At 59.8% G+C, this 115343-nt stretch carries 97 protein-coding genes, 1 tRNA gene and 5 pseudogenes (1 of these 103 running past the window's edge); 57 read left to right on the forward strand and 46 right to left on the reverse strand.

Features of this window, described 5'->3' with window-relative positions; all coding sequences use genetic code 11:
• Window positions 1-5: 5 nt before the first annotated feature.
• Window positions 6-1205 (reverse strand): tyrosine--tRNA ligase, encoded by a 1200-nt coding sequence (gene tyrS / locus HB680_RS19565; protein WP_213940187.1) that lies wholly within the window; start codon window positions 1203-1205, stop codon window positions 6-8.
• 210 nt (window positions 1206-1415) lie between these two features.
• On the opposite strand from tyrS, the gene HB680_RS19570 reads away from it, so the two are divergent.
• The gene (locus tag HB680_RS19570; RefSeq protein ID WP_213940188.1) at window positions 1416-2834 is read left to right on the forward strand and encodes a peptidoglycan DD-metalloendopeptidase family protein; all 1419 of its coding nucleotides are present in this window, start codon (window positions 1416-1418) and stop codon (window positions 2832-2834) included.
• Window positions 2835-2837: 3 nt separating this feature from the next.
• Window positions 2838-3929, forward strand: a complete 1092-nt coding sequence (locus tag HB680_RS19575; RefSeq protein ID WP_213940189.1) for an anhydro-N-acetylmuramic acid kinase — start codon at window positions 2838-2840, stop codon at window positions 3927-3929.
• Between the two features lie 80 nt (window positions 3930-4009).
• Here the strand turns inward: HB680_RS19575 and erpA are convergent, their stop codons facing one another.
• Both erpA and argC read right to left on the reverse strand, forming a co-directional pair.
• On the reverse strand, window positions 4010-4360 hold the full coding sequence (erpA, locus tag HB680_RS19580; protein WP_007947969.1) for an iron-sulfur cluster insertion protein ErpA: 351 nt from the start codon (window positions 4358-4360) through the stop codon (window positions 4010-4012).
• Window positions 4361-4528: 168 nt separating this feature from the next.
• Window positions 4529-5563 carry an N-acetyl-gamma-glutamyl-phosphate reductase gene (gene argC / locus HB680_RS19585; RefSeq protein ID WP_123512992.1) on the reverse strand — a complete coding sequence of 345 codons (1035 nt, stop codon included), beginning with the start codon at window positions 5561-5563 and terminating at the stop codon, window positions 4529-4531.
• Between the two features lie 135 nt (window positions 5564-5698).
• Here argC and hemJ point away from each other — a divergent pair, with 135 nt between their 5' ends.
• The 6 genes from hemJ (at window position 5699) to coq7 (ending at window position 10320) form a co-directional block, all read left to right on the forward strand.
• A complete protein-coding gene (gene hemJ / locus HB680_RS19590) occupies window positions 5699-6127 on the forward strand; it encodes a protoporphyrinogen oxidase HemJ (protein ID WP_213940190.1) in 429 nt (142 codons plus the stop codon).
• Between the two features lie 34 nt (window positions 6128-6161).
• Window positions 6162-7130 carry a nitronate monooxygenase family protein gene (locus tag HB680_RS19595; protein WP_213940191.1) on the forward strand — a complete coding sequence of 323 codons (969 nt, stop codon included), beginning with the start codon at window positions 6162-6164 and terminating at the stop codon, window positions 7128-7130.
• A gap of 92 nt (window positions 7131-7222) precedes the next feature.
• Entirely contained in the window at window positions 7223-8209 is a 987-nt protein-coding gene (locus HB680_RS19600) for a DUF805 domain-containing protein (RefSeq protein WP_213940192.1), read from the forward strand.
• Window positions 8210-8271: 62 nt separating this feature from the next.
• Window positions 8272-9060: an SDR family oxidoreductase gene (locus HB680_RS19605; protein ID WP_213940193.1), complete on the forward strand. Its 789-nt coding sequence runs from the start codon at window positions 8272-8274 to the stop codon at window positions 9058-9060.
• Between the two features lie 82 nt (window positions 9061-9142).
• Window positions 9143-9481, forward strand: a complete 339-nt coding sequence (locus HB680_RS19610; RefSeq protein WP_056726663.1) for a histidine triad nucleotide-binding protein — start codon at window positions 9143-9145, stop codon at window positions 9479-9481.
• 191 nt (window positions 9482-9672) lie between these two features.
• A complete protein-coding gene (gene coq7, locus HB680_RS19615; RefSeq protein ID WP_123410512.1) occupies window positions 9673-10320 on the forward strand; it encodes a 2-polyprenyl-3-methyl-6-methoxy-1,4-benzoquinone monooxygenase in 648 nt (215 codons plus the stop codon).
• Window positions 10321-10499: 179 nt separating this feature from the next.
• Here the strand turns inward: coq7 and speD are convergent, their stop codons facing one another.
• Together speD and HB680_RS19625 are read right to left on the reverse strand one after the other, a co-directional pair.
• The gene (gene speD / locus HB680_RS19620) at window positions 10500-11294 is read right to left on the reverse strand and encodes an adenosylmethionine decarboxylase (RefSeq protein WP_213940194.1); all 795 of its coding nucleotides are present in this window, start codon (window positions 11292-11294) and stop codon (window positions 10500-10502) included.
• 240 nt (window positions 11295-11534) lie between these two features.
• The gene (locus HB680_RS19625; protein ID WP_007941657.1) at window positions 11535-11957 is read right to left on the reverse strand and encodes an OsmC family protein; all 423 of its coding nucleotides are present in this window, start codon (window positions 11955-11957) and stop codon (window positions 11535-11537) included.
• A gap of 249 nt (window positions 11958-12206) precedes the next feature.
• Between HB680_RS19625 and crp the strand changes: the two genes are divergently transcribed.
• Window positions 12207-12851, forward strand: a complete 645-nt coding sequence (crp, locus tag HB680_RS19630; protein WP_054044118.1) for a cAMP-activated global transcriptional regulator CRP — start codon at window positions 12207-12209, stop codon at window positions 12849-12851.
• On the opposite strand, the gene HB680_RS19635 is transcribed toward crp, so the two are convergent.
• From HB680_RS19635 to HB680_RS19650, 4 genes are all read right to left on the reverse strand, one after another.
• Window positions 12848-13549: a lipoate--protein ligase family protein gene (locus HB680_RS19635; RefSeq protein ID WP_213940195.1), complete on the reverse strand. Its 702-nt coding sequence runs from the start codon at window positions 13547-13549 to the stop codon at window positions 12848-12850. The two genes, crp and HB680_RS19635, sit on opposite strands and share 4 nt — an antisense overlap.
• A gap of 139 nt (window positions 13550-13688) precedes the next feature.
• Window positions 13689-14525 (reverse strand): indole-3-glycerol phosphate synthase TrpC, encoded by an 837-nt coding sequence (gene trpC / locus HB680_RS19640; protein ID WP_213940196.1) that lies wholly within the window; start codon window positions 14523-14525, stop codon window positions 13689-13691.
• Window positions 14522-15571 carry an anthranilate phosphoribosyltransferase gene (gene trpD / locus HB680_RS19645; protein WP_213940197.1) on the reverse strand — a complete coding sequence of 350 codons (1050 nt, stop codon included), beginning with the start codon at window positions 15569-15571 and terminating at the stop codon, window positions 14522-14524. The genes trpC and trpD overlap by 4 nt, the downstream gene beginning before the upstream one ends.
• 9 nt (window positions 15572-15580) lie before the next feature.
• Complete coding sequence (locus HB680_RS19650) at window positions 15581-16174, reverse strand: aminodeoxychorismate/anthranilate synthase component II (RefSeq protein ID WP_213940198.1); 594 nt, start codon at window positions 16172-16174, stop codon at window positions 15581-15583.
• A 408-nt stretch (window positions 16175-16582) separates the two neighbouring features.
• Here HB680_RS19650 and estP point away from each other — a divergent pair, with 408 nt between their 5' ends.
• Window positions 16583-18493 carry an esterase EstP gene (gene estP / locus HB680_RS19655; protein WP_213940199.1) on the forward strand — a complete coding sequence of 637 codons (1911 nt, stop codon included), beginning with the start codon at window positions 16583-16585 and terminating at the stop codon, window positions 18491-18493.
• Between the two features lie 64 nt (window positions 18494-18557).
• Here the strand turns inward: estP and HB680_RS33115 are convergent.
• The 11 genes and pseudogenes from HB680_RS33115 to HB680_RS19705 form a co-directional block, all read right to left on the reverse strand.
• Window positions 18558-18647 (reverse strand): annotated as a pseudogene (locus HB680_RS33115) (DUF4381 domain-containing protein); the annotation flags it as partial.
• Between the two features lie 15 nt (window positions 18648-18662).
• Window positions 18663-20144 carry an anthranilate synthase component I gene (gene trpE, locus HB680_RS19660; protein WP_213940200.1) on the reverse strand — a complete coding sequence of 494 codons (1482 nt, stop codon included), beginning with the start codon at window positions 20142-20144 and terminating at the stop codon, window positions 18663-18665.
• Window positions 20145-20215: 71 nt separating this feature from the next.
• Window positions 20216-21034 (reverse strand): phosphoglycolate phosphatase, encoded by an 819-nt coding sequence (locus HB680_RS19665; protein ID WP_213940201.1) that lies wholly within the window; start codon window positions 21032-21034, stop codon window positions 20216-20218.
• Window positions 21031-21705: a ribulose-phosphate 3-epimerase gene (gene rpe / locus HB680_RS19670; RefSeq protein WP_054044125.1), complete on the reverse strand. Its 675-nt coding sequence runs from the start codon at window positions 21703-21705 to the stop codon at window positions 21031-21033. Before rpe ends, HB680_RS19665 begins: the two co-directional genes overlap by 4 nt.
• A gap of 116 nt (window positions 21706-21821) precedes the next feature.
• A complete protein-coding gene (locus HB680_RS19675; RefSeq protein WP_149659558.1) occupies window positions 21822-22970 on the reverse strand; it encodes an iron-containing alcohol dehydrogenase in 1149 nt (382 codons plus the stop codon).
• Window positions 22971-23231: 261 nt separating this feature from the next.
• Window positions 23232-24056: an ABC transporter permease gene (locus tag HB680_RS19680; RefSeq protein ID WP_169372820.1), complete on the reverse strand. Its 825-nt coding sequence runs from the start codon at window positions 24054-24056 to the stop codon at window positions 23232-23234.
• 12 nt (window positions 24057-24068) lie between these two features.
• A complete protein-coding gene (locus tag HB680_RS19685; RefSeq protein WP_213940202.1) occupies window positions 24069-25316 on the reverse strand; it encodes an ABC transporter permease in 1248 nt (415 codons plus the stop codon).
• 195 nt (window positions 25317-25511) lie between these two features.
• Window positions 25512-26555 carry an ABC transporter substrate-binding protein gene (locus HB680_RS19690; RefSeq protein WP_054616819.1) on the reverse strand — a complete coding sequence of 348 codons (1044 nt, stop codon included), beginning with the start codon at window positions 26553-26555 and terminating at the stop codon, window positions 25512-25514.
• A gap of 48 nt (window positions 26556-26603) precedes the next feature.
• Window positions 26604-27728: an ABC transporter ATP-binding protein gene (locus HB680_RS19695; RefSeq protein ID WP_213940203.1), complete on the reverse strand. Its 1125-nt coding sequence runs from the start codon at window positions 27726-27728 to the stop codon at window positions 26604-26606.
• A 343-nt stretch (window positions 27729-28071) separates the two neighbouring features.
• Entirely contained in the window at window positions 28072-28701 is a 630-nt protein-coding gene (locus HB680_RS19700) for a response regulator transcription factor (protein WP_003210977.1), read from the reverse strand.
• A gap of 142 nt (window positions 28702-28843) precedes the next feature.
• A complete protein-coding gene (locus tag HB680_RS19705) occupies window positions 28844-31240 on the reverse strand; it encodes a sensor histidine kinase (RefSeq protein ID WP_213940204.1) in 2397 nt (798 codons plus the stop codon).
• 73 nt (window positions 31241-31313) lie between these two features.
• Between HB680_RS19705 and HB680_RS19710 the strand changes: the two genes are divergently transcribed.
• Window positions 31314-32306 carry an alpha/beta hydrolase family protein gene (locus HB680_RS19710; protein WP_213940205.1) on the forward strand — a complete coding sequence of 331 codons (993 nt, stop codon included), beginning with the start codon at window positions 31314-31316 and terminating at the stop codon, window positions 32304-32306.
• Between the two features lie 143 nt (window positions 32307-32449).
• Here HB680_RS19710 and HB680_RS19715 read toward each other — a convergent pair whose 3' ends face one another.
• From HB680_RS19715 to HB680_RS19725, 3 genes are read right to left on the reverse strand one after another with little or no spacing between them, the layout of a single operon-like run.
• Window positions 32450-33217, reverse strand: coding sequence for a TerB family tellurite resistance protein (locus HB680_RS19715; RefSeq protein ID WP_213940206.1), 768 nt, complete (start codon window positions 33215-33217; stop codon window positions 32450-32452).
• Window position 33218: 1 nt separating this feature from the next.
• Entirely contained in the window at window positions 33219-33890 is a 672-nt protein-coding gene (gene murU / locus HB680_RS19720) for an N-acetylmuramate alpha-1-phosphate uridylyltransferase MurU (protein ID WP_213940207.1), read from the reverse strand.
• A complete protein-coding gene (locus HB680_RS19725) occupies window positions 33887-34906 on the reverse strand; it encodes a phosphotransferase (RefSeq protein ID WP_213940208.1) in 1020 nt (339 codons plus the stop codon). Before HB680_RS19725 ends, murU begins: the two co-directional genes overlap by 4 nt.
• Window positions 34907-35036: 130 nt before the next feature.
• On the opposite strand from HB680_RS19725, the gene HB680_RS19730 reads away from it, so the two are divergent.
• From HB680_RS19730 to HB680_RS19780, 11 genes are all read left to right on the forward strand, one after another.
• Window positions 35037-37868 (forward strand): LPS-assembly protein LptD, encoded by a 2832-nt coding sequence (locus HB680_RS19730; protein ID WP_213940209.1) that lies wholly within the window; start codon window positions 35037-35039, stop codon window positions 37866-37868.
• Complete coding sequence (surA, locus tag HB680_RS19735; RefSeq protein ID WP_213940210.1) at window positions 37843-39165, forward strand: peptidylprolyl isomerase SurA; 1323 nt, start codon at window positions 37843-37845, stop codon at window positions 39163-39165. Before HB680_RS19730 ends, surA begins: the two co-directional genes overlap by 26 nt.
• Window positions 39162-40151, forward strand: a complete 990-nt coding sequence (pdxA, locus tag HB680_RS19740; RefSeq protein ID WP_213940211.1) for a 4-hydroxythreonine-4-phosphate dehydrogenase PdxA — start codon at window positions 39162-39164, stop codon at window positions 40149-40151. Before surA ends, pdxA begins: the two co-directional genes overlap by 4 nt.
• Window positions 40148-40966 carry a 16S rRNA (adenine(1518)-N(6)/adenine(1519)-N(6))-dimethyltransferase RsmA gene (gene rsmA / locus HB680_RS19745; RefSeq protein WP_054044139.1) on the forward strand — a complete coding sequence of 273 codons (819 nt, stop codon included), beginning with the start codon at window positions 40148-40150 and terminating at the stop codon, window positions 40964-40966. Before pdxA ends, rsmA begins: the two co-directional genes overlap by 4 nt.
• Before the next feature lie 123 nt (window positions 40967-41089).
• On the forward strand, window positions 41090-41470 hold the full coding sequence (gene apaG, locus HB680_RS19750) for a Co2+/Mg2+ efflux protein ApaG (RefSeq protein WP_213940212.1): 381 nt from the start codon (window positions 41090-41092) through the stop codon (window positions 41468-41470).
• A complete protein-coding gene (locus HB680_RS19755) occupies window positions 41470-42351 on the forward strand; it encodes a symmetrical bis(5'-nucleosyl)-tetraphosphatase (protein ID WP_213940213.1) in 882 nt (293 codons plus the stop codon). Before apaG ends, HB680_RS19755 begins: the two co-directional genes overlap by 1 nt.
• Before the next feature lie 34 nt (window positions 42352-42385).
• Window positions 42386-42715, forward strand: coding sequence for a thiosulfate sulfurtransferase GlpE (gene glpE / locus HB680_RS19760; RefSeq protein ID WP_054044142.1), 330 nt, complete (start codon window positions 42386-42388; stop codon window positions 42713-42715).
• Window positions 42716-43011: 296 nt separating this feature from the next.
• On the forward strand, window positions 43012-44934 hold the full coding sequence (locus HB680_RS19765; protein ID WP_054044143.1) for a PrkA family serine protein kinase: 1923 nt from the start codon (window positions 43012-43014) through the stop codon (window positions 44932-44934).
• A 118-nt stretch (window positions 44935-45052) separates the two neighbouring features.
• Window positions 45053-46324, forward strand: coding sequence for a YeaH/YhbH family protein (locus HB680_RS19770; RefSeq protein WP_213940214.1), 1272 nt, complete (start codon window positions 45053-45055; stop codon window positions 46322-46324).
• Window positions 46321-47883: a SpoVR family protein gene (locus HB680_RS19775; protein ID WP_123513053.1), complete on the forward strand. Its 1563-nt coding sequence runs from the start codon at window positions 46321-46323 to the stop codon at window positions 47881-47883. Before HB680_RS19770 ends, HB680_RS19775 begins: the two co-directional genes overlap by 4 nt.
• A 63-nt stretch (window positions 47884-47946) precedes the next feature.
• A complete protein-coding gene (locus tag HB680_RS19780) occupies window positions 47947-49176 on the forward strand; it encodes a multifunctional CCA addition/repair protein (protein WP_213940215.1) in 1230 nt (409 codons plus the stop codon).
• A gap of 94 nt (window positions 49177-49270) precedes the next feature.
• On the opposite strand, the gene folK is transcribed toward HB680_RS19780, so the two are convergent.
• A complete protein-coding gene (gene folK / locus HB680_RS19785) occupies window positions 49271-49789 on the reverse strand; it encodes a 2-amino-4-hydroxy-6-hydroxymethyldihydropteridine diphosphokinase (RefSeq protein WP_213940216.1) in 519 nt (172 codons plus the stop codon).
• Window positions 49780-50136, reverse strand: a complete 357-nt coding sequence (gene folB, locus HB680_RS19790) for a dihydroneopterin aldolase (protein WP_008051601.1) — start codon at window positions 50134-50136, stop codon at window positions 49780-49782. Before folB ends, folK begins: the two co-directional genes overlap by 10 nt.
• A gap of 74 nt (window positions 50137-50210) precedes the next feature.
• Here folB and plsY point away from each other — a divergent pair, with 74 nt between their 5' ends.
• A complete protein-coding gene (gene plsY, locus HB680_RS19795; RefSeq protein ID WP_213940217.1) occupies window positions 50211-50780 on the forward strand; it encodes a glycerol-3-phosphate 1-O-acyltransferase PlsY in 570 nt (189 codons plus the stop codon).
• Between the two features lie 35 nt (window positions 50781-50815).
• Here the strand turns inward: plsY and tsaD are convergent, their stop codons facing one another.
• A complete protein-coding gene (gene tsaD / locus HB680_RS19800; RefSeq protein WP_213940218.1) occupies window positions 50816-51841 on the reverse strand; it encodes a tRNA (adenosine(37)-N6)-threonylcarbamoyltransferase complex transferase subunit TsaD in 1026 nt (341 codons plus the stop codon).
• Between the two features lie 199 nt (window positions 51842-52040).
• Between tsaD and rpsU the strand changes: the two genes are divergently transcribed.
• From rpsU to HB680_RS19875, 15 genes are all read left to right on the forward strand, one after another.
• Window positions 52041-52256, forward strand: coding sequence for a 30S ribosomal protein S21 (gene rpsU, locus HB680_RS19805; RefSeq protein ID WP_002551877.1), 216 nt, complete (start codon window positions 52041-52043; stop codon window positions 52254-52256).
• A gap of 483 nt (window positions 52257-52739) precedes the next feature.
• The gene (gene dnaG / locus HB680_RS19810) at window positions 52740-54716 is read left to right on the forward strand and encodes a DNA primase (protein ID WP_213940219.1); all 1977 of its coding nucleotides are present in this window, start codon (window positions 52740-52742) and stop codon (window positions 54714-54716) included.
• Window positions 54717-54783: 67 nt separating this feature from the next.
• Window positions 54784-56634, forward strand: coding sequence for an RNA polymerase sigma factor RpoD (gene rpoD / locus HB680_RS19815; RefSeq protein WP_123410550.1), 1851 nt, complete (start codon window positions 54784-54786; stop codon window positions 56632-56634).
• A 123-nt stretch (window positions 56635-56757) separates the two neighbouring features.
• Window positions 56758-60504, forward strand: a complete 3747-nt coding sequence (locus tag HB680_RS19820) for a bifunctional diguanylate cyclase/phosphodiesterase (RefSeq protein WP_213940220.1) — start codon at window positions 56758-56760, stop codon at window positions 60502-60504.
• 15 nt (window positions 60505-60519) lie between these two features.
• Window positions 60520-60596: transfer RNA gene (locus HB680_RS19825), tRNA-Ile, on the forward strand.
• Between the two features lie 478 nt (window positions 60597-61074).
• A complete protein-coding gene (locus HB680_RS19830; RefSeq protein ID WP_213940221.1) occupies window positions 61075-61536 on the forward strand; it encodes an Lrp/AsnC family transcriptional regulator in 462 nt (153 codons plus the stop codon).
• Between the two features lie 259 nt (window positions 61537-61795).
• Window positions 61796-63478, forward strand: coding sequence for an NAD(P)/FAD-dependent oxidoreductase (locus HB680_RS19835; protein ID WP_213940222.1), 1683 nt, complete (start codon window positions 61796-61798; stop codon window positions 63476-63478).
• A 12-nt stretch (window positions 63479-63490) separates the two neighbouring features.
• Complete coding sequence (locus HB680_RS19840) at window positions 63491-64285, forward strand: carbon-nitrogen hydrolase family protein (protein ID WP_213940223.1); 795 nt, start codon at window positions 63491-63493, stop codon at window positions 64283-64285.
• Window positions 64286-64333: 48 nt separating this feature from the next.
• Window positions 64334-66766, forward strand: a complete 2433-nt coding sequence (gene pqqF / locus HB680_RS19845; RefSeq protein WP_213940224.1) for a pyrroloquinoline quinone biosynthesis protein PqqF — start codon at window positions 64334-64336, stop codon at window positions 66764-66766.
• Window positions 66767-66923: 157 nt separating this feature from the next.
• Window positions 66924-66998 (forward strand): pyrroloquinoline quinone precursor peptide PqqA, encoded by a 75-nt coding sequence (gene pqqA / locus HB680_RS19850; RefSeq protein WP_009045898.1) that lies wholly within the window; start codon window positions 66924-66926, stop codon window positions 66996-66998.
• 73 nt (window positions 66999-67071) lie between these two features.
• A complete protein-coding gene (gene pqqB / locus HB680_RS19855) occupies window positions 67072-67983 on the forward strand; it encodes a pyrroloquinoline quinone biosynthesis protein PqqB (protein ID WP_213940225.1) in 912 nt (303 codons plus the stop codon).
• Between the two features lie 129 nt (window positions 67984-68112).
• On the forward strand, window positions 68113-68865 hold the full coding sequence (gene pqqC, locus HB680_RS19860; protein WP_054044160.1) for a pyrroloquinoline-quinone synthase PqqC: 753 nt from the start codon (window positions 68113-68115) through the stop codon (window positions 68863-68865).
• Window positions 68862-69137: a pyrroloquinoline quinone biosynthesis peptide chaperone PqqD gene (gene pqqD / locus HB680_RS19865; RefSeq protein WP_213940226.1), complete on the forward strand. Its 276-nt coding sequence runs from the start codon at window positions 68862-68864 to the stop codon at window positions 69135-69137. Before pqqC ends, pqqD begins: the two co-directional genes overlap by 4 nt.
• Window positions 69130-70284, forward strand: a complete 1155-nt coding sequence (pqqE, locus tag HB680_RS19870; protein ID WP_213940227.1) for a pyrroloquinoline quinone biosynthesis protein PqqE — start codon at window positions 69130-69132, stop codon at window positions 70282-70284. Before pqqD ends, pqqE begins: the two co-directional genes overlap by 8 nt.
• The gene (locus tag HB680_RS19875; protein ID WP_213940228.1) at window positions 70250-72067 is read left to right on the forward strand and encodes a S9 family peptidase; all 1818 of its coding nucleotides are present in this window, start codon (window positions 70250-70252) and stop codon (window positions 72065-72067) included. Before pqqE ends, HB680_RS19875 begins: the two co-directional genes overlap by 35 nt.
• Window positions 72068-72207: 140 nt before the next feature.
• On the opposite strand, the gene HB680_RS19880 is transcribed toward HB680_RS19875, so the two are convergent.
• The 3 genes and pseudogenes from HB680_RS19880 to HB680_RS19890 form a co-directional block, all read right to left on the reverse strand.
• On the reverse strand, window positions 72208-72366 hold the full coding sequence (locus HB680_RS19880) for a YqaE/Pmp3 family membrane protein (RefSeq protein WP_007904205.1): 159 nt from the start codon (window positions 72364-72366) through the stop codon (window positions 72208-72210).
• A gap of 83 nt (window positions 72367-72449) precedes the next feature.
• Window positions 72450-72769 (reverse strand): annotated as a pseudogene (locus HB680_RS19885) (DNA-binding transcriptional regulator).
• Window positions 72770-72981: 212 nt separating this feature from the next.
• On the reverse strand, window positions 72982-74265 hold the full coding sequence (locus tag HB680_RS19890; RefSeq protein WP_213940229.1) for an aminotransferase class III-fold pyridoxal phosphate-dependent enzyme: 1284 nt from the start codon (window positions 74263-74265) through the stop codon (window positions 72982-72984).
• Between the two features lie 169 nt (window positions 74266-74434).
• Here HB680_RS19890 and HB680_RS19895 point away from each other — a divergent pair, with 169 nt between their 5' ends.
• Window positions 74435-75355, forward strand: a complete 921-nt coding sequence (locus tag HB680_RS19895; protein WP_213940230.1) for a LysR family transcriptional regulator — start codon at window positions 74435-74437, stop codon at window positions 75353-75355.
• A 227-nt stretch (window positions 75356-75582) separates the two neighbouring features.
• Here HB680_RS19895 and HB680_RS19900 read toward each other — a convergent pair whose 3' ends face one another.
• From HB680_RS19900 to bioF, 10 genes are all read right to left on the reverse strand, one after another.
• The gene (locus HB680_RS19900) at window positions 75583-77361 is read right to left on the reverse strand and encodes an acyl-CoA dehydrogenase C-terminal domain-containing protein (RefSeq protein WP_213940231.1); all 1779 of its coding nucleotides are present in this window, start codon (window positions 77359-77361) and stop codon (window positions 75583-75585) included.
• Window positions 77362-77617: 256 nt separating this feature from the next.
• Entirely contained in the window at window positions 77618-79414 is a 1797-nt protein-coding gene (locus HB680_RS19905; RefSeq protein WP_213940232.1) for an acyl-CoA dehydrogenase C-terminal domain-containing protein, read from the reverse strand.
• A gap of 90 nt (window positions 79415-79504) precedes the next feature.
• A complete protein-coding gene (locus tag HB680_RS19910; protein ID WP_213940233.1) occupies window positions 79505-80791 on the reverse strand; it encodes a GGDEF domain-containing protein in 1287 nt (428 codons plus the stop codon).
• Window positions 80792-80995: 204 nt separating this feature from the next.
• Window positions 80996-83104, reverse strand: coding sequence for a cytochrome c peroxidase (locus HB680_RS19915; RefSeq protein WP_213940234.1), 2109 nt, complete (start codon window positions 83102-83104; stop codon window positions 80996-80998).
• Window positions 83105-83331: 227 nt separating this feature from the next.
• Window positions 83332-85137 carry a phenylacyl-CoA dehydrogenase gene (locus HB680_RS19920; RefSeq protein WP_123513098.1) on the reverse strand — a complete coding sequence of 602 codons (1806 nt, stop codon included), beginning with the start codon at window positions 85135-85137 and terminating at the stop codon, window positions 83332-83334.
• 277 nt (window positions 85138-85414) lie between these two features.
• Complete coding sequence (locus tag HB680_RS19925; RefSeq protein WP_213940235.1) at window positions 85415-85711, reverse strand: pyrroloquinoline quinone biosynthesis protein PqqE; 297 nt, start codon at window positions 85709-85711, stop codon at window positions 85415-85417.
• 109 nt (window positions 85712-85820) lie between these two features.
• The gene (bioD, locus tag HB680_RS19930; protein ID WP_213940236.1) at window positions 85821-86501 is read right to left on the reverse strand and encodes a dethiobiotin synthase; all 681 of its coding nucleotides are present in this window, start codon (window positions 86499-86501) and stop codon (window positions 85821-85823) included.
• Window positions 86498-87310, reverse strand: a complete 813-nt coding sequence (gene bioC / locus HB680_RS19935) for a malonyl-ACP O-methyltransferase BioC (protein WP_213940237.1) — start codon at window positions 87308-87310, stop codon at window positions 86498-86500. The genes bioD and bioC overlap by 4 nt, the downstream gene beginning before the upstream one ends.
• A complete protein-coding gene (locus HB680_RS19940; protein ID WP_213940238.1) occupies window positions 87303-88034 on the reverse strand; it encodes an alpha/beta fold hydrolase in 732 nt (243 codons plus the stop codon). Before HB680_RS19940 ends, bioC begins: the two co-directional genes overlap by 8 nt.
• Window positions 88027-89205 carry an 8-amino-7-oxononanoate synthase gene (gene bioF / locus HB680_RS19945; protein WP_213940239.1) on the reverse strand — a complete coding sequence of 393 codons (1179 nt, stop codon included), beginning with the start codon at window positions 89203-89205 and terminating at the stop codon, window positions 88027-88029. Before bioF ends, HB680_RS19940 begins: the two co-directional genes overlap by 8 nt.
• A gap of 69 nt (window positions 89206-89274) precedes the next feature.
• On the opposite strand from bioF, the pseudogene HB680_RS33120 reads away from it, so the two are divergent.
• Window positions 89275-89340: pseudogene (locus tag HB680_RS33120) on the forward strand (DUF4381 domain-containing protein); the annotation flags it as partial.
• A 38-nt stretch (window positions 89341-89378) separates the two neighbouring features.
• On the opposite strand, the gene bioB reads toward HB680_RS33120, so the two are convergent.
• Window positions 89379-90434, reverse strand: a complete 1056-nt coding sequence (bioB, locus tag HB680_RS19950) for a biotin synthase BioB (protein ID WP_213940240.1) — start codon at window positions 90432-90434, stop codon at window positions 89379-89381.
• Window positions 90435-90525: 91 nt separating this feature from the next.
• Between bioB and HB680_RS19955 the strand changes: the two genes are divergently transcribed.
• From HB680_RS19955 to rarD, 5 genes are all read left to right on the forward strand, one after another.
• A complete protein-coding gene (locus tag HB680_RS19955) occupies window positions 90526-91266 on the forward strand; it encodes a ComF family protein (RefSeq protein ID WP_213940241.1) in 741 nt (246 codons plus the stop codon).
• 201 nt (window positions 91267-91467) lie between these two features.
• On the forward strand, window positions 91468-92232 hold the full coding sequence (locus tag HB680_RS19960; protein ID WP_213940242.1) for a TOBE domain-containing protein: 765 nt from the start codon (window positions 91468-91470) through the stop codon (window positions 92230-92232).
• A 58-nt stretch (window positions 92233-92290) separates the two neighbouring features.
• Entirely contained in the window at window positions 92291-94192 is a 1902-nt protein-coding gene (locus HB680_RS19965; protein WP_213940243.1) for an alkaline phosphatase PhoX, read from the forward strand.
• 209 nt (window positions 94193-94401) lie between these two features.
• Window positions 94402-95376: a serine/threonine protein kinase gene (locus tag HB680_RS19970; protein WP_213940244.1), complete on the forward strand. Its 975-nt coding sequence runs from the start codon at window positions 94402-94404 to the stop codon at window positions 95374-95376.
• A 176-nt stretch (window positions 95377-95552) separates the two neighbouring features.
• Window positions 95553-96440, forward strand: coding sequence for an EamA family transporter RarD (rarD, locus tag HB680_RS19975; protein ID WP_213940245.1), 888 nt, complete (start codon window positions 95553-95555; stop codon window positions 96438-96440).
• Between the two features lie 217 nt (window positions 96441-96657).
• Here the strand turns inward: rarD and HB680_RS19980 are convergent, their stop codons facing one another.
• The gene (locus HB680_RS19980) at window positions 96658-97176 is read right to left on the reverse strand and encodes a glycine cleavage system protein R (protein ID WP_192416792.1); all 519 of its coding nucleotides are present in this window, start codon (window positions 97174-97176) and stop codon (window positions 96658-96660) included.
• 537 nt (window positions 97177-97713) lie between these two features.
• Between HB680_RS19980 and HB680_RS19985 the strand changes: the two genes are divergently transcribed.
• On the forward strand, window positions 97714-99891 hold the full coding sequence (locus tag HB680_RS19985) for a malate synthase G (RefSeq protein WP_213940246.1): 2178 nt from the start codon (window positions 97714-97716) through the stop codon (window positions 99889-99891).
• Window positions 99892-99954: 63 nt separating this feature from the next.
• Window positions 99955-100056: pseudogene (locus HB680_RS32880) on the forward strand (metal ABC transporter ATP-binding protein); the annotation flags it as partial.
• 27 nt (window positions 100057-100083) lie between these two features.
• Here HB680_RS32880 and HB680_RS19990 read toward each other — a convergent pair.
• Complete coding sequence (locus tag HB680_RS19990) at window positions 100084-100530, reverse strand: response regulator (protein WP_213940247.1); 447 nt, start codon at window positions 100528-100530, stop codon at window positions 100084-100086.
• A 259-nt stretch (window positions 100531-100789) separates the two neighbouring features.
• Between HB680_RS19990 and HB680_RS19995 the strand changes: the two genes are divergently transcribed.
• From HB680_RS19995 to HB680_RS20030, 9 genes and pseudogenes are all read left to right on the forward strand, one after another.
• Window positions 100790-102724 carry a putative nucleotidyltransferase substrate binding domain-containing protein gene (locus HB680_RS19995; RefSeq protein WP_218627748.1) on the forward strand — a complete coding sequence of 645 codons (1935 nt, stop codon included), beginning with the start codon at window positions 100790-100792 and terminating at the stop codon, window positions 102722-102724.
• Complete coding sequence (locus tag HB680_RS20000) at window positions 102721-103428, forward strand: 3'-5' exonuclease (protein ID WP_213940248.1); 708 nt, start codon at window positions 102721-102723, stop codon at window positions 103426-103428. The genes HB680_RS19995 and HB680_RS20000 overlap by 4 nt, the downstream gene beginning before the upstream one ends.
• Window positions 103429-103743: 315 nt before the next feature.
• Window positions 103744-104262, forward strand: a complete 519-nt coding sequence (locus HB680_RS20005) for an RNA polymerase sigma factor (RefSeq protein WP_213940249.1) — start codon at window positions 103744-103746, stop codon at window positions 104260-104262.
• A complete protein-coding gene (locus tag HB680_RS20010; RefSeq protein ID WP_213940250.1) occupies window positions 104259-105230 on the forward strand; it encodes a FecR family protein in 972 nt (323 codons plus the stop codon). The genes HB680_RS20005 and HB680_RS20010 overlap by 4 nt, the downstream gene beginning before the upstream one ends.
• Window positions 105231-105465: 235 nt before the next feature.
• Window positions 105466-107904 (forward strand): TonB-dependent siderophore receptor, encoded by a 2439-nt coding sequence (locus HB680_RS20015; protein ID WP_213940251.1) that lies wholly within the window; start codon window positions 105466-105468, stop codon window positions 107902-107904.
• 72 nt (window positions 107905-107976) lie between these two features.
• On the forward strand, window positions 107977-109107 hold the full coding sequence (locus HB680_RS20020) for a PepSY-associated TM helix domain-containing protein (RefSeq protein WP_213940252.1): 1131 nt from the start codon (window positions 107977-107979) through the stop codon (window positions 109105-109107).
• The gene (locus HB680_RS20025) at window positions 109104-109283 is read left to right on the forward strand and encodes a hypothetical protein (protein WP_213940253.1); all 180 of its coding nucleotides are present in this window, start codon (window positions 109104-109106) and stop codon (window positions 109281-109283) included. The genes HB680_RS20020 and HB680_RS20025 overlap by 4 nt, the downstream gene beginning before the upstream one ends.
• Before the next feature lie 24 nt (window positions 109284-109307).
• Window positions 109308-109397, forward strand: a pseudogene (locus HB680_RS32885) (metal ABC transporter ATP-binding protein); the annotation flags it as partial.
• A gap of 82 nt (window positions 109398-109479) precedes the next feature.
• On the forward strand, window positions 109480-110109 hold the full coding sequence (locus HB680_RS20030; RefSeq protein ID WP_213940254.1) for a glutathione S-transferase: 630 nt from the start codon (window positions 109480-109482) through the stop codon (window positions 110107-110109).
• A 210-nt stretch (window positions 110110-110319) separates the two neighbouring features.
• Here the strand turns inward: HB680_RS20030 and creD are convergent, their stop codons facing one another.
• From creD to HB680_RS20050, 4 genes are all read right to left on the reverse strand, one after another.
• The gene (gene creD / locus HB680_RS20035; RefSeq protein ID WP_213940255.1) at window positions 110320-111690 is read right to left on the reverse strand and encodes a cell envelope integrity protein CreD; all 1371 of its coding nucleotides are present in this window, start codon (window positions 111688-111690) and stop codon (window positions 110320-110322) included.
• Between the two features lie 162 nt (window positions 111691-111852).
• Window positions 111853-113280, reverse strand: a complete 1428-nt coding sequence (gene creC, locus HB680_RS20040; RefSeq protein ID WP_213940256.1) for a two-component system sensor histidine kinase CreC — start codon at window positions 113278-113280, stop codon at window positions 111853-111855.
• Window positions 113280-113960 (reverse strand): two-component system response regulator CreB, encoded by a 681-nt coding sequence (gene creB / locus HB680_RS20045; protein ID WP_213940257.1) that lies wholly within the window; start codon window positions 113958-113960, stop codon window positions 113280-113282. The genes creC and creB overlap by 1 nt, the downstream gene beginning before the upstream one ends.
• 59 nt (window positions 113961-114019) lie before the next feature.
• Window positions 114020-114526: a RimK/LysX family protein gene (locus HB680_RS20050; protein WP_213940258.1), complete on the reverse strand. Its 507-nt coding sequence runs from the start codon at window positions 114524-114526 to the stop codon at window positions 114020-114022.
• A 262-nt stretch (window positions 114527-114788) separates the two neighbouring features.
• Here HB680_RS20050 and HB680_RS20055 point away from each other — a divergent pair, with 262 nt between their 5' ends.
• Window positions 114789-115343, forward strand: partial view of an acyltransferase gene (locus tag HB680_RS20055; RefSeq protein ID WP_213940259.1) — the 5' portion only. The gene runs 333 nt beyond the window's last position; the window shows 555 of its 888 coding nt (coding positions 1-555); it begins with the start codon at window positions 114789-114791; the stop codon falls past the right edge of the window.

Consider the following 115343-nt stretch of genomic DNA (forward strand, 5'->3'; position numbering starts at 1 on the left):
CGGCTTTATTCGGATTTGAGCGTAATACGCGCAAATGCCTTCTTCCCGGCCTGGCAAACATGGGTCGCACCCAGTACGTATATAAAGGTGCGATCGACAACTTCACCATCTATACGCACACCACCAGAATTCAGAAGGTCGCGCGCCACTGCCGAGTTCTTAACCAGCCCAGCCTTATTAAGGACGGCCGCAATCGGCATATCCTCAGTAGCAGACAACTCGATCTCTGGCAGATCATCCGGAAGCTCGCCCTCCTTCATACGGTTACCCGCCGCACGGTGAGCATTGGCCGCAGCCTCTTCACCATGGAAACGCGCAACGATCTCTTCGGCCAGCTTGATCTTGATGTCCCGCGGATTGGCACCCGCCTCGACATCAGCCCGGAAGGCATTGACCTCATCCATGGAACGGAAGCTGAGCAGCTCGAAATAGCGCCACATCAGCGCATCCGGAATGGAAACCAGCTTGCTGTACATCACACCCGGCGCTTCCTGGATACCGACGTAGTTGCCCAACGACTTGGACATCTTCTTCACGCCATCCAGACCTTCAAGCAACGGCATGGTCAGAATGCACTGCGGCTCCTGGCCATAACCACGCTGCAGCTCACGCCCCATCAGCAAGTTGAACTTCTGATCCGTACCGCCCAGCTCAACATCCGCACGCAAAGCAACCGAGTCATAACCCTGAACCAGCGGATAGAGGAACTCATGAATGGCGATGGGCTGATTGGTGGTGTAGCGCTTATCGAAATCGTCGCGTTCGAGCATGCGAGCTACGGTGTATTGCGAGGTCAGGCGAATGAAGTCGGCCGGCCCCATCTGGTCCATCCAAGTGGAGTTGAACGCCACCTCGGTTTTGGCAGGATCCAGAATCTTGAAGACTTGAGTCTTGTAGGTCTCGGCATTCTCGAGAACCTGCTCGCGGGTCAGCGGAGGACGGGTAGCACTCTTGCCACTCGGATCACCGATCATCCCGGTGAAGTCACCTATAAGGAAGATCACCTGGTGACCCAGTTCCTGGAACTGGCGCAGCTTATTAATAAGCACCGTGTGACCCAGGTGCAAATCCGGCGCAGTCGGATCGAAGCCCGCCTTAATACGCAGCGGCTGGCCACGCTTGAGCTTTTCGATCAGCTCGGACTCGACCAACAGTTCTTCCGCACCACGTTTGATCAGCGCTAGCTGCTCTTCAACCGACTTCATAACAGACCCGCAAGGCTCAGATTCAAAGGGAACCAACCATACAAGATCGCGCACCAAATACAAGTTTTGCCCGGCGCACGCACGCCAATCCACGGACAGAGCATCCGCAGGCTTGCTTCAGAGATGATTTGGTTATATTTTATACAGTTATTTCATCTTCATCATGTCATTCATCTTTTCCAATTCATCTTTTCAAAGTCAAAATTACCTATGACCACAGAACCGTCTAAAGCGCCGCCGCTTTACCCGAAGACCCACCTGCTTGCCGCAAGTGGCATCGCCGCCCTTCTCAGTCTGGCGCTCCTGGTATTCCCTTCCAGTGATGTTGAAGCCAAAAAGACAACCCTGAGCCTTGAACTGGAAAGTCCTGCTGAACAACTGACACAAGATCAAGACGCCGCAGAAACCGTTCAAGCCACAAATGAGCCGGCAGCTTCGCCTTTCGCGCAGATCGAAGACAGCGCCGAAGACACCAAGGAAACCGCCCAGGCCGCGCCTGAGCCAGTGGTCGAGCCGAAGAAAGCCCCGAATCACAAAGAAGTGATCGTAGGCAAAGGCGACACCCTATCCACTCTGTTCGAAAAAGTCGGTCTCCCGGCCGCCTCCGTGCATGAAATCCTGGCCAGCGACAAGCAAGCCAAGCAGTTCAGTCAGCTCAAACATGGCCAGAAGCTCGAGTTTGAATTGAACCCCGAAGGCCAGCTGACCAACCTGCACAGCAAGCTCAGCGACCTCGAAAGCATTACCCTGACCAAGAATGACAAGGGTTATGTGTTCAACCGCATTACCGCCAAACCGACCGTGCGCTCTGCCTACGTTCATGGCGTGATCAACAGCTCGTTGTCGCAGTCTGCCGCTCGTGCCGGTCTGTCCCACAGCCTGACCATGGACATGGCCAGCGTGTTTGGCTACGACGTCGACTTCGCCCAGGATATTCGACAGGGCGACGAGTTCGACGTGATCTACGAACAGAAAGTCGTCAACGGCAAGGCTGTCGGCAATGGTCCAATCCTTTCCGCACGCTTCACTAACCGCGGCAAGACCTACACCGCCGTGCGTTACACCAACAAACAAGGCAACAGTAGCTATTACACCGCTGACGGCAACAGCATGCGCAAGGCATTCATCCGTACCCCGGTGGACTTCGCCCGCATCAGCTCGAAATTCTCCATGGGCCGCAAACACCCGATCCTGAACAAGATCCGCGCCCATAAAGGCGTCGATTACGCAGCACCACGCGGCACACCAATCAAGGCTACCGGTGACGGAAAAGTGCTATTGGCCGGTCGCCGCGGCGGCTACGGCAACACCATCATCATTCAGCACGGCAACACTTACCGTACGCTGTATGGCCACATGCAGGGCTTCGCCAAAGGCGTGCAGACTGGCGGCAGCGTTAAGCAAGGCCAAGTGATCGGCTATATCGGCACCACCGGCCTGTCTACCGGCCCGCATCTGCACTATGAGTTCCAGGTCAACGGTGTCCACGTCGATCCATTGGGCCAGAAGCTGCCGATGGCGGATCCGATCGCCAAGGCCGAGCGTTCGCGTTTCCTGGCACAAAGCCAGCCGTTGATGGCGCGCATGGACCAAGAGAAAGCCACCATGCTGGCTTCGAGCAAACGCTAAGCCATGACTCTCTATATAGGTGTGATGTCCGGGACCAGCCTCGATGGCCTGGACGTTGCGCTGATCGAGCAAACAACGGCGATCAAGCTGATCGCCACGCACTACATCCCCATGCCTGAATCCCTGCGCACCGAGCTGCTTGGCCTGTGCGCCAGCGGCCCGGACGAGATTGCCCGCTCCGCCATCGCCCAGCAAAACTGGGTGAAACTGGCCGCCCAGGGCATTCATACGCTCCTCGACCAACAAAACCTGAAACCCGAAGACATTCGCGCGATTGGCAGCCACGGCCAGACCATTCGCCACGAACCGGCGCGCGGTTTCACGGTGCAAATCGGCAACCCCGCCCTGCTGACTGAGCTGACCGGCATCACCGTGGTCAGCGACTTCCGCAGCCGCGACGTCGCCGCCGGCGGCCAGGGCGCGCCACTGGTTCCAGCCTTCCACGAAGCTTTATTTGAAGAACAACCAGGTAACCGCGCGGTACTGAACGTCGGCGGTTTCAGCAATCTCAGCCTGATCGAGCCCGGCAAACCTGTAGCCGGTTTCGACTGCGGCCCGGGGAATGTGCTGCTGGATGCCTGGATTCACCAGCAACGGGGCGACAATTTCGATCGCGATGGCCAATGGGCGGCCAGCGGCAAAGTCGAACCGTCCTTGTTGAGCGAACTACTCAGCGACCCGTTCTTCGTGACGAAAGGCCCCAAGAGCACCGGCCGCGAAGTGTTCAACCTGCCTTGGCTGACGCAACACCTGTCGCACTTGCCCGCCTTCGCCGCTGAAGACGTACAGGCAACCCTGCTCGAATTGACCGCCCTGACCATCGTCGAGTCGCTGCAAAGCGCCCAATCAGATACACGGGAATTGCTGGTCTGTGGGGGTGGCGCGCACAACGCGACGCTAATGGCCCGCTTGGCAAGCTTGTTACCCAATGCCAAGGTCAGCAGCACCGCAACTTATGGCGTCGACCCGGACTGGGTCGAAGCGATGGCTTTCGCCTGGCTGGCCCATTGCTGCCTGGAAGGCATCGCCGCCAATCGCCCGAGCGTCACCGGCGCCCGTGGCTTGCGCGTACTCGGCGCCATCTATCCCGCCTGACCATCCCGAGCGAATCCCGGACAGCAAAACGCCGCAGGACTGTGAAGCCCTGCGGCGTTTTGTCATTCGGTGACGCGCGATCAGATCGAGAACGAAGACCCGCAGCCACAGGTTGTGCTGGCGTTCGGATTCTTGATCACGAAACGCGAGCCTTCCAGACCTTCCTGATAATCCACCTCGGCACCTGCCAGGTACTGGAAGCTCATCGGATCGACCACCAGACTCACACCTTCGCGCTCGACGATGGTGTCGTCATCGGCCACTTCTTCATCGAAGGTGAAGCCGTACTGGAAACCTGAACAACCACCGCCCGTAACGAATACGCGCAGCTTCAAGCGATCATTCCCCTCTTCATCGACCAGGCTCTTCACCTTGTGCGCGGCACCGTGGGTGAATTGCAAAGCCGTGGGGGTGAAGGATTCGACGCTCATGCTAACTATCTCCCGGCGTTACGCCGCCATAATGCGTGATGACGGGCATTATCCGCTTCTCCTAGAAAATTGGTCAACTATTGTTACGATATATCAATCGAACCAATTGCCGATCCAGAATGCAAAAAGGCCCTTTAGACGGGCCTTTTTGCTGAGCGGAATAAAGCCTTAAGGCAGCATGCCTGCGTGGGACAGGCCCAGACGCTCATCCAGCCCGAACAGGATGTTCAGGTTTTGTACCGCCTGACCCGACGCGCCCTTGACCAGGTTATCGATCACCGACAGCACCACCACCAGGTCACCATCCTGCGGGCGATGCACGGCAATACGGCAAACGTTGGCACCGCGCACGCTGCGGGTTTCCGGGTGGCTGCCCGCCGGCATCACATCGACGAACGGTTCGTTGGCATAACGCTTTTCAAACAGCGCCTGCAGATCCACCGAGCGATCGACGACAGTCGCGTACAGCGTCGAGTGAATGCCGCGAATCATCGGCGTCAGGTGCGGAACGAAGGTCAGGCCGACGTCCTTGCCCGATGCGCGACGCAGGCCCTGGCGAATTTCCGGCAGGTGGCGGTGACCTTTGACGGCGTAGGCCTTCATGCTTTCCGACGTCTCGGAGTACAGCGAACCTACCGCCGCACCACGACCGGCACCGCTGACACCGGATTTGCAGTCAGCGATCAGACGGGACGTGTCCGCCAGACCCGCTTCGAGCAATGGCAGGAAACCCAATTGCGTGGCGGTTGGGTAGCAACCCGGTACAGCGATCAGGCGCGCTTGCTTGATCTGCTCGCGATTGACTTCCGGCAGGCCATAGACCGCCTCTTCCAGCAACTCAGGCGCACCGTGCGGCTGACCGTACCACTTGGCCCACTCATCGGCATCTTGCAGACGGAAGTCCGCCGACAGGTCGATAACCTTGGTCCCTGCAGCCAGCAGTTCACCGGCCAATGCATGAGCAACACCGTGGGGGGTGGCGAAAAACACCACGTCGCAGGCGCCCAGGGTCTTGATGTCCGGAACGCTGAACGCCAAGCCATCGTAGTGACCGCGCAGGTTCGGGTACATATCAGCCACGGCCAGACCGGCCTCGGATCGGGAAGTGATCACCACCACTTCAGCTTGCGGATGCTGCGCCAACAGACGCAGTAGTTCGACACCGGTGTAACCCGTGCCGCCGACGATACCGACCTTGACCATAAACCTGCCCTCAACGAACCCACTGGAAAGCCGTCGATAATAGGGCCCGTATCGTCCTGCGACAACCGGCAAGGTGACGTGCGGACGCTCTACCACCTACTATCCTCGCTACCGTGAACCTGGGAATAACTAAAAATGCTCTATCTGTGGCTCAAAGCGTTTCATATCGTCAGCATGGTCTGCTGGTTTGCCGGCCTGTTTTACCTGCCGCGCCTGTTCGTTTATCACGCGCAAAGCGAAGACAGCGTCAGCAAGGAACGCTTCAGCATCATGGAGCGCAAGCTGTACCGCGGCATCATGGGCCCGGCGATGATCGCCACCCTGATCTTCGGCATCGCACTGATCTACCTCAACCCGAGCATCTTCAGCCAAGGCGCGTGGATCCACGCCAAGTTGACCCTCGTGGTGATCCTGATCGGCTACCACCACATGTGCGGCGCCCAGGTAAAACGCTTTGCCCGTGGCGAAAACACTCGCAGCCATGTCTTTTATCGCTGGTTCAATGAAGTGCCGGTTCTGATATTGCTGGCTATCGTAATTCTGGTCGTCGTTCGACCGTTTTAAACTCAATAAGCCGCAACTTACCGGGGTACTTCCAATGTCGCTGCCCGCTCTGCTCGAACAACGTCTGCGTCTGCCGGTAGTGGCCGCGCCGATGTTCCTGATTTCCAATCCTCAATTGGTGCTGGCCTGCTGCCGCAATGGCGTGGTGGGCAGCTTTCCTGCGTTGAACCAGCGCGAAAGCAGCGGCTTCAAGGCCTGGCTGGAAGAGATCGAAGCGGGACTGGCGACACTGGAGAACCCGGCGCCTTATGCGGTCAATCTGATCGTTCACAACACCAACCCACGACTGCAGGCCGACCTAGCGATCTGCATCGAGCACAAAGTGCCGATCGTGATCACCAGCCTCGGTGCCGTGAAAGAATTGGTCGATGCTGTGCACAGTTATGGCGGCTTGGTGTTTCACGATGTGACGACGCGTCGCCATGCCGAGAAAGCCGCCGAAGCCGGCGTGGACGGTTTGATCGCCGTGGCCGCGGGTGCCGGTGGGCACGCAGGGACCTGGAGTCCGTTTTCGCTGATCGCCGAGATTCGCCAGTTCTTCGACAAGACCCTGCTGCTGGCCGGATGCCTGAACCATGGCCACGAGATTCTCGCCGCGCAATTGCTCGGCGCGGATTTGGCCTACTTCGGCACGCGATTTATCGGCACCACTGAAAGTCATGCGCCTGACGCCTACAAGGAGATGTTGCTGACTTCCAGAGCCGCAGACATCGTGCATACTCCAGCGGTGTCGGGCGTACCGGCGAGTTTCATGCGCCAGAGCCTGGAGGCGGCTGGTTTCGACATGGCGGCACTGCAAGGTAAAGGCGAAGTGAACTTCGGCTCCAAACTCAAGCCTATAAGCGATGAAGCCAAAGCCTGGAAAACCGTATGGTCTGCCGGCCAGGGCGTTGGGGAAATCGATGACCTGCCGAGTGTCGATCAATTGGTCGCACGGCTGGACGCGGAGTACCGCAAAGCGCTCGAATTGGCGGCACTGCTGCCCAAACGCTGGCCGCGCTGAAAGCAATATCAGGCCAGCCCCTTTTGGCTGGCCTTACATTGCACGATCGCAACAACCCTTCTCCACACCTGCGCGACAAGGATGCCTCGGACATGAGCGAAAACCGTTTCAAGATCGTCTTCGACGGCGCTCTGCTGCCGGGTGTTGACGCCACCACCGCCAAACTCAACCTCGCCGAACTGTTCAAAAGCGACGTCGCCGCCATCGAACGGCTGTTCAGCGGCCGTACGGTCGCGCTGAAACGCGACCTGTCACAGCTTGACGCACAGAGCTATCTCCAGGCGCTGACGAAGACCGGCATTAGTGCCCGAATCGAAGCCGAGCCATCGATCGAACTGAACCTGTCCGAGGTTCACGAACATGCCCCCGCCAGTTACCAGACGATATCTGCGGACCCTGAATCGCCGTATGCCCCGCCACGGGCATCCGTCGGTGAAAAGTTGCCGGAGTTCGCCACCCTCAAACCGTTCAGCTTCGAAGGCCGAATCGGCCGCGTGCGGTTCCTGGCCTGGACGATGGCGCTGACCCTGGTGACGCTGGCCGTGGGTTCGGTGCTGGCGATTTTCGGTCTTGCGCTTATCAGCACTGACTCGACTGCGGGGCTGATTCTCGGTGGCCTGCTGGTCTTCATTCTTGTCGTGGCGCTCGCGTTCGTCAGTATCCAGTTCAGTGTCCAGCGTCTGCACGACATCGGCTGGTCCGGGTGGCTCTGGCTGTTGAATCTTGTGCCATTCGTGGGCAGCTTCTTTCCGTTCGTGATCATGGTGGTTCCGGGTAACGCCACCGCCAATCAGTACGGCGCACCGCCTCCGCCGAACAGCACGGCGGTCAAGGTGCTGGCCTGGCTCTGGGTCGCATTTATCGCGATCATCCTCATCGGGGCGCTGGCCGGGGGTATCACGGCTATCCAGCAAGAGTACGAAAACGCAGCCGAAACCAGCTACGACAGCGGCTCGGTCACCACCGATGAGGTCGAAGTCGAGCCGGCCGACGAAGCGGAACAAGCACCAAATGCGGCCGACGATGCAGCGGATGCAGCCGAAGAAGCCCAGCCCCCTGTAGACTCTGCGAAAGAATGAACAGTGCTCCCCGCCCGTGACACCTGCGTTGCCGGCGCGGAGCTGTTGCGATGGAGAACTGCATGACCCGTTACGCTCTGATCACTGGCGCCTCCAGTGGCATCGGCCTGGCGATGGCCGAAGCGCTGGCCCGGCGCGGCCGCAGCCTGATTCTGGTGGCCCGACAACGTGATCAGCTTGAAAGTATTGCGATTGAACTGACTCAACGGTTTGGCGTTGAAGTGTTATTCCGCGCTTGCGACCTGGGCGAGCCGTTAAGGCTGTCCGGGTTTCTGCTGGAACTGGAGGAAGGCGATCGGCAGATCGATTTGCTGGTCAACTGCGCCGGCATCGGTACGTGCGGCCCGTTCCTGGCCCAGGACTGGATGACCGAGCAGGACTTGATCGAAGTCAACATCCTGGCCCTCACCCGGCTGTGCCACGCCATCGGAAACAGCATGGCCCTCCAGGGCGGCGGGCAGATTTTGAACGTCGCTTCGGTGGCCGCATTCCACCCCGGCCCCTGGATGAGCACTTACTACGCGAGTAAGGCGTACGTGCTGCACTTTTCCGAAGGTTTGCGTGTTGAGCTGAAGAAATGCGCGGTCAAGGTGTCGGTGCTATGCCCCGGCCCGACGCGCACGGGGTTTTTCCACACGGCACAACTGGACACCGTAAAAGTGACCGACAGCAGGCTGCTGATGAGTCCGGAGGAAGTCGCGCTGTACACCGTGCGCGCCCTGGAAAAAAATCGCGCGATCATTATTCCCGGAAGGTTGAATCGCTGGTTCGCCTTCCTGCCCAGAATCGGCTCACGATGGCTCAACCGGACAATCTCCGGCATGGTCAACAAGGCCTACTGCCCGCGCTAAATACCACTGAAGGTAAAAGGCTGGGCTCGGGTCTGCCCCCATGGGTACACTCAGGCCAGCCCAAACAACGGAGAAAACAGCTGTGGATACTCTGTTCACCAAGATCATCAACCGGGAAATCCCGGCCAAGATCATTTACGAGGACGACCAGGTACTGGCCTTCCACGACATCGCCCCACAGGCGCCGGTACATTTTCTGGTGATCCCGAAAAAACCGGTGCGTACCCTCAATGACCTGACTGAAGACGACAAGACGCTGGCCGGGCATATCCTGTTCACCGCCCAACGCCTGGCGCTGGAGTTGGGCTGCGAAAAAGGTTTCCGCGTTGTCATGAATTGCAATGAAGAAGGTGGGCAGACTGTCTATCACATTCATATGCACGTGCTGGGTCAGCGCCAGATGCACTGGCCGCCGGGTTGATTCACCGCCCTACCCTGTAGGAGCAAGGCTTGCCCGCGAAATGCGCCGACGCGGTCATTCAGACAAACCGCGTTATCGTTCCTCGCGGGCAAGCCTCGCTCCTACAGATCGCGGCGCTCCAATGACCCAGCGCAAACCTTCCCCGGCCGATTCGGTTAAACTGGCCGCCGAGATTCCTCCCGGAGGTCAGCATGACTACCCAACGTCACTACTCGCCGATTGACCGTCTTCTGCTGCAAGCCGATGCCGCGATGCGTACCCTGCTGCCTTTCAGTGGCCAGCCGTACCGTCCGTCGCCAGCCATCGTGCAGCCTGAAACGCAAATGAGCGACGAAGACACCCGGCACGTTGCCGGTCTGATGCGCATCAACCATACCGGCGAAGTCTGCGCCCAGGCGCTGTATCAGGGCCAGGCCCTGACCGCCAAGCTGCCGCACGTGCGCGCCGCCATGGAACATGCCGCTGAAGAAGAAATCGATCACCTGGTGTGGTGCGAACAACGCATCCACCAGTTGGGCAGTCACACCAGCATTCTGAATCCGCTGTTTTATGGCATGTCGTTCGGGATTGGTGCTGTGGCCGGTCTGATCAGCGATAAGGTCAGCCTGGGATTTGTTGCGGCTACCGAGCATCAGGTGTGCAAACACCTGAACGAACACCTTGAGCAATTGCCGGCCGAGGATGAAAAATCCCGGGCGATTCTTGAGCAGATGCGTATTGATGAAGAACACCATGCGGAAAGCGCACTCGATGCTGGCGGTTTCCGCTTCCCGGCGCCGGTGAAGTTCGGGATGAGTTTGCTGGCCAAGGTGATGACCAAGAGTACTTATCGGATCTGATTTCTCGATTGCCTGACCGGGCCTCTTCGCGAGCAAGCCCGCTCCCACATTGGACCTGTGTTCGCCGTTCTAATGTGGGAGCGGGCTTGCTCGCGAAGGCCATCGCACGGTTCATCAGGCAGACCACAATAAAAAGGCGACTACCGTGAGGCAGTCGCCTTTTTTTGTACTCGAAAACCTTAGGTCGGCATGTTGCGCGCGTAGAAGATTTCCAGCATTTCGTGTTTCACACGATCGGTCACCTGGGCACGTTGCTCAGTGGACAGGCTGCTGGTGGCGTCGCCGAACAGGTAGTTATCCAGTTCGAAATTCTTCAGCAGCATTTTGGTGTGGAACAGGTTTTCCTGGTACACGTTCACGTCAGTCATCTGGTAACTGTCGCGGGTGTCTCCGGAGAGGTAGTTCTGGATCGAATTGATCTCGTGGTCGATGAAGTGCTTTTTGCCTTCAACGTCACGGGTGAAACCGCGCACGCGATAATCCACGGTCACGATGTCCGAATCGAACTGGTGAATCAGAAAGTTGAGCGCTTTTAGCGGTGAAATGACACCACACGTCGACACGTCGATGTCCACACGGAATGTTGCGATACCGTCCACCGGATGGATTTCCGGGTAGGTGTGCACCGTGATGTGGCTCTTGTCGAGGTGGGCCAGAATAATCTCGGGCAACGGGCCCGGGGACTCTTCGATCTGGCTGGCGGTCGGGGTTACCGGCTCTTCAGAAATCAGAATCGTGACGCTGGCGCCCTGCGGATCATAATCCTGACTGGCAATGTTCAGGATGTTGGCACCAATGATATCGACAACTTCTGTGAGGATCTGCGTCAGGCGCTTCGCGTTGTACTCTTCATTGATGTACTCGACGTAAGCCTGCTGATCTTGCGGGGTTTCCGCGTAGCAGATGTCATAGATGTTGAAGCTCAAGGTCTTTGTCAGGTTATTGAACCCGTGGAGCTTGAGTTTGCTTTTCACCGTTAAAAACTCTCTATGTATTGCGGCCCGGGCCGCGTGATCAAGCATGCCCGTCAGATGCGAACAACGCAGCTGCGTAGGACGGTTAACACCTCTTCGCGATGGCAATTTTGGTTATCTGTTCGGATGCATGGCCTGTCGGGTGACGGGCCACGCCCCTGAAAAAAAGTGGCGCTTTATGCAGACGTCAGCTATGGATCGCCAGAGTCTGCACTGCTTTTATGATAGTTGAATGTCGAATCAACCGAGCTCGATGATCTCGTAGTCGTGGGTGATGGCCACGCCAGCCGCGCCGAGCATGATTGAGGCCGAGCAATACTTCTCGGCAGACAGTTCGATGGCGCGTTTGACCTGGGCTTCTTTCAGGCCACGGCCCTTGACCACGAAGTGCATGTGTATCTTGGTGAAAACCTTTGGATCTTCGGTCGCGCGCTCGGCTTCGAGGAAGGCTTCGCAGCTCTCGACGGCCTGGCGGGACTTCTTGAGGATGCTCACCACATCGAAATTGCTGCAACCGCCTACCCCCAGCAGGAGCATTTCCATCGGGCGTACACCCAGGTTACGGCCACCGGCGTCCGGCGGACCGTCCATGACCACGACATGACCGCTACCGGATTCACCGAGGAACATGGCTTCACCAGCCCATTGGATGCGTGCCTTCATCGCCAAGACTCCACTGTATAAAAAAGGGTCGCCAGCTTAGCACAAGGCCCCGCCAGGACAGCGCCTCGCCATCCTAGGACGGACGTGCCAGTCTCGTAGGTAAATTCTCAAATCTTGTAGGAATGTGTCTGTTAAGCTGGCGCCAATTCACTGGCGCTTAGCCAGCTATGAAGCGAATGCAAAAATCGCAGGCTTCACCCGCTCCTACAAAAAAACCAAAACACCGTGCAGTCTTTTCGGGATACAACCATGGTTGCTATTACCCCCACACCCAAAATCAAGAACCTCGACAAACTGTTGATGCATTGCCAGCGCCGTCGTTATGCGGCCAAGAGCAACATCATCTGTGCCGGCGACCGCTCGGACACGCTGTTCTTCATCATTAAAGGCTCGGTCACCATCCTGATCGAGGACGACGACGGCCGCGAGATGATCATCTCGTACCTGAACGCCGGGGACTTCTTCGGTGAGCTCGGGTTATTTGAACAGGCCGGCCTGGAACAGGAGCGCAGTGCCTGGGTGCGCGCCAAGGTCGAATGCGAAGTGGCGGAAATCAGCTACGCGAAGTTCCGCGAACTGTCCCAGCAAGATCCAGACATTCTTTACGTACTCAGCGGACAAATCGCACAGCGTCTGCGCAATACCACGCGCAAGGTCGGCGACCTCGCATTCTTTGATGTGACCGGTCGTGTCGCCCGCTGCCTGCTGGAATTGTGCAAGCAGCCCGACGCCATGACCCACCCGGACGGCATGCAGATCAAGGTGACCCGTCAGGAAATCGGGCGGATTGTCGGGTGTTCCCGGGAGATGGTCGGCCGCGTGCTCAAGGATCTTGAGGAGCGCAACCTGGTGGATGTCAAAGGCAAGACCATGGTGGTCTTCGGCACGCGCTAAACCTCGTACATCTCCGCCAGCAACTGGCGGTACAGCGCGTCGAGGCGTTCCAGTGCATCAGGCGCGGCAAATTTTTCATGCAGGGCGATGTGGCTTTCGGCGCGAACCCGCTGCTCCAGGCCACACGCCTCATTGAAGCGGTTGACCGCCGCCACCATCGATTCCCGCTCGTTATCCAGCAGCAATGCGCCGTGCACCAACCCGACCGGGCGCGTGCCGCTCTTGCTCTGACGCCAGCGTTGGGCAGTGCCGACCATTTTTCGACCGTCGAGGTTGACGTTGAAACGGCCATCGCAGAACGCGCCTTCAACTTCGCCCAGAGATGACGTGCCACCGAGTTCATCCAGCAACTGACAAATCGGATCGCAGAGTCGGCGATAGGCGGTTTCGATCCGGTTCTGGTCGCCTTCGCTGCGGGGTGGCGCGTAGACCAGTGCGATGTTGATGGTCGAGGATGATTGCGGGACCGGTTCGCCGCCGGTTTCGCGCAGCAGTACTGGCCAACCAGCGGCAGCGGAGACTTCGCAGGCGGATTCGAATTGTGGCAGGCGATTCAAGCGGCGTGGCATGACCAGTGCTCGGTCGTTGGGTTGCCAGAACAGCAGGCTGAATTCTGAGTCGCCGGTGCAGACGGAGGCCAGCAGGTCCTGTTCGGCGAGGAGGCCGGCTTCGGTGGTCAGAATGGTCGGCTGGAACATGAGCTACTCCGCAAGACATAAAATCTTTGGGGGTTTTGAGTGCCCCTTCGCGAGCAAGCCCGCTCCCACAAGGGGAACGCATTCCAATGTGGGAGCGGGCTTGCTCGCGAAGGGCGCACCGCGGTTGATCGGTCTGCACTCAGTCGAGTGTGGAGCCACTCACCGCCGAACCACGCTCAGGGAAGAACAACCGCTGCAGTTCAGTCCCAGGGCTTTCGGCACGCATAAAGGCTTCGCCGACCAAGAACGCGTACACGTCGCTGATTTCCATCAGCTCGACATCGGCCCGGTTGAAAATTCCGCTCTCGGTAATCACCAGGCGATCACGAGGAATGCGCGGCAACAGGTCGAGGGTGGTTTCCAGGTTGACGTCGAAGGTGTGCAGGTTGCGGTTGTTCACGCCGACCAGCGGCGTGTCGAGGGTTTTCAAGGCCCGCTCCAACTCGTCGCCGTCGTGAACTTCCACCAGTACATCGAGGCCGACGCTTTTGGCCACCGCCGCCAACTCGGCCATTTTCACGTCGTCCAGGGCGGAGACGATCAACAGCACGCAGTCAGCGCCCAGGGCCCGGGCTTCAACGATCTGGTACGGGTCGATCATGAAATCCTTGCGGATCACCGGCAACTTGCACGCCGCACGCGCCTGTTGCAGATACGCATCGGCGCCCTGGAAATAATCGATATCGGTCAGAACCGACAGGCACGTGGCGCCGCCCTTCTCGTAGCTCCTTGCGATGTCGGCAGGAACGAAGTTCTCGCGGATCACGCCTTTGCTCGGAGAAGCTTTCTTGATCTCGGCAATCACCGCCGGCTGCTTGAGCTTGGCCTGGGCGATCAGTGCCTTGGCGAAACCACGGGGAGCATCGGCTGCCTTGGCCAGGCTTTCCAGCTCGGCCAGGCTGACACGGGCGCTACGCTCGGCAACTTCCTGGACCTTGCGGGCCAGAATGTTTTCCAGAACCGTCGGTACACTCATCCCTCATTCTCCACTCGAAATACCGCGGTAAACGCACCCAACTCCTCGAGTTTCTCCCGAGCGAGGCCGGTGTGCAGCGCGTCGTGCGCCAGGGCAACGCCCTCTTTCAAACTTGTTGCGTGGTCAGCGGCATACAGCGCGGCACCGGCATTGAGCACAATCATCTCGGCGGCTTTCTGGCCGTTCTCGGTCTTGCGCTTGCCCAGGGCATCGCGAATCAGTTCGAGGGACGCGGCCGGGCTGTCGACCGCAAGGCCATGCAGGCTCTGGCTCTTCATGCCCAGGTCTTCCGGCTCAACCCAATATTCAGTGATCTGGTCGTTCTTCAGTTCCGCGACAAACGTTGGCGCGGCCAGGCTGAATTCGTCCAGGCCATCCTTCGAGTGCACCACCAACACATGTTTACTGCCCAGACGTTGCAAGACTTCGGCCAATGGCCGGCACAACGCCGGGTTGAACACGCCCACCACCTGATGTTTCACGCCGGCCGGATTCGTAAGCGGGCCGAGCATGTTGAACAGGGTGCGCAGGCCAAGATCCTTGCGCGGACCGGCGGCGTACTTCATCGCACTGTGGTGAGTTTGGGCAAACATGAAACCGATGCCGACGTTGTCGATGCAGCGTGCCACCTGGATCGGCGTCAGGTTCAGGTAGATCCCGGCCGCCTCCAGCAAGTCAGCACTGCCGCTTTTGCCCGAGACGGCACGGTTACCGTGCTTGGCCACCGTGCAACCGGCCGCCGCGACCACGAAGGAAGAAGCGGTGGACACGTTGAAAATATTTGCACCGTCACCGCCGGTGCCGACGACATCGACGACGCCGTCGAGGGTCTTGAGTTCGACCTTGTCCGCCAGCTCGCGCATGACCGACACCGCGCCAACGATTTCGTCGATGCTTTCGCTCTTCATGCGCATGGCCATCATGAACGCGCCGATCTGCGCGTCCGTGCATTGCCCGGTCATGATTTCGCGCATGACATCGCGCATTTCATCGGTGCTGAGGTCGAGGTGATCGACGATACGGCTCAGGGCTGTCTTGATGTTCATGAAAAGTCCTTAGCGCGTGCCGCCGGTTTGTTTGAGGAAGTTGGCGAACAGTTCGTGGCCCTGCTCGGTGAGGATCGATTCAGGGTGAAATTGCACCCCCTCGATGTTCAGCGTCTTGTGGCGCAGCCCCATGATTTCATCGACCGAGCCGTCTTCGAGCTGGGTCCAGGCGGTCAGCTCCAGACAGTCAGGCAGGGTTTCGCGCTTGACGATCAGCGAGTGGTAACGGGTGACGATCAACGGCCGGTTCAGCCCTTCGAAAACACCCTTGTCCTCGTGGAATACCGGACTAGTCTTACCGTGCATGACCTGACGGGCGCGCACCACGTCACCGCCAAAGGCCTGGCCGATGGACTGGTGACCGAGGCAAACGCCGAGGATCGGCAGTTTGCCGGCGAAGTGCTTGATCGCTTCGATGGAGATGCCGGCTTCGGTCGGCGTGCAAGGACCGGGGGACACAACGATGCGCTCAGGGTTGAGGGCTTCGATTTCGGCAATGGTGAGTTCATCGTTGCGCACAACTTTAACCTGGGAGCCAAGCTCACCGAGGTACTGCACAACGTTGTAGGTAAAAGAGTCGTAGTTATCGATCATCAGCAACATGGCGATGGAAACCTCTTGAATTCACTGACTTTTAAGACAGCCTTCGAATGATGACCCGCAGTGTGCTGCGCTTTGTCAGGTGCTGGAGTGGCGCCAGCAAAGCGGCATTTCATACAGGTAAAGAAGGCAAAACGGTACAGGTCCGGCGAGGCCGGCAAAAGAATTCAGGCGCGCCAACGCCAGCGGGCGTGTGCCTTGATGACTTGATCCAGGAGTTTGCTGATGATCAACACGGGAAAGGTCTCATTCATACGTCTTGGCACAGTAACTTAGCTGGGCAGAGCGTGCAATATGGCGCGCGCGAAGGCTGGCGAAACAAATGAAGGCTTCACGACAGATGGCAAAAGGCCGGAAGTTTTTGGTACTGTCGTTTTGTTCTCTACAACAATAAATAAAACGGACTTGCACATGATCAAACAGACGTTGTTTGTACCGCTCGCCAGTTGTCTGCTCGCCATGGCCTGCGCCCAGGCGAATGCAGCGCCCAACCCTTATTCGAACTTCGTGGTGTTTGGCGACAGCCTCAACGACGCCGGGACGTTTGCCGACACCGGCGGGCCTGCCGGATCGACCCAGCGTTTCACCAACCGCACCGGTCCGGTCTACCTGGACGGCAGCGGTGAAGAGCGCTCACTCAATGCCACGCAAATTCTCGGGGGAAAACTGGGGTACTCACCGGACCAGACAGCGTCTTCGTCTTCGGCCGTACGCGCCAACGAAGGCCTGCCCGACGGCAACAACTGGGCGGTCGGCGGTTATCGCACCGACCAGATCCTCGATTCGATCACTGGCACCTCCGCCACCGGCGAACGCACACGAGCGGGCTATCTGCCGTCGAACAACCTCCGCGCCGACCCGAATGCGCTGTATTACCTCTCGGGCGGTGGTAACGACTTCCTTCAGGGCCGCGTGACCAGCCTGCCCCAGGCCAGCGCCGCCGCTGACCGCCTGGCCAGCAGCGCACAAGCCCTGCAAACGGCCGGCGCCCGCTACATCATGGTCTGGCTGCTGCCGGATATCGGCTTTACCCCCGCGTTCAACGGTTCGCCACTGCAAGCGTTCACTTCCCAGCTCAGCAATCAGTTCAACACCGAGCTGGTGAGCCAACTGCAGGGCATCAACGCCAATATCATCCCGCTGAACATTCCGGTGCTGCTCAAAGAGACGTTTGCCAACCCGGGGCAGTTCGGCCTGGCTACCGATCAAAACCTGAGCGCCACCTGCTTCAGCGGCAACAGTTGCACCGAAAACGCCCGCTACGGCATCAACAGCGCTACGCCGGACCCGACCAAGCTGATCTACAACGACTCGGTGCACCCGACTGAAGCCGGGCAGCGCCTGATTGCCGATTACGCCTATTCGCTGCTGTCCGCACCCTGGGAAGCAACCCTGTTGCCGCAAATGGCCCAAGGTACGTTGCGCTCCCATCAGGATGAATTGCGCAACCAGTGGCTGGCGGATTGGGAAAACTGGCAAGGCGTGGGTCAATGGCGGGCGATTGTCGCCGCCGGCGGCCAGCATCAGGACTTCGACAGCCAGCGCAGTGGCGCCAGTGCTGACGGCAACGGCGCCAACCTGAACATCGGCGGCAGTTACCGGCTCAACGATGCATGGCGCGTGGGCCTGGCCGCTGGTTTCTACAACCAGAAACTCGAGGCCGGCGACAACGATTCGGATTACAAGCTCAACACTTATATGGGCACCGCTTTCGCCCAGTACCAGCAAAACCGCTGGTGGGGCGACGCGGCGCTGACGGCCGGGCATCTGGACTACGACAGCCTGAAACGCAAATTCCAGTTGGGGGTCAACGAACGTGGGGAGAAAGGCGATACCGACGGTTACCTGGTCGCCATCAGCGGCCGCCTGGGTTACGACATCGCACCATTGGCGAGCAGCCCGTGGCACCTGTCGCCGTTCGTGAGCGCTGACTTCGCCAAGGTTGAAGTCGATGGTTACTCGGAAGATGGCGCCGACTCCACGGCGCTGACCTTCGATGATCAGTCACGTATTTCCCGGCGCCTTGGCCTCGGGATCCAGGGCAAATACCAGATCACCTCGCAGACCCAGGTCTTCGGCGAACTGGCTCACGAGCGTGAGTACAACGACGATACCCAGAACGTGACCATGAACCTCAACAGCCTGCCGAACAACCGCTACACCCTGGCCGGCTACACCCCGCAGACCAATCTGAACCGCTTGAACCTGGGTGTGAGCCACAACCTCACCAAGGACCTGGCATTGCGCGCCAGCTATGACATTCGCAAGGATGATGACTTTACCCAGCAAGGCGTCAATGTTGGGGTCAGTCTGGACTTCTAAACCCCAGGCCATAAAAAACGCGGCGCCCTTACAGGTGCCGCGTTTTTTTATGCCGGTGCAATCCCTGTGGGAGCGGGCTTGCTCGCGAAGGCGGTATGTCATTCAACATTGATGTCGACTGACAGGGCCTCTTCGCGAGCAAGCCCGCTCCCACAGGTTATGTGTGGAATCAGGTGTCCGGGGTTTGCTCGGCGAGGGCCACCGCACGGAACATCGCGCGGCGTTTGTTCAGGGTTTCTTCCCATTCCAGCGCCGGCACCGAGTCGGCAACGATGCCGCCACCGGCCTGCACGTGCAGTTCTCCGTCCTTGATCACTGCGGTGCGGATCGCAATCGCGGTGTCCATGTTGCCGTTCCAGGCAAAGTAACCGACCGCCCCGCCGTAGACGCCACGCTTGACCGGCTCCAGTTCGTCGATGATTTCCATCGCGCGAATCTTCGGCGCACCCGACAAGGTGCCCGCCGGCAGAATCGCCCGCAGTGCATCCATCGCGGTCAGCCCGGCCTTCAATTGCCCGGTGACGTTGGACACGATGTGCATCACATTGGAATAACGCTCGATCACCATCTTCTCGGTGAGTTTCACCGAACCGATTTCCGAAACCCGGCCCGTGTCGTTCCGGCCGAGGTCGATGAGCATCAAGTGCTCGGCGATTTCCTTGTCGTCCGACAACAGGTCTTTTTCCAGCGCCAGATCCGCCTCCTCGTTTGCCCCGCGTGGGCGGGTGCCAGCGATCGGGCGCACGGTGATCAGGTTGTCTTCGACCCGCACCAGTACTTCCGGCGAACTGCCGACGACATGGAAGTCGCCGAAGTTGAAGAAGTACATGTAAGGCGTCGGGTTGAAGCAGCGCAGCGCCCGGTACAGATCAATCGGCGCAGCCTTGAAGTCGATCGACATGCGTTGGGACGGCACGACCTGCATGCAGTCACCGGCCAGGATGTATTCCTTGATGGTATCGACGGCTTTTTCGTAATCATCCTGGGTGAAGCTCGAACGGAACACCGGATCAGCCGATTGCTGCTTGCTGAAATCCAGGCCGCGACGCGGGGTGATCGGCTGGCGCAGTTGTTCCAGCAGGGCTTCCAGGCGCGCCTGGCCTTGCTCGAAAGCATCGGCCTGCGCCGGGTCGGCGAGGACAATCGCGTGCATCTTGCCGGCGAGGTTGTCGAACACCACCACCGCATCGGAAACCATCAGCAGAATGTCCGGCACACCCAGCGGATCCGGGTTCGGGCACTTGCCCAGACGCTTCTCCACATAACGCACGCAGTCATAACCGAAATAACCCACCAGCCCGCCATTGAAACGCGGCAGGCCAGGGATGGTCGGGACGTTGTAGCGCGCCTTGAACTCTTCGACGAAGGCCAGCGGATCTTCGGCTTCATGGCTTTCGATCTCGACGCCGTCGTGGGTCACGCTGACGTGGTGATCGTGAACCCGCAACACCGTGCGGCACGGCAGGCCGATGATCGAGTAACGGCCCCATTTCTCACCGCCCTGCACCGACTCCAGCAGGTAGGAGTTGGGCTGGTCGGCCAGTTTCAGGTAGATCGACAGCGGTGTGTCGAAGTCGGCCAGGGTTTCACAGGCCATCGGGATACGGTTGTAGCCGGCAGCGGCCAAACGCAGGAATTCTTCGCGGATCATGGGGTAGCCTCGTGGCTTGAGGGTCTAACAGTCAGGTATGCAAACGCGCCGGGATACCGGCCAGGAACAAGTCAGGCGCGCCAACGCCAGCGGGCCAGGGCCTTGATGACTTTCATCCAGAGTTTGCGAGTGACCACCACGATGGGATTTCCAGAAGGGGATTGAACAGCGTCGGGCAACGTTATCTCAGCCGACAGGCCCAGGCAACCGGGAATTAGCTTGCGCAGATCATCGATCACCAGCGCCGGAGATTCTTCGGCAATCGGCCGGCCATGGTTGTAGCCATAACTCAGGGCCACACACTTGACCCCCGCCGCTTTCGCCGCCAGCACATCGCTGCGCGAATCGCCGACAAACAACGATTGCGAGGCCGGGATATTGGCCATTTTCATCACGAAAAACAGCGCCGCCGGGTCAGGTTTCTTTTGCGGCAAGGTGTCGCCGCCGATGATCCATTTGAAGTAGCGCCCGATCTTCATCTGATCCAGCAACGGCGCGACAAAGCGCTCTGGCTTGTTGGTGATCAGCGCCATCGCTACGCCCTGCTTGTGCAGCCATTTCAGGGTGTCGCGCACGCCGGGATAGACCACGGTCAGCTCATGGCTTTCGCTATAAGCCTGCATGAAAATCTCCAGCGCGCCTTCGGCTTCACCGTCATCGACCGTCGAATGGTCGATACCGCCCGCCAACGCACGGCGAACCAGCACCGGCGCGCCGTTGCCGACCCACTCGCGTACGGAGTCGAGGCCGGCGGGTTCGCGGCCCATTTTGAGCAGCATGTTATCCACGGCAACCGCGAGGTCGGGGACCGAATCGATCAGCGTGCCATCCAGATCGAACATCACCAGCCGCGGCAGACGCCCCGGGAACAGCTGCTCAAAGCCACTCATGGACGAGCCAGCGCCAATTCGGAACGCATCTTCTCGATCACTTCCTGGTAGTTCGGCGCGTTGAAAATCGCCGAACCAGCGACGAAGGTGTCAGCGCCAGCGGCGGCGATTTCACGAATGTTGTTCACGTTGACCCCACCGTCGATTTCCAGGCGAATGTCGCGACCGGACGCATCGATCAACGCGCGAGCCTGACGCAGTTTGTCGAGGGTGCCGGGAATGAATTTCTGCCCGCCGAAGCCCGGGTTGACGCTCATCAGCAAGATCATGTCGACCTTGTCCATCACGTATTCGAGCACGCTCAGCGGCGTCGCCGGGTTGAACACCAGGCCCGACTTGCAGCCACCCTCGCGGATCAGTTGCAGGGAACGGTCGACGTGCTGCGTGGCTTCCGGGTGGAACGTGATGTAGGTCGCGCCGGCTTCGATGAAGTCACCGACGATGCGGTCCACCGGGCTGACCATCAAGTGTGCGTCGATCGGCGCGGTCACGCCGTACTTGCGCAATGCCGCGCACACCATCGGGCCGATGGTCAGGTTGGGCACGTAGTGGTTGTCCATGACATCGAAGTGCACGAAGTCGGCGCCAGCGGCCAGGACGTTGTCCACTTCTTCGCCCAGGCGGGCGAAGTCGGCGGAGAGAATCGACGGAGCAATTACGAAGGGCTGCATGACGCACCTTTTCTGAGCAAAATCACGATGGCGCGCATTGTATACCTCATGCTTTGGCGCGCGCACTGTGACCGCGATGATTGGGCCTGCCTTCAATCATTAAGTGCCGACGGGCTCTAGTACGCCGCCCGGTAGATCTTTTCGATATCGACGGCACTCAGTTTGCGTGGATTGTTACGCATCAGGCGTTCGATCCCCGCCGCTTCCACGGCCATGGCCGGGATCGCGTCCTCGGGCACGCCGAAGCTGCGCAAGCCCAGGGGGATTTCCACCGCCAGGCACAGCGCGGTCATCGCTTCCACGGCTTTGTCCGCGGCATCGATGGCGCTCAGGTGCGCGGTTTTCACACCCATGGCCTCGGCAATATCCTGCATGCGCTCGACGCAAGCCAACTTGTTCCAGGTCATGACATACGGCAGCAACAACGCATTACTGACGCCATGGGCAATGTTGTAACGCCCGCCCAACGGATACGCCAACGCATGCACCGCGCCGACCCCGGCATTGCCGAACGCCATGCCGGCCATCAGGCTGGCGGTGGCCATGTCTTCGCGGGCTTGCAGGTTGGCCGGGTTGGCGTAGGCCTTGGGCAGCGCCTGGGTGATCAACTTGATCGCGCCAATGGCCAGGGCATCGGTGATCGCCGAGGCGTTAAGCGACAAGTAGGACTCGACCGCATGCACCAGCGCATCGACACCACTGGCGGCGGTGACACTGCGCGGACAGGTCAGGGTCATTTGCGGGCTGACCAGCGCCACGTCCGGTAATAGATAGTCGCTGACGATGCCTTTCTTCAGCTGCGCGAGCTTGTCGGACAGGATCGCCACGTTGGTGACTTCCGAACCGGTGCCGGCGGTGGTCGGGATGGCGATCAGCGGCGGGCCTTTGCGTGGCACTTGATCGACGCCGAACAAATCTTCCAGCGCGCCGTGATAACCGGCGTAGGCCGCGACGCTTTTCGCGATGTCGATGGCACTGCCGCCGCCCAGACCGATCAACCCGTCATGCCCGCCTTCGCGATAGACGCGCATGCAGTCTTCGACGATAGCGATTTCCGGGTCCGGCAGGACGCGGTCGAAAACTTCGTAGGTCCGATCGCCCAAGTGCGCCAGCGCCAGCTCGACCGTGCCGGACTTGACCAGCGCGGCATCGGTGACAATCAGCGGGTTATCGACATCCAGGCGTGTCAGCTCGGCGGCCAGTTGCTCGATGGCACCGGCGCCGGTGATCAGTTTGTGGGCAATCTTGAAAGAGGAAAGACTCATGTGCGCAGCCTCTTATCGTGATGGGAGCTGGGCACAATAGTAGCTGGGGATTGGGGTTTGTCTGTTATTCAGGCAATGAATGATCAAACATCTCGACTACCCCACAAAACCACTGTGGGAGCTGGTAGGAGCTGCGTAGGAGCTGCGTAGGAGCTGTCGAGTGAAACGAGGCTGCGATCTTTTGATCTTGATCTTGATCTTTAAAAGCCAGATCAAAAGATCGCAGCCTCGTTTCACTCGTCAGCTCCTACAGGGATTGAGTTAAACCTGAGCTGTGCGCAGTTTTTCGCTACGCCCACGCAGCCATTCCAGGGTCAGCAGCAGGATCACCGAGAACGCAATCAACAGCGTCGCCGCAGCGGCAATGGTCGGGCTGAGGTTTTCGCGGATGCCGCTGAACATCTGCCGTGGCAAGGTCGCTTGTTCGGGGCCGGCGAGGAACAGCGTCACCACCACTTCATCGAACGAGGTGGCGAAGGCAAACAGCGCCCCGGATATCACGCCCGGCGCGATCAACGGCAAGGTCACCCGACGGAACGCGGTCAGCGGCGAAGCACCGAGGCTGGCGGCGGCGCGCACCAGGTTATGGTTGAAGCCCTGCAACGTCGCCGACACCGTGATGATCACAAACGGCACGCCCAACACCGCGTGCACCACGATCAGCGAGAAGAAGCTGTTGCCCAGGCCCAGCGGCGCGAAGAACAGATAACTCGCCACACCAATGATCACCACCGGCACCACCATCGGCGAAATCACCAGCGCCATCACCAGCGCCTTGCCCGGGAAATCACCGCGGGTCAGGCCAATCGCCGCCAGCGTGCCGAAGATCATCGCCAGCACCGTGGCCGCCGGGGCGACGATGATGCTGTTCTTCAGCGAGCGCATCCACTCGGCCGAGGCGAAGAAGTCCTGATACCAGTGCAGCGAAAAACCTTGCAGCGGGTACACCAGGAAGCTGCCCGAGTTGAACGACAGCGGAATGATCACCAGCACTGGCAGGATCAGGAACAACAAAACCAGGCCGCAGAGAATCCGCAAGCTGTAGAACCACACCCGTTCAATGGGCGACATATAAGGACTCAGCATTTCTTTCTCCCCTTAGCTCAGGCGCAGGCGACTGGCGCCCACCAGCCAGCTGTAAATCAGATAAAGCACGACGGTCGCCAACAGCAGCAACCCACCGAGTGCGGTCGCCATGCCCCAGTTGATGCTGGTGTTGGTGTAGAAGGCGACGAAGTAACTGACCATCTGATCGTTCGGGCTGCCCAGCAACGCCGGGGTGATGTAGTAGCCGATGGCGAGAATGAACACCAACAGGCAACCGGCGCCGACACCGGCATAGGTCTGCGGGAAGTACACCCGCCAGAAACTGGCGAACGGGTGGCAGCCGAGGGAAATCGCGGCGCGCATGTAAGTCGGCGAGATGCCTTTCATCACGCTGTAGATCGGCAGAATCATGAACGGCAGCAGGATGTGCACCATCGAGATGTAGACCCCGGTGCGGTTGAACACCAGTTCCAACGGCTTATCGATGATGCCCATGGCCATCAGACCACTGTTGATCAATCCGCCGGATTGCAGCAACACAATCCACGCGGCGACCCGCACCAGAATCGAGGTCCAGAACGGCAGCAGCACCAGAATCATCAACAGGTTGCTTTGACGCGACGGCAGGTTCGCCAGCAGATAGGCCAACGGATAGGCCAGGAACAGGCAGATCACGGTGATGACCAGGCCCATCCAGAACGTGCGGGCGAAGATGTCGAGGTAGATCGCTTGGTCCGGGGTGGCCGGGGCCACTTCGCCGAGGTCGTCGATCCGGTGATCGACTGCCGCCAGCAAGTAGTACGGCGTGATGCTGCTGGTGTTGCGCCGCACGGCCTGCCAATAGGCCGGATCGCCCCAGCGTTCGTCGAGCCCTTCCAGCGCTTCTTTATAAGAGGCCGGTTCGGTGGCGAACGGCAAGGCGCGGGCGGTTTTGGTCAGCAGGCTGCGGTAGCCGGCCAACTCCATGTTCAAGCGCTTGGACAGGTCGCCCAAGGTCTGGTTTTTGCGCGCTTCAGCGAGGTCTTCGCTGGCAGCCTTGTAAACCGGTTCAGCGGGCAGGCCACGGCCATCCCAACTGGCGATAGCCGTTACGGTGCGCGGCATGCCGCCAACCACTTCCGGGTTACCGACGCTTTTGTAGAGCAGCGCCACGATCGGCACCAGGAACACCAGCAACAGAAACAGCACCAGGGGCGCGATCAAGGCTTGTGCTTTCCAGCGGTTGATCCGCTCGGCGTGCTTGAGCCGCTGCTTCAAGGTGGGGTCAGTGCCCGCGTTCAGGGGAATGGCGGTGGCCATGGCGTACTCCGGAAATCTTTGATCGTTACAGAGGTGGCGAACCACCTCGATCGTTAAATTCACACAAACCCTAATGTGGGAGCGGGCTTGCTCGCGAAAGCGGTGTGTCAGTCAACATCAATGTTGGATGTGAAGACGCCTTCGCGAGCAAGCCCGCTCCCACAGGGTGGGCAAGCCCACCATTACAAGGTTTTGTTATTTCGCAGCCCAGGAATTGAAGCGCTGTTCCAGTTGCTCGCCGTTGTCAGCCCAGAAGCTGACGTCGATCTGCACCTGGTTGGCGATGTTTTCCGGGGTGGTCGGCATGTCTTTCAACACGTCCTTGGCCAGCAACGGTACGGCTTGGGTGTTGGCCGGGCCGTAGGCGATGTTTTCCGAGTAGGTCTTCTGCTGCTGCGGCATGACCGAGTACGCGATGAATTTCTTCGCCGCTTCGGCACGGGTTTTATCCAGGCCTTTTGGAATCGCCCATGCGTCGAAGTCGTAGATCCCGCCGTTCCACACCACTTTCAGGTTGCTTTCTTTTTGCACGGCAGCGATGCGGCCGTTGTAGGCCGAGCTCATGACCACGTCACCGGAAGCGAGGTATTGCGGCGGCTGTGCGCCGGCTTCCCACCACTGAATGCTTGGCTTGAGCTCATCGAGTTTCTTGAACGCGCGGTCCTGGCCATCCTTGCCGGCCAGCACTTTGTAGACGTCTTTCGGCGCAACGCCGTCGGCCATCAGTGCGAATTCCAGGGTGTACTTGGCGCCTTTACGCAGGCCGCGCTTGCCCGGGAATTTCTTGGTGTCCCAGAAATCGACCCAGCTTGTCGGCGCGGAAGCCAGTTTGTCGGCGTTGTAGGCCAACACGGTCGACCACACGAAGAAACCCACGCCGCACGGCTGGATCGCGCCTTTGACGTAGTCTTCGGTTTTGCCGAACAGCTTCGGATCGAGTTGCTCGAACATGTCTTCGTCGCAACCACGGGACAGCTCTGGCGATTCAACTTCTACCAGGTCCCAGGACACGCTCTTGGTGTCGACCATGGCTTTGACCTTGGCCATCTCACCGTTGTATTCGCCGGCGACGATCTTGCCATTGCCGGCCGCTTCCCACGGTGCGTAGAAGGCTTTGACCTGCGCAGCCTTGTTCGCCCCGCCAAAGGACACCACGGTCAGGTCCGGGCCCGCCGCCATCGCGTGTGCCGCACCGATCATGCCCATGACCAAAGCGGTTAATTTCAGGGATCTCAACATTTATTGTTCTCTCCACGTGCAGGGTTGGTGTTGGTGTAGCCGGGGCGATCAATGCGCCTCTAGAAGTGGATCGAGCGCGCGAACGTGCTCAACCTGCCAGCCAAGCGGTACCACGTCGCCCACCGCCAGCTCGGGATCGAGCTCGGCAATCGGTTGTTTCACGAAGAAGTCGGTCTTGCCGCAGACTTCCAGGCGAACCCGGACGTGGTCGCCCAGATAGATGAATTCCGCCACCCTTCCTGAGAAGCGGTTGACGCAGGACTCGCTCGAACCATTGAGGCTCACGCGTTCCGGACGAATCGACAACGTGACCGGTTCGCCGGTCTTGCCGACGTTGACCGCCAGGGCTTCAACCTTTTCACCGCGCCCCAGTTCGACAATGCAGCGATCGCCGGTCTGGCTGTGCAAGCGGCCGTTGAGACGGTTGTTCTCGCCGATGAAGTTGGCGACGAAGGTGTTTTTCGGCTCTTCGTAGAGGGTGCGCGGCGGGGCGATCTGCTGGATTTCGCCCTGATGGAAAACTGCCACGCGGTCGGACATGGTCAGGGCTTCGCCCTGGTCATGGGTCACGTAGACCACGGTCACGCCGAGGCGCTGGTGCAGGTGTTTGATTTCCATCTGCATGTGTTCGCGCAGTTGTTTATCCAGTGCACCGAGGGGTTCGTCCATCAGCACCAGTTGCGGTTCGAACACCAATGCACGGGCCAGGGCCACACGTTGCTGCTGACCGCCGGACAGTTGCGCCGGGTAACGCTGGGCGAAGGCGTCGAGCTGGACCATGCTCAAGACTTTTTTGACTTTGTCGCTGACGTCGCTCTTGTTCAAGCCGCGCACGCTCAGCGGGAACGCCAGGTTCTCGGCCACGGTCATGTGCGGGAACAACGCGTAGTTCTGGAACACCATGCCGATGTCACGCTTGTGCGGCGGCACGTTGTTGATGGAACGCCCGGCCAGCAGGATTTCCCCGGCGGTCGGGGTTTCGAAACCGGCGAGCATCATCAGGCTGGTGGTCTTGCCGGAGCCGGACGGCCCGAGCAAGGTGAGGAATTCGCCTTTGCGAATATCCAGGTTGAGGTCTTTGACGATCAGGTTCTCGCCATCGTAGCTTTTCTGCACTCCACGAAAGCTGACCAGAATGTCATTGGCCCCTGCACTTGAATCGACCTGGCTCATACCCACACCTTTGTTGTTGATGACTGCTTGTGGTCTAAGCCTAGTGGACGCTGGGGGTCACGCAAATCGGGGCGCAGGAGAGAATCGCCTCAGCCGGATGGAAGGTTGAGTGTAGGGAATGCCCTACAAGGATGGCGCGTTTGGACAAACGCAGCGGTAAGTGGTCGGCTACACGCGGCAAGGACGGGCAAAAGCAGGATGGCGGGGTGTCGTAAATGGATAAGCCGCCGAAGTTCCCGTGGGAGCGGGCTTGCTCGCGAAAGCGGTGTGTCAGGCAATTGATGTCGACTGACACGGCCCCTTCGCGAGCAAGCCCGCTCCCACAATGGGACGGTGGTGGGGCTTAGAGAAGCTTGTGTTCCATCGCGTACTTCACCAGCTCCGCCAGGGAGGTGATGTTGAGTTTCTGCATCAGCCGCGCCTTGTGGGTGCTGATGGTTTTGCTGCTCAGGGCCAGTTGCTGGGCGATGTCGTTGACATTGGCGCCCTGGGCCAGCCGTTCGAACACCGAGAACTCGCGTTCCGAGAGCAATGAATGCAACGGCCGCGAATCGGTCAGGCCGACTTCGAAGACCATGCGGTCGGCCAGGTCCGGGTCGATGTAACGCCCGCCCGCCGCGACTTTGCGGATGGCGGTCAGCAGCAACGCCGGGTCGCTGTCCTTGGTCGCATAGCCGGCCGCGCCGACCTTCAAGGCCCGGGCCGCCATTTGCGCCTCGTCGTGCATCGACAGCACCAGGATCGCCGGCGGATTGTTCAAAGCACGAATCCGTGGAATCGCCTCCAGGCCATTGACCCCGGGCATGGAGATGTCCAGCAGCACCACTTCGCAGGGCACATGACGCAAGGTTTCGAGCAACTGCTCGCCATTGCTCGCCTCCCCCACCACCAGCAAGTCCTTGGCCAGGCCGATCAATTGCTTGATGCCTTCGCGGACGATGGTGTGGTCTTCGGCTACCAGTACACGGATCACAAGCTTCTCCAGATTCAAGATCTATCGCGAGCAAGCTCGCTCCCACAGTGATTGGGGTATGGCAGAGATCTGAGCACTGACCCAAATCCCCTGTGGGAGCGAGCTTGCTCGCGATGACGTCAGCCTAAACACCAAAAAACCATCAGGCTTCATTCACCGGCACCCGCACACTCAACGTCGTGCCTTCACCCGGCTCACTCTCAAGCGACAACTGCCCACCCATGATCAACACCCGCTCACGCATACCGACGACACCAAAGGATGTCGGCCTGCCAGTGGCGGCGACAAATCCTACGCCATCATCACTTACGGTCAGACACAACTCATCGCCTTCCAGCGTCAGTGTCAGTTCGACAGTATGCGCTTGGGCATGGCGCATGACATTGGTCAGCGCTTCCTGAAGGATGCGGAACAAGCCGATCGCCTTGGCATCACTGAGCACCGGCAGGTTCTCCGGCACTTGCACCAGGCATGGAATCTGCGTGCGCGCCTCGAAACGCCGGGCCTGCCATTCGATAGCCGAAGCAATGCCAGCATCGAGAATCGGTGGCCGCAGTGCCGTGGCCACATCCCGCACCAATTGAAACAACTGGGCGATCAGACGCTTCATGCTGTTCAAACGTTCGTTCAGACCCGGATCGAGCTGCGCGTAGGCCAATTCGCACATGGAGGTTTCCAGTTTCAACACAGTCAACATCTGTCCGAGTTCGTCGTGGACTTCCCGGGCAATGCGGGCCTTTTCCTCTTCCCGCACGCTTTCCAGGTGCGCCGACAACTCGCGCAATTGCTCCCGGGAACTGGCCAGTTCCAGCTCAATCCGTTTGCTTTCGCTGATGTCCCAGACGATCCCGTCCCAGACATACGCGCCATCCTCCAGTCGCCGGGTGATCGCCTTGATCTCGGCCCAGCGCTGTTCACCCGAACGCGTCAGAATCCGGCCCTGCCACGACCAGTCGCTGTCCGTGTCCAGCGCATGGTCCTGCGTCTGGTGATAACTGGCCTTGTCGTCCGGATGCACCAGGCTGCGCAGGCCTTTATCCCGATGGGCCAGGGTCGCTGGCGAATAACCGACCAGGCTTTCGCTGCCCTCACTGATGTAGGCAAAGTCGATCTGCCCGGTCACCGGCGCCCGCTCCAGGCGAAAGACCAATCCCGGCACGTTGGCGGCAATGCCTTGCAGCCGCGCCTCGCTTTCCTGCAACGCGGCCAGGGCACGGCGGCGTTCGGTGACGTCATTGAGGTACACCACCAGGTATTCGCCCTCGCGAAAGCGCAGGAAACTCAACGACACATCCGCTGGCAGGATGCTGCCGTCGGCGCGCACGCAATGGGTTTCGAAACTTTGCGGCCCCTCTTCGCTGGCCCGGGCGCGTTTCCACAGGTTCAGCCAACGGTCCATATGCAGGCCCGGTTCGAAGTCGATCAACGGGCGGTCGATGATCCCGCCGGACGGATAGCCAAGCATGGTTTCGGCGGCGCGGTTGGCGTAGCGCACGTGACTGTCCCAGTTGACCCACAGGATGCCGACGGTGCTCTGATCAATGGAAAACTGGGTCAGGCGCAGCGCTTCTTCACTCGCTTCGCGCAGGGCGATGTCTTCCCGCGCCGCCAGCAAGCGTTGCTCCAGGCTGTGTTGTTGGCGTCGCTGCCAGAACACGATGGCCATGCTGCTCAGCAACAACACCACCAGCAGCAGGCAAAGGTTCTGCCAGAACCCCGGCGACTCGGACAGTCGCGGGTATTTGGGCTGCAACCATTGGTTGTGCAGTTGTTCCAGGTCCTTGGCCGGGATCGCCCGCAGCGCACTTTCGACGATGCCGGCCAGTTCCGGCCAATCCCGGCGCGTGGCCACCCGCAGCAACTGCGGCAAACCGATATCGCCGACGACCACCAGCCCGGCGAATTCAGGCTCGGCGGACAAACGCCCCAATTGCGCCTCATCGACCACCGCGTAACCGGCCTGCTGACTCAACAGCAACTGCAAGGCCTGACGCTCGATCGGTACGCCTTGCAGGTTCAGGTGTGGAAAGTTGCTGCGCAGGTAATCGGCGGTGACGCTGGGCATGCGCACGGCGACGCGGGTCTGGCTGTCGAGTTTTTCCAGTTCCACCACGCCGGCGCCCTTCTGGTCACTGACCACCAGTTGCGGCACGCGCATGTACGGATCGGAGAATTGCCAAAGCCGCAGTCCGCCGGGGGTTTGGGTCAACCCCGGGGCGATATCGACTTCTCCCTCGCGCACCGCGGCTTCCAGTTGTTCAACGTCGGAAAAGTTGCGCCAGCTGAGCTCGACCTTGAGGGCCTTGGCCAGCCACTTCATCAACTCGACATTGACCCCGGACAAGCGTTGCAAGCGGCGATCGTATTGAGCGTATGGCGCCTGCAACACTACGCCGACGCGCAACTCGCCATGCTCGGCCAGCCATTGCTGCTGGGCCGTCGACAACTGAGCCACGTGCGACGCAGGCGCGGGTGCAGCCCAGCTCATCAAGGGAAACCACAAACAGCCGATAACCCATAGGCAGCGAAAACGCATCATTGAAATCTCACACACTGACAAATACTGACCAACCCATTAGGCTGCCGGAATAACTTCTGGCCTGGAATATCCGATGCCCCCTGTCTACCGCCTGGCACTGCCAGCATTGTGCCTGTCGCTGATCCTGCCTTGCGCCTTTTCCGTCGAGGCCGCCGACCCTGCACCTGCTCCTGCCGAAAAACCCGCAGACGCAAAACCGGTGGAGCGTCAGCCGTTGCTTGAGCGTAGTCAGGAAGAAGCGACAGCACTTGAGCGAAAAATCCCCGCCCAGGAACAGCAACAACTTCAGGCCGGGGGCGATACGTTTCTCGCTTTGTGGAAACCGGCCAACACCGCCGAGCCCAAGGGCGCGGTGATTATCATCCCCGGCGCCGGTGAAACCGTTGACTGGCCGCAAGCAATCAGCCCTTTGCGCAATAAATTGCCGGACGCCGAGTGGAGCAGCCTGAGTATCACCTTGCCGGACCTGCAAAGCGATGCCATTGCGCCACGCGTCGCCGAAGTCCCGCCGACGATCAAAGCCCCGGACACCGGCAGCAAAGACTCGACCACCGCGAAACCTATCGAGCAGGCGGCCAGTGGTGAAGCAGACGTCGCCGACAAAGCCATCGCTGAAACCACCGAAGAACAGTCCAAGGCTGACGCCGAGCGAATCTTCGCCCGCATCGACGCGGCCATCGACTTTGCCGGACAGCAAAGCGCCCGGCGCATCGTGGTGTTGGGGCATGGCACCGGGGCTTACTGGGCCGCGCGCTACCTGAGCGAGAAGCAGCCATCACAGGTGGAGAAATTCGTGATGGTTGCGGCACAGACGCCTGCGGCGGGCAAACCCGCACTGGCCGAACTGACGCCCACATTGAAGCTGCCGACCGCTGACCTCTTCTATATGGATAAACCGCTGGATCGCAACGCCGCACTGGAACGGTTGCAGGCGAGCAAACGCTTGAAGACTTCAGCGTTCAGCCAGGTATCGCTCAAGGCGTTGCCGGGGAATGCCAAGGCTGAGCAGGAGCAATTGTTTCGGCGGGTGCGTGGCTGGTTGAATCCGCAGCCTGTGGCGGAGTGATAGACCGAGGCGCCCTCATTCGCGAGCAAGCCCGCTCCCACACTGGACCTGGGTGTTCACACAATCTGTGACACACAGAAGATCCAATGTGGGAGCGGGCTTGCTCGCGAAAGGGCCGTCACGGACAACACAAATACTGGCTGCTAACGAAAATCCCGCCGCTCCTTGATCAACGTATAGGCGTTGTGCAACTCACGCGTCTTGTCCGTCGCCTCCCGCACCTGCAACGCCGTCGCCCCCGAACCGGCAATCTTGTCCGGATGATGACGGCTGAGCAGACGCCGATAGGCTCGCTTGATCTGCGCCGGCTCACTGGTGGCTGACACGCCCAATAGCCGCAAGGCATCCTGATAGGTCACCGCGCTGCTGACCTGCGGGCGTTTCTGCGGCTCATAGTCGTGGGCCAACGCCAACACTTGCTGTGGCGTCCAGCCCAACCATTTGCCCCATTGCGCCAGCAATTCACGCTCACTGGCGCCCGCGCGGCCGTCAGCCCAGACCATCCGCCAACAGGCGCGCAGCACGCCTTCGGCCGCATGGGGTTGAGCACTCAAGCGTCGCAGGTAGCCACGTAACCGGTCATGCCCGGACTTGCCACGATTGAACGCGGTAATGGCGCGACGTTGTGCCGATTCGGTCATTTCCAGTGAGCGCATTTCCTGACGCGCCTGCTGGATGTGCCCATCCACCACGCGCCCATCGCACTTGGCCATCCGGCCCAGCAACACGAACAACAGCTCATCGTTGCGCAACACCGGCCGACCACCGAGTTTTTCCCGTAAATGCCCCCAGCTCTGCAACTGCAAACGCCGGTCCAGCGCCTGCCCCAACAAAGCACCGAGCATGGCCCCCGGAATGCTGGCTATGGCAAAGCCCGCTCCGGCTCCGATCAGAGTCCCTGGCCACAACATGTCAGCGTCTCGCTTCTATCAGAGTTTCGGCTTCGGCCAGGCGTTCATAGGTGCCGACATCCACCCAGTGACCGTCCAGGCGTTCGCCCGACACTTGCCCCGCCGCCATGGCTTTGCGAAACAGCGGCGCCAATTTGAACGCACCGGCCGAGCAACCCTCGAACAGGTTCGGGTGCAGCACGGCGATGCCGCTGTAGGTCAGGGTCTTGGCGTCCGGTTGGCCATCGCGCACCTGGCCGTCGACCAGCACGAAATCCCCGGCCGGGTGATGGGCCGGGTTATCCACCAGCACCAGGTGAACCAGGCCGGCAATCGGCTGGCGCAGGGTGTTGAAGTCGTAATCGGTCCAGATATCACCGTTAACCACCACAAACGCCTCGTCACCCAGCAACGGCAAGGCGCGGAAGATCCCGCCGCCGGTTTCCAGTGGTTCGCCTTCCGGCGAATACTGAATGCTGACGCCGTAACGCGAGCCATCGCCCAGATAGTCTTCGATTTGCTGACCGAGCCAGGCGTGGTTGATCACGATCTCGGTAAACCCGGCCGCCGCCAGGGCGCGCAGGTGATACTCGATCAACGGCACGCCGCCGACACGCACCAACGGTTTTGGCGTGGTCAGGGTCAGCGGACGCATGCGTTCGCCTTTGCCCGCCGCCAGAATCATTGCCTTCATGCGTTAGCTCCAGCACGCAGACTGGCCAGCAACACATCCAGCTCCGCCAACTCGGGCCGACGGGCAATCACCGCGTCTATATAAGCAAAGAAGCGCGGCACGTCGGCGAGGTAGCGTGGCTTGCCGTCGCGGTGACAGATGCGCGCGAAGATGCCGATCACTTTCAAGTGACGCTGCACGCCCATCAGGTCGCTGGCGCGGTGGAACTCGTCGAAGTCAGGCTGAACCGGGATGCCCAGCGCGCCGGCCTGTTGCCAGTAATCCTGCAGCCAGGCGTACACGCGCTCTTCGGGCCAGCTGAGGAACGCGTCCTTGAACAGACAGGTCACGTCGTAGGTCACCGGGCCATAGACCGCGTCCTGGAAATCCAGCACGCCGGGATTCGGCTCGCTGAGCATCAGGTTGCGCGGCATGTAGTCGCGGTGCACCAGTACTTTTGGCTGGGCCAGGGCGCTGTCGATCAACAGATCGCTGACGTGCTGCCAGAGCGTTTGCTGCGCGGCGTCAAACTCGATGCCCAGCTCATGCTTGACGTACCACTCAGGGAACAGTTCCAGCTCGCGACGCAACAGTGCCACGTCATAACTTGGCAGCGGCGCCACCATCGGCAATTGCTGAAAAGCCAACAACGCCTGTAGGGCATCCTTGAACAAATCGTCGGCATTTTCGCTGTCGATCACGTCCAGATAAGTCTTGTTGCCCAAGTCATTGAGCAAAAGAAAACCGCGTTCGAGGTCTTCGGCATAAATTTTCGGAACATTTATTCCGGATTTGGCCAACAAAAAAGCGATATCCACGAAGGGTTTGCAGTTTTCCTGGGGCGGTGGAGCGTCCATCACGATGAAACTTTTGCCCTCGCCTTCCCAGCGAAAATAGCGCCGGAAACTCGCGTCACTACTGGCCGCGGTCAACGTGGCCGGGGGTACGACGCCCCAGCCTTGCTCGGCAAAGAGGGTCGCCAACTGTTCATCGAGCCAAACTTTCAGGTGTTGCAAGCGTACATCTTGGTCAGGCATTACAAGGGTCTCCGACGGCGCTAGCCGTCAAGCGGGTCATGCTTTATTATCCAGCATCTTTTTCAGACCATCGAGAGGCGTGCGGCCCACACCGCGGGCAGATGGCACGCAGGAAGCCCGGACTAATAAGATGGCATTGAAATCCCCCGCGTTTCGTAAAAAATTTCCGTTGTTGGTTACCGGCAGTCTGCTGGCCCTGCAACCCCTAGCCACTTCCTACGTGGTCGCCGCGGAACAGTATGACTGCTCAGTCTCTGCTTCGGGTGCCTGGGACTGTGCGCCCAAGTCGCCGGCCGCTGCATTGCCGCCGCGGCCCGTCCATGACGGCAGCGCAGCAGTCACCGCGAACGGCGAAGCTCCGGCCCAAACCGGCTCCAGCGAAGACACCGGCGCCAAGCCTGTGCTGGTCACTGAGTCCAAGGGCCGTGGCCTGAAGTCCCGTAGCGCAGACTACAGTCACCTCGACTGGGTTCCGCGCGAGAACCTCACTGCTGCGCAGTTGGCCGAAACCGGTCCTTACTGCTCTGGTTCCTATATCGAACCAATTCGTCCTGGCATGAATGACAAGACGAATAAAAGTGACGCGCCGACCTTTATTGGCGCCAAGGCTTCCCGCTATAACACCGAAGATCAGATCGGCACGCTGGCCGGTGACGTCGTCATGCGTCAGGGCAGCATGCAGGTCGAAGCCGACGAAGCCAGCCTGTACCAGGCCGAGAGCCGTGGCGAACTGAACGGCAACGTCCGCGTTCGCGACAATGGCGCACTGATCGTGGGCGACCACGCCGAGGTGCAGCTCGACACCGGTGAAGCCAAGGTCGACAACGCCGAATACGTGATGCACAAATCCCGTATCCGCGGTAACGCGCTGTACGCCAAACGTGCCGAAAACGCGATCATCCGTCTCAAGGATGGTACGTACACCACGTGCGAACCGAACAGCAACGCCTGGCAGCTCAAGGGCAACAACATCACCTTGAACCCGGCCACCGGTTTCGGTACCGCGACCAACGTGACACTACGGGTCAAGGACATTCCGGTCCTGTACACACCGTACATCTACTTCCCGATCGATGACCGTCGCCAATCCGGTTTCCTGCCGCCGACCATCGGTACCGGCAGCGATACCGGCTTCTTGCTGGTCACGCCGTATTACTTCAACCTGGCACCGAACTACGATGCCACGTTGTACCCGCGCTACATGAGCAAGCGTGGCTTGTTGATGGAAGGCGAGTTCCGTTACCTGACCAAGTCCAGCGAAGGTCAGTTTGGCGCCGCGTACCTCAACGACGAGGACGATGACCGTAGCAAACAGACTGATTCCGAAAAAACCCGCTACATGTACAACTGGCAGCACAAGGGTGGCCTCGATTCGCGAGTATTCACGCAGGTCGACTACACCAAGATCAGCGATCCGTTTTACTTTCAGGATCTGCAGACTGACCAGATTGGCGTGAAAAGCGCGGACTATGTGAATCAGCAGGGTTCTGTCAGCTACCGTGGCGACAGCTATACAGCTCGAATCAACGCTCAGGCTTATCAACTGGCGACCATTTCGAACATTACGCCGTATGATCGCTTGCCACAGATCACCTTTGATGGTGCGCTGCCCTATCATCCGGAAGGCTTGAATTTCTCTTACAACACCGAAATTGTTCGGTTTGACAGGGATTTGAGAGATGGCAACGTCTTTGACAAGGATGGCGGCCCGTTTGATTCTATTACCGGCGCCCCTGTCGGCACGCCTCGCCTTGATGAAAACATTCAAGGCCTGGCCCGCGCCAATGGCAATCGCCTGAATCTGGCACCTGCCGTCAGCCTTCCATTGAACTGGACGTATGGCTTCCTGAAGCCAACGCTCAAATACCAGTACACGCAGTACGATCTGGACCTGGATGGCACTGGCAAAGAGCAGATCGCCCTTCAAGGCCCGGAAGGCGACCGTCTCAACGGCACCTTCAGCAGCAACCAGAGCCGTGGCGTACCAATCGCCAGCATCGACAGCGGCCTGTACTTCGATCGCAACACCAACTGGTTTGGCACCAACTACCGCCAGACCCTGGAACCGCGCCTGTACTATCTCTATGTACCTGAGAAAGACCAGTCCGATATCCCGGTGTTCGACACCAGTGAATACACCTTCAACTACGCGTCGCTGTTCCGTGACAACCGTTTCTCCGGCAACGACCGTGTCGGTGACGAGAACAAACTGTCCCTGGGCGTGACCAACCGTTGGATCGAAGACAATGGTTTCGAGCGTCAACGCATCAGCGTCGGCCAGGCCCTGTACTTCAAGAATCGTGAAGTCCAGTTGCCAGGTATCGACGTCAAGGATCGCGATGACGCCCGGTCCAAGGTTTCGCCGTACGCGCTGGAGTACGAATATCGCTGGAACCGCGATTGGCGCACCACGGCCGACTACAACTGGGATCCGGACAGCCACAGCCCGCGTTCGGGCAGCGCGATGTTCCACTACCAGCCTGAAGACAACCCGAACAAGGTTATCAACGCCGGTTATCGCTATCGCAATGACCAGGTCCGCTTCGACCAGACCACTGGTAAGTGGACTGTGGGCGGCGGCGACTATGGCACCCCGGGTACTCCTGGCTACGTGAAGGACTACTACAAGATCCAACAGCACGACTTCTCGGTGATCTGGCCGATCGTGCCGCAATGGAACGCCATCAGCCGCTGGCAGTATGACTACAACCGCAACCGTACCCTGGAAGCCTTCGGTGGTTTCGAGTACGACAACTGCTGCTGGAAACTGCGCCTGATCAACCGTTACTGGGTTTCCTATGACGAGTTCAGTCAAGAAGCCCCGCAAAACGAAAAAGGCGACCATGGCGTCTTCCTCCAAATTGTTCTGAAGGGACTCGGCGGCCTCACTGGCGCCAAGGTAGAGAGCTTCCTCGACAAAGGCATTCAAGGTTATCGTGAACGTGAAGACCAAGCTTTCTGATTGTCTGCGCCCGCTAGTGCTGGGCGCGCTGTTCCTGGGTACCGCGGCTAACGCCGCGGTACAGTCCATCGATAAAGTGGTGGCCATCGTCGACAACGACGTGGTCATGCAGAGCCAACTGGACCAACGGGTTCACGAAGTTCAGCAAACCATCGCCAAACGTGGTGCCTCGGTACCACCGACCAGCGTGCTGGACCAGCAGGTACTGGAGCGTCTGATCGTCGAAAACCTGCAATTGCAGATCGGCGAACGCTCCGGCATCCGCATTACCGATGAAGAGCTGAACCAGGCCGTCGGCACCATTGCCCAGCGCAATAACATGTCGATCGATCAGTTCCGCGCTGCACTGGCCCACGACGGGTTGTCTTACGACGACGCCCGTGACCAGATTCGCCGCGAGATGATCATCAGCCGTGTGCGTCAACGTCGCGTGGCCGAACGCATTCAGGTGTCCGAGCAGGAAGTGAAGAACTTCCTCGCTTCCGACCTGGGCAAAATGCAGCTATCCGAAGAGTTTCGTCTGGCCAACATCCTGATTCCTACGCCGGAAAGCGCTAACTCCGAAGCGATTCAGGCTGCGGCCAAACAAGCAGACGCGGTGTATCAGCAACTCAAGCAAGGCGCTGACTTCGGTCAGTTGGCAATCGCCAAATCCGCCAGCGAAACCGCACTGGAAGGCGGCGACATGGGCTTCCGTAAAGCCGCCCAATTGCCACCTCCGTTCGATCGTATGCTGAGCACCATGGCGGTGGGCGACATCACTCAGCCAATGCGCACTCCGGGCGGCTTCATCATTTTGAAGATCCTCGAGAAACGTGGCGGCCAGACGCAGATGCGTGACGAAGTGCATGTGCGTCACATCCTGGTCAAACCAAGTCCGATTCGCGACGAAGAAAAAACCAAGGCCCTGGCTCAATCGCTCTACACCCGTATCGAAGCGGGCGAAGACTTTGGCGAACTGGCGAAAAACTTCTCGGAAGATCCGGGTTCCGCCCTCAACGGTGGCGACCTGAACTGGATCGACCCGAACGCTCTGGTGCCCGAATTCCGCGAAGTGATGGCCGAGACCCCACAAGGTCAGCTGTCCAAGCCGTTCAAGACCCAATATGGCTGGCACGTTCTGGAAGTCCTTGGCCGTCGCGCCACTGACAGCACCACCCAGGCCCGTGAGCAGCAAGCGATGACCGTACTGCGTAACCGCAAATACGACGAAGAGCTGCAAACCTGGCTGCGTCAGATCCGTGACGAAGCGTACGTAGAGATCAAACTCCCTGGTGCAGACCAGGCAGCGCAGTGAAACCCAAGCGTTTCGCGCTGACACCCGGTGAACCGGCCGGCATAGGTCCTGACCTGTGCCTGCTGCTTGCCTCGCAAGCCCAGCCACATCCCCTGATTGCCATTACCAGCCGCGACCTGCTCATCGAGCGGGCCGCGCAACTGGGCGTGGTCGTCGACCTGCTGCCGGTCACCCCGGGCAATTGGCCGGATGCTCCAGCTCCGGCCAATAGCTTGTATGTGTGGGATACCCCGCTCAACGCCAAGGTCACCGCCGGGCAACTGGACAAGGCCAATGCGGCGTTCGTCCTGGAAACCCTGACCCGCGCTGGCCAAGGCTGTATGGATGGAGATTTCGCCGGAATGATCACCGCGCCGGTGCACAAGGGCGTGATCAATGAATCCGGGATCGCCTTTTCCGGGCACACGGAATTCCTCGCCGACCTGACCCATACCGCGCAAGTGGTGATGATGCTCGCCACCCGCGGATTGCGCGTGGCGCTGGTCACCACTCACCTGCCCCTTCGCGAGATTGCCGATGCAATTACGCCGGAGCGGCTGGAACGGGTGACGCGGATTCTGCACACCGACCTGCAAGAAAAATTCGGCATTGCCCAGCCACGCATCCTGGTCTGTGGGCTCAACCCCCACGCCGGTGAAGGCGGACACCTGGGCCATGAAGAAATCGACATCATCGAACCCACCTTAGAGCGTCTGCGTGATGAAGGTATGGACCTTCGGGGCCCCCTGCCCGCCGACACTCTGTTTACCCCCAAATATCTGGAGCACTGCGACGCGGTGCTGGCGATGTACCACGACCAGGGCCTGCCAGTGCTGAAGTACAAAGGCTTCGGTGCGGCAGTCAACGTGACCCTCGGCTTGCCGATCATTCGCACATCGGTGGACCACGGCACAGCCCTGGACCTGGCCGGTAGCGGAAAAATCGACACCGGCAGCCTGCAAGTCGCCCTGGAAACCGCCTACCAGATGGCCGAGACCCGTTTATGACCGAGCATTACCAACACAAGGCGCGCAAACGCTTTGGCCAGAACTTCCTGCACGATGCCGGCGTTATCGACCGCATCCTGCGCGCCATCCGCGCCAAACCAGAAGATCGCCTGCTGGAAATCGGCCCGGGCCAGGGCGCACTGACCCAAGGTCTGCTAAACAGCGGCGCGCAATTGGACGTGGTGGAGCTGGACAAGGATCTGATCCCGATCCTCAACCAGCAATTCGCCGACAAGAGCAACTTCAACCTGCACCAGGGCGACGCGCTGAAGTTCGACTTCAACAGCCTGAACGCCGCGCCGAACAGCCTGCGTGTGGTCGGCAACCTGCCATACAACATCTCCACGCCGCTGATTTTCCACCTGCTGAACAACGCCGGCATCATTCGCGACATGCACTTCATGCTGCAAAAGGAAGTGGTCGAGCGTCTGGCGGCGGGTCCTGGCGGTGGTGACTGGGGTCGCCTGTCGATCATGGTTCAGTACCATTGCCGGGTCGAGCATCTGTTCAATGTGGGTCCGGGGGCGTTCAATCCGCCGCCGAAAGTCGACTCGGCCATCGTCCGCCTCGTGCCCCACGACGTACTGCCGCACCCGGCCAAGGATCACAAGCTGCTGGAGCGCGTCGTGCGCGAAGCCTTCAACCAGCGCCGCAAGACCCTGCGCAATACCCTCAAATTGCTGCTGAGCAATGACGAGATCGAAGCCGCCGGCGTCGATGGCAGCCTGCGTCCCGAGCAGCTCGACCTGGCCGCCTTCGTGCGCCTGGCCGACAAGCTCAGCGAGCAAGTCCTGCAGGCGCCCGCCGCCGACTGACAGCCGATGAGCGTTATCGGGTAGGACGCCAGACGCGATGTCTGGTTTACTACCCGATACTTGGCCTAGACTGAATCCCATCAGCTACGCCCCGCGTCCCGCTTCGTTTTTAAGGCCTCTTGCATGTCCGATCCCCGTTATCAGGTCGACGTCAGCGTCGTCACTCGCTATCTGGCAGAACAATCGCAACCCGAGCACAACCGCTTTGCCTTCGCCTACACCATCACTGTGCACAACAATGGCGAGCTACCGGCCAAATTGTTGTCGCGGCACTGGGTGATCACCGACGGTGACGGGCATGTGGAAGAGGTTCGCGGTGCCGGCGTCGTGGGTTTGCAGCCGCTGATCCAGGCCGGTGAAATCCACACCTACAGCAGCGGCACGGTGATGACCACTCGGGTCGGCACCATGCAAGGCAGCTACGAAATGATCGCCGACGACGGCAAGCATTTCGATGCCGTAATCGCGCCATTCCGCCTGGCGGTGCCCGGAGCCCTGCACTGATGGCGACGTATGCCGTCGGCGACCTGCAAGGCTGCCTTGAGCCACTGCAATGCCTGCTCAAGCAAGTAGCCTTCGACCCTGCCCAGGACAAACTCTGGGTCGTGGGCGATCTGGTCAACCGCGGGCCGCAGTCGCTGGAAACCCTGCGCTTCCTCTATAGCCTCCGCGAATCGTTGGTGTGCGTGCTCGGCAACCACGATCTGCACTTGCTGGCGGCCGGGCATAACATCGAACGCCTGAAGAAAAACGACACCCTGCGCGAGATCCTCGAAGCGCCTGATCGTGCGGAACTGCTGGAGTGGCTGCGCCAGCAAAAACTCATGCACTACGACGAACAGCGCGATATCGCCCTGGTACATGCCGGCATCCCACCACAGTGGTCGCTGCGCAAAGCCTTGAAGTGCGCCGGCGAAGTCGAAGCCGCCCTGCGTGACGACAACCTGTTCCCGCCCTATCTGGATGGCATGTACGGCAACGAGCCGACCAAGTGGAACAGTGACCTCACCGGCGTGGATCGCCTGCGGGTGATCACCAACTATTTCACCCGCATGCGCTTCTGCACCAGCGACGGCAAGCTCGACTTAAAGGGCAAGGAAGGCGTCGACACCGCGCCACCGGGTTACGCGCCGTGGTTCAAGTACAAGGAGCGCAAGACCAAAGGCCTGAAGATCGTCTTTGGCCATTGGGCAGCCCTTGAAGGCAAATGCGACGAGCCGGGCATCTTCGCCCTCGACACCGGTTGCGTCTGGGGTGGTGCGATGACCCTGATGAACGTCGACACCCTTGAGCGCCTGAGCTGCAAATGCGATGAGCACGGCCGCGCCGCACCGTCAGTCGCCCCACTTATTCCCGAACAAACGTCAGCCAGCGCCCAGCGCTAGACTGCGCTTTCAGCCGAGCCAACAGGAGCCCGCCATGAGCGAATTCAAACGTATCCCCCCAGAACAGGCCCAGGCCCTGCGCGAACAAGGCGCAGTGGTGGTCGATGTTCGCGATCCGCAAACCTACGCCGCGCTGCACATCGCCGGCTCGAAGCATCTGGACAACGTTTCCATCTCGGATTTCATCCGCGCCGCCGACCTTGATGCACCGACGGTGGTGGTCTGCTATCACGGCAATTCCAGCCAGAGCGCGGCGGCGTACCTGATCAGTCAGGGCTTCTCCGACGTCTACAGCATGGACGGCGGTTTTGAGCTGTGGCGCACGACGTATCCCGCGGAAACGGCGCAAGGCACTTCCGAATAATTTTTTTGTAACGTGCAAGCCCCGGCCCCCGTGGGCTCGCGCGGTGGCAGACGAACGGTCTGCCACAACTAATTACGTATCTCGCCTTTACCTCCCGAATAAGCAACTATCCTTAAGCGCAGGCCATCCAAAACAGGGGAGAGCCGGTACACCGGCGCGCGGGTCATCGGGAGTAGCTTTCGGGGGAGTCAGCTCCGAAAGAGTTCTGGGGGGTAAACAGCAACTGCCTGTTCGGTTGCTGCCAGCATCGACTGAGTGATCCGGCGTCGGCTCCACGTATCGAGCGAGGTGACGTCATGAGTATCTTTAGCCACTTCCAACAACGCTTCGAGTCCACACGCCAGGAAGAACTCTCGCTGCAAGAGTACCTGGAGCTGTGTAAAAAGGACCGCAGCGCCTATGTTTCCGCCGCCGAGCGTCTGCTGCTGGCCATCGGAGAACCGGAGCTGCTCGACACCTCGGCCAACTCGAGACTGTCGCGAATCTTTTCCAACAAGGTGATCCGCCGCTATCCGGCCTTTGAAGACTTCCACGGGATGGAAGAATGCATCGACCAGATCGTGTCGTATTTCCGCCATGCAGCCCAGGGTCTGGAAGAGAAGAAACAAATTCTCTACCTACTCGGTCCCGTCGGCGGCGGTAAATCGTCCCTGGCCGAAAAGCTGAAACAGCTGATCGAGAAAGTGCCCTTCTACGCGATCAAGGGCTCCCCGGTTTTCGAATCGCCCCTGGGTCTGTTCAACGCCACTGAAGATGGCGCGATCCTCGAGGAAGACTTCGGCATTCCCCGGCGCTACGTCAACACCATCATGTCGCCCTGGGCGACCAAACGCCTGGCCGAATTCGGCGGCGACATCAGCCAGTTCCGGGTGGTGAAACTTTATCCGTCGATCCTCAACCAGATCGCCGTGGCCAAGACCGAACCTGGGGATGAGAACAACCAGGACATCTCGGCGCTGGTGGGCAAGGTCGATATCCGCAAACTGGAAGAATTCCCGCAAAACGACGCCGACGCCTACAGCTACTCGGGCGCACTGTGCCGGGCCAACCAGGGCCTGATGGAATTCGTCGAAATGTTCAAGGCACCGATCAAGGTGCTGCACCCATTGCTGACCGCCACCCAGGAAGGCAACTACAACAGTACCGAAGGTCTGGGCGCGATTCCGTTCACCGGGATTCTGCTGGCTCACTCCAACGAATCGGAGTGGCACACCTTCCGCAACAACAAGAACAACGAAGCGTTCATCGACCGGATCTACATCGTCAAAGTGCCGTACTGCCTGCGGGTCAGCGACGAAGTGAAGATCTACGACAAGCTGCTGTTCAACAGTTCGCTGGCCAAGGCCCATTGCGCGCCCGACACCCTGAAAATGCTCGCTCAGTTCACCGTGCTCTCGCGCCTTAAAGAGCCGGAAAACTCGAACATCTACTCCAAGATGCGCGTGTATGACGGCGAGAACCTCAAGGACACCGACCCGAAAGCCAAATCGATCCAGGAATACCGCGACAACGCCGGCGTGGATGAAGGCATGAACGGTCTGTCGACCCGGTTCGCGTTCAAGATTCTGTCGAAGGTCTTCAACTTCGATCCGCACGAAATCGCCGCCAACCCGGTGCATTTGCTCTACGTGCTGGAACAACAGATCGAACAGGAACAATTCCAGGCCGAAACCCGCGAGCGCTACCTGCGTTTCCTCAAGGAATACCTGGCGCCGCGTTATATCGAATTCATCGGCAAGGAGATTCAGACCGCTTATCTCGAGTCTTACAGCGAGTATGGCCAGAACATCTTCGATCGCTACGTGCTGTACGCCGACTTCTGGATCCAGGACCAGGAATACCGCGACCCGGAAACCGGCGAGATCCTCAACCGCGTGGCGCTGAACGAAGAACTGGAAAAAATCGAAAAACCGGCCGGCATCAGCAATCCGAAGGATTTCCGCAACGAAATCGTCAACTTCGTCCTGCGTGCCCGGGCCAACAACAACGGCAAGAACCCGACCTGGCTCAGCTACGAAAAACTGCGGGTGGTCATCGAGAAGAAAATGTTCTCCAACACCGAGGACCTGCTGCCGGTCATCAGCTTCAATGCCAAGGCCAGCAAAGAGGACCAGCAGAAGCACAACGACTTCGTCACAAGGATGGTCGAGCGCGGCTACACCGACAAACAGGTACGGCTTCTTTCCGAATGGTACCTACGGGTCCGGAAATCGCAGTGACGCAGCGGCAAGCTCCAAGCTGCAAGCGACAAGAACCAAGCGCGTAAGCCCTGATATCCGGGCAACTGCTTCTACTTGCAGCTTGCAGCTCACAACTTGAAGCTGCCCGGAGGGCCCTATGAGCTATGTGATCGACCGACGTCTCAATGGCAAGAACAAGAGCACGGTGAACCGCCAGCGGTTCCTGCGGCGTTACCGTGATCACATCAAAAAGGCCGTCGAAGAGGCGGTCAGCCGGCGTTCCATTACCGATATGGAACATGGCGAACAGATCAGCATTCCCGGCCGCGACATCGACGAGCCGGTGCTTCACCACGGTCGTGGCGGCAAGCAGACCGTCGTGCATCCCGGCAACAAGGAATTCACCAGCGGCGAGCACATTGCCCGGCCACCCGGAGGGGGCGGCGGCAGAGGTCCCGGCAAGGCCGGCAACTCTGGCGAAGGGATGGATGAGTTCGTCTTCCAGATCACCCAGGAGGAATTCCTCGAATTCATGTTCGAGGACTTAGAACTGCCGAACCTGGTTAAACGCAACCTGACCGGCACTGATACCTTCAAAACCGTTCGCGCAGGCATCAGTAACGAGGGCAACCCGTCGCGGATCAACATCATCCGTACCCTGCGTTCGGCCCATGCCCGCCGCATCGCTTTGTCAGGCAGCAGCCGGAAACGGTTGCGTGACGCCAAAGAGGAACTGGCTCGACTTAAACGGGAAGAACCGGACAACTTCGGCGATATCCAGGATATCGAAGCAGAAATCGAGAAACTCAGCGCGCGGATTCACCGGGTGCCATTCCTCGATACCTTCGACCTCAAATACAACTTGCTCATCAAGCAGCCTAACCCCAGCTCCAAAGCGGTGATGTTCTGCCTGATGGACGTCTCCGGCTCGATGACCCAGGCGACCAAGGACATCGCCAAGCGCTTTTTCATCCTGCTGTACCTGTTTCTCAAGCGTAACTACGACAAGATCGACGTCGTGTTCATTCGCCATCACACCAGCGCCCGGGAAGTGGACGAAGAAGAGTTCTTCTATTCGCGGGAAACCGGCGGCACCATCGTTTCCAGCGCGTTGAAACTGATGCAGGAGATCATGGCCGAGCGTTACCCAAGCAACGAGTGGAACATCTATGCCGCCCAGGCCTCCGACGGCGACAACTGGAACGACGACTCGCCGATCTGCCGCGACATTCTGATCAACCAGATCATGCCGTTTGTGCAGTACTACACTTACGTTGAAATCACCCCACGCGAACACCAGGCCCTGTGGTTCGAATACGAACGCATCGCCGAAGCCTTTTCTGACACTTTTGCCCAGCAGCAACTGGTCTCGGCCGGGGATATCTACCCGGTCTTCCGTGAACTCTTCCAGCGCAGGTTAGTGACATGACCGCCAAAGAGCAGAAGCGCCAACCCATTTCCACCGGCTCCGAATGGACATTCGAGCTGATCCAGGCCTATGACAAGGAAATCAGTCGCCTGGCGGCCCGTTATGCCCTGGATACGTACCCCAACCAGATCGAAGTGATCACCGCCGAGCAGATGATGGACGCCTACGCCTCCGTCGGCATGCCCCTGGGTTATCACCATTGGTCCTACGGCAAGCACTTCCTCAGCACCGAAAAATCCTACACCCGCGGCCAGATGGGCCTGGCCTACGAGATCGTCATCAACTCGGACCCGTGCATCGCCTACCTGATGGAAGAAAACACCATCTGCATGCAGGCGCTGGTTGTGGCTCATGCCTGCTATGGGCACAACAGTTTCTTCAAGGGCAATTACCTGTTCCGCACCTGGACCGACGCCAGTTCAATCATCGATTACCTGGTGTTCGCCAAACAGTACATCATGCAATGCGAGGAGCGCCACGGCATCGACGCGGTGGAAGACCTGCTCGACTCCTGCCACGCCCTAATGAATTACGGCGTTGACCGTTACAAACGTCCGTATCCGATTTCCGCTGAAGAAGAACGTCGTCGGCAGAAGGATCGTGAAGAGCATCTGCAGAAACAGATCAACGATTTGTGGCGCACCATTCCAAAAGGCGCGGACAAGTACAGCGACAAGGACAACGCTCGCTTCCCCGCCGAACCGCAGGAAAACATCCTGTACTTCATCGAAAAACACGCGCCGCTGCTGGAACCGTGGCAACGGGAAATCGTGCGGATCGTGCGCAAGATCGCCCAGTATTTCTATCCGCAACGCCAGACCCAGGTGATGAACGAGGGCTGGGCCACGTTCTGGCACTACACGCTGATGAACGACCTGTACGACGAAGGCCTGGTCACCGACGGTTTCATGATGGAGTTCCTGACGTCCCACACCAGCGTGGTCATGCAACCGGGCTTCGACAGCCCCTACTACAGCGGCATCAACCCCTACGCCCTGGGTTTTGCCATGTACCGGGACATCCGGCGCATGTGCGAACACCCGACCGAAGAGGATTACCGCTGGTTCCCGGAAATCGCCGGCACCGACTGGCTGTCGAGCATCAAGTTCGCCATGAGCAGCTTCAAGGATGAAAGTTTCATCCTGCAGTACCTGTCGCCCCAAGTGATCCGCGACTTGAAGCTGTTCAGCATTCTCGATGACGACCAGAAGGACGACCTGCTGGTCCCGGCCATTCACGATGAGCCCGGCTACCGGACCATCCGTGAAACTCTGGCCGCCCAGTACAACCTGGGCAATCGCGAACCCAACGTGCAGATCTACAGCATTGATCGGCGCGGCGACCGCTCACTGACCTTGCGTCACCAGCAGCACGACCGCAAACCCCTGGGCGAATCCACCGAGGAAGTGCTCAAACACCTGCATCGGCTGTGGGGCTTCGACATTCACCTGGAAACCCTGCAAGGCGACCAAGTGATGAAAGTCCATCACGTGCCACCCAGAAGCGAACATGCCGAGGGGGATTACGGTCGGCTCGACCTGGCTGTCATTCACCTTTGATTCTGTTTCTGCCTCCGGAAGTTCGACGCAACGGTTATTCTGTCGAGCTAACGGAGGTTTTTTATGCAGATTTATAAAGTTGGCGGCGCCGTACGCGATCGCCTGCTGGGCAAGCCTGTCACCGATATCGACTGGGTCGTGGTAGGCGCCACCACCGAAGAAATGCTCGCCAAGGGCTTTCGCCCGGTGGGCTCGGACTTTCCAGTGTTTCTTCACCCAAAAACCGGTGAGGAATACGCCCTCGCCCGGACCGAACGCAAAAGCGGACGTGGTTACGGCGGCTTCACGTTCCACGCCAGCCCCGAAGTCACCCTCGAAGAAGACCTGATTCGTCGCGACCTGACCATCAATGCAATGGCCGAGGACGATCAACAGAATTTGACCGACCCTTACCACGGGCAGCGCGATCTTGAAGCGCGCCTGCTTCGCCACGTTTCCCCCGCGTTCGCCGAAGATCCACTCCGGGTTCTGCGTGTTGCCCGCTTCGCTGCTCGCTATGCCGGGCTGGGTTTCACTGTCGCACCTGAGACGCTGAAGTTGATGCGTCAACTTAGCGATTCCGGCGAATTGGAGGCGTTGACGGCCGAACGTAGCTGGAAAGAAATCTCCCGCGCCCTGATGGAAGATCAGCCACAGGTATTCATCGAGGTACTGCGCGCCTGCGGTGCCCTCCAGGTGTTGATGCCGGAAGTTGACGCGCTGTTCGGCGTGCCGCAACCCGAGGCCCATCACCCGGAAATCGATACTGGCGTACACACCTTGAGCGTACTGGAACAAGCAGCGCTGCACACACAACCGCTGACCGTTCGCTGGGCGTGCCTGCTGCATGACTTGGGCAAAGGCCTGACCCCGAAAGAGGATTGGCCGCGGCACATCGCCCATGAGCACACGGGCCTGAAGCTGATCAAAGCGGTCAATGAGCGATTCAAGGCGCCGAAAGACTGTCAGGAACTGGCGTTGCTGGTGGGCCAATATCACACCCACGGGCATCGAGCCCTGGAGCTGAAGCCGTCGACATTGCTGGAGTTGCTGCAGAGTTTCGACGTGTACCGTCGGCCGCAGCGGTTTGAGGAATTTATTGCGGCGTGTGAGATGGATGCTCGCGGACGTAAAGGCCTGGAACAGCGAAGTTATCCACAAGCGGATTATTTGCGCGGGGCGGCTTCAGCGGCGCGAAGTGTTGCTGTGCAGCCGTTGCTGGAGAAGGGGTTCAAGGGGCCTGAGCTGGGTGAGGCGATCAAGCGTGAGCGGCTAAAGGCGTTGAAGGCCTACAAAGAGGCGGCGTCTGCCTGAGAAGCTTCGCGAGCAAGCCCGCACCCACATTGGATCTCTGGCGTTCGCACAATCCAATGTGGGAGCGGGCTTGCTCGCGAAGGCGCCATCCGCCTCACAACAAATCTGAAGGCGTCAACTGTTCCCCACGCCACTCGAACCCTACCGGCGCCAACACCTGATCAATCTGCGCCTCGCTCCACAAGGTCGCGAAGCTTTTGCCTACGCCCGGATGCACTCTTTCCGGCGCAATCAGCGACAACGGCCACAGCACAAAGGCATTTTTCAGGATCTCTGCCCGAGGCAGGATCAAACCGTCGAAGTTGCCCACCAGATCGCCGAACAACAACACATCGATATCCAGGGGCAGGCCCTTGCGCTCCGGCGCATAACGGCCGTTGTCCGCCTCGATGAATTTCAGTCGGCGATCCAGTTCCATCAGCGGCAGGTCAGTGAAGGCCGACACCACGAAATTGAAGAACGGGCCACTCTTGATCCCCACCGGCTGGCTTTCGAACACCGCCGAGCAGCGGATATCCACCAGAAAATCCGCGAGGGCGTCCAGGCCAGCCTGCAAATGGGCTTCGCGCTCGATATTGCTACCGAGCCCGAGGTACACCTGAGTCAGCGACATCCGCGCTCGATCTCCACGCCCACGCCACCCGTAGCGGCAGGAACCGCACCTGGCTTGGTCAGCTTGAGGCGCATCCAGGTGATCTTGAATTCGCTCATCAAGACTTCAACCAAACGCTCGGCAAAGGTCTCGACCAGTTGGAACTGTGCTTGCTCGGCAAACGCCTGGATACGCGACGAAACGCTCGCATAGTCGAGCGCCAGGGTCAGGTCATCGCCAGCCGCTGCCGGACGATTGTCCCAGGCGAAGCTCAGGTCCAGTCGCAGACACTGGCGGATGCCTCGCTCCCAGTCGTAGGCACCAATTACGGTGTCGACTTCCAGGCCCTCGATAAACACTCTGTCCAAGCACTTTTCTCCGCTGCACGACAAGGGCGCAATGCGCCGTTAGAATCAGGGCGTCCTCGCCCGGAATAGTTAGCATGTTTTGGTTATTGGCGACCCTCGCCTACCTGCTCGGCTCTCTGTCCTTCGCCATTTTGCTCAGCCGCCTGACCGGCAACCCGGATCCGCGAATGAGTGGCTCGGGCAATGCCGGCGCCACCAACATGTTGCGCCTGGCCGGCAAGAAACTCGCCGTCCTGACGTTACTCGGCGACCTGTGCAAAGGCTTGTTGCCCGTACTGATCGCCGCTGTTGCCGGCCTTTCGCTGCAAGAACAGGCCTGGATCGGCGTTTGTGCCGTCATCGGCCACCTGTTCCCGTTGTACTTCCGCTTTCGCGGCGGTAAAGGTGTCGCCACCGCCGCCGGCATGTTGCTGGGCCTCTACCCGCCAGCGGCCCTGCTGGCGGTCTGCGCCTGGCTGCTGACGTTCTACCTGACCCGCACCAGCTCACTGGCGGCGCTGATCGCCACACCGCTGACACTGCCACTGCTCGCCTGGCAAGAGCCGGCGGCACTGCTGCCGATGAGCGCACTCACGGCGCTGATCGTCTGGCGTCATCGCGGCAATCTACGCGACCTGTTTGCAGGGCGCGAACGGCATTTTTAAATACCGCACATGAGCGCCGCTCATCCCGCACATCCTCACAGCCCCGACAATTGCTCCATCGGCCAGCGCGCCTGCACGCTGATCGCCAGGCTTTCGTGCTGACCGGCCTGCAAACGCTGGCAACCGGCAAACGCAATCATCGCGCCGTTATCGGTGCAGAACTCGGGACGCGCATAAAACACGTCGCCCTGCATGTCGCCGAGCATTTTCTCCAGCGACGTACGCAGGGCCTTGTTGGCGCTGACGCCGCCAGCGATCACCAGACGCTTCATGCCGGCCGCTTTCAGGGCACGCTTGCACTTGATGGTCAAAGTCTCCACCACGGCCTGCTGGAACGCCAGCGAGATGTCGCAACGGGCTTGCTCGTTGTCGCCCCCGGCGCTGACGCATTGCTGCCAGGTATTGAGCGCGAAGGTTTTCAAACCGCTGAAGCTGAAGGCCAGGCCCGGACGGTCACACATCGGACGCGGAAAAGTGAAACGCCCTGCAACCCCTTGCTCCGCCAACCGTGCGATTTCCGGACCGCCCGGATAATTGAGGCCCATCATCTTCGCGGTCTTGTCGAACGCTTCACCGGCGGCATCGTCGAGGGTCTCGCCCAACAACGTGTATTGGCCAATCCCGTCAACCTGAACCAGCTGCGTATGACCGCCCGATACCAACAAAGCGACGAACGGGAATTCCGGCGGTTTTGCCTCCAGCATCGGCGCCAGCAAATGGCCTTCCATGTGGTGCACACCGAGGGCTGGAATACCCCAGGCAAAGGCCAGCGCCTGGGCACAGGAAGCGCCCACCAGCAGCGCTCCGACCAGGCCAGGACCCGCGGTATAAGCGATGGCGTCGATCTCGGTCGGCACGCAGCCGGCTTCAGCCAACACCTGACGAATCAAGGGCAGCATGCGTTTGACGTGATCACGGGAGGCCAGCTCCGGCACCACACCGCCATAGGCGCGGTGCAGGTCGATCTGGCTGAACAGCGCGTCGGCCAGCAGGCCGCGTTCACTGTCATATAATGCGACACCGGTTTCGTCGCAGGAGGTTTCTAATCCCAGTACTAGCATGGGTTTGCGCCTTGTTTAGGCTGAATTCGAAGGCGCGCATAATAGTCGCCATGGGATGCCCCGACTAGCGGTTTTCGATCAGAGGCTTTGCATTCCGGTCGATGAGGAGTTAACATCCGCAACCCTTAAAAACCGACGTCTTCAAGTGCTCTTTTGCCGCGAGGATGTTGACCCCGGTAATGAATGAAGGTAGCTCTGGATGCCAGCCGTCAAAGTAAAAGAGAACGAACCCTTCGACGTAGCTCTGCGTCGTTTCAAGCGCTCCTGCGAAAAAGCCGGTGTACTGGCTGAAGTTCGTAGCCGCGAATTTTACGAGAAGCCAACTTCTGAGCGTAAGCGCAAAGCAGCAGCCGCTGTTAAGCGTCACGCCAAGAAAGTACAGCGCGAACAGCGCCGCGCCGTTCGTCTGTACTAATACACAGACGTTCGTAGCAAGCTTCTGCCAAGCCCGGCCCTCAGCCGGGCTTATGGCATTTGCGTAAAACGCTTGATGCTTCACCGTCTACGCCGCAGATGCGACTCGGACAAACCTGCTTCACAGCGTCAGACCTGGCTCTTTTGCCAGCGGTGCACGTCTTTTCTGACGAGCCTTCCAAGGCTACTGACGAGCACACCCACTGATTCTTCTCACGACGATCAGCCCAAGGCACCTGCTTGCGTGCCCGCTTATTGAGCTATCCGGGGCCATCGATTGGCCGTAGCGGATTTTCAGCGCAACACTTTCAAATAGTCGAATACTGAATGGTACTAACGTCAGTGGATTTTCGGCAGATACACTTCCCGACAGCGATTACGCAGACGACACCGGTCGAGCCACATACGCGTGTGCCTCAAGCAACGACCCGCGCTCGTTCGCCGTTCGTTTTGGATCCGTTTCAGCGCAGATGACGAGAACGCCATGGCCGGGCTAATTCCCCAGAGCTTCATTGACGACCTTCTGAACCGTACCGACATCGTCGACGTGGTCAGCTCGCGCCTGCAAATGAAAAAAGCCGGCAAGAACTACACCGCCTGCTGCCCGTTCCACAAAGAGAAAACCCCATCCTTCAGCGTCAGCCCCGACAAACAGTTCTATTACTGCTTCGGCTGCGGCGCTGGCGGCAATGCCCTCGGCTTCATGATGGATCACGACAACCTGGATTTCGTCCAGGCTGTCGAAGAACTGGCCAAAGCCGCCGGCATGGAAATCCCCCGCGAAGAAAGCGGCCGTCCGCACAAACCGCGGCAGCCGACCGATTCGCCGCTGTACCCGCTGCTCACTGCCGCCGCCGACTTTTACCGACAGGCGCTGAAAAGCCATCCCTCGCGCAAAGCAGCCGTGGATTACTTGAAAGGTCGCGGCCTGACCGGCGAAATCGCCCGGGACTTCGGCCTCGGCTTCGCCCCGCCAGGCTGGGACAATCTGTTCAAGCACTTAAGCAGCGACACCCTGCAACAGAAAGCCATGGTCGATGCCGGCCTGCTGATCGAGAACGCCGAAACCGGCAAACGCTATGACCGCTTCCGCGATCGCGTGATGTTCCCGATCCGCGACAGCCGCGGGCGCATCATTGCCTTCGGCGGCCGCGTACTGGGCGACGACAAGCCGAAATACCTGAACTCACCGGAAACCCCGGTATTTCATAAAGGCCAGGAGCTCTACGGCCTTTATGAAGCACGCAAGAACAATCGCAACCTTGACGAGATCATCGTCGTCGAAGGTTATATGGACGTCATCGCCCTCGCCCAGCAAGGCCTGCGCAACGCCGTCGCGACCCTGGGCACCGCCACCAGCGAAGAGCACTTGAAGCGGTTATTCCGCGTCGTGCCCAACGTATTGTTCTGTTTCGACGGCGACCAGGCTGGCCGCAACGCCGCCTGGCGCGCACTCGAAGCGGCGCTGCCGTGCCTGCAAGACGGTCGACGCGCGCGCTTCTTGTTCCTGCCCGAGGGCGAAGACCCGGATACGCTGGTCCGCTCCGAGGGCACTGACGCGTTCCGCGCTCGGATCAACCAGCACGCGCAACCGCTGGCTGATTATTTCTTTGAGCAACTGACCGTCGAATCAGACCCGCGCTCGCTCGAAGGCAAGGCTCACATGGCCACCCTCGCTGCACCGCTGATCGATAAAGTGCCGGGCGCCAACCTGCGCATCCTGATGCGTCAACGACTGACCGAAATCACCGGCCTGACAGGTGAAGCCGTCAGTCAGCTGGTGCACAGCGCACCTCAGGACGCGCCGCCTGCCTACGATCCGGGCATGGATTACGACGCCATGCCGGATTACAGCGACTACCATCAGCCTCAAGCGCAAGACATGTATGCGCCGCAGCAGGAATGGACGCCAAAGAAACCCGGCGCCGGCGGCAAGAAGTGGGATAAGAAACCCTGGGACAAGAATGGCAAGCGTGGCGACCGCGATCAACCGAGCGCCCCACGCACACCGATTGCAGTGGAAGCCCCAACGTTGATCGCACTGCGCACGCTCATCCATCACCCGGATCTGGCCGGCAAGGTAGAAACCGCCGACCACTTCGCCAATGAGAGCAATACCTACGCTCAGTTGCTGGTCGCCCTGATCGGGGCCGTGCAAAAAAATCCTAAGCTAAACTCAATCCAGTTAATGGCCCGCTGGCACGGGACCGAACAGGGCAAATTGCTCAAGGCGTTGGCGGAAAAGGAGTGGCTGATTGACGGTGACAACCTTGAACAACAGTTTTTAGACACCATTACTAGGCTATCGGCAACGCAACACACGGATAGTCTGGAAGTACTAATCAGGAAAGCAAGGCAGCCAGGACTGACCGCGGAGGAAGCAAATCAGATCGCAAATCAGATGCGCGACCTATTAAAACGCAATATGGCTGTATCAACCCCGACCTCAACTGGCGCGTGAGGTCATAGCTCAGGTATAATCCTCGGCTTGTTTTTTGCCCGCCAAGACCTTCAGTGGATAGGGTGTTATGTCCGGAAAAGCGCAACAGCAGTCTCGTATCAAAGAGTTGATCACACTTGGTCGTGAGCAGGGTTACCTGACTTACGCGGAGGTCAACGACCACCTGCCGGAGGATATTTCAGATCCGGAACAGGTGGAAGACATCATCCGCATGATCAACGACATGGGGATCAACGTATTCGAGGTTGCGCCAGATAAGGATTCCCTTATGCTGGCCGACGCCGATACCGACGAAGCCGCGGCCGAAGAGGCAGCAGCAGCGTTGGCAGCGGTCGAGACCGACATTGGTCGCACCACCGACCCAGTGCGCATGTACATGCGTGAAATGGGTACGGTAGAGCTCCTCACTCGTGAAGGCGAAATTGAAATCGCCAAGCGTATTGAAGAGGGCATCCGCGAAGTGATGGGCGCAATTGCGCACTTCCCTGGCACGGTTGACCACATTCTGTCCGAATACACTCGCGTCACCACCGAAGGTGGCCGCCTGTCCGACGTCCTGAGCGGTTATATCGACCCGGACGACGGCATTGCGCCGCCTGCAGCCGAAGTACCGCCGCCTGTCGATCCGAAAGCCGTGAAAGCGGACGACGACACCGACGACGACGAAGCTGAAGCCAGCACCGACGACGAAGAAGAAGCCGAAAGCGGTCCGGATCCGGTCATCGCAGCACAGCGTTTTGGCGCTGTCTCCGATCAGATGGAAATCACCCGCAAGGCGCTGAAGAAGCACGGTCGTGGTAACAAGGCGGCAATTGCCGAACTGGTGCTGCTGGCTGAGCTGTTCATGCCGATTAAACTGGTGCCGAAGCAATTCGAAGGCCTGGTCGAGCGTGTTCGCAGTGCCCTCGATCGCCTGCGTCAGCAAGAGCGCGCGATCATGCAGCTCTGCGTTCGTGATGCGCGCATGCCGCGTGCCGATTTCCTGCGCCAGTTCCCGGGCAACGAAGTCGACGAAAGCTGGTCCGACGGCTTGGCCAAAGGCAAAGGCAAATACGCCGAAGCCATTGGTCGTCTGCAACCGGACATCATTCGTTGCCAGCAAAAGCTGATCGCGCTGCAAACCGAAACCGGTTTGACGATTGCCGAGATCAAGGACATCAACCGTCGCATGTCGATCGGTGAGGCCAAGGCCCGCCGCGCGAAGAAAGAGATGGTTGAAGCGAACTTGCGTCTGGTGATCTCCATCGCCAAGAAGTACACCAACCGTGGCCTGCAATTCCTCGATCTGATCCAGGAAGGCAACATCGGCTTGATGAAAGCGGTAGACAAGTTTGAATACCGCCGCGGCTACAAATTCTCGACTTATGCCACCTGGTGGATCCGTCAGGCGATCACTCGCTCGATCGCCGACCAGGCCCGCACCATCCGTATTCCGGTGCACATGATCGAGACGATCAACAAGCTCAACCGCATTTCCCGGCAGATGTTGCAGGAAATGGGTCGCGAACCGACCCCGGAAGAGCTGGGCGAACGCATGGAAATGCCTGAGGACAAGATCCGCAAGGTATTGAAGATCGCTAAAGAGCCGATCTCCATGGAAACCCCGATCGGTGATGACGAAGACTCCCATTTGGGTGACTTCATCGAAGACTCGACCATGCAGTCGCCAATCGATGTTGCTACCGTTGAGAGCCTTAAAGAAGCGACTCGCGAAGTTCTCTCCGGCCTCACTGCCCGTGAAGCCAAGGTTCTGCGCATGCGCTTCGGTATCGACATGAATACCGACCACACCCTCGAGGAGGTTGGTAAGCAGTTCGACGTGACCCGTGAACGGATTCGTCAGATCGAAGCCAAGGCGCTGCGCAAGCTGCGCCACCCGACGAGAAGCGAGCATTTGCGCTCCTTCCTCGACGAGTGATCACAAAACCCCCGGCCCAGGCCGGGGGTTTTGCTTTATGCAGATTAAATTCCCCGCATTACCCCCCCGCCGAATTGCCCGTCTACACTCGAAACATTCCCCCCGAGCCATAACGAGACCGTTATGCCCAGATTGCCGACCGTGCTTTTTTTGCTGTCGCTGATGACCTGGACCGCAACGGCTGGCGCGCTGACTCTGACCGACGAAGAACGTAGCTGGCTGGCGGCTCATCCGGACTTGCGTCTGGGCGTCGATGCGTCGTGGCCACCGTTTGAGTTTCGTGACGAACAGAACCGTTACCAAGGCCTGGCAGCGGACTATATCAACGTGATTCGCCAACGCCTGGACATCAAGCTCACCCCCATCGAGCCGGTCAGTTGGACGGTCGTTCTGGAACAGGTCAAACAGGGCAAGCTGGACTTGTTGCCGGGCATCATGTCGACACCGGAACGCCAGACGTACCTGTCGTTCACCCGCCCCTACCTGGATTTTCCGATCGTCATCCTCGCCCACGTCGGCGGTCCTCAGCCGCGCAAGATCGAGGACCTGTACGGCCTGAAAATCGCGGTTGTGGAAAACTATGCACCTCATGAACTGCTACGCACCCACCACCCGGACCTGAACCTGGTGGCGATGCCCAACGTCAGCTCGGCGTTGCAGGCGCTGGCCACCGACGAAGTGGACGCCGTGGTCGGTGATCTGGCCTCCAGCGTCTGGAGCCTGCGTCAGCTTAAGCTCGACGGGCTCTATGTCAGCGGCGAGACGCCCTATCGCTATCAATTGGCGATGGCGGTGCCGCAGAAAAACAAGATGCTCGTTGGCATCATCGATAAAGTCCTCGCGGACATGAGTTCGAGCGAAGTCAGCACCATTCAGGAGCATTGGGTCGGCAACGTCCTCGATCATCGGACTTTCTGGTCGGACTTGCTGGTTTACGGCTTGCCTGGCTTGCTATTGCTGATGACCGTGCTGGCGGTGGTGATCCGGATCAACCGCCGATTGAGCTCGGAAATTGCCCGACGCATCGATCTGGAACAGGAACTGCGCAGCAGTGAATACCACTATCGCGGATTGGTGGAGAGTCTGTCGGCCATTGCCTGGGAAGCGCGGATCAGCGATTTCACCTACAGCTACGTGTCGCCCCACGCCGAAGACCTGCTCGGCTATCCCCTGTCCCATTGGCTGATTCCAGGCTTCTGGCGCAACATCATTCACCCGGCAGACCTGACCCGCGCCCAGACCTTTTGCGATCACGAAGTGCTGGCCGGACGCGATCACAGTGTCGATTACCGGGTCATCACGGCCGATGGCCGCTGCCTGTGGGTGCGGGACATCGTCAGCCTGATCGAGCACGGCCATGAACCGGTGCTGCGCGGGCTGATGATCGACATCAGCGACGCCAAGCGCACCGAAGAGGCGCTGCGCCTGTCGGAACAGAAGTTCGCCTCGGTATTCCAGCAATGCCCGGACATCCTGGTGATTGCGCGGCTGTCCGATGGCTGCCTGCTGGAGGTCAACGAAGCGTTTGAAGAACAGATCGGGCTCAAAGCTGTGGACGTCATCGGACAGACCGCCACCGAGTTGAACATCTGGGGGATTCCGGGGGTCGGCCCAGGCTTGTTGCAGCGGCTACAGGCCGGCAGCATCCGCAACCTGGAAATGCCCTTTCGCCGCAACAACGGCCAAGTGTTTACCGGCCTGATTTCCGCCGAACCCTTCGATCTCGACACCACGCCCGCACTGGTCGTGGTGGTTCGGGACATCAGTCAGCTCAAGGAAACCCAACAACAACTGCAAACCTCCGAAGAAAAGTTCGCCAAGGCCTTCCACGCCTCGCCTGACGGCCTGCTGTTGTCCCGGCAGAGCGATGGCCTGCTGCTGGAGGTCAACGAGGGCTTCAGCCGCATTACAGGCTTTAACAGCGCGATGTCAGTAGATCGCTCGGCGCTGGACTTGGGTATCTGGGTCAACCTCAACGAACGCAAACAGATGCTCGACCTGCTGCACCGGGATGGCTTCGTCCGGGACTTCACCTGCCACATTCGCCGCAACGACGGGCAGATCCGCCTCTGCGAGGTGTCGAGTCGTCCGCTGCCGATCGGGGACGAAGACTGCATGCTGACCATCGCCCGGGACATCACCGAGCGGCACCTGATGCAGGAAAAACTGCAACAAGCCGCCACCGTGTTCGAAAGCACCGCCGAAGGTGTACTGATCACCGACACCCAACAGCACATCAGTGCAGTCAACCGCGCGTTTACCGAAATCACCGGTTACAGCGAGAGCGAAGCGTTGGGCCACACCCCTCGCCTGCTCGCCTCGGGCCTGCACGACAGCGCTTTCTATGCGGCCATGTGGCATCAGCTGACCGCTGAAGGACACTGGCAAGGCGAGATTTCCAACCGACGCAAAAACGGCGAGCTGTACCCGAGCTGGCTGACCATCAGCGCCGTGCGCAACCGGGACAAGTTCATCACCCACTTTGTCGCGGTGTTCGCGGACATCTCCAGCCTCAAGCACGCCCAGGCCAAGCTCGATTACCAAGCCCACCACGACCCGCTCACCGGCCTGCCCAACCGCACGCTGTTCGAAAGCCGACTGCTGACCGCGCTCAACAACCAGCAGGAAAACGGCGGCCAGGGCGCGGTGCTGTTCCTCGATCTGGACCGTTTCAAGCACATCAATGACAGCCTCGGCCACCCGGTCGGCGACCTGCTGCTGAAGGGCATTGCCGTGCGCCTGAAAGAGCAACTGCGGGACATCGACACCGTGGCGCGCCTGGGTGGCGACGAGTTCATCATCCTGCTGCCCGGCCTGCAGCAAGCCACCGATGCCGACCACATCGCCACCAAACTGCTCAACTGCTTTGCGGCGCCGTTCCAGGCTGGCGAACACGAATTCTTCATCAGCGCCAGCATCGGCTCCAGCCTGTATCCCAAGGACGGCTGCGACGTTGCTACGCTGGTCAAAAATGCCGACGCGGCGATGTACCGCTCCAAGGCCAAGGGCCGCAACCGGGTCGAAAGCTACACCCGCGACCTTACCGCCCAGGCCAGCGAGCGCGTGGCGCTGGAACACGAACTGCGGCGCGCCATCGAGCGCAATGAGTTGCACCTTTTCTATCAACCGAAGATCAGCCTCGATGACCATCGCCTGGTGGGCGCCGAAGCGCTTATTCGCTGGCGTCACCCGACGTTCGGCGATGTCCCACCGGAGCACTTCATTCCGCTGGCCGAAGAAAACGGCATGATCCTGCAGATCGGCGATTGGGTGCTCGAGACCGCCTGCCGGCAGATGTTCGAATGGAATCAACTCTACGAAAGCCTCGGCCCGCTGTCGGTCAACCTCGCCGGCGCGCAACTGCGCCAACCGAACTTGCTCGGCCGCATCGAACAGCTGCTCAAGGACAACCGCCTCAAGCCCGGTTTTCTGCAACTGGAAATTACCGAAAACTTCATCATGAGCCAGGCCGAAGAAGCGCTGGCGGTGCTGCACCAACTCAAACACCTCGGCGTACAACTGGCGATCGACGACTTCGGCACCGGCTATTCGTCCCTGAGCTATCTCAAACGCCTGCCGTTGGACATCCTCAAAATCGACCAGTCCTTCGTCCGCGGCCTGCCGGACGACCCCCACGACGCAGCGATTGTGCGAGCCATCATTGCCCTGGGCCGCAGCATGCAATTCACCATCATCGCCGAGGGCGTGGAAACCCAGGCCCAGCAAGAATTCCTCGCCGCCGAAGGCTGCGAACAGATACAGGGCTACATCGTCAGCCTGCCCTTACCACCCGAGGAATTCGCCGCGACGTTTCTTCGTATAGCCGTATCGGATTTTTCGGATAGCACAGCCGAGAAACCGTCGCTATAATCCGCGGCCTACTGAGGGCCTATAGCTCAGTTGGTTAGAGCAGAGGACTCATAATCCTTTGGTCCACGGTTCAAGTCCGTGTGGGCCCACCAAACTCAAAGCCGCGCTGATGCGCGGCTTTTTTCAGAGTTTAATGATTGACGTGAATACCATCTCTCATCAAATTCGAGCTGTCGAAGCGACTGACCGGATGAGATTGAGCGCTTCCCAGCGGCGAAAGCCGTAACCGCGCAAGGCGGTTCGTAAGTGGTGTCCGGATCTGCTTTACCGTATCGAAGAAGACGCCTATGGCGTCTTTTTTCGTTTGTGCCCCTAGCGTTTCGTAGAGCTCGGTTGCCGCACGTAGACCTTACCGCTCAACAGGATAAATCCGATCTTGCCCATCAGCCTCGGCGGCTGTTAAGTCTGGAGAATCGCCCGGCCTACTCATATCTGCACTGCTCTCTGCTTTCGGCAAGTCGTATAGAGCCAGGTAGACCGCCTAAGGATTTCCCTCCAACCGCTACGAGCGCTGTTGAGGATGTGTCTGTAACATGCTGCCCCATTCATGCATGCCGCCGGAGACGCCCCTTGCCCGACACCCGCCCACCCACTCTGGACGAAATTGACCGCCAACTGATCGCGGCCTTGCAAATCAACGCCCGCGAAAGCGTGGCCATGCTCGCGCGGCAGTTGGGCATTGCGCGCACCACGGTGACCTCGCGGTTGTCGCGACTGGAAAAGGCCAAGGTGATTACCGGTTACGGTGTGCGCCTCGGGCAGCGCGTGGTGGATGGTGGGTTGCAGGCGTATGTCGGGATCACGGTGCAGCCGCGCTCTGGCAAAGAGGTGTTGCGACGGCTGAGTGCGATGGCTCAGGTTCAGCAGTTGTGTGCGGTGAGTGGCGAATTTGATTATGTGGCGTGGTTGCGGACTGACTCGCCGGAGCAGCTGGATCAGTTGCTGGATCAGATTGGCAGCGTGGATGGCGTGGAGAAAACCACTACTTCGATCATCTTGAGCAGCAAGATTGACCGGGGACACCCGGTCTAGACACTGCCCATGTGGGAGCGGGCTTGCTCGCGAAGAGGATGCATCAGTCACCATTGCAGTTGGCTGACCCACCGCTTTCGCGAGCAAGCCCGCTCCCACAATGAGCAGTGTGTAGCAGTAGATCGTCATATCGATCAATAAACCGGCAAAACGACGACACATTGCGTCTTATTAACGTGTTCTACGCTCTCTAGAATGGCTGCCATCTTTTCCTATACTCAGACGCGCATCCCGCGTCGGGTCGCCAGCAAGGTCAGCCATGAACAAGAACAATCGCCATCCTGCAGACGGTAAGAAACCAATCACCATTTTTGGCCCGGACTTTCCTTTCGCCTTCGACGACTGGATCGAACACCCGGCTGGCCTCGGCAGCATTCCTGAGCACAACCACGGTGCCGAAGTGGCGATCGTCGGCGCGGGCATCGCCGGTTTGGTGGCGGCCTACGAGTTGATGAAGCTGGGCCTTAAACCCGTCGTCTACGAAGCCTCGAAGATGGGCGGTCGTCTGCGCTCCCAGGCATTCAACGGGACCGATGGCATCGTCGCCGAATTGGGCGGGATGCGCTTCCCGGTATCGTCTACCGCGTTCTATCACTACGTCGACAAACTCGGCCTGCAGACCAAGCCTTTTCCGAACCCGCTGACGCCCGCGTCGGGCAGCACGGTGATCGACATCGAAGGCAAAACCCATTACGCACAGAAACTGGCGGACCTTCCTGCACTGTTCCAGGAAGTGGCTGACGCCTGGGCGGATGCATTGGAAGCCGGTTCGCAATTCGCCGATATCCAACAAGCGATCCGTGACCGAGACGTGCCGCGCCTCAAAGAATTGTGGAACACCCTGGTTCCGCTGTGGGATGACCGCACTTTCTACGACTTCGTCGCGACGTCCAAAGCCTTCGCCAAACTCTCGTTCCATCACCGCGAAGTGTTCGGTCAGGTCGGCTTCGGCACCGGCGGCTGGGATTCGGACTTCCCGAACTCGATGCTGGAAATCTTCCGGGTGGTGATGACCAACTGCGACGATCACCAGCATCTGGTCGTCGGTGGCGTCGAACAAGTCCCGCAAGGCATCTGGCGCCATGTGCCAGAACGCTGCGTGCACTGGCCCGAAGGCACCAGTCTCAAGTCTTTGCACCGAGGCGCGCCGCGCTCCGGGGTTAAAAAAATCGCCCACGCCGCTGACGGCCGCTTTGCGGTCACCGACAACAACGGCGACACCCGCGAATACGCCGCCGTACTGACCACCTGCCAGAGCTGGTTGCTGACCACCCAGATCGAATGCGACGAAACCCTGTTCTCGCAAAAGATGTGGATGGCCCTCGACCGCACCCGTTACATGCAATCGTCGAAAACCTTTGTGATGGTCGACCGGCCGTTCTGGAAAGACAAAGATCCGGAAACCGGCCGCGACCTGATGAGCATGACCCTCACCGATCGCCTGACCCGTGGCACTTACCTGTTCGACAACGGTGACGACAAGCCAGGTGTGATTTGCCTGTCGTATTCGTGGATGAGCGACGCGTTGAAAATGCTGCCGCACCCGGTGGAAAAACGCGTGAAGCTGGCGCTGGATGCGTTGAAGAAAATCTACCCGAAAGTCGATATCGCCGCGCGGATCATTGGCGACCCGATCACCGTGTCCTGGGAAGCCGACCCGCATTTCCTCGGTGCCTTCAAAGGCGCCCTGCCCGGCCACTACCGCTACAACCAGCGCATGTACGCGCACTTCATGCAGGACGACATGCCCGCCGAACAACGCGGGATTTTCATCGCCGGCGACGACGTTTCATGGACGCCGGCCTGGGTTGAAGGCGCGGTACAGACCTCGCTCAATGCGGTTTGGGGCATCATGAAACACTTCGGCGGTGAAACTCACGACGAGAACCCGGGTCCAGGAGATGTGTTCAACGAGATCGGTCCGATCGCCCTGCCCGAGTAAGAGGAATCCGAAATGCGCGTAGCCCTTTACCAATGTCCACCGCTGCCCCTGGACGTCGCCGGCAATCTGCAGCGCCTGCATCAACTGGCGCTGGAGGCCAAAGGTGCGGACTTGCTGGTGGTGCCGGAGATGTTCCTGACCGGCTACAACATCGGCGTCGATGCAGTCAGCGTCCTCGCCGAGGTGCACAACGGTGAATCGGCGCAACAGATTGCGCGCATTGCCAAGACCACCGGGATAGCCATTCTGTATGGCTACCCCGAGCGCACCGAAGACGGCCAGATCTACAACTCGGTGCAGTTGATCGACGCGAATGGCGAACGCCTGTGCAACTACCGCAAGACTCATCTGTTCGGAGACCTTGATCACTCGATGTTCAGCGCTGGCGGCGATGATTTCCCGCTGGTTGAGCTCAATGGCTGGAAGCTTGGTTTCCTGATCTGCTACGACATGGAATTCCCGGAAAACGCCCGACGCCTGGCCCTGGCCGGCGCCGAGCTGATCCTGGTGCCGACCGCGAACATGATTCCTTTCGACTTTGTCGCCGACGTCACCGTCCGCGCCCGCGCTTTCGAAAACCAGTGTTATGTGGCTTACGCCAACTATTGCGGCCAGGAAGGCGATATCCAGTACTGTGGCCAAAGCAGCATCGCCGCGCCGGACGGCAGCCGCATCGCCCAGGCTGGCCTGGATGAAGCACTGATTGTCGGTGAGTTGGACCGGCAGTTAATGGTCGATTCCCGCGCGGCTAATCGCTACCTGCTTGATCGTCGGCCTGAGTTGTATGGCGCGCTGAACAAGCGCTGAGTCCCCGTTATCCGCTAGCATTAGCGCTTCTCTGTACTGGAAGTGCTCATGCCTGCGCTGAATCTCCCCCGCCCTCTCACCGAAACCCTGGCCAACGGCCTGCGGGTGACGCTGCGTCATGCCCCCGATTTGAAGCGCAATGCTGCGGCGTTGCGAGTGGCTGCCGGCAGTCATGACGTGCCTCTGGCGTGGCCCGGACTCGCGCATTTTCTTGAGCATCTGCTGTTTCTCGGCACCGAACGTTTTCCGTCCGGCCAAGGGCTGATGGCCTACGTCCAGCGTCATGGCGGGCAGGTGAATGCACGCACCAGCGAGCGCACCACCGACTTCTTTTTTGAGCTGCCGCCTCAGACCTTTGCCGGTGGACTGGAACGTCTGTCAGACATGCTCGCTCACCCGCGTATGAATCTGGACGATCAGTTGCGGGAACGGGAAGTGTTGCAGGCAGAGTTTGTAGCCTGGTCTCAGGATGCGACAGCTCAGCAACAACTCGCGTTGTTCGACGGGCTGTCCGAGGCGCACCCGCTAAGGGGATTCCACGCTGGCAATCGCGACAGCCTGCCGGTGCCACAGCCTGAATTTCAGCAAGCGTTGAAAGACTTTTATCAGCGGTTTTATCAGACCGGGCAGATGACCTTGAGCCTCGTGGGTCCGCAAACGATTGATGAACTCAGGACGATGGCTGAGGCGTTTTCCGCCGCTATCGCCATCGCTGAAAAAGTCCCTCAGGCCATGCCCACAGCTTTAATGGATTCTTCCCACTACAGTTATCAACAGGTCGGCAAACAGCGGCTGGATCTACTGTTCACGTTCGAAGCGCTACCCGAGTCTTCATCTGAAGCAATGGCGTTCCTGTGCCATTGGTTGAACGCCGCGAAACCCGGTGGTTTGTCGGATGAGCTGCAAAAACGCGGTTTGGCAGACAGCCTGAAAGCTGCGCCGCTGTATCAGTTCGCTGGGCAAGCCGTGCTGCACATCGAGTTCAAATTGTTCGCCAATGTGCCGCCAACAACCATTCGTGGACAACTGATGGATTGGCTCGGGTTCTTTGCCTCCCAGCAAAACTGGAGCGCATTACGCGAAGAGTACGCAGCCCTGCTGCAACGCCAGCAGCAAGTCAGCGGCGCTTTGCAGCGGGTTCAACGGGACAGTGAACAACGTGAAACCGCGCTATCCGAACAAGGCATCGCGGCCCTCAAGGAAATCCTGAAACAAATCGGCGCTGTGGATAACTTCAGCGGCCAATGGCAACTCCCGGCGCCCAATCCATTTTTGCGCTCAGAAGTACCCGTCGCCAATGCCGGACTGATCCGTGGCCAGACCAGCGCCCACCGTGGCCTGCGCACGTTTGCCCAGGATCGCTCGCGCGGTCGTCGTGAACGCTCGCCGATGCAATTCAGCACCGCGTTGCCGGGCAACACTGATGAAGGTGCCCTTTATCTGCGCTGGCGCCTGGACTCGACGCCGGATAGCCGCCTTCAGGCGAGTCTGGAAAACCACCTCCAGCCATTGCGCGAAGATGCTCGCCAGGCCGGTGTGGATTTTTCCTTCAGCGCAACAGGCAATGAATGGCTGCTGAAAATGACCGGCCTGCAAGAGCCGATGCCAGCCGTCCTCGAGCACGCGCTGACCGCTCTGACAAAACTTGATGCTGATTTCCCACAAGCAGAACCGACAAGCCCTGCGTTGATGCCGATTCGCCAGTTGCTCAAAGCGCTGCCAGAGCGCTGTCTCGAAAACTCCGCCGTTTCAGCCGACCTGCAACCACTCTGGTCGAGCGCCCGTTGGGATGGCCTGGCAATCGGCCTGTCCGCCCAGACACAAGCGGCCATGGGCGTTGCCTTGAGTCATATCCCCGGCGTTGCGGACAATCAACTGACACCACCGCCCTCGATCAACGCCCAGTATCTGTGGCACGCCGTCGACGCCGATTCCAGCGAACACGCACTGCTGCTGTTCTGTCCTACAGCCACCCAGGAAATCTCTGAAGACGCCGCATGGCGGCTGCTCGCACATCTCTTGCAGACACCGTTCTACCAGCGCCTGCGGGTCGAGCTTCAACTGGGTTATGCGGTGTTCAGCGGACCACGCCAGATAAACGGCCAGGCAGGTCTGCTGTTTGGTGTGCAATCACCGAACGTTGCCGCCGTGGATGTGCTGGAACACATCAAACGCTTCCTGAACGGACTGAGTGGGCTGATTCTAGGCGTCGATGAAACGACTTACCTGGCGCAACGCCAAGCCCTCGCCGATCAATTCGACACCCAAGCCCTGCCCAACATCCAAGCCGTCGAACTGCTCTGGCAGGCAAAGCTCGCAGGCCACTCGTCGGATTACCTGTCGCAACTCCCTGAAACCATTTTAAAGATTGACCGACAAGCACTGCTCGCCGCCGCGCAACGCCTGAACAACGCCGAAGGTGGCTGGCGCTGTCTGGCCAGCGATGCTTGCCTGGGGCCGCCGTGGCAAGCGGCAAAATGATCATTACCGACGCTGCAATTAGCTTTCTCAAAGTTTCACGGGCGACGGCTCTGTAATTTTGAGTAACATAGCCACCTAACTATCTGAACATCTCCGGCTGGAGGTGGACTATATGTATAGGTCTCAACCGTTTCATCCACCTGAAAGGAGCACTCTTATGTCCTGGTCCAAACCTGCTTACACCGACCTGCGTATCGGCTTTGAAGTCACCATGTACTTCGCAAGCCGCTAAGTTTGTCTTGCAGCACAGCGCCTCGGTCCGCCGGGGCGTTTTTATTTTCAGCGTTCAAAATGATGGAGCGACCATGTTTGTCCAGATTCTAGGTTCCGCCGCCGGCGGTGGTTTCCCGCAGTGGAATTGCAACTGCGTGAACTGCGCGGGCTTTCGCGACGGCAGCCTGAATGCCAAGGCGCGGACCCAATCGTCCATCGCGATTTCCGATGACGGCGTGAACTGGGTGCTGTGCAATGCTTCACCGGACATCCGCGCCCAGCTCCAGAATTTTACCCCGATGCAACCGGGCCGGGCCCTGCGGGATACCGGGATCAGCGCGATTATCCTGATGGACAGCCAGATCGACCACACCACCGGCCTGCTCAGCCTGCGCGAAGGTTGCCCGCATCAGGTCTGGTGCACCGACATGGTCCATGAAGACCTGAGCACCGGTTTTCCGCTGTTCACCATGCTGACCCACTGGAACGGCGGGCTGAACTGGAATCGCATCGAACTCGACCAGAACTTCACCGTCCCGGCCTGCCCGAACCTGCGCTTCACCCCGCTGCCCCTGCGTAGCGCCGCGCCGCCCTACTCCCCGCACCGCTTCGACCCGCACCCGGGCGACAACATCGGTCTGATCGTCGAAGACCTGAGCACCGGCGGAAAGCTGTTTTACGCACCGGGCTTGGGCAAGGTCGACGCGCCGCTGCTGGAGATCATGGCGGGTAGCGATTGCCTGCTGGTGGACGGCACGATGTGGGATGACGACGAAATGCAGCGCCGTGGCGTCGGCACCCGCACGGGTCGGGAAATGGGTCACCTGGCGCAGAACGGCCCCGGCGGCATGCTGGAAGTGCTGGAACAACTGCCCCAGCAGCGCAAAGTGCTTATCCACATCAACAACACCAACCCGATTCTTGATGAGAATTCGCCGGAGCGGGCGGAGTTGGATCGGCGTGGGGTTGAAGTGGCGTATGACGGCATGGGTATTGTGTTGTAGCCAATGGCCCCTTCGCGGGCAAGCCTTGCTCCTACAGGGGAGAGCGACAAACCTGTAGGAGCGAGGCTTGCCCGCGAAGGCGTCAGATCAGACACCAAAGAATTAACCGGTCGTACCCGGAGAACCGAAATGACTGACACCGCAATGTCCCCCACCGAGTTCGAAGCCGCCCTGCGCGCCAAGGGCGCCTATTACCACATCTACCACCCGTATCACGTGGCGATGTACGAAGGTCGGGCGACCCGCGAGCAGATCCAGGGCTGGGTCGCCAACCGCTTCTACTATCAGGTGAACATCCCCCTGAAGGACGCCGCGATCCTGGCCAACTGCCCGGACCGCGAGATCCGCCGCGAATGGATTCAGCGCTTGCTGGACCATGACGGCGCCCCCGGCGAAGACGGCGGTATCGAAGCCTGGCTGCGTCTGGGCCAAGCCGTCGGCCTCGACCCGGATCAACTGCGCTCCCAGGAACTGGTGCTGCCCGGCGTGCGTTTCGCCGTGGACGCCTACGTCAATTTCGCCCGTCGGGCCAGTTGGCAGGAAGCCGCCAGCAGCTCGCTGACCGAGCTGTTCGCACCGCAGATCCACCAATCGCGCCTCGACAGTTGGCCGCAGCATTACCCGTGGATCGACCCGACCGGCTACGAGTATTTCCGCACACGCCTGGGTCAGGCGCGGCGCGATGTCGAGCACGGTCTGGCGATCACCTTGCAGCACTACACGACGCGGGAAGGCCAGGAGCGCATGCTGGAAATTCTCCAGTTCAAACTGGACATTCTTTGGAGCATGCTCGATGCCATGACCATGGCCTATGAGTTGAATCGCCCGCCGTATCACAGCGTGACCGAGCAACGGGTCTGGCATAAAGGAATCACCTTATGAGTTTCGATCGCAGCAAGACCCCAACCTGGCGTACCGGCTACCGTTTCCAATACGAACCGGCGCAAAAAGGCCACGTGCTGCTGTACCCGGAAGGCATGATCAAACTGAATGAAAGCGCCGCGCTGATCGGCGGCTTGATCGATGGCGAGCGTGACGTGGCCGCGATCATCGCCGCACTCGATGCGCAATTCCCCGGCGTGCCGGAGCTCGGTGAAGACATCGAGCAATTCATGGAGGTTGCCCGTGCTCAGCACTGGATCGAACTTGCCTGATTCCGCGTCGGACACGTTACCGCCCAAACCGGAAATCGGCCTGCCGCTGTGGCTGCTGGCCGAGCTGACCTATCGCTGCCCGCTGCAATGCCCGTACTGCTCCAATCCGCTGGATTTCGCCGAGCAAGGCAAGGAACTCAGCACCGAGCAGTGGATCAAGGTGTTCCGCGAAGCGCGGGAGATGGGCGCGGCGCAGCTGGGTTTCTCCGGTGGCGAACCGCTGGTGCGCCAGGACCTCGCTGAGCTGATTGCCGAGGCGCGCAAGCTGGGTTTCTACACCAACCTGATCACCTCCGGCATCGGTCTGACCGAACAGAAAATCAGCGATTTCAAGAAGGCCGGTCTGGACCATATCCAGATCAGTTTCCAGGCCAGCGATGAGCAGGTGAACAACCTCTTGGCCGGCTCGAAAAAAGCCTTCGCGCAGAAGCTGGAAATGGCTCGCGCAGTGAAAGCCCACGGCTATCCGATGGTGCTGAACTTCGTCACTCATCGACACAACATCGACAAGATCGACCGCATTATCGAGCTGTGTATCGCCCTGGAAGCGGACTTCGTTGAGCTCGCCACTTGCCAGTTCTACGGCTGGGCGCAGCTCAATCGTGTCGGTTTGTTGCCGACCAAGGAACAACTGGTCCGCGCCGAACGCATCACCAACGAATACCGCGCCAAACTGGAAGCCGAAGGGCATCCGTGCAAGTTGATTTTCGTCACCCCGGACTACTACGAAGAACGTCCGAAAGCCTGCATGAATGGCTGGGGCAGTATTTTTCTGACAGTCACGCCGGACGGAACCGCGCTGCCGTGTCACGGCGCCCGACAGATGCCGGTGCAATTTCCCAACGTGCGCGACCACAGCATGCAGCACATCTGGTACGACTCGTTCGGCTTCAACCGCTTTCGCGGTTACGACTGGATGCCCGAACCATGCCGCTCGTGCGATGAGAAAGAAAAGGACTTCGGCGGCTGTCGCTGCCAAGCCTTCATGCTCACGGGAGATGCCAGCAATGCCGACCCGGTGTGCAGCAAATCAGAACATCACGGCGTGATTCTCCAGGCCCGCGAAGAAGCCGAACACGCGACTCAAACCATCGAACAACTGGCCTTTCGCAATGAACGAAACTCACGCCTCATCGCCAAAAGCTGAACCCTTCAGCGCCATCAAGGCTGTCGCGGCCGGCGTCGACTTCGCCGAGCTGCTAGTCGGCCGCCATGGTTTGTTCTGGAACGAATACCGCCCCGAGGACGCTGCCTGCCGAATCTGGCATTGGCATGACGGTCAGGCCACGTGCCTGACGCCAGCGGGGTTCAGTGTGCGCAGCCGCGTGTACGAATACGGCGGTGGAGCGTTTTGTCTGACGGATGACGGGATAGTTTTCGTCAACGAGGCGGATCAGCAGCTGTATCGGCAGTCCTTGAAGGGCGAGACGCCTGAAGTGCTGACGTCGAGTGGCTTCCGTTATGGCGATCTACAGTTTGCCAATGGCCAGGTGTTGGCGGTTGAAGAAAACCATGATCAACATCGGTTGGTAGCCATTGACCTGGCAAGCGGCGCGCGTCATTTACTGGCTGAAGGCGCGGATTTCTATGCGGCACCGACCCTGAGTCCGGACGCCCGACGCCTGGCCTGGATCGAGTGGAGCCGACCGGATCAGCCGTGGACCGCGACCCGTTTGATGGTTGCGGAACGCCAAAACGAGGGTGGTTTTGGCAAACCCCGTTGTGTGGCGGGTGATGGGGTTCAAGAATCGCTGCAACAACCTCGTTTCGATGACAGTGGCCGCTTGTTTTGTCTGACGGATCGCGGCGGCTTTTGGCAACCCCGGGTGGAATCCGCCGAAGGCTTGAGGCCGCTGGCCAGCGCTGCCGCTGATCATGGCCCGGCGCCGTGGCAACTCGGTGGCAGCACGTGGTTACCGCTTGGCGAAGATCGTTATCTGGCGAGCTGGACCGAAGGTGGGTTTGGCCGACTGGGTCTTTGCGGCGACACCCCTGTGGATTTCACTGGGGACTACAGCCGTTTCCGAAGTCTCGCACTGGATGATCAGTTCATTTATTGCATCGCCTCCTCGCCGGTTACTTCCTCGGCGGTGATTGCCATTGAGCGCGACACGCGACAGGTCAAGGTCCTGGCCGGCGGCATCGCACCGCTGCCCGCCGAGCAAATCAGCCGCCCGCAAACCCTGCGCTACCCGAGCGGTTCAGGGGAGGCCCATGGCTTCTTCTACCCGGCAATGACCGGTGAAGCGAAACCGCCGCTGGTGGTGTTCATCCATGGTGGCCCGACCTCGGCCTGTTACCCGATGCTCGACCCGCGCATCCAGTATTGGACGCAACGAGGTTTCGCCGTGGCCGACCTCAACTATCGCGGCAGCAGCGGCTACGGCCGGGCTTATCGCCAGGCGCTGCACTTGAGTTGGGGCGATGTGGATGTGGAAGACGCCTGTGCCGTGGTCGCATATCTCGCGGAACGCGGACTGATCGACGGCGACAAGGCGTTCATTCGCGGCGGCAGCGCCGGCGGCTACACGACCCTTTGCGCATTGGCCTTTCACAAGGTCTTCCGCGCCGGGGCCAGCCTGTATGGCGTCAGCGATCCGGTTGCCTTGGCCAGGGCAACGCACAAATTTGAAGGCGACTATCTGGATTGGTTGATCGGCGATCCCGAGCAGGATGCCGAACGCTACGCCGCACGCACGCCCTTGCTGCACGCGAGCAATATCTCGGTGCCGGTGATTTTCTTTCAGGGCGAGCTGGATGCCGTGGTGGTGCCGCAGCAAACCCGCGACATGGTCACGGCGCTGGAGGACAACGGCATTCTGGTCGAGGCCCACTATTACGCGGACGAGCGTCATGGGTTTCGCAAGGCGGGCAATCAGGCCCATGCGCTGGAGCAGGAGTGGTTGTTTTATCGGCGGGTGATGGAATAGCTGATTGAAACCGTGGCGCGTCCTTCGCGCGCAAGCCTCGCTCCTACAGGATTGATGTCGTTAAGCCGATGTGTGGCACGGCATAAAACCTGTGGGAGCGAGGCTTGCCCGCGAAAGCGTTTTACCTGACGCCGCGAGCCTCAGCGCTTGGCAATGATATACACCGCATGCACGATCCCCGGAATGTAACCGCACAACGTCAGCAGAATATTCAGCCAGAACGCCCCGGCAAAACCGACTTGCAGAAACACACCCAGGGGCGGCAACAGAATGGCAATGATGATTCGAATAAAGTCCATGGGTCAGCTCCTGATTGATGTTGGCTCGCACGAGCCACACAACCAATCGACCTGCGCCGTTCGTCAGGGTTCAGTGCAGTTCTTCAAGCCAGTATCTCAAGTCCGTATTTCTGAACGATGCTCAGCAACTTCAGCGCCATGCCGCTAGGCTGCTTATCACCCGCCTCCCATTGCTTGACTGTCGACGCGCTGGTGTTCAGATAACGCGCGAATACCGGTTGGCTGACGTTGTTGCTCTCGCGAAGCGCCTTGATCTGTTTCGCCGGGATTGCGTCCGGCACTTTCGCCAGCAAGACTCATCGAATTCGCGCATCGTTGCCTTGCTGATTGCACCAATGGCGAATAAGGCACTGGCTGATTCGTGTATCGATTCCGACACTTCACTTTTGTATTTTTTATTCATTAGATATCTCCACAAATTACTTCATCTGCAGCAAGCGCTGGACTTCCATTCTGGCGCCCTCTAAAAAGCCATCGATCCAGCCATCGCTCAAGCACCAAATGGCCTCTGGCAAAACGCAGAGACAAAAAAACGCCCCACACCAAAAGAATCAGGCATGGGGCGATGCGTTATTACCGCGAGACGGTTCGGGAATTCGTGTAGGACAGCTCTGATTAGACGGCAATCCCTTTGCGGCATTGCAGTTGCGCGGTGCGTACCCGGGAAAATGCGCGGGCCAAGCGCAGCAGCATCTCGTCGATGTTGGCTTTGCTGACGGAGAGGGCCGGGGTGAAGCGCAGGCAGCCGGGTTGCGGGGCGTTGAGCAGCAAGCCTTCGTGGAGTGCGGCTTTGACGACCGCGTCCGCTGAATTTTCGGACAGGGTCAGCCCCCAGAGCAGCCCTTGCCCGCGCAATTCGCCGTGAGCGTAGCGATGGGCCAGACGCCCCAGGCCTTCGCCCAGGTAGTGACCGATTTGCTGCACATGATCGAGAAAGCCTTTGTCTTGCACGCTATCGAGAACGGCCAGGCCAGCAGCGGTCGTCAGTGCATTGCCGTGATGAGTGCCGGTCATTTCGCCGAGGTCGAAGCAGCACGCCTTGCCCCGGGCCAGCAGAGCTGCCAGCGGCACGCCGCCGCCCAGGCCTTTGCCGAGCACGACGATATCGGCCCGCACGCCGTAGGATTGTTCCGCGAGCAAGGTGCCGCAGCGACCGATCCCGGTTTGGACTTCGTCGAGGATCAGCAGGATGCCCAGCTCGCGACACAAGCGCTCGACGCCCTTGAGGTAATGCTCGTCGGCCGGGATCACCCCGGCTTCGCTCTGGATCGGTTCGAGCATGATCGCCACGGTGCGGGCGTCCACGGCCGCGTGCAACGCCGGAAGGTCATTGAATGGGACGTGGCTGAAACCCGGCAACTGCGGCTCGAATCGGTTGGTCAGCGTCGAACTGTCCGACGCCGAAATCGTCCCGAGACTACGACCATGGCAACCCTTGTTGGCCACAATGATCCGCGAAGCCCCGTGACGATGCAGTTGGCCCCATTTGCGAGCCAGTTTGATCGCCGCGTCACAGGCTTCACTGCCGCTGTTGAGCAGGTAGGCCTGATCGCTGCCGGTAGTCGCGCAAAGGCGTTCAGCGAGGTTGAGCATGCCGCGGTTATGCAATCCAAAACCGGGGTTGATCAGTGCCCGGGCCTGATCCGAGATCGCGTTGACCAGCACTGAAGGGCTATGCCCCAGGCTATTGGCCCCGCCCCCCTGTGAAAAATCCAGATACGCGCGGTCATCGCTGTCCCACAACCATGAACCCTGGCCTCGGACAAAAATCTGTTGTGGCCGCTCGACACTGGGCATCAGGCACTCACTGGAAAGATTGTCACTGCGAACCGGCAATGAAGCGTCCATCACCAAGTCATCAAGACTGGGTGGATTGCGCCGCAAACTAAACAGATTCATCACAAAAAACCTCGTTTGAGGTTTTTTGTGTTTCCTATGTAAACACCAACCAGGTAAACGGTACTCATCGCGCTTTCCGGCCCTGTAAGCCTTGTGAATGCGGTTAGACTAGGCTCAGGCACGGCGCTGAGCCATTTCGATTTCACAGCATTTTCGATAAGTGTTACTTATGGATTTCAAGCAACTGCGTTATTTCGTCGCGGTGTACGAAGAGGGCCATGTGGGCCGGGCCGCCGAACGACTTTCCATCTCGCAACCGGCGCTGTCGCAGCAGATCCGTCACCTCGAACAGAACCTCGATGTGAGCCTGTTCGAGCGCAGCAGCAAACGCCTGCTACCCACCTTGGCGGCTCACACCTTGTACAACCACGCGCTGCCGCTGCTCGACGGCCTGCAACGGGCACGAGAAGCGTTGGGCAATTTCAAAGGGCAGGCCTTACGCACGTTGGCGATTGGCGTGTTGCAGACGGTGCACACCAGCCTGGTGCCGCAGATGCTCGAACGGGTGCGCAAGGCGCAGCCGCACTTGGTGGTGCAGATCTATGAGCTGACCGGCCTGGAGATCGAACGGCGCTTGCTCAACGGTTCGCTGGACATCGGCATCAGCTACCTGCCACCCCGTCAGCCGGGGCTGCATGGCGTGATGCTGTACGAAGATGAACTGACGCTTGTCATCCCGGCGGATCATCCGTTGCGGGAATTCAAGAAAGTCTCCATGAGTCAGGCTGCGGAATTGCCGATGCTGCTGTTGGGTGAAGAATTCCAACTGCGACAGATCTGGCAAACGCAACTGGCCAGCCTGGGACGGCGACCGCAGGTGCAAGCCGAACTGAACAATATGGCGGGGATTCTCGACAGTTTGCCCCACACCCGGTTGGCCACGGTCTTGCCGGGGCGCTCGCAAAAGGCCCATGGCAACCATGAACTGCTGTGGAAACCCCTGACCGAGCCGCGCGTGCCGCTGAAAGTCGGGTTGGTGTGTCGAGATGTGCAACGGCAGCAAGCCTCGCTGGCCTTGTTGCAGACATTGCTGGAAGAAGTACTGAACGGGCCTGATGATCGCTTGAAAAGCCCGGCAACAATAACCTGAGCACTTTTCGGTCGGACAAAGAAAACCCCGCCGAAGCGGGGCTTTGCAGACTGTTTCCCTGACATCCATTTCACTCCGCCGTCCTGGCAGAATCCTACGTGTCCGTGTTGTTGCTTTGCGCTTCCTGCGCGACGTCCATGTGAAGTAGATTAGCTCTGGATCCAATCCGCGCATATGGGAAAACAGCAGCACGTCATGTAAGAGAATGCTTACATGACGTTACAAGGTCAGAACTGCGATGCGTCCAGCAGGAACAGCGATTCGCTGCCGGCCTTCACCGACGCGCTCAGCGAGTGAATTCGCGGCAGCAGACGGGCGAAATAGAACCGCGCCGTGCCGAGTTTGCTCGCGTAGAACTCGTCCTGCGCTTCTTTGCCAAAGGCTGCCTTGGCCATCAATGCCCACATGTAAGCGTAGGAAACGTATCCGAACACTTGCAGATATTCGACCGAGGCCGCGCCGATTTCATTCGGGTTGTTTTTCGCCCGGTCCAACAGCCACGAAGTCAGCTCATCAAGGGTAGTCACCGCGTCGTTCAACGGCTTGGTGAACTCTGCCAGGTCAGCGCTGGCCGTTGCGGTGAAGTGACGAATCTCGTCGGCGAACAGGTTGTAGAACGCCCCGCCGCTGCCCACGATCTTGCGTCCTACAAGGTCCAAGGCCTGAATGCCGTTGGTGCCTTCATAAATCTGGGTGATGCGCACGTCACGCACCAGTTGTTCCTGGCCCCACTCACGAATGTAACCGTGACCGCCGAACACTTGCTGGCCATGGACAGTGGTTTCCAGGCCCAGATCGGTCAGGAACGCCTTGGCCACCGGGGTCAGCAGCGCCACCAGGTCTTCGGCGCGTTTGCGGGTGGTCGGGTCTTCGCTGAACTTGGCGGTGTCCAGCTGCATGGCCACGTACGTCGAGAAGGCACGGCCGCCTTCGTTCGAAGCTTTCATGGTCAGCAACATGCGACGCACGTCCGGGTGGACGATGATCGGGTCCGCGACTTTATCCTTGTTCTGCGCGCCAGTCGGCGAACGGCTTTGCAGACGATCGCGAGCGTATTCGACAGCGTTCTGGTACGAGCGCTCGCCGGTGGCCAGGCCCTGGATACCCACACCCAGACGCTCGTAGTTCATCATGGTGAACATCGCCGCCAGGCCTTTGTTCGGCTCGCCGACCAGGTAACCCAGCGCTTCGTCGAAGTTCATCACGCAGGTCGCGGACGCCTGGATGCCCATTTTGTGTTCGATCGAACCGCAATTCGCCGGGTTACGTGCGCCCAGGCTGCCGTCGGCATTGACCATGAACTTAGGCACCAGGAACAGCGAAATGCCTTTCGGCCCCGCCGGTGCGTCCGGCAGTTTGGCCAGCACCAGGTGGATGATGTTCTCGGTCAGGTCGTGTTCACCGCCGGTGATGAAGATTTTGGTGCCGCTGACTTTGTAGGAACCGTCGGCCTGAGGTTCGGCCTTGGTGCGGATGATCCCCAGATCTGTACCGGCGTGCGGTTCGGTCAGGCACATGGAGCCGGCCCAGACGCCGGCGTACATGTTCGGCAGGTACGCAGCTTTCAGTTCATCGCTGGCGTGGGCGTTGATCGACAGGCAAGCGCCAGCGGTCAGCATCGGATACAGGCCAAACGACAGGCTGGCGGAGTTGACCATTTCTTCGACTTGGGCCGAAACCGCCTTGGGCATGCCCATGCCGCCGTAGGCCGGATCGCCACCGACGCCGACCCAACCGCCTTCAGCGTAAGTCTGGTAAGCCTGTGGGAAACCTGCCGGCGTGGTGACGGCACCGTCCGTCCAATGGCACCCTTCTTCGTCAGCCGCACGGCTCAGGGGCGCGATGCTTTTGCTGGTGACCTTGCCGGCTTCTTCGAGAATGGCTTCGACGGTTTCGGCATCAACGGTATCCGCCAGCGCCGGCAGCTCGGCCCAGAGTTTGGCGACCTCGAAAACTTCATTGAGGACGAAGCGCATATCGCGCAGGGGCGCTTTGTAGTCAGCCATGGCAAACCTCGCAAGATCTAAACGGGTGATTCGTAGGAATGGTGTTTTCGTTGGGTTCGAGTGTAACCCAACAACTTTTACGACACATAGGGTCAGCTCATGACTGATTTGTAATGTTTAGTCACCAGTCATGATTCTGCCAAAACGTAATCGCGGGCAAGCCTTGCTCCTACAGGTCCTCGGCGTACGCAAGTTGCGCGAACGCCATAAGAGTGTAGGAGCAAGGCTTGCCCGCGATGCTTCTAAAACGTGCTCGTCAAAGCGCAAACAACCCCGCCGGCAACTTCATCAAGCAATCACTCCCCGCCTCGATCGCCGCCCGATGAGCGGCGGTGCGTGGCAGCAAACGCTTGAAATAGAACTCGCAGGTCGCCAGTTTGCCCTGGCAATAATCGGCATCGCCGCTTCCCTCGTCGAGCTGCGCCTGAGCCACCAGCGCCATGCGCAGCCATAGATAGCCGAGGATGATGTAACCGCTGTACATCAAATAATCCACAGACGCGGCGCCGACTTCATCCGGGTTTTTCATCGCGGCCATGCCGATTTTTGTGGTCACCTCGCCCCACTGCTGATTCAAGCCATTGAGCTGCGCCACGAAGCTGCCCAGTTGCGGATGCTCGGAATTGGCAGCGCAAAACTTGTGGACGATTTTGGTAAAACCACGCAACAGCTTGCCCTGGCTGCCGAGGACTTTGCGCCCCAACAGATCCAGCGCCTGAATGCCGTTAGTGCCCTCGTAGATCGGCGCAATCCGGCAATCGCGAACCAACTGTTCCATGCCCCACTCGCGAATGAAACCGTGGCCGCCAAAGACCTGCATACCGTGGTTGGTCACTTCCAGGCCGGTGTCGGTCATGAACGCTTTGCAGATCGGCGTCAGGAACGCCAGCAAGTCTTCAGCCTCCTGGCGCGCCGTTGCATCCGCGCTCAGATGCGCGACATCCAGCAACTGCGCGGTGAAATAGGTCAGCGCCCGATTGCCTTCGTTGAAGGCCTTCATTGTCAGCAACATCCGGCGCACGTCCGGGTGCACGATGATTGGATCGGCGACTTTTTCCGGGGCTTTGGGGCCGGTCAGTGAACGCATTTGCAAACGATCGTTGGCGTATTTGATCGCGCCCTGGAAGCTCGCCTCACCCAGACACAAACCCTGCATGCCAGTGCCCAGGCGCGCGTGGTTCATCATGGTGAACATGCAATTCAGGCCCTTGTTCGCTTCGCCGATCAGGAAGCCCTTGGCCGCATCAAAGTTGAGCACGCAGGTCGCCGATGCCTTGATGCCCATTTTGTGTTCGATGGAGCCGCAGGAAACGCCATTGCGCTCGCCCGCTTCACCTTCGGCATCGGGCAGGAATTTAGGCACGATAAACAGCGAAATGCCTTTGGTCCCGGCCGGTGCATCCGGCAGTTTGGCCAACACCAGATGAATGATGTTGTCGCTCATGTCGTGTTCGCCGGCAGAGATGAAAATTTTGCTGCCGGAGATCGCGTAACTGCCGTCGGACTGGGGCACGGCGCGAGTCTTGATGATGCCCAGGTCGGTGCCGCAATGGGCTTCGGTCAGGCACATGGTACCGGTCCATTGGCCGGCGGTGAGTTTGCTCAGGTACGTCTGTTTTTGCGCTTCGGTGCCGTGGGCGTGGATCGCCGACATCGCACCGTGGGTCAGGCCGGGGTACATGCCCCAGGACGTGTTGCTGGAAGCGATCATCTCGCTGATGACCAACCCCAGCGAGAGGGGCAAGCCCTGGCCGCCATACACCGGATCAGCCGCCAGGCCATGCCAGCCACCCTCCACGTATTGTGCGAAGGCTTGCTTGAACCCTGTAGGCGTTGTCACCACGCCATTGTCGAAATGGCAGCCCTCTTCGTCACCGCTGCGATTCAGCGGTGAGAGCACGTTCTCACAGAATTTCGCGCCTTCTTCCAGGATCGCATTGACCATGTCCGGGCTGGCATCGGCGGCGCCCAGCGCGGCGTAGTTGCTGTGAAAGTCGAAGACGTGGTCGATCAGGAAGCGCATGTCGCGCAGGGGAGCTTTGTACTCAGGCATGGTCGTTTCTCCGGCAGCAGATGCCTCAAACCTACTGCCGCGCCCCCCGCCTCACAATCACAGTCCAGACGCTGAATGCGCCGTCATCACTCAACCCGCAGCGCCGTCCATGCGCACTGCGCCGCGACGGCTTTGCCCGAACGCGACCACGCAGTTGCGCCCGGCACCCTTGGCGCTGTAGAGCGCCTCGTCGGCGGACTTGAGCACCTGTTCGGGTGTGCGCTGTTCCAGGCGTTCAGCGACGCCGATGCTGACCGTGACCGAGACGCTGGAAGCACCGGAACCGGCTCGGCGCTGGCGGCCCTGCTGGTCGTCTTGAGGGCGATCCGGGTTACGCAATTGAATGCTGTAGGACGCAATCGACTCGCGGATGACTTCCAGGTGTGGCATGCACTCTTCAAGCGTCTTGCCTGCAAACACCAGGGCGAATTCCTCACCCCCGTAGCGATACGCCCTACCGCCGCCGCTGATTTTCGACAGTTTGCTGGCGACCAGCCGCAGCACCTGATCGCCGACATCGTGACCGTGGGTGTCGTTGAATTTCTTGAAGTGATCGACGTCGCTCATGGCCAGCACGTAATTGCGCCCCAGCCGCTGCATGCGTTCGTTCAAGGCCCGACGCCCCGGCAGACCGGTGAGTTCGTCGCGGAAAGCCATTTGATAGGCTTCGTGGGCGACCGCCGCGGCAATCATCAGCATCACCTGGCTGCACATGATGTTCAGGGTGAACGGCAGGATGAAGGTTTTCGGCAGCATCCAGAACAACCCCAGCAAACCCACCAGTTGCGCGGCGTGCAGAGGCCTCGGGTTGCGCCAGTATTGCCAGGCCAGCAGCAGGAACGAGGCGATGAACACCGGGTAGGACAATTGAATCAGGCTCATCCACGCGCCGTGCAACGCCGGCCAGCGGATCTCCGACAGCCACATCAGCAGCGCCTGTGGGTAACTTTGCTCAAGACCCAGCGCCACACTGCCGAACGCCAGCAGCACGGCGAAACGCGCCACCATGTCCTGGAACAGGTGGGTGCGTTCCTGCCACGCCGCGAATAGGCCGAACAACAACGGCAGTAGCAGGCAACAGAGGTGGAAAACCACCGCCGCGTCTTCGCGAACCTTGCCGTTGTCGCGGTAATAGTCGGTCTGGGTGTCGAGCAGGAAGTAGGCCGTGTACACCGTGACCATCAGAAACAGCTCGCGCTGCCGTCGGTAAACCGCGCAGTAAGCACCGCCGAGCAACAGCACCAACGTTGGCAGCACGTTGAACAGCGAGGTGAAAAAGACGTTGAGATCCTTGATGTACGCAGCCGAAAGCCCAGCGAGCAATAGCAGTAATGAGGGCAAAAAGTGACTGAAACGTACAGCGGAAGAACGCGGCAAGGGTAAAGCTCCGACCCGGCATAGCAATTGATGGCATTGTGCCTGCAATGCACACGATTAAGCACACGAAATGTGATGCAGATCACGTGAACGTCTCTTTAACGGCAGAAATGCTGACTTTCTGAGGGGGTTATCGAGGTTTTTTAATTGAAGGAAAACCTGTGGCAAGGGAGCTTGCTCCCTCGCCACAAGAACTTGGCTGGTTCAAAGATCGTTATAGAACGCCTGCAGCGGCCCTTCACTGAGGCTTCGACCCTCTGCGCCGATCGGTTTGAGCGCAATCGGGGCATCGAGCGCCTGCCGGGTTGTGATCTTCGGACTGACGGGCCTTGCCGTCACCGCGTTCTCATCACCCACATGCCCCTGCGGAATGACCAGCGACGGATGATCGAACGGTGCCTGTTCCCAGGCGACACGTGGATCGGTCAGCCCGACTTCCATGAATTTCACCAGCGCATCGATTTCATCGGAGGTCAGGTTCAGCGAGGTCATGTCCGGATCGAGGTTCGAGGCGTTGTGCTGATTCGCCGACGGATGTTCGAAGCCGCTGGTGTTGCTCGCATCTTCACCGCGCCTGTCGCCACCGCGGTTATAGAACTCCATGACCTGCTTCAGCGTCGCCCGGCTACCGTTGTGAAAATACGGCCCGGTCAGCGCGATATTGCGCAGCGTCGGCGTCTTGAACGCGCCATCGACGGCATCGCGAAAACCGACATTGGGTTTGAGCGTTGCGTCACAGGGCAGCGCTGCACTCAGTGGCGTTTCGAAGGTGCAGACATCGACATCCAGCGGGTCAGGCACATTGCCGCCCTGCAGTAGGGTGTTGTACTCACGGGTGAAGGACAAAGGATTGCCCCACCCGTCCGAGCCGCCGAGTGCCAGGTCTTCCGACGTCGGACGCACACCGGTGTTGTAGAAGCCGTTGTCATAGAGCGTGGTGAGGTTGTCGGCCATCAACATGCGTTCGATGCGCTCACGGGGATGGAACAGCAAGCGGCTGCCGGCGTTGGTCAGTTCCGCGCCGCCGTGGCAACTGATGCATTTGCCCTTGCCGAGGAACAGGTTCATGCCCTCGACCTGCTGGGCATTCATGGCTTGATGATCCCCCTGCAAGTAGGCGTCCAGCGGCGCCTTGTCCGAGATCAGGGTCGATTCATACATCTGAATCGCCAGCCCGAAGAACAGCGGGAAGTTGGCCTCCATCTGGGTGTACGGCGCATCGCCCAACAACACCTGCTGCGTGGCATTCCACAGACGCGGCTGGAACGCAGCCTTGATCAGTTCACGGTAGGTCGGCCGGCGCGCACCGGACACCGGGGCCAGCACCGAATCGGTCGAGGAAATCCGTTGCTGCTTGAGCATCAGCGTGTCGAGCATGCGCCGGCCGATGTCCGCAAAGGTGCGCCCGCCGCAGGACATTTCAACCGGACTGCCGGGAGGCCCCACGGCTTGCGAGGCTGCGGAAGCGTCCTTGAGTGCCAGTCGCACTTTGGTCGCCACACCGCTGCGATCACTGGTGACGAAAATCCCGGCATCCGGATCGCGATTACCGAACGGTGAGAAGCCGTTGAACACGTTGTTCGCACGCCCATCCCAGAAATTTCGCACGTTGAAAGCGGCGTTGATCACCGTCGGCGCATTGCGCCCGGTGCTGCGCCGGACATTGATGCCGCCGACCTGGAAGATTCCGTCCGGTTGTTGCGTGCACCTGTCGAAACGCGGCTGATGCGGCTTGACGAAGTTGGCGTCGAACACGCCTTGGGAGCCGATCACATCGTCGGTGGAATAGAGAATCGGCGAATTGCGATCCAGTGGATCGGCGAGCACATGGGTCGGGAAGTCGGTTTTCTTCAGCGTGTAGTTCGGGCCGCCCTTGCCCCCGGACTTGGTGGCGTAAGACGCCACATCGCCGGGGATATCGGACGCTACAAACGGCTTGTTGAAGATCGACGCCACATTCGCATTGGTGTTCGCCTGGCCAGGGTTGATCTGATTGGTGATCCGGTGATCGACCCCAGCGTGAAAGTGGCAGGACGCGCAAGCGGTCGAGCCATCGCTGCCGATCTCCATGTCCCAGAACAGCGCCTTGCCCAGCAGAATCGCCGCCGAGCGGTTAAGCACGTAGTCGGTCATCAAATCGACCTTGCGCCCGCCTTCGGTTCCCGACGGGTCGGGCGGCGTCATGCCGCGCAGTGATTGCAGGGTGGGGATCTCAGGGGCGGGAACATCAATCTCTGGCGCCGTGGCAGCAAGAGCGCCATGGACGGGCAGCACGAACAGGCAGGCCAAACCAACTATTCGGACGATATTCATGCGCTCACCCTGACGATATTGTCGACTCAATTTGAGGTTGTCAGCGGTTTTGCAATTAATCTGCCAGTACGTTAAAGGCCCGGCCTGCCGGGCGCTGGCCAATCAATGCGCGTATTTCGGGGCATTAATGCCGGGAAATGGGCCCCAACAATGGGGACTCGAATTCAAGGCAAAAAAAAGCCGCTGCTCCGAAGGAACAGCGGCTTTTTGAAGAGCTGCGCTAAGGCTTAGTACCCCAGTGCGAAGTCTTCTTCTTTCATGTCCATCAGGTTGTTGGCGCCCGACAGCATGGTCACAACGTGAGTGCGAGTACGCGGCAGGATGCGCTGGAAGTAGAAGCGCGCGGTCTGCAGTTTGGCGGTGTAGAACGCCGTTTCAGTGGTGCCGGCAGCCAGTTTTTCGGCAGCCAGGCGCGCCATGTCAGCCCAGAAGTAGGCCAGGCAGGCGTAACCGGAGTACATCAGGTAGTCCACGGAGGCCGCGCCGACTTCTTCGCGATCTTTCATGGCGGCCATGCCGACCTTCATGGTCAGTTCGCCCCACTCTTTGTTCAGCGCAGCCAATGGCTCGACGAACTCTTTGACCGCTTCGTTGCCTTCGTTGGTCTGGCAGAACTTGTGGACGATCTTGGTGAAGCCTTTCAGGGCCTCGCCTTGAGTCATCAGCACTTTACGGCCCAGCAGGTCGAGCGCCTGGATACCGGTGGTGCCTTCGTACAGCATCGAAATGCGGCTGTCGCGAACGTTCTGCTCCATGCCCCACTCGGCGATGAAGCCGTGGCCACCGTAGATTTGCACGCCGTGGTTGGCGGACTCGAAGCCCACTTCAGTCATGAAGGCTTTGGCGATCGGCGTCATGAAGGCCAGCAGTGCGTCGGCTTTCTTCTTCTCTTCTTCGTCCACGCCGTACTTGACGATGTCGACCTGTTTGGCGGTGAAGTAAACCATTGCGCGGTTGCCTTCGGCGAACGCCTTCATGGTCAACAGCATGCGACGGACGTCCGGGTGCACGATGATCGGGTCAGCGGCCTTTTCCGGCGCTTTCGGGCCAGTCAGGGAGCGCATTTGCAGACGATCGCGAGCGTATTTCAGGCCGCCCTGGAAGCCGATCTCGGCGTGAGCCAGACCTTGCAGCGCGGTGCCCAGGCGAGCGGTGTTCATAAAGGTGAACATGCAGTTCAGGCCTTTGTTCGCCGGGCCGATCAGGAAACCGGTGGCCCCGTCGAAGTTCATCACGCACGTGGCGTTACCGTGGATGCCCATTTTGTGTTCCAGGGAACCGCAGGTCACGGCGTTGCGAGCGCCGATCGAACCGTCTGCGTTCGGCATGAACTTCGGAACGATAAACAGCGAGATGCCTTTGGTGCCAGCCGGTGCATCCGGCAGACGGGCCAGCACGATGTGGACGATGTTGTCGGCCATGTCGTGTTCACCGGCCGAGATGAAGATCTTGGTGCCGGAGACTTTGTAGGAACCGTCGGCCTGAGGTTCGGCCTTGGTGCGCAGCATGCCCAGATCGGTGCCGCAGTGCGGTTCGGTCAGGCACATGGTGCCGGTCCATTCACCGGAAACCAGTTTGGTCAGGTAAGCCTCTTGCTGCTCAGGCGTACCGTGCTCGGAAATGGTGTTCATCGCGCCATGGGACAGACCTGGGTACATGCCCCACGACCAGTTGGCCTCGCCAACCATTTCGCTGACCGCCAGACCCAGAGACTCCGGCAGGCCTTGGCCACCGTGTTCTACGTCGTGGGCCAGGCTTGGCCAGCCGCCTTCGACGAATTGCTTGTAGGCTTCTTTGAAGCCAGTCGGGGTCTTAACGCCGGACTCGCTCCAGGTGCAGCCTTCGGTGTCACCCACGCGGTTCAGCGGAGCCAGTACCTGCTCACAAAACTTGGCGCCTTCTTCGAGAATGGCGTCAACCATGTCTGGAGTTGCGTCTGCACAAGCCGGAAGGCTCTGATAGTGCGCTTCGTAGCCGAGCAGTTCGTCACGAACGAAGCGAATATCACGCAAGGGGGCCTTGTAGTCAGGCATAGCGATAAACCTCTGCTGATGTAACCGGGGATGAACGACCGCGTTGATTTGTTGTGGCGGTCAAACAGTTGTTTGAAACATACGTTTACGCCCAAATCTTGTCAAGCGCCGATCTTTTGCCGTTCGTCATCATCGCGCGTACATAACGGCCACGCAGCCGCGCACCGCTGTCGACAAAGCAACAGAACATGTAGGAAAGATTAGTTGAGCGATAAGGACTTACGCAGAAAAACGCCGCGAAGATTCGCGGCGTCGGCGGAGCAGATTCAGCAAGCGATCAAGCGTAGGTATCAATCAACGTCCCGAGCATTTCATCGGAAGCCTTGGCGACTTTCACGCCCAATTCCACCTGAAACTTGCCCTGGGACATCTCGACCATGCTGCTGGCCACGTCCGATTGTTGGCTGCGATCCACAGAACGCAGACGATCGACCTGGGCCTCGGAGGATTGGCTCTTCTCCGAACGATCAATGACGGTGTTGGCAATCTGGCCGGCGGCCTGATCGACACGGTTCTGCCCTGTCTGAATAGTGCTCAGACCGGCATAAAAAGCGGTGCTTCCTGAGATTTCCATGGGAGAACTCGTCCTGATAAAGGATCAACAGCGGCCATTGAAGCAGACGCGCCAGCAAAACACCCGACAAAAACACTAATGGCACAGTGCCGCGTCATAGGCAAAACCATTAATCGAGCAGATCCAGCTGCAGATGCTCGGCCACCGCCTCCGCCGTCAGCGACTTGAGTTTCGGTACCCGGCCCAGGCACGGCGCGGGTATGCGCTCGGCCAACGTGGCGAGGTTTTCCTCCAGCCTTGAGGTCTTCGGCTCGATGATATTGGCGACCCATCCGGCCAACTGCAGGCCGTCGTTCGCAATCGCCTCAGCCGTGAGCAGCGCATGGTTGATGCAACCCAGCCGCACGCCGACCACCAGAATCACCGGCAGGTCCAGCGCCATAGCCAGGTCCGACAGATTATCCTGATCCGCCAACGGCACGCGCCAGCCACCGGCACCTTCGATCAACGTGAAGTCCGCGTGCATATCCAGGATTTCGCGCATCGGCGTCAACAAGGATTGCACCGTCAGCGCGATGCCCGCCTCCCGCGCGGCCAGGTGCGGAGCGATGGCCGGTTCGAACGCCACCGGATTGACCTGCGCATACGTCAGCGGCAGCGAGCATTCCGCCAACAACGCCAACGCATCGGCGTTGCGCAAACCCTTGGGGGTCACCTCGCAACCCGAGGCCACCGGTTTACCCGCCGCGGTGCTCAAACCGGCGGAACGTGCGGCATGCAGCAAACCGGCGGCGACCGTTGTCTTGCCGACGTCAGTGTCAGTACCGGTGATGAAATAGGCTGCGCTCATAAGGGTTTCTCCAACACGGCATAAACCACTTGATAAGTCGCCGGCAGTCCTTTTGCCTGACGAAACTGCTCATACGCCTCGACCAGGCCGAGGATTCGCGCCCGGCCGGTCAAACCGCCCGGCCGGCCAGGGTTCAGGTTATGCGCGCCCAACGCCTTGAGTTCATGGGTCAGGCTGCGCACGTCCGGGTAATGCAGCACATGTGGACAGGTTTGCAGACTGACAACCTGCAAGCCACTGGCCACGCACAGCTGTTGATAAGTCTCGAACTCGCGGAAGCGATTGACGTGCACCATGCCATCCACCTGGCGCCAGCTGTCACGCAATTCGTACAACGTGCCGACACACAGACTAGCAAACGCAAAAACGCCGCCTGGTTTTAATGCCCGATACGCTTCGCTGAGCACCGAGTCGAAGTCCGAACACCACTGCACCGCGAGGCTGGAAAAGATCAGGTCGCAGGTCGACTCCTGCAATGGCAATCGCTCGGCATCGCCCGCAATGAAGTGCGTTGCGCCGCCCAAGGGCCGCGCGTGATTGAGCATGCCTTCGGCGATGTCCAGCGCCACGCCGTGACCCACAGGAAAACGCTCGCCCAGCGCACGACTGAAATACCCGGTGCCGCAACCCAGGTCCAGCCAGCGACCCGGCACACAATCATCGGGCAACCGGCGCAGCAACTCGCTGCCAACATCCCGTTGCAATTCAGCCACGCTGTCGTAGCTGGCCGCCGCGCGGGAAAAGGAGGCGGCCACCTGACGTTTGTCGGGCAAACCACCCGGTAGCTTGGGAAGGGATAAATCAGTCATCACCGGACTCATGCAAAAAGGCCTGGATCGCCCCCGCCACACCGTGAGGGTCTTCCAGAAGAAACGCGTGGCTGGCCTGTTCGATCAGGCCGATTTCGACATCCGGCAACAACGCCAGCAAGTCCCCCGCCGCTTCGGCCGGGACCAGCCCGTCGAGACCGGCGAACAGATGCAATTGCGGGCCACGAAACGCCTGTAGCGCTTGCCGGGTATCCAGTTGCGCGAGGACTTCCAGGCCACTCATCAAGACTTGTGTCGACGTATGCGGCGCGCCTCCGAGCAACAGCCGTGACAGCCCGCGCGGGTCTTCAGCACCTTGGGCGCAGAGCAGCGAGAACCGTTTCAGAGTCATGCGCGGATCGGCACCGCAACCGGCCAGAAACGCATCGAAGGTCTCACCGGGCATCGCGCTCGGCCATTGTTCATGGGCGACAAACGAAGGGTTACTCGCCAGCGTCAGCAAACCGCAGCAGCGATCACCGCGCCGCGCCGCCAACTCGGATGCGAGCATGCCGCCCAGAGACCAGCCACCGAGCCAGGTATCCTGAGGTACGGTCGAATCGAGTTCATCGAGCCATTCTTCCAGCTCGCCTGACGCCAGCTCCGGCAACGGCTCGATCTCGACCCGCAGGTGTTCATCCAAGCCCTGCAAGGCTGCCGCCAACGGCTCCAGCGGCGAAATCCCGAGGCCCCAACCGGGCAGCAGAATCAGTCGATCACGCATGGCTTGGCTCCGGTCCCAGTTGTGCAAAACAATCGGCCAGTCCATTTAACAATAGCTGCACCTGCGCTTCGCTGTGGGCGGCGGTCAGGGTCACTCGCAGGCGCGCGCTACCGGCCGGCACGGTGGGCGGACGGATCGCGGTGACCATCAAGCCGCGTTCGCGCAGCATCTGCGAGAGTCGAACCGCGCGGCCCGCATCGCCAATCATGATTGGTTGGATCGGGGTAAAGCTGTCCATGAGTTCCAGGCCGATCTGCTCGGCACCTCGACGAAATTGACGGATCAGCACATTAAGGTGCTCGCGCCGCCAATGCTCGCTGCGCAATAATTCGAGACTTTTCAGCGTGGCGCAGGCCAGCGCTGGCGGCTGACTGGTGGTGTAAATGTAGGGCCGCGCGAACTGGATCAGGCTCTCGATCAATTCTTCACTGCCCGCCACGAACGCCCCGGCCGTGCCGAACGCCTTGCCGAGCGTGCCGACCAATACAGGCACATCCTCTTGGCTCAAACCAAAATGCTCGACAATCCCGCCGCCGTTGGCGCCCAGCGGACCAAAGCCGTGGGCATCGTCGACCATCAGCCACGCACCTTTGGCCTTGGCCTCCCGGGCCAGCGCCGGCAGGTCGGCGATGTCGCCGTCCATGCTGAACACGCCGTCGGTAACCACCAACGTGTTGCCAGTGGCCTTCTCCAGGCGCTTGGCCAAGCTATCGGCGTCGTTGTGCAGATAACGATTGAACCGCGCGCCGGATAGCAGACCCGCATCCAGCAGCGATGCGTGATTGAGCCGGTCTTCCAGCACCGTATCGCCCTGCCCGATCAACGCGGTGACCGTGCCGAGGTTGGCCATGTAACCGGTGGTGAACAGCAACGCACGCGGGCGGCCGGTGAGATCGGCCAGCGCTTCTTCCAGCTCGTGATGCGGCGTGCTGTGGCCGATAACCAGGTGCGAAGCGCCGCCACCGACGCCCCAACGGGACGCGCCAGCGCGCCAGGCTTCGATCACTTGCGGATGATTGGCCAGGCCCAGGTAATCGTTGTTACAAAACGCCAGTAATGGCTGACCATCGACCACCACTTCCGGGCCCTGGGGGCTTTCGAGTAGCGGGCGTTGGCGATAGAGATTTTCGGCACGACGGGCAGCAAGGCGTGCGGCGAGATCGAAAGACATGCAGGCCTCGAGGTCAGATCACAGAGTGCGAAAGTTGCACAATCCCCTGTGGGAGCGAGCTTGCTCGCGATGGCGTCGGCCCAGTCAACATCAGTGTTGAATGTCACTCCGTCATCGCGAGCAAGCTCGCTCCCACATGGATTTGCATTCAGTCAGAAGGATCGATGAACGCTTCAAACAGCAGCGTTGTAGAACTGCTCGCTGCTCTTCTGTTCAACCAACGCCTGTTCGATAGCCGCCTGATGCACTTCATCGGCATGCTCTTCCCGCGCTTCCGGCAGGATGCCCAGGCGCCCGAACAGTTGCATGTCCTTGTCGGCCTGCGGGTTGGCGGTGGTCAGCAGTTTGTCGCCGTAGAAAATCGAGTTGGCACCGGCGAAGAACGCCAGGGCTTGCATCTGCTCGTTCATCGCTTCGCGGCCGGCGGACAGGCGCACGTGGGATTGCGGCATCAGGATGCGGGCCACGGCGAGCATGCGGATGAAATCGAACGGGTCGATGTCATCGGCGTTTTCCAGCGGCGTACCGGCGACTTTCACCAGCATGTTGATCGGCACAGACTCCGGATGCTCCGGCAGGTTGGCCAGTTGGATCAGCAGGTTGGCGCGGTCGTCGAGGGATTCGCCCATGCCGAGGATGCCGCCGGAGCAGATCTTCATCCCCGATTCACGCACGTAAGCCAGGGTTTGCAGGCGCTCGCCGTAGGTGCGGGTGGTGATGATGCTGCCGTAGAACTCCGGCGAGGTGTCGAGGTTGTGGTTGTAGTAGTCGAGGCCGGCCTGGGCCAGGGCTTCGGTCTGGTCCTGGTCGAGACGACCGAGGGTCATGCAGGTTTCCAGGCCCATGGCTTTCACGCCTTTGACCATCTCCAGCACGTACGGCATGTCTTTGGCCGACGGGTGCTTCCACGCCGCACCCATGCAGAAGCGGGTCGACCCGATAGCCTTGGCGCGAGCGGCCTCTTCGAGGACCTTCTGCACTTCCATCAGTTTTTCTTTTTCCAGGCCGGTGTTGTAGTGACCGGACTGCGGACAATATTTGCAATCTTCCGGGCAGGCGCCGGTTTTGATCGACAACAAGGTCGAAACTTGAACCCGGTTGGCATCGAAATGCGCGCGGTGCACCGTCTGCGCCTGGAACAACAGGTCGTTGAATGGCTGAACGAAGAGTGCTTTGACTTCGGCCAAAGACCAGTCATGACGCAGGGTTGCAGAGGTGCTGGCGCTCATGGGCGTTTCCTTGATTTATGCTTGGCAAGCGGCTGGGGAACGGAATACCCACAGGCGCGACACGGATGTTCGGCATATTTAAGGAAGAGCGATGCGCTGTCAACCACGATACGAAGGACCGGTTTACATCTGGTTAAAAAACAAACAATCCTGTTTGCTCTGTTCAGAGCCTGCCGATGACAAAACACCCATCTGTACAGCCTGCGAAACCGAGCTGCCCTGGCTTGGCGATCACTGCCAGACCTGCGCCCTGCCCTTGCCCGCGTCCGGCCTGACGTGCGGCCAATGCCTGCAACAACCGCCGGCCTTCGAACGCGTGGCGGCGCCGTGGACTTACAGCTTTCCGCTGGACACGCTGATCACTCGTTTCAAACACAACGCGAAGTGGCCGTTTGGGCGCCTGCTCGGCGAACTTCTTGCGCAGTTCCTGCAACATCGCTTCGATGAAGACCTGGAGCGACCCGATGCGTTGGTTCCGGTGCCGCTGGCTACCAAACGCCTGCGTCAGCGGGGTTTTAATCAAGCGGCGATGCTTGCGCGGTGGCTGAGTGAAAACCTGGACATTCCTTGCAACGAAACGCTGTTGCTGAGGATTCAGGACACCAGCGCCCAACAGCAACTGAAGGCCGAAGCGCGCAAGCGAAACTTGCGTAACGCCTTTGCCCTGGCCCCCGGTGCGTCCGTCTCAGGCCTTCATCTGGCCCTGATCGACGATGTGTTGACCACCGGCGCCACCGCACAAACCCTCGCGCGTTTGTTGATGAACGCCGGTGCCGCCCGGGTTGATGTTTATTGCCTGGCCCGCACACCCAAACCCGGCGACACGGTTTAACTGAACAACACAAACCCTGTGGGAGCGGGCTTGCTCGCGAAAGCGATCTGTCAGTCACATCATTGCTGGATGTGCCGACGCCTTCGCGAGCAAGCCCGCTCCCACAGGGGTTGAGTACAACTGGACGATTGGGCAACTGACTTGACTCCCAAGCCCCAAGCCGCCAACGTCCTCCCATTACCACCGCCCAAAGCACTCGCCATGTCCCTGCCTACCTTATTGTCCCAGCACATTGTCCGTCGCCCGCAGCGCATCGCCCTGCTGCAACACATCGCCGAACAAGGCTCGATCACCCGCGCCGCGAAAAGCGCAGGCCTGAGTTACAAAGCGGCGTGGGACGCCATCGACGAGTTGAACAACCTGGCGCAAAAACCACTCGTGGAACGCAGCGTCGGCGGCAAGGGCGGTGGTGGCGCGAAGTTGTCCGAAGAAGGTCAACGCGTCCTGCGCCTGTATCAAAAGCTGCAAGTGTTGCAGGCCCAAGTGCTGGAAGCCGCCGAAGACGCCAGCGACCTCGACCTGCTCGGTCGCCTGATGCTGCGCACCAGCGCGCGCAATCAGTTGCACGGCAAGGTCGTGGCGATCGAATCCCAGGGGCGCAACGACCGCATTCGCCTTGAACTGGCCGAAGGCTTGAACATCGACGCGCAGATCACCCACGACAGCACCCTGCACCTGGAACTGCAAAGCGGTACCGAAGTGGTCGCGTTGATCAAGGCCGGATGGCTGGAATTGCAGGCCATCGAGCAGGCTGCAACACTTGGCAACAATTGCCTGAAGGGCATTATCAAGGAGATTCTCGATGCCGAGGACGGCCCCAGCGAAGTGCGCATCGGCCTGCCCAACGGCCAGACACTCTGCGCCCTGGCGGAGCCGCTGCATTTAAAGACCTCCGGCCTGGGCATCGACCGACCGGTGCTGGTGCAATTCGCGCCGTCCAACGTGCTGCTGGGCACGCCGCTCTGAAACAAAACCTTCACTGACGCTCCTTAAGGTGACTGCAAAAACCCGCAGGGAGCCTGATGTGAACCTACTAGAAGAAAACCAATCCACCGACCTGGAAAAAATGGTCGGCCTCAGCCGTCGTGGTTTCATCAGCGCTGGCGCCCTCTGCGGTGCAGCAATGTTCCTCGGCGGCAACCTGCTGAGTCGCAGCGTGCTCGCCGCCAGTGTCAGTGCCGGCTCGAGCAAACTGTTGGGTTTCAACAGCATCGCCGCCGCCACGACCGACGCCATCACCCTGCCGCCGGGTTACAAATCCTCGGTGTTGATCAGTTGGGGCCAGCCTCTGCAGAAAAACGGTCCGGCCTTCGACCCCAGCGGCAACGGCACCGCCCAGGCTCAGGAAGTCCAGTTCGGTGACAACAACGACGGCATGAGCCTGTTCGAGTTTCCCGGTGAAAAAGACCGGGCGCTGATGGCGATCAACAACGAATACACCAACTACCGCTACCTCTACCCTCACGGCGGCATGCCGCAATCGGCGCAAGACGTGCGCAAGGCCCTGGCCTGTGAAGGTGTCTCGGTGATTGAAGTGCAGCGTCGCCGTGGCCAGTGGGAATTCGTCCAGGGCTCGCGCTACAACCGACGCATTCACGGTAACTCGACCTTGCGCTTCGGCGGTCCGGCCGCCGGTCACGAATTGCTCAAGACCAGCGCCGACAAGCACGGCAAGAAAGTCCTCGGCACCTTCCAGAACTGCGCCAACGGCAAGACGCCGTGGGGCACTTATCTGACCTGCGAAGAGAACTTCACCGATTGCTTCGGCAGCAGCAACGCCGAGCAAAAGTTCGATGCCGCGCAAAAACGCTACGGTGCCGTGGCCGCGAGCAAGGACATCAACTGGCACCAACACGACCCGCGTTTCGACTTGGCGAAGAATCCCAACGAGCTCAACCGTCACGGCTGGGTGGTGGAAATCGACCCGTTCGACCCGCAATCGACACCGGTCAAACGCACGGCTCTGGGCCGCTTCAAACATGAAAACGCCGCCCTGGCCGAAACCAACGACGGTCGTGCCGTGGTCTACATGGGCGACGATGAGCGCGGCGAATTCATCTACAAATTCGTCAGCCGCGACAAGATCAACCACCGCAACCCCAAGGCTAACCGCGAGCTGCTGGACCACGGCACGTTATATGTCGCGCGTTTCGACGCCGGCGACGGCAATGCCGATCACCCGAAAGGCCAGGGCCAGTGGATCGAACTGACCCACGGCAAGAATGGCATCGACGCCAGCAGCGGTTTTGCCGATCAGGCCGAAGTGCTGATCCACGCGCGCCTCGCCGCCAGCGTGGTCAATGCCACGCGCATGGACCGTCCGGAATGGATCGTCGTCAGCCCCAAGGACGGCCAGGTTTATTGCACCCTGACCAACAACGCCAAGCGCGGCGAAGACGGCCAACCGGTCGGCGGCCCGAACCCACGGGAGAAAAACGTTTACGGGCAGATCCTGCGCTGGCGCACCGACCGAGATGATCACGGCTCGAAAAGCTTTGCCTGGGATTTGTTCGTGGTCGCTGGCAATCCGGGCGTGCATGCCGGCACGCCGAAGGGCGGTTCGTCGAACATCACCCCGCAGAACATGTTCAACAGCCCGGATGGCTTGGGGTTCGACAAGGCCGGCCGGTTGTGGATTCTCACCGATGGCGATTCGAGCAATGCCGGTGACTTCGCGGGCATGGGCAATAACCAGATGCTCTGCGCCGACCCGGTCACCGGGGAAATCCGACGGTTCATGGTCGGGCCGATTGGTTGCGAGGTGACGGGGATCAGCTTTTCGCCAGATCAGAAGACGTTGTTTGTCGGGATTCAGCATCCAGGGGAGAACGGTGGCTCGACGTTCCCTGAGCATCTGCCGAATGGCAAGCCGCGGTCTTCGGTGATGGCCATTACCCGTGAAGACGGCGGGGTCGTCGGCGCCTGATCCGGCCTCTTCGCGAGCAAGCCCGCTCCCACATTGGATCTCCTGTGTGTCACAGGTAGTGTGAACACCAAAGATCCAATGTGGGAGCGGGCTTGCTCGCGAAGGCGTCCGCCCAGACAACACTCATCTCAAGCCCAAACACTATAGAAGCCCCGTCTGCGCTACCATGCTTGGCCGGACGCGGCAGCCTGCTGCGCGCAGGAGTCAGCATGGCCCACCCGTTTGCAACCCTCACCCCAGACCTCGTGCTCGATGCCGTCGAAAGCATCGGCTTTCTCAGCGACGCGCGCATTCTGGCGCTCAACAGCTACGAAAACCGCGTCTATCAAGTCGGCATCGAAGACTCCGAGCCGCTGATCGCCAAATTCTACCGCCCACAGCGCTGGACCAACGAAGCGATTCTCGAAGAACACCAGTTCACCTTTGAACTCGCCGAGTGCGATGTGCCGGTGGTCGCGCCGATGATTCACAACGGCGCCAGCCTGCATGAACACGCCGGGTTCCGATTCACCCTGTTCCCTCGCCGTGGTGGCCGCGCGCCGGAGCCGGGCAATCTTGATCAACTCTATCGCCTGGGCCAATTGCTCGGGCGCCTGCACGCCGTCGGCGCGACCAAACCGTTCGATCACCGCGAAGCGTTGGGCGTGAAGAACTTCGGACACGATTCGCTGAACACCCTGCTCGAAGGCAACTTCGTGCCGAAAAGCCTGCTGCCGGCCTACGAGTCCGTGGCCCGCGACCTGCTCAAGCGCGTGGAAGAGGTCTACAAGGCCACCCCACACCAGAACATCCGCATGCATGGCGATTGCCACCCCGGCAACATGATGTGCCGCGACGAGATGTTCCACATCGTCGACCTCGACGATTGCCGCATGGGCCCGGCAGTGCAGGACATCTGGATGATGCTCGCCGGGGATCGTCAGGAATGTCTCGGTCAGTTGTCGGAGTTGATGGACGGCTACAACGAGTTTCATGACTTCGATCCGCGGGAATTGGCGCTGATCGAACCGCTGCGCGCGTTGCGCCTGATGCACTACAGCGCGTGGCTGGCGCGTCGCTGGGATGATCCGGCGTTCCCGCATAGTTTTCCGTGGTTCGGCAGTGAACGGTATTGGGGCGATCAGGTGTTGGCGTTGCGCGAGCAGCTTTCTGCACTCAACGAAGAACCTCTGAAACTTTTCTGACACACCCAATCCCCCTGTGGGAGCGGGCTTGCTCGCGAATGCGGTGGGTCATTCGGCAAATATGTTGACTGACCCACCGCATTCGCGAGCAAGCCCGCTCCCACATTGGCCCGCGACCATTCCTGCAAATCTCCTTACAATCCCCCCTTTGTTAGCTGCCTAAGCAAGGATTCTGCATGCAAGCCGCCAACCCGCGTCGCGGGTACATCCTGGGTCTGAGTGCCTACATCATCTGGGGACTTTTCCCGCTTTACTTCAAAGCCATCGCCTCGGTGCCGGCCGTAGAAATCATCATCCACCGGGTGCTCTGGTCCGCGCTGTTCGGTGGCTTGCTGCTGATGGTCTGGAAACATCCAGGCTGGTGGCAAGAGTTGCGGGATAACCCGAAACGCCTGGCGATCCTGGCCCTGAGCGGCACGCTGATCGCGGCCAACTGGCTGACTTACGTCTGGTCGGTGAACAACGGCCGCATGCTCGAAGCCAGCCTCGGTTACTACATCAATCCGCTGGTGAACGTGCTGCTGGGCATGCTGATCCTCGGCGAACGGCTGCGGCGCATGCAATGGCTGGCGGTGGGGCTGGCGGCGGTGGGCGTGGCACAGCAGGTGTGGCAGGTCGGCAGTCTGCCGTGGGTATCGCTGGTGCTGGCCCTGACTTTCGGCTTCTACGGGCTGATCCGCAAACAGGCGCCGGTCAAGGCGTTGCCCGGGCTGGTGGTGGAAACCTGGATGCTGGTGCCGATTGCCGTGGCCTGGTTGCTGTTCAATCCAGCGGCAGCCAGCGCGCAACCGGCGTTCTGGACCACGTCTGAGGCTTGGTGGCTGGTAGCGGCCGGTCCGGTGACCTTGGTGCCGCTGGTGTGTTTCAACGCGGCTGCGCGGCATTTGCCCTACACCACGCTGGGATTTCTCCAGTACCTGGCGCCGACACTGGTGCTGCTGCAAGCCGTGCTGCTGTTTAACGAACACTTGTCGTCCAGCACCCTGGTGGCGTTCATGTTTATCTGGGCGGGCCTGGCGATTTACAGCGTCGATGCGGTGATCAGCATGCGTCGTCGCAGCTGATCAGAAAACGTACAAACCTCCACAGGCCACGTTCCGCGTGGTCTGCATCAATCCTTCCCAAGGTTATCCACAGCGTGATCCCCGGCGTTTGTGTGCAACTTGTTGAAACTGCTGGTTTTTTGATCAGATCCTGAAGAACCGCTGCCGGCGTGGCCTGGCGCGGTGTCTCTACAGGTTATCCACAGGCAGGTGCACGTATAACTTGGATAACCCTGAGTCAGGGATCGCTGCGCAGCACCAATTCAACCATCAAGTCATCGGCCAGGGTTTCCAGGCGCGATTGCAGCACATCCAAAGATAGAGTCAGCGGCACCGCGAGAATCGCTTCGGCGTGGAACAGCGGCTCGCTGCTCATCGGCGCCGGGCGCACTTCGGTGACCAGACGCTCCAGATTCACCCCCTGCTCGCTCAACAGCCGAGTGATATCGCGCACAATGCCGGGCCGGTCATTGCCCACCAACTCCATGGCGATCGGCTTCCAGGTGCAGGATTGTTCGATGCCGCTTTCAGCAATCAATACGCGAATGCCATGGGTGGACAACGCTTGCAGGGCATCGACCAATTCGTCGTAGGCTTCGGCCGGCACGCCGACCCGAAGAATCCCGGCAAACTGCCCGGCCATGCGCGACATGCGGCTTTCCAGCCAGTTGCCGCCATGTTCGGCAATGCATTGGGCAATGCGCTCGACCTGCCCTGGCTTGTCCGGTGCGAATACGGTGAGTACGAGGTGGTCCATGGCGCAGCCCTCTTTTGTTATAGAAAAAGAAGTATAGGCAAGGGTTGTTTCGGCGCTGAATTGGCTGACGTCTTCGCGGGCAAGCCTCGCTCCTACAAGGGATTGCGTAACCCTGTAGGAGCGAGGCTTGCCCGCGAATGGGACACCACCGACATCCCTGCAAAAACACAAATCGTGTACAAGTTTTTATATTTAACTGGAACAATCCAATAGTTTTTTGAGAACATCCCGTTCCCCGACATGACTGCAATGCGTCATGGGGTCGCAGAACGACGTAATTAGTCTAATTTTCACAAGCGCAATTCATCATGTAGTATGCCGCAGCGCGCACTACATAACGTTGGATCGATGTCTGCCCAGGCGCCGTCGCAACCCTGAAAGCCCTGTCAGCAAGGCCTCAAGCCGTTGATTGGACCAACCCCAGCCGCCCGCAATGGCATGTACTGGTAGACGGGTTTGTGGTTTAAATGGCCAGAGGCTTCATTGTCAAAATTGAAGAGCTGAAAAGCGAAATAGCTGAGCAGAGTGAGGCAAGCAATGACTGAACACGTTCAAGTCGGTGGCCTGCAGGTCGCCAAAGTCCTGTTCGACTTCGTGAACAACGAAGCCATTCCCGGTACCGGCCTCACCGCCGATAAGTTCTGGGCCGGTGCCGATAAGGTCATTCATGACCTGGCGCCGAAGAACAAAGCCCTACTCGCCAAACGCGATGATTTCCAGGCTCGTGTCGACGGCTGGCATAAAGCCCGCGCCGGTCAACCACACGACGCCGTGGCCTACAAAGCCTTCTTGCAAGACATCGGTTATCTGCTGCCAGAAGCGGCCGATTTCCAGGCAACGACGCAAAACGTCGATGACGAAATCGCCCGCATGGCCGGCCCGCAACTCGTGGTGCCGGTGATGAACGCGCGCTTCGCGCTCAACGCCTCGAACGCCCGCTGGGGTTCGCTGTACGACGCGCTCTACGGCACCGACGCCATCAGCGAAGCGGACGGCGCGGAAAAAGGCAAAGGCTACAACAAGGTGCGCGGCGACAAGGTTATTGCTTTCGCCCGCGCCTTTCTCGACGAAGCGGCGCCATTGGCCGCCGGCACTCACGTCGATTCCACCGGCTACAAGATCGTTGACGGCAAACTGGTGGTCGCCCTTAAAGGTGGCAGCAACACCGGCCTGCGCAACGACGCCCAGTTGATCGGTTTCCACGGCGACGCCTCGGCACCGACCGCGATCCTGCTGAAAAACAACGGTCTGCATTTCGAAATCCAGGTCGACGCCAGCACCCCGGTCGGCCAGACCGACGCCGCCGGCATCAAAGACATCCTGATGGAAGCCGCGCTGACCACCATCATGGACTGCGAAGACTCCGTCGCCGCTGTCGATGCCGATGACAAAGTGGTGATCTACCGCAACTGGCTCGGCCTGATGAAGGGCGATCTGTCGGAAGAAGTCTCCAAGGGCGGTCAGACGTTTACCCGCACCATGAACGCCGACCGCACCTACACCGGCGTCGATGGTCAGGAACTGAGCCTGCACGGTCGTTCGCTGTTGTTCGTGCGCAACGTTGGCCACTTGATGACCATCGACGCGATCCTCGACAGTCAAGGCAACGAAGTGCCCGAAGGCATTCTTGATGGTCTGGTGACCTGCCTCGCGGCGATCCACAGTCTGAATGGCACCAGCTCGCGCAAGAACAGCCGTACCGGCTCGGTCTACATCGTGAAGCCGAAGATGCACGGCCCGGAAGAAGCTGCGTTCACCAACGAGCTGTTCGGGCGCATTGAAGACGTGCTCGACCTGCCGCGCAACACCCTGAAAGTCGGGATCATGGACGAGGAACGCCGCACCACGGTCAACCTCAAGGCCTGCATCAAGGCCGCCAGCGAACGCGTGGTGTTCATCAACACCGGTTTCCTCGACCGCACCGGCGACGAAATCCACACCTCCATGGAAGCCGGCCCGATGGTGCGCAAGGCCGACATGAAGGCTGAGAAATGGATCGGCGCCTACGAGAACTGGAACGTCGATATCGGCTTGAGCACCGGCCTGCAAGGTCGCGCCCAGATCGGTAAAGGCATGTGGGCCATGCCCGACCTGATGGCGGCGATGCTCGAACAGAAAATCGCACACCCATTGGCCGGTGCCAACACCGCTTGGGTTCCGTCGCCGACCGCTGCTGCGCTGCACGCGTTGCATTACCACAAGGTTGACGTGTTCGCCCGTCAGGCTGAACTGGCCAAACGTGCGCGCGCATCGGTGGACGACATTCTGACCATCCCGTTGGCCGTCAATCCGGACTGGACCACAGAACAGATCAAGAACGAACTGGACAACAACGCCCAGGGCATTCTCGGTTACGTGGTGCGCTGGATCGACCAGGGCGTGGGTTGTTCGAAAGTGCCGGACATCAATGACGTCGGCCTGATGGAAGACCGTGCGACGCTGCGAATCTCCAGCCAGCACATCGCCAACTGGCTGCGTCATGGCATCGTCACTGAAGATCAGGTCATGGAAAGCCTCAAGCGCATGGCGCCGGTGGTTGACCGCCAGAACGCCAATGACGCGCTGTACCGTCCGCTGGCACCGAACTTCGACAGCAATATCGCCTTCCAGGCGGCGGTCGAACTGGTGATCGAAGGCACTAAGCAGCCGAACGGCTACACCGAGCCGGTTCTGCACCGTCGTCGTCGCGAGTTCAAGGCTGCCAATGGCCTGTAACTGAGCGCTGATGCCGGACAAAAAAAGGCCCTGATCTTCGGATCAGGGCCTTTTTGTTTGTGAATGCGTTCCCCTGTGGGAGCGGGCTTGCTCGCGAAGGCGGTGTGTCAGCAAACTTCTACATCGACTGACACTCCCTCTTCGCGAGCAAGCCCGCTCCCACAGGGAATGTGTAGCGCTGTCGAATTTGAGCTACGGCTCCATCCCCAACTCATGTTTCACCAGTTCCAGCAACTTGCCGGTATCCACAGGCTTGAGCAGAAAATCCACCACGCTCAAATGCATCGCGGCGATCGCGTCCTTCACGTCGGCATCGCCGGACACAATGATAATCGGCATCGCCGCCCGGACCGACTCACGCACTTGGCGGATCAAGTCCAGGCCATCCACATTCCCCATCCGCAGGTCAGTAATCACCAGACCAATCGAAGGTGTTGTGTCCAATAGCTTGAGCGCGGTTTCGCCACTGGCGGCGGTCATGCAGCGTACGCCGTCCAGACCCAGGATTTCCGATAGCAGCTCCCGGGCATCCTTGTCGTCATCGACGATCAACACCCGCTGCGGCGGAAGATCAGGTTCCAGCATGATCGCACTGAGCGCCTCGCGCTCGGCGTCACTCAAAATATCGTGGTCGGACATGGCTTTCTCTACGTTTTCAATTCGATCCCCTAGCACAGTGGTCAGACATCGCTAAGCAGAGCTTCAATGTGCACTTCGTCGGAAATATTTCATAGAGGCCAATTGAGAGGTTTATCGCACAGTTTGTGCAGGACCTCTCTGAAATATAGACAAATTCTGCGACTACCTAGACTTACGTCCAATGGGCACCCCGCCCGCAGGGGCCGACCATGCTTGAACGACCCGACAACAACAATTCAAAAAGACTGCGGTAATAGTGATGAGTAAAGCGGACGCCTTCACCCTGGCAGGGAAAACCGCGGTATTGCAGAACATCCAGGGCACCTTGCAATTCCTCCAGCGTTTCCCGCCCTTCAATCAAATGGAACACGCCCACCTGGCCTACCTGGTGGAGCAATGTCAGCTGCGTTTTTATGCGCCCGGCGACAGCATCATCAAACCTGCTGACGGCCCGGTTGAGCATTTCTACATCGTCAAGCAGGGCCGAGTGGTGGGCGAACGTCCGCACACGGCCAAGGGCGGCACCGAAACCACCTTCGAAATCACCACCGGCGAGTGTTTCCCCCTCGCCGCGCTGCTCGGGGAGCGGGCAACCCGCACCGAGCACCTGGCCGCCGAAGACACCTTCTGCCTGCAACTGAACAAACTCGCGTTCATCAAGCTGTTCGCGCTCTCCAATACCTTTCGCGACTTCGCGCTGCGCGGGGTCAGCAGCCTGCTGGATCAGGTCAACCAGCAAGTCCAGCAAAAAGCCGTGGAAACCCTCGGCACGCAATATTCCCTGAACACCCGGCTGGGCGAACTGGCCATGCGGCATCCGGTGACATGCAGCCCGGCCACACCGCTGCGTGAAGCCGTGACCCTGATGCACGAGCAGCAGGTCGGCAGCATCGTGATCGTCGACGAGCAGAAAGCGCCGCAGGGGATTTTCACCCTGCGCGACCTGCGTCATGTGGTGGCGCAAGGCACCAGTGATTTCAACGAAGCCATCGAACGCCACATGACCCGGGCGCCGTTTTTCCTGACGCCGGATCACAGCGCTTTTGACGCGGCGATTGCCATGACCGAACGGCACATCGCCCACGTCTGTCTAGTCAAGGATCATCGCCTGTGTGGCGTGGTGTCCGAGCGCGATCTGTTTTCCCTGCAGCGGGTCGATCTGGTGCACCTGGCGCGGACCATCCGCAGCGCGCAGAAAGTCGAAAACCTGGTGGCGATGCGCGGCGAGATCGGGCAATTGGTGGAGCGCATGCTGGCCCACGGCGCGTCCTCGACCCAGATCACCCACATCATCACCCTGCTCAACGACCACACCGTGTGCCGGGTGATCGAGCTGACCCTCGCCGAGAAAGGCGACCCTGGCGTGCCGTTCAGTTGGCTGTGTTTCGGCAGCGAAGGCCGGCGCGAGCAGACGCTGCACACCGATCAGGACAACGGCATTCTGTTCGAAGCCCGGGACGCCGCGCACGCCGCCGAGATTCGCGGCAAGCTGCTGCCCATCGCCCAGCAGATCAACCACAGCCTGGCCCTCTGCGGCTTCACCCTGTGCAAGGGCAACATCATGGCCGGCAACCCCGAGCTGTGTTTGTCCCGCGCCGAGTGGGCGCGGCGGTTCGCGGCGTTTATTCGCGAAGCGACGCCGGAGAACCTGCTGGGTTCGAGCATTTATTTCGACTTGCGGGTGGTCTGGGGCGACGAGCAAGGCTGCGAGCAACTGCGTCGAGGGATTCTCGATCAGGTCGCGGATAACCGCTTGTTCCAGCGAATGATGGCCGAGAACGCGTTGCGCAACCGTCCGCCCGTAGGACGATTCCGTGAGTTTGTGCTGGCGCGCAAGAATGGCGAGAAAGCCACGCTGGATTTGAAAGTCCAGGGCCTGACGCCGTTTGTCGACGGTGCCCGATTGCTGGCCCTGGCTAATGGCATCGAAGCCAACAACACCCAGGAGCGCTTTCGGCAACTGGTGGATAAAGAAGTCATCGACCGACTGGACGGTGCGGCGTACGAAGAGGCGTATCACTTCATTCAGCAAACCCGCATGCAGCAACATCAGCTACAGACTCGGGAGAATTTGCCCTACTCCAACCGCGTCGATCCCGACAGCTTGAATCATCTGGACCGCCGCATCCTGCGTGAATCCCTGCGCCAGGCCCAACGCCTGCAAAGCAGCCTGACCCTGCGATATCAGCTATGAGCCTGTTTTCATGGCTGCGCCCGGCAACCCCGCTGCTCCCGGAGGATGTGCAACAGCGTTTGCAGCGCTTGCCGATTGGCGCTGAGCTCGGCGAATGCAGCCTGCGCGAGCAGCGTTGGGTGGTGCTGGATCTGGAAACTACCGGACTGAACCTGAACAAGGATCGGGTGTTGTCGATCGGCGCCGTGGTGATCGAGGACGGCGCGATCGATTTCAGCCAGCAATTCGAACGCACGCTGCAATGCGTCGATCTGAAACTGGCACCGAGCATGTTGATCCATGGCCTGGGGCCCAGCGCGATTGCCGCCGGCAGCGATCCGGCCGAGGCGCTGCTGGAGTTCATGGAGTTCCTCGGCGACAGTCCGGTGCTGGCGTTTCATGCGCCATTCGATCAGCACATGCTCGGGCGCGCGCTGAAAGATCATTTGGGCTACAAGTTGCAGCATCCGTTCCTGGATGTAGCCGACATCGCACCGCTGCTCTGCCCGCAGGCGAATTTCCGCGAGGCCGGGCTGGATGAGTGGATTGACTGGTTCAAGCTTGAAGTGTTCGAGCGGCATCACGCCAGTGCCGATGCGTTGGCCACGGCGGAGCTCGCGCTGATTCTGTTCAGCCGCGCGCGGCAGCAGCAGATTCATAGCCCGTTGAATCTGCAACAGCGGATCAGCCAGTGGAAGCGGCGGCAGCGGGCGCCTTCGTTCTGAAATTGTGGTGAATGCAAGAGCCACCCCTCACCCCAACCCTCTCCCCAAGGGGGAGAGGGGAAAGGGAGCCGATCTTCAAGCTTTTCAAAACCTGAGTTCGACTCGGGCTCTCAGGTCGATGTAGCTCAAATAGACACCTCGGTCAGTCCCCTCGCCCCTCTGGGGAGAGGGTTAGGGTGAGGGGGCGATCCCAAGTCGTACTCACAACCTGACTTCCCGCAGCCACCCGACCAGCGTTAATTGCTTACCTCCCCCACCTCTGACACAATCGCGAACTATTCTCGTTAGTTAACACTTCCCAATCGGTGATGCTACGTGTCGTCAGTCCAAGGCCCCCACAGCGAGCTCGTCGGTGCGTTATATCGCGACCATCGCGGTTGGCTATTGGCCTGGCTGCGACGCAATGTGGCCTGCCCGCAACGGGCCGAAGACCTGAGCCAGGACACCTTTGTCCGCCTGCTCGGGCGTGACGAACTCAAGGAACCGCGTGAACCCCGGGCGTTTCTGGTGGCGATCGCCAAGGGCCTGCTTTTCGACTATTTCCGCCGCGCCGCGCTGGAACAGGCCTACCTCACCGAACTGATGCTGATCCCCGAAGGCGAACAACCGTCGGTGGAAGAACAGCAGATGATCCTTGAAGACCTCAAAGCCATCGACCGACTGCTCGGCAAACTCTCGACGAAGGCCCGGGCGGCGTTTCTCTATAACCGCCTCGATGGCCTGAGCCACGGCGAAATCGCCGAGAAACTCGGGGTTTCGGTGCCTCGGGTGCGTCAGTACCTGGCCCAGGGCATTCGCCAGTGCTACATCGCCTTGTACGGTGAACCGGTATGAGCCCGGCCAGTTCCAAACCGGTGTCGGCCCAGGTGCTGGATGCGGCGATTGCCTGGCAATTGTCCCTGGACTCCGGCAGCCCGATCGAGCGCGAAGAGTTCGCCAAATGGCACGCCGCCCACGAAGAACATGCCCGCGCCTGGCGCCAACTGGGCATGCTCGACCAACGTTTCAGCGTCGCCAGCGGCCCGGCCCGCACGGCGTTGCTGCAATCGCGCGAGAGCATTCGGCGGCGGGTGCGCAAGCTCGGCAGTGGTTTGGCCAGTGTGGTCGCGGTGATTGGCTTGGCGCTGTTCGCCGGTGACCGTTACCTGCCCATCGACTATTGGCTGGCCGACCAGCGCACCGCCACCGGCGAACAACGCACCCTGCGCCTGGCCGACGGCACCGTGATCAACCTCAATACCCACAGCGCGGTGGATGTGCGCTTCGATGAGAAGCAGCGGCGGATCATCCTTCAGGAAGGCGAAATCCTCGTCGAAACCGGGCATGGCGATGCCCGGCCATTTATCGTCGAAACCCGCGAAGGCAGCATGCGCGCGCTGGGGACGCGGTTCCTGGTCAAGCGCGAAGAAGAAGGCACGCGGCTGAGCGTGTTGAAATCGGCGGTGGCGGCGCATCCGCAATCGAGTCCCGAAGAACAGATCCTGCGCGAAGGCCAGCAAGTGCTGATGCGCAGCAACGGCCTGGGGCCGATCGTCGCGCTCAACCTCGGCGCCGACGCCTGGACCCGCGGCATGTTGGTGGTGGACAACGCGCGCCTGGAAGACCTGGTGCATGAACTCGGCCGCTATCGTCGTGGGCATCTGGGCGTGGCGCCGGAGATTGCCGACCTGCGGATCACCGGCAGCTTTCCGCTGCACGACACCGACAAGGCCTTGAGCGCGCTGCTGCCGACCTTGCCAGTGCAGATTGAACAGCACACGGCGTGGTGGGTGACGGTGGCGAAGGCTGACGTTAAGCCCTGAGTTCTGCGGCGTCTGTTCTGCCGCCTTCGCGGGCAAGCCTCGCTCCTACAGTTGTTGTGCCGACCGATGATTCGGTGAACGGCATAAACCCGGTAGGAGCGAGGCTTGCCCGCGAAGAGGCCCGCAGCCACACCGCAAATCACGAATCAAAATTATTTTCATCCAGCCCTATCACTTTTGGATTCTCGTTCGGCACCTAGGCAATTGAGAAGTATTCCCTTTCAGGAGCCGCTGTATGTCCCGTTCGCTCGACACCTTGTTGCGCCCCAGTTTGCTGGCGGTCGCCATTGCCTTTTGTGCCCCCCTGGCCAGCAGCCAACTGATCGCCGCCGAACAGGCGTCAAGCGTTCGCGCCTACAACTTGCCGGCCGCGCCGTTGGCCAGCACCCTGAACCAGATCGCCAGCCAGGCTGGCCTGGCGCTGTCACTTAATCCGTCCCTGGCGGCGGGCAAGACGTCGGCCCCGGTCAACGGCCAGTTCGACGCTACTGGCGCCCTGCGTGAAGCATTGCGCGGCACCGGTTTGCAACTGGAACAGAGCAGCACCGGCACCTACAGCCTGGTGGCCGTGCCCGAGGGCGTGATGGCGTTGCCGGAAACTTCCGTCATTGGTGTGCAAAATGCTGAAAGTGCCTGGGGCCCGGCGACCGGCTACCTGGCAACCCGCACGGCGGCTGGCACAAAAACCGACACTGCGCTGGTCGAAGCACCGCGTTCGATTTCCGTCGCCACCCGCCAGCAGATGGACGACCGCAGCGTGCACAGCCTGGATGACGCCGTGCGCTACATGCCCGGCATCACCGCCAGCAGTTTCGGCAGCGATACCCGTTCCGATTGGCTGCGGGTACGCGGCTTCGAACCCACTCAGTTCCTCGACGGTCTGCCACTGCCAAAAGGCGTGTATGCCAACCCGAAACAGGAAACCTGGAACCTCGACCGCCTCGCGCTATTGCGCGGCCCGGCCTCGTCCGTCTACGGCCAGACCCCGCCGGGCGGTTTGCTGGACATGGTCAGCCGCCGTCCAAGCGATGTGGCCAGCAGCGAAATCCAGGTGCAATACGGCAGCGACAATCACCGTCAGATCAACTTCGCCAGCACCGGCAAGATCGACGACGCCGGGCAGTTCCTCTACGGCATCAGCGGTGTGATCCGTGACAGCGGCACCCAGATCGACCATATCGATGACAAGCGCTACAACATCGCGCCCAGCCTGACCTGGAACATCGACGAAGACACCAAGCTCACCTTGCTCACGCAGTTCACCCGTGACGATACCGGGATCACCAGCCAGTTCCACTCGATCCAGGGCACCAAGATCAACATGCCGTTCGGCGAAATCTCCCACCACAAGAACCTGGGCGATCCGAACTACGAGTACTACGACCGCACCAATTACTCGTTGGGCTATGCCTTTGAACATCGCTTGAACGATGTCTGGCAGTTCCGCCAGAACCTGCGTTACACCAAATCGGACCTGTCCTTCCAGGCCATCACCGTCAACAGCTACAGCCCGCAATTTGCCGGTTTCTCTGTGGACGACCAGGGCAACACCGGGCGCGGCACCACCAATGTCGACGAGGACATCAGCCAGTTCGCCGTGGATAACAACTTCCAGGGCGACTTCGCCACGGGCGATATTCGCCACACCCTGCTGATCGGCCTGGATCACCAGCGCAACAACACCAATTACCTGTCGATCTTCGGCTCCGCGCCGGACGTCAACGTCAACCACCCGGTTTACGGATTGCCGATCACGCGCCCGGATCGTTCCACCGCGTTCTATGACTATGATCAGAAAACCCGGCAGACCGGCGTGTATGTCCAGGACCAAATGGCCCTCGACCAATGGCGCCTGACCCTGGGCGGCCGTGAGGATTGGGTTCACACCGGCACCAAGTTCTTCAACAAGGGCGATGCCACCAACACCGAGCGTGACAAGGCATTCAGCGGCAACGCGGCGATCAGCTATGTGTTCGACTCAGGCTTCGTGCCTTACCTGTCGTACGCTGAGTCATTCCAGCCCACCAGCAATGCCACCGCTTCGCCGACCGATTCGTTCAAGCCGACCGAAGGCAAACAGTGGGAACTGGGCATCAAATACCAGCCACCGGGCAGCAACACGCTGCTCAGCGCAGCCGTGTATGACCTGACCCAGAAAAACGTGGCGGTCACCACTACCGTGGGTAACGTGCCGATCACCAGCCAGTCCGGCGAAGTGAAGGTCAAGGGCCTGGAGCTGGAAGCGGTTTCCGACGTGACCGACAACCTGAAGATCATCGCCGCCTACACCCTGGCCAAGTCCGAAGTGCAGAAAGGTGACTTCAAAGGCAATCGCCTGCAACTGATGCCCAACCAGCAAGCCTCGCTGTGGGCCGATTACACCTGGCACAACGGCGTGCTGGACGGTTTCGGCATCGGCGCTGGCGCGCGCTACACCGGCAACACTTATGGCGACCAGGGCAACACCTGGCTGGGTAAGGCTGACGCCTACACCGTGTTCGACGCGGCCGTGCATTACGACTTGGGTCGTCTGGATAACAGCCTGAAAGGTGCGTCGCTGGCACTGAACGCCACCAACCTGTTCGACAAGGACTACATCTCGACGTGCGACAGTTTCTACTGCTACTACGGCGACCAACGCAGCGTCGTCGCCAGCGCCACTTACAAGTGGTAATCGCCTGACCTGACACGCGCTATGACCAAGCCGTCCTTCGAGGACGGCTTTGGTCTTTCTGAAGGCCAAGAAATGAAAAGCAAAACCATCCGCCGCTGGTCCTGCATCCACACGTGGACCAGCCTGATCTGCACGGTGTTCCTGCTGATGCTGGCCCTGACCGGCCTGCCGTTGATCTTCCACCACGAGATCGACCACCTGTTGGGCGATGCCGCCGAATTGAAGGTCATGCCGGCCGATACGCCACAGCTGAATTTGCAGCAGTTGGTGGCGGCTGCCGAGAAACATCGTCCGGGCGACGTCATGCAGTATTTCGGCTACGACGATGAAGACCCCAACGGCATGATCGCGATCATGGCGAAGACCGCCGGCACCGAGCCAAATTCGTCCCACACCTTCATGCTCGACGCCCGCACCGGCGAAGCGCTGGAGATGCCGTCGGCCAACGGTGGGCTGATGATGGTCATGTTGCGTCTACACGTGGACATGTTCGCCGGGCTGCCGGGCAAGTTGCTGCTGGCGTTCATGGGGATCCTGTTCGTGGCGGCGATTATCTCCGGGACGGTGCTGTACCTGCCGTTCATGCGCCGCTTGAAATTCGCCACCGTGCGCCAGGACAAATCCACCCGCCTGCGCTGGCTCGACCTGCACAACCTGATTGGCGTGGTGACCCTGACCTGGGCGCTGGTAGTCGGCGTGACCGGTGTAATCAGTGCCTGCGCCGACCTGCTGATCGCCGCGTGGCGCAACGACAGCCTGAGCGCGATGGTCGCGCCTTACCGCGATGCGCCGCCGCTGACGCAACTGGCGCCCGCCACTCGTTTGCTCGACATCGCCAAGGACGTCGCGCCGGGCATGCAACCGGACTTCATCGCCTTCCCCGGCACGCGTTTTTCCAGCGAACACCATTACGCGGTGTTCATGAAAGGCAGCACGCATCTGACCTCGCACCTGCTGACCCCGGTGCTGATCGACGCCAGTACGCTGAAGGTCACCGCCGTGGCCGAGCGCCCGTGGTACATGGACGCGATGGGCATGTCACAACCGCTGCACTTCGGTGACTACGGCGGCATGCCGATGAAAATCCTCTGGGCGACGTTGGATGTGCTGACCATCATCGTGCTCGGCAGCGGGGTTTATCTGTGGGTGGTGCGGCGCAGAGCGGCGAAACCGGTGCTCGCGAAAGTGGAGCGTGCGGCATGAAACCCAGGCAGTCGAACTTCTGGAAAGTCTTTGCGACGCCGACGGTGATTGCGCTGCTCAGTGCTGCGGGGTTGTTCTCCGCATTGCTGGGGGATGGGGTTTGGGATGCGTTGAGCTGGCTGGGCCTGGGCATCCCCGCCGCCCTGGCCCTGCGCGGCTTACTGCAACGCCGCTGACTTCCAGGGCAATACAAACCCCCTGTGGGAGCGGGCTTGCTCGCGAAGGCGTCGTGTCAGTCGACATTGATGTTGAATGACACACCGCATTCGCGAGCAAGCCCGCTCCCACAAGGGTTCGGTGTACGTTTCTGGTATTGAGCTATCGAACCAACACGCTATGCTGCCCCGCACTGCCACCGACCGAGACGCTGCCATGTCCGCCCCGAGCATGACCCTGTTCTACAACCCAGCTTCGCCCTTCGTTCGCAAAGTCACGGTGCTGTTGCACGAGACCGGTCAGACCGACCGCGTGGCCCTGCAACTCAGCCAACTGACGCCGGTCAGCCCGGACCTGGCGCTCTGCGAAGACAACCCGCTGGGCAAGATTCCGGCCCTGCGCCTGGCCGATGGCAATGTCATCCATGACAGCCGGGTGATCCTCGACTACCTCGATCACCAGCATGTCGGCAATCCGCTGATCCCGCGCGACGGTTCGGCCCGCTGGCGGCGCCTGACCCTGGCCTCCCTGGCCGACGGGATCATGGATGCTGCGGTGATGATTCGCTACGAACAAGCCCTGCGCGCCCCGGTGAAACACTGGGACCAGTGGCTCGACGGCCAGCGCGAGAAGATTCGCCGTGCCTTGGCGCTGCTGGAAACGGAGGCGATTGCCGAGCTGACCAGTCACTTTGATGTGGCGGCGATCAGCGTGGCGTGTGCCTTGGGTTACCTCGACTTGCGCCATCCGGACCTGGAATGGCGCGCGGCGAATCCGAAGCTGGCCGAGTGGTTTTTTGAGGTGAGTCAGCGACCATCCATGTTGGCCACGATGCCCAAGGTTTAGATCTTCATTGGTTGGGCTGACCTCTTCGCGAGCAAGCCCGCTCCCACATTTGATCGGTGGTTTGCACATATTTTGTGTTCACAGGAGATCCCTTGTGGGAGCGGGCTTGCTCGCGAAGGCACCACACCGGATCCAGAGGAAACAACCCGAAAATCAGCGTCGCCAACACCTCTCCTTCCCGCTGATCCTCGCGCAACCCCAACGACCGGCTCATTCCACCGCTCCAATATCAAACGCCAATGGCTTGGTAGTCTTCGGCCCAATCCCGTACCAGTCGAGCTTGCGGGTCAGCACCATGAACACACCGAGCAGCCCGAACAGCAACAGCGAGCCCATCAGCAGCGCGTAATCCTCGGCACTCAACAAGCCGTAGAGCAAACCGTACAGCGCCGCCAATCCCGCCGAAAAACTCAAGCCGTGGCGCACGCTGCGCAGCACGTGGCAGACATAGAAGCCGATCAGCAACACACAACCGCTCGCCGACAGCAGATACGCCAGGGCAAAACCGATGTGCTCGGACAGCGACAGCAATAACAAGTAGAAGAACGCCAGGGCCACACCGACCAGCGCGTATTGCACCGGGTGCACCGCCAGGCTTTTCAGCACTTCGAAGAGGAAGAAACCGGCGAAGGTCAGCACGATGAACAGCAGCGCATATTTGATCGCCCGATCGCTTTTCAGGTATTGGTCCACCGGGTCGATAAAGCTCACGCCGAAGCTGCGGCCGTTAAACGCTTCACACCCAGCGCCGGACGCACAGCTGCTCAACGCTTCTTGCAGGTTGGTGGAGAAAAACGAAGTCTGCCAATTGGCGGTAAAACCCTGATCACTGACTTCACGCTGGGCCGGCAGGTAGTTGCCGATGAAGCTGGGGTGCGGCCAGTTGGCGGCGAACGAGACTTTGCTGGTCTTGCCCACCGGCAACACTTGCAACTGACCGGTGCCTTGCAAACGCAGGTCGAAACCGAAGCCCAATTCCGTGGCTTGCTTCGCATCCAGCGCCGGCAGCATGACATGCACGCCTTCGCCCAAAAACCCGACCTGGCTGCCAGGCACGAAGTCCAGGCGCTGGCTATCGAGTTCCAGTTTCAGCGCGTTCTCGATGCCGCGAATGTCGCTGATGCCGACGGCCAGGAAGGGTTGGTCGAACTGGTAGTCGGCGAAGTCTTCCTTGATGCCGAGTTGTTCCGGGATCGAGAAATGGCCGCTGATGCGGTTATCGGCGTGGAACAGCCGCGCTTCGTAAATACCCCGGGAACGCAGTTCGGTCTGGACGTTGCCATCCAGTTCAAAACGCTCCGGCAGGAAATACAAACGACCCCGCTCTTCGCCGACTTCCTGGTAACGCTCGTTGGTTTTTTCGTTGAGCTTCCAGGTGCGCACCACTTTGCGATACGGCACCACCATCAACGGCCCGCTCAATTGCTGGCTGTAGCTGGAACTGCGAGCGATGTCTTCGAGCACACCATCGCGCAATTGCTGACGGTCCTGGATCACACCGTTGATCATCAGCAACGGGATCAGCAATAACAGAATCAGTAGGGCAATCGCCCCGAGTTTTAGGGTCAGGTTGCGGTTCATGTGGGTCTCTCCCTGTTCGAATGAGGGAGAGTCTGGGTTCGGTGTGTGGGGGTTTTGTGGGGGGAATGTGGAGAGTGTGTGGAGTTGGAAAAAGATCGCAGCCTTCGGCAGCTCCTACAGGGAAACGCGGTCGGCGTAGGAGCTGCCGAAGGCTGCGATCTTTTAACGGCCTGAAGGCAAGCGCAACGTCACTTCAACGCCACCCTCGACATTGCCGACGCGCAAACTTCCGCCATGCAACTTAACCACCTCTTCCACGAAGTTAAGCCCCAAACCTGTACTTTTCCGCCCACTGTCCGGCCTCGGCAGCGAATAAAACCGCTCACTCAAGCGCGGCAACGCATAGTCGGGAATCGCTTCAGCCTGATTGAACAACCTGAACTCAATCCACTCGCCAACACGCTCGGCGCTAAAACGCAAAACGCCCTGAACCGGTGTGAAGTCCAAGGCGTTCTCCAGCAGATTGCCCAACGCCTGACGCAACAAAAACGGCTCACCGACCAACACCAAATCTGCTGCAATCGTCTGCTCGACCCGCAACTGTTTGCCTTCGATCCGCGCCGCTTGAGCATCCAGCAGTTCACCCACCAACGCCGCCAACGGCACTTCAACCCGCTCTTCCAGACCTTGGCGTTGCTCAACCTGCGCCAAATTCAGCAACCGTTCGATCAGTTGCTGCATCCGCGCACTTTCGCTGTCTATGTTGCTGACGAAACGCTGTTGCTGGGCCAGCGGCATTTCACCTTGCAGCAGTTCCGCCGCGCCGCGAATCGCCGCCAACGGGCTTTTCAATTCGTGGGTCAAGGTGTGCACGTAGCGCTCGACGTAGGCCTTGCCTTCCAGTTGCGTGCGCATCTGCTCAACGGCTGTCGCCAGTTGCTCCAGTTCGCCGCCGCGATAATGCGGCACCTCGACCCGGCGCCCCTCGCTCACAGCCTGGGCATAAGCGGTCAACCGTCGCAACGCCGCGCTCAACCACCAGGACAACAATGCGCCGAACAACAGGCCGAGGCCGATCAACCCGGCGCCGTAGGCAAACAAGCGCCGCTCGGTGCGATCGACGTAAGGCTGCAAGGAGCTGTTGGGTTTGGCCACGGTCACCACGCCGATAATCTGGCCGTTGTCGCGGATCGGCGCGCCAACGTGCATCACCGAGGTGCTCGCGTCGTTGGAATCGCTGCGGGTCGAGCGCGCACCGTATTCGCCGCGCAGGGTCAGGTAGACGTCGTTCCAGCGCGAGTAATCCTGACCCACCGCCACGCCGCTGGAATCCAGCACCACGATGCCTTTGGCGTCGGTGACGTAGATGCGGTGGCTGACCTGATTTTTCGACAAACCCCAGATGCTCGCCTTCGGTTGCCGCTCGCCGTAGGCCTTGAGCAGTTGCGGCCAGCGATTCTGGTTGAGGGTGCCGGCCTTGAAGTCGTCGCGCAGGATTTCGGCCATCAGGTTGGCGGTGTCCACCAGGGTTTCTTCGGTGGACTGACGCACGCCGGGGCGAATTTCCTGCATCACGGTGTTGAGCACGAAGTAACCGGTCAGGCCGATGAACAGCACGTAGACCAGAAAGATCCGGATGCCCAACGCCATCAGCTATGCCCCGGACTGTAGCTGTAGCCGAGGCCGCGATGGGTCTGGATCGGTTCGGCGTCGGCCTGCACCAGGCGCAGTTTGGCGCGCACGCTCTTGATGTGGCTGTCGATGCTGCGTTCGTAGCCGGCATCGGCGGCCACGCCCAAGGCGTCGAGCAGTTGCTCGCGACTGAACACCCGTTCGGGCTGTTCGAGCAGGCATTGCAGCAGACGGAATTCGTGGCGAGTCAGGCTCAGGGATTGGCCGCGATAGGTGATCTGCACCCGTTCGCTGTCGATGCGAAACAGTGCCGATGTCACCTCGGGCGCCAGACGGGGCGCCATGCGCTTGAGGATCGCCCGGACCCGCGCCGCCACTTCCCGAGGACTGAACGGCTTGACCACATAGTCATCGGCGCCGATCTCCAGGCCCACCACCCGGTCGATTTCGGCGTCCCGGGCACTGAGGAAAATCACCGGCACCTCGCTGAAACGGCGCAGTTGCTTGCAGGTTTCGAAGCCGCTGATGTCCGGCAGGCCTATGTCGAGAATGATTAGGTCGGCGGGGGTCTGGCGCTGATGCTCAAGCGCAGCCGCGCCGAGGCTCACCCATGTGGTAGTGAAGCCTTCGCCTTGCAAGGCAAAAATCAACGTGTCGGCAATGGCCGCTTCGTCTTCGACAATCAGGATATGAGGCATGGTGTCCGAGCACGGCAGTTAAGTTGCGCAACGGTGGCCCAAGCCTCTCATCCCGTCAATCAGCAGTCGGGTTTGTCGGCGGTAAAGCGGCGTGCCGGGTTCACTGCGGCGCCGAATTCGCGCAAGGCCTTGGCGCCGATCAGCAGCGGATAGTTGAAGCTGCTGCGGTCGGTGAGGTTGACCTCGACCGTGCGCTTGACGTTGCCCAGGCACAGTTCCAGATCGACCACCGGACGCTTGGTGGGGGCGGCTTCGTCTTTATCGTCTTCGTCTTCTTCGGAGCGGGTCTTGATCTTGCTGATCCGCGAGATCTTGTGCTCGTAGACCTTGTTGCTCGCGTCTTTGGTGCCGAGGCGGAAACGCACCCACTCGTCGCCGTCACGGGTGAACATTTCGATGTCCTTGGCCGACAGCGACGCGGTCAGGGCGCCGGTGTCCATTTTGGCTTTGAGCACTTCGCCGCCGATTTCCGGCAGCGCGATGTATTCATAGCGCCCGTACAGGGTCGGCTCGGCGGCCATGACCGGCAGGGCCACGAGGGTCAGCAGTGCAAGGAGGGATTTCACGTAATGGGGTTCCATAAGGAGTGGGCAGCGGGATTTTAGACCGTTACCTTTGAATTCGTTCGGCGTCTGCACCAGCAGAAGATCAAAAGATCGCAGCCTTCGGCAGCGCCTACAGATGTTCGGCGTGCTTTTGTAGGAGCTGCCGAAGGCTGCGATCTTTTCCAGCATACCGCCCAAAAGGTGAAACATTCGTCACCCCCGATTTGGCCTGCCGTCCGAAGCTGCTTATCATGGCGCGCCCAAACGCTTCCAAGAGTTACTTATGCGCCGCCTGCTCACCGGCTGTTTCGTTACCCTGCTGCTGTTGCTCAACACCCTGGTCCTGTTCGGGCCGCTGATGGTGTTCGCCCTGCTCAAACTGGTCCTGCCCGGGCGTTTTCGCGACTATGCCTCGTGGTCGGTGATGTGGATCGCCGAGACCTGGGCCGAAATCGACAAACTGATCTTCCGCCTGTGCATCCCCACCCAATGGGACATTCGCGGCGGCGATGACCTGCGCGGGGATACCTCGTACCTGGTGATCAGCAACCACCAATCCTGGGTCGATATCCCGGCGCTGATCCAGACCCTGAACCGGCGCACGCCGTTCTTCAAATTCTTCCTCAAGAAAGAACTGATCTGGGTGCCCTTCCTCGGTCTGGCCTGGTGGGCGCTGGATTACCCGTTCATGAAGCGCTACACCAAGGCGTTTCTGGCGAAGCATCCGGAGTTGGCCGGCAAGGATCTGGAGATCACCAAAGCCGCGTGTGAGCTGTTCAAGCGCCAGCCGGTGACGGTGGTGAATTATCTGGAAGGCACCCGGTTCACCGCGTTGAAA

It is taken from the genome of Pseudomonas sp. dw_612 (assembly GCF_018449725.1).
Classification (GTDB): domain Bacteria; phylum Pseudomonadota; class Gammaproteobacteria; order Pseudomonadales; family Pseudomonadaceae; genus Aquipseudomonas.

What these genes read in the sequence shown, in the direction of transcription:
- tyrS (WP_213940187.1), bottom strand. Translation starts at nt 1,205, where the DNA reads ATGAAGTCGGTTGAAGAGCAGCTAGCGCTGATCAAACGTGGTGCGGAA.
- HB680_RS19570 (WP_213940188.1), top strand. Translation starts at nt 1,416, where the DNA reads ATGACCACAGAACCGTCTAAAGCGCCGCCGCTTTACCCGAAGACCCAC.
- HB680_RS19575 (WP_213940189.1), top strand. Translation starts at nt 2,838, where the DNA reads ATGACTCTCTATATAGGTGTGATGTCCGGGACCAGCCTCGATGGCCTG.
- erpA (WP_007947969.1), bottom strand. Translation starts at nt 4,360, where the DNA reads ATGAGCGTCGAATCCTTCACCCCCACGGCTTTGCAATTCACCCACGGT.
- argC (WP_123512992.1), bottom strand. Translation starts at nt 5,563, where the DNA reads ATGGTCAAGGTCGGTATCGTCGGCGGCACGGGTTACACCGGTGTCGAA.
- hemJ (WP_213940190.1), top strand. Translation starts at nt 5,699, where the DNA reads ATGCTCTATCTGTGGCTCAAAGCGTTTCATATCGTCAGCATGGTCTGC.
- HB680_RS19595 (WP_213940191.1), top strand. Translation starts at nt 6,162, where the DNA reads ATGTCGCTGCCCGCTCTGCTCGAACAACGTCTGCGTCTGCCGGTAGTG.
- HB680_RS19600 (WP_213940192.1), top strand. Translation starts at nt 7,223, where the DNA reads ATGAGCGAAAACCGTTTCAAGATCGTCTTCGACGGCGCTCTGCTGCCG.
- HB680_RS19605 (WP_213940193.1), top strand. Translation starts at nt 8,272, where the DNA reads ATGACCCGTTACGCTCTGATCACTGGCGCCTCCAGTGGCATCGGCCTG.
- coq7 (WP_123410512.1), top strand. Translation starts at nt 9,673, where the DNA reads ATGACTACCCAACGTCACTACTCGCCGATTGACCGTCTTCTGCTGCAA.
- HB680_RS19625 (WP_007941657.1), bottom strand. Translation starts at nt 11,957, where the DNA reads ATGAAGGCACGCATCCAATGGGCTGGTGAAGCCATGTTCCTCGGTGAA.
- crp (WP_054044118.1), top strand. Translation starts at nt 12,207, where the DNA reads ATGGTTGCTATTACCCCCACACCCAAAATCAAGAACCTCGACAAACTG.
- HB680_RS19635 (WP_213940195.1), bottom strand. Translation starts at nt 13,549, where the DNA reads ATGTTCCAGCCGACCATTCTGACCACCGAAGCCGGCCTCCTCGCCGAA.
- trpC (WP_213940196.1), bottom strand. Translation starts at nt 14,525, where the DNA reads ATGAGTGTACCGACGGTTCTGGAAAACATTCTGGCCCGCAAGGTCCAG.
- trpD (WP_213940197.1), bottom strand. Translation starts at nt 15,571, where the DNA reads ATGAACATCAAGACAGCCCTGAGCCGTATCGTCGATCACCTCGACCTC.
- HB680_RS19650 (WP_213940198.1), bottom strand. Translation starts at nt 16,174, where the DNA reads ATGTTGCTGATGATCGATAACTACGACTCTTTTACCTACAACGTTGTG.
- estP (WP_213940199.1), top strand. Translation starts at nt 16,583, where the DNA reads ATGATCAAACAGACGTTGTTTGTACCGCTCGCCAGTTGTCTGCTCGCC.
- trpE (WP_213940200.1), bottom strand. Translation starts at nt 20,144, where the DNA reads ATGATCCGCGAAGAATTCCTGCGTTTGGCCGCTGCCGGCTACAACCGT.
- HB680_RS19665 (WP_213940201.1), bottom strand. Translation starts at nt 21,034, where the DNA reads ATGAGTGGCTTTGAGCAGCTGTTCCCGGGGCGTCTGCCGCGGCTGGTG.
- rpe (WP_054044125.1), bottom strand. Translation starts at nt 21,705, where the DNA reads ATGCAGCCCTTCGTAATTGCTCCGTCGATTCTCTCCGCCGACTTCGCC.
- HB680_RS19675 (WP_149659558.1), bottom strand. Translation starts at nt 22,970, where the DNA reads ATGAGTCTTTCCTCTTTCAAGATTGCCCACAAACTGATCACCGGCGCC.
- HB680_RS19680 (WP_169372820.1), bottom strand. Translation starts at nt 24,056, where the DNA reads ATGCTGAGTCCTTATATGTCGCCCATTGAACGGGTGTGGTTCTACAGC.
- HB680_RS19685 (WP_213940202.1), bottom strand. Translation starts at nt 25,316, where the DNA reads ATGGCCACCGCCATTCCCCTGAACGCGGGCACTGACCCCACCTTGAAG.
- HB680_RS19690 (WP_054616819.1), bottom strand. Translation starts at nt 26,555, where the DNA reads ATGTTGAGATCCCTGAAATTAACCGCTTTGGTCATGGGCATGATCGGT.
- HB680_RS19695 (WP_213940203.1), bottom strand. Translation starts at nt 27,728, where the DNA reads ATGAGCCAGGTCGATTCAAGTGCAGGGGCCAATGACATTCTGGTCAGC.
- HB680_RS19705 (WP_213940204.1), bottom strand. Translation starts at nt 31,240, where the DNA reads ATGATGCGTTTTCGCTGCCTATGGGTTATCGGCTGTTTGTGGTTTCCC.
- HB680_RS19710 (WP_213940205.1), top strand. Translation starts at nt 31,314, where the DNA reads ATGCCCCCTGTCTACCGCCTGGCACTGCCAGCATTGTGCCTGTCGCTG.
- HB680_RS19715 (WP_213940206.1), bottom strand. Translation starts at nt 33,217, where the DNA reads ATGTTGTGGCCAGGGACTCTGATCGGAGCCGGAGCGGGCTTTGCCATA.
- murU (WP_213940207.1), bottom strand. Translation starts at nt 33,890, where the DNA reads ATGAAGGCAATGATTCTGGCGGCGGGCAAAGGCGAACGCATGCGTCCG.
- HB680_RS19725 (WP_213940208.1), bottom strand. Translation starts at nt 34,906, where the DNA reads ATGCCTGACCAAGATGTACGCTTGCAACACCTGAAAGTTTGGCTCGAT.
- HB680_RS19730 (WP_213940209.1), top strand. Translation starts at nt 35,037, where the DNA reads ATGGCATTGAAATCCCCCGCGTTTCGTAAAAAATTTCCGTTGTTGGTT.
- rsmA (WP_054044139.1), top strand. Translation starts at nt 40,148, where the DNA reads ATGACCGAGCATTACCAACACAAGGCGCGCAAACGCTTTGGCCAGAAC.
- apaG (WP_213940212.1), top strand. Translation starts at nt 41,090, where the DNA reads ATGTCCGATCCCCGTTATCAGGTCGACGTCAGCGTCGTCACTCGCTAT.
- HB680_RS19755 (WP_213940213.1), top strand. Translation starts at nt 41,470, where the DNA reads ATGGCGACGTATGCCGTCGGCGACCTGCAAGGCTGCCTTGAGCCACTG.
- glpE (WP_054044142.1), top strand. Translation starts at nt 42,386, where the DNA reads ATGAGCGAATTCAAACGTATCCCCCCAGAACAGGCCCAGGCCCTGCGC.
- HB680_RS19765 (WP_054044143.1), top strand. Translation starts at nt 43,012, where the DNA reads ATGAGTATCTTTAGCCACTTCCAACAACGCTTCGAGTCCACACGCCAG.
- HB680_RS19770 (WP_213940214.1), top strand. Translation starts at nt 45,053, where the DNA reads ATGAGCTATGTGATCGACCGACGTCTCAATGGCAAGAACAAGAGCACG.
- HB680_RS19775 (WP_123513053.1), top strand. Translation starts at nt 46,321, where the DNA reads ATGACCGCCAAAGAGCAGAAGCGCCAACCCATTTCCACCGGCTCCGAA.
- HB680_RS19780 (WP_213940215.1), top strand. Translation starts at nt 47,947, where the DNA reads ATGCAGATTTATAAAGTTGGCGGCGCCGTACGCGATCGCCTGCTGGGC.
- folK (WP_213940216.1), bottom strand. Translation starts at nt 49,789, where the DNA reads ATGTCGCTGACTCAGGTGTACCTCGGGCTCGGTAGCAATATCGAGCGC.
- plsY (WP_213940217.1), top strand. Translation starts at nt 50,211, where the DNA reads ATGTTTTGGTTATTGGCGACCCTCGCCTACCTGCTCGGCTCTCTGTCC.
- tsaD (WP_213940218.1), bottom strand. Translation starts at nt 51,841, where the DNA reads ATGCTAGTACTGGGATTAGAAACCTCCTGCGACGAAACCGGTGTCGCA.
- rpsU (WP_002551877.1), top strand. Translation starts at nt 52,041, where the DNA reads ATGCCAGCCGTCAAAGTAAAAGAGAACGAACCCTTCGACGTAGCTCTG.
- dnaG (WP_213940219.1), top strand. Translation starts at nt 52,740, where the DNA reads ATGGCCGGGCTAATTCCCCAGAGCTTCATTGACGACCTTCTGAACCGT.
- rpoD (WP_123410550.1), top strand. Translation starts at nt 54,784, where the DNA reads ATGTCCGGAAAAGCGCAACAGCAGTCTCGTATCAAAGAGTTGATCACA.
- HB680_RS19820 (WP_213940220.1), top strand. Translation starts at nt 56,758, where the DNA reads ATGCCCAGATTGCCGACCGTGCTTTTTTTGCTGTCGCTGATGACCTGG.
- HB680_RS19835 (WP_213940222.1), top strand. Translation starts at nt 61,796, where the DNA reads ATGAACAAGAACAATCGCCATCCTGCAGACGGTAAGAAACCAATCACC.
- HB680_RS19840 (WP_213940223.1), top strand. Translation starts at nt 63,491, where the DNA reads ATGCGCGTAGCCCTTTACCAATGTCCACCGCTGCCCCTGGACGTCGCC.
- pqqF (WP_213940224.1), top strand. Translation starts at nt 64,334, where the DNA reads ATGCCTGCGCTGAATCTCCCCCGCCCTCTCACCGAAACCCTGGCCAAC.
- pqqB (WP_213940225.1), top strand. Translation starts at nt 67,072, where the DNA reads ATGTTTGTCCAGATTCTAGGTTCCGCCGCCGGCGGTGGTTTCCCGCAG.
- pqqC (WP_054044160.1), top strand. Translation starts at nt 68,113, where the DNA reads ATGACTGACACCGCAATGTCCCCCACCGAGTTCGAAGCCGCCCTGCGC.
- pqqD (WP_213940226.1), top strand. Translation starts at nt 68,862, where the DNA reads ATGAGTTTCGATCGCAGCAAGACCCCAACCTGGCGTACCGGCTACCGT.
- HB680_RS19875 (WP_213940228.1), top strand. Translation starts at nt 70,250, where the DNA reads ATGAACGAAACTCACGCCTCATCGCCAAAAGCTGAACCCTTCAGCGCC.
- HB680_RS19880 (WP_007904205.1), bottom strand. Translation starts at nt 72,366, where the DNA reads ATGGACTTTATTCGAATCATCATTGCCATTCTGTTGCCGCCCCTGGGT.
- HB680_RS19890 (WP_213940229.1), bottom strand. Translation starts at nt 74,265, where the DNA reads ATGAATCTGTTTAGTTTGCGGCGCAATCCACCCAGTCTTGATGACTTG.
- HB680_RS19895 (WP_213940230.1), top strand. Translation starts at nt 74,435, where the DNA reads ATGGATTTCAAGCAACTGCGTTATTTCGTCGCGGTGTACGAAGAGGGC.
- HB680_RS19900 (WP_213940231.1), bottom strand. Translation starts at nt 77,361, where the DNA reads ATGGCTGACTACAAAGCGCCCCTGCGCGATATGCGCTTCGTCCTCAAT.
- HB680_RS19905 (WP_213940232.1), bottom strand. Translation starts at nt 79,414, where the DNA reads ATGCCTGAGTACAAAGCTCCCCTGCGCGACATGCGCTTCCTGATCGAC.
- HB680_RS19915 (WP_213940234.1), bottom strand. Translation starts at nt 83,104, where the DNA reads ATGAATATCGTCCGAATAGTTGGTTTGGCCTGCCTGTTCGTGCTGCCC.
- HB680_RS19920 (WP_123513098.1), bottom strand. Translation starts at nt 85,137, where the DNA reads ATGCCTGACTACAAGGCCCCCTTGCGTGATATTCGCTTCGTTCGTGAC.
- HB680_RS19925 (WP_213940235.1), bottom strand. Translation starts at nt 85,711, where the DNA reads ATGGAAATCTCAGGAAGCACCGCTTTTTATGCCGGTCTGAGCACTATT.
- bioD (WP_213940236.1), bottom strand. Translation starts at nt 86,501, where the DNA reads ATGAGCGCAGCCTATTTCATCACCGGTACTGACACTGACGTCGGCAAG.
- bioC (WP_213940237.1), bottom strand. Translation starts at nt 87,310, where the DNA reads ATGACTGATTTATCCCTTCCCAAGCTACCGGGTGGTTTGCCCGACAAA.
- HB680_RS19940 (WP_213940238.1), bottom strand. Translation starts at nt 88,034, where the DNA reads ATGCGTGATCGACTGATTCTGCTGCCCGGTTGGGGCCTCGGGATTTCG.
- bioF (WP_213940239.1), bottom strand. Translation starts at nt 89,205, where the DNA reads ATGTCTTTCGATCTCGCCGCACGCCTTGCTGCCCGTCGTGCCGAAAAT.
- bioB (WP_213940240.1), bottom strand. Translation starts at nt 90,434, where the DNA reads ATGAGCGCCAGCACCTCTGCAACCCTGCGTCATGACTGGTCTTTGGCC.
- HB680_RS19955 (WP_213940241.1), top strand. Translation starts at nt 90,526, where the DNA reads ATGCGCTGTCAACCACGATACGAAGGACCGGTTTACATCTGGTTAAAA.
- HB680_RS19960 (WP_213940242.1), top strand. Translation starts at nt 91,468, where the DNA reads ATGTCCCTGCCTACCTTATTGTCCCAGCACATTGTCCGTCGCCCGCAG.
- HB680_RS19970 (WP_213940244.1), top strand. Translation starts at nt 94,402, where the DNA reads ATGGCCCACCCGTTTGCAACCCTCACCCCAGACCTCGTGCTCGATGCC.
- rarD (WP_213940245.1), top strand. Translation starts at nt 95,553, where the DNA reads ATGCAAGCCGCCAACCCGCGTCGCGGGTACATCCTGGGTCTGAGTGCC.
- HB680_RS19980 (WP_192416792.1), bottom strand. Translation starts at nt 97,176, where the DNA reads ATGGACCACCTCGTACTCACCGTATTCGCACCGGACAAGCCAGGGCAG.
- HB680_RS19985 (WP_213940246.1), top strand. Translation starts at nt 97,714, where the DNA reads ATGACTGAACACGTTCAAGTCGGTGGCCTGCAGGTCGCCAAAGTCCTG.
- HB680_RS19990 (WP_213940247.1), bottom strand. Translation starts at nt 100,530, where the DNA reads ATGTCCGACCACGATATTTTGAGTGACGCCGAGCGCGAGGCGCTCAGT.
- HB680_RS19995 (WP_218627748.1), top strand. Translation starts at nt 100,790, where the DNA reads ATGAGTAAAGCGGACGCCTTCACCCTGGCAGGGAAAACCGCGGTATTG.
- HB680_RS20000 (WP_213940248.1), top strand. Translation starts at nt 102,721, where the DNA reads ATGAGCCTGTTTTCATGGCTGCGCCCGGCAACCCCGCTGCTCCCGGAG.
- HB680_RS20010 (WP_213940250.1), top strand. Translation starts at nt 104,259, where the DNA reads ATGAGCCCGGCCAGTTCCAAACCGGTGTCGGCCCAGGTGCTGGATGCG.
- HB680_RS20015 (WP_213940251.1), top strand. Translation starts at nt 105,466, where the DNA reads ATGTCCCGTTCGCTCGACACCTTGTTGCGCCCCAGTTTGCTGGCGGTC.
- HB680_RS20020 (WP_213940252.1), top strand. Translation starts at nt 107,977, where the DNA reads ATGAAAAGCAAAACCATCCGCCGCTGGTCCTGCATCCACACGTGGACC.
- HB680_RS20025 (WP_213940253.1), top strand. Translation starts at nt 109,104, where the DNA reads ATGAAACCCAGGCAGTCGAACTTCTGGAAAGTCTTTGCGACGCCGACG.
- HB680_RS20030 (WP_213940254.1), top strand. Translation starts at nt 109,480, where the DNA reads ATGTCCGCCCCGAGCATGACCCTGTTCTACAACCCAGCTTCGCCCTTC.
- creD (WP_213940255.1), bottom strand. Translation starts at nt 111,690, where the DNA reads ATGAACCGCAACCTGACCCTAAAACTCGGGGCGATTGCCCTACTGATT.
- creC (WP_213940256.1), bottom strand. Translation starts at nt 113,280, where the DNA reads ATGGCGTTGGGCATCCGGATCTTTCTGGTCTACGTGCTGTTCATCGGC.
- creB (WP_213940257.1), bottom strand. Translation starts at nt 113,960, where the DNA reads ATGCCTCATATCCTGATTGTCGAAGACGAAGCGGCCATTGCCGACACG.